The organism is Corynebacterium efficiens YS-314 (assembly GCF_000011305.1).
Classification (GTDB): domain Bacteria; phylum Actinomycetota; class Actinomycetes; order Mycobacteriales; family Mycobacteriaceae; genus Corynebacterium; species Corynebacterium efficiens.
This window is the reverse complement of the sequence record NC_004369.1, coordinates 2,702,208-2,816,708: the sequence shown is the minus strand read 5'-3', so window position 1 is coordinate 2,816,708 and position 114,501 is coordinate 2,702,208. Positions and strand designations below refer to the sequence as shown.

Annotated in this window: 112 protein-coding genes and 2 pseudogenes (3 of these 114 only partly in view); 73 read left to right on the top strand and 41 right to left on the bottom strand. The window is 64.0% G+C overall.

Translation table 11 applies throughout. The features are described from left to right. A protein-coding gene (locus CE_RS13110) for an NADPH-dependent oxidoreductase (RefSeq protein WP_006768987.1) crosses the window boundary here: on the top strand, positions 1-46 show its end. 782 nt of this gene lie to the left of the window's left edge; only the last 46 of its 828 coding nucleotides appear in the window; the start codon falls outside the window, past its left edge; the stop codon is at positions 44-46. Here the strand turns inward: CE_RS13110 and CE_RS13105 are convergent. Then, positions 1-443: the 5' portion of a hypothetical protein gene (locus CE_RS13105; RefSeq protein WP_041628386.1), read on the bottom strand. The gene continues 16 nt to the left of window position 1, outside the view; 443 of the gene's 459 nt are visible here — the first part of the coding sequence; the start codon lies at positions 441-443; the stop codon falls past the left edge of the window. The two genes, CE_RS13110 and CE_RS13105, sit on opposite strands and share 62 nt — an antisense overlap. 171 nt (positions 444-614) lie before the next feature. Here CE_RS13105 and CE_RS13100 point away from each other — a divergent pair, with 171 nt between their 5' ends. After that, on the top strand, positions 615-1,583 hold the full coding sequence (locus tag CE_RS13100) for a hypothetical protein (protein ID WP_011076023.1): 969 nt from the start codon (positions 615-617) through the stop codon (positions 1,581-1,583). Between the two features lie 184 nt (positions 1,584-1,767). On the opposite strand, the gene CE_RS13095 is transcribed toward CE_RS13100, so the two are convergent. Beyond that, positions 1,768-3,141 carry an FAD-dependent oxidoreductase gene (locus CE_RS13095; protein WP_006768990.1) on the bottom strand — a complete coding sequence of 458 codons (1,374 nt, stop codon included), beginning with the start codon at positions 3,139-3,141 and terminating at the stop codon, positions 1,768-1,770. Positions 3,142-3,557: 416 nt separating this feature from the next. On the opposite strand from CE_RS13095, the gene CE_RS13090 reads away from it, so the two are divergent. Genes CE_RS13090 through CE_RS13050 form a run of 9 tightly spaced genes read left to right on the top strand, consistent with a single transcriptional unit; the run spans position 3,558 to position 11,896 of the window. Further along, a complete protein-coding gene (locus CE_RS13090; protein ID WP_006768992.1) occupies positions 3,558-5,252 on the top strand; it encodes a nitrite/sulfite reductase in 1,695 nt (564 codons plus the stop codon). Then, positions 5,249-5,512 carry a hypothetical protein gene (locus CE_RS13085; RefSeq protein WP_006768993.1) on the top strand — a complete coding sequence of 88 codons (264 nt, stop codon included), beginning with the start codon at positions 5,249-5,251 and terminating at the stop codon, positions 5,510-5,512. Before CE_RS13090 ends, CE_RS13085 begins: the two co-directional genes overlap by 4 nt. After that, positions 5,509-6,294 (top strand): phosphoadenylyl-sulfate reductase, encoded by a 786-nt coding sequence (locus CE_RS13080; RefSeq protein ID WP_006768994.1) that lies wholly within the window; start codon positions 5,509-5,511, stop codon positions 6,292-6,294. Before CE_RS13085 ends, CE_RS13080 begins: the two co-directional genes overlap by 4 nt. Then, positions 6,291-7,217, top strand: a complete 927-nt coding sequence (gene cysD / locus CE_RS13075; RefSeq protein WP_006768995.1) for a sulfate adenylyltransferase subunit CysD — start codon at positions 6,291-6,293, stop codon at positions 7,215-7,217. The genes CE_RS13080 and cysD overlap by 4 nt, the downstream gene beginning before the upstream one ends. Then, a complete protein-coding gene (locus tag CE_RS13070; protein ID WP_006768996.1) occupies positions 7,217-8,554 on the top strand; it encodes a sulfate adenylyltransferase subunit 1 in 1,338 nt (445 codons plus the stop codon). The genes cysD and CE_RS13070 overlap by 1 nt, the downstream gene beginning before the upstream one ends. Positions 8,555-8,578: 24 nt before the next feature. Then, entirely contained in the window at positions 8,579-9,316 is a 738-nt protein-coding gene (locus CE_RS13065) for a sirohydrochlorin chelatase (protein WP_006768997.1), read from the top strand. Positions 9,317-9,352: 36 nt separating this feature from the next. Further along, positions 9,353-10,324 carry a sulfite exporter TauE/SafE family protein gene (locus CE_RS13060; RefSeq protein WP_006768998.1) on the top strand — a complete coding sequence of 324 codons (972 nt, stop codon included), beginning with the start codon at positions 9,353-9,355 and terminating at the stop codon, positions 10,322-10,324. Positions 10,325-10,342: 18 nt separating this feature from the next. Further along, positions 10,343-11,317 carry an LLM class oxidoreductase gene (locus CE_RS13055; RefSeq protein WP_231295109.1) on the top strand — a complete coding sequence of 325 codons (975 nt, stop codon included), beginning with the start codon at positions 10,343-10,345 and terminating at the stop codon, positions 11,315-11,317. A gap of 9 nt (positions 11,318-11,326) precedes the next feature. Continuing rightward, positions 11,327-11,896: a nucleosidase gene (locus CE_RS13050; RefSeq protein ID WP_006769000.1), complete on the top strand. Its 570-nt coding sequence runs from the start codon at positions 11,327-11,329 to the stop codon at positions 11,894-11,896. Positions 11,897-11,907: 11 nt separating this feature from the next. On the opposite strand, the gene CE_RS13045 is transcribed toward CE_RS13050, so the two are convergent. Next, positions 11,908-13,209, bottom strand: coding sequence for an AI-2E family transporter (locus CE_RS13045; RefSeq protein ID WP_173362618.1), 1,302 nt, complete (start codon positions 13,207-13,209; stop codon positions 11,908-11,910). Positions 13,210-13,451: 242 nt separating this feature from the next. Here CE_RS13045 and CE_RS13040 point away from each other — a divergent pair, with 242 nt between their 5' ends. The 10 genes from CE_RS13040 to CE_RS12995 all read left to right on the top strand — a co-directional run bounded on the left by CE_RS13040 (position 13,452) and on the right by CE_RS12995 (position 24,082). Further along, complete coding sequence (locus CE_RS13040; RefSeq protein ID WP_006769002.1) at positions 13,452-13,883, top strand: signal peptidase I; 432 nt, start codon at positions 13,452-13,454, stop codon at positions 13,881-13,883. Positions 13,884-14,158: 275 nt separating this feature from the next. Continuing rightward, positions 14,159-14,695 carry a SipW-dependent-type signal peptide-containing protein gene (locus CE_RS13035; RefSeq protein WP_162096723.1) on the top strand — a complete coding sequence of 179 codons (537 nt, stop codon included), beginning with the start codon at positions 14,159-14,161 and terminating at the stop codon, positions 14,693-14,695. A gap of 55 nt (positions 14,696-14,750) precedes the next feature. After that, positions 14,751-15,347, top strand: a complete 597-nt coding sequence (locus CE_RS13030) for a SipW-dependent-type signal peptide-containing protein (RefSeq protein WP_011076018.1) — start codon at positions 14,751-14,753, stop codon at positions 15,345-15,347. Positions 15,348-15,482: 135 nt separating this feature from the next. Further along, positions 15,483-16,739, top strand: a complete 1,257-nt coding sequence (locus CE_RS13025; protein ID WP_006769005.1) for a hypothetical protein — start codon at positions 15,483-15,485, stop codon at positions 16,737-16,739. Next, positions 16,732-17,358 (top strand): hypothetical protein, encoded by a 627-nt coding sequence (locus CE_RS13020; protein WP_143758476.1) that lies wholly within the window; start codon positions 16,732-16,734, stop codon positions 17,356-17,358. Before CE_RS13025 ends, CE_RS13020 begins: the two co-directional genes overlap by 8 nt. A gap of 269 nt (positions 17,359-17,627) precedes the next feature. Beyond that, entirely contained in the window at positions 17,628-19,487 is a 1,860-nt protein-coding gene (gene dnaK / locus CE_RS13015) for a molecular chaperone DnaK (RefSeq protein WP_006769007.1), read from the top strand. After that, positions 19,487-20,200: a nucleotide exchange factor GrpE gene (gene grpE, locus CE_RS13010; RefSeq protein ID WP_006769008.1), complete on the top strand. Its 714-nt coding sequence runs from the start codon at positions 19,487-19,489 to the stop codon at positions 20,198-20,200. The genes dnaK and grpE overlap by 1 nt, the downstream gene beginning before the upstream one ends. A gap of 237 nt (positions 20,201-20,437) precedes the next feature. Continuing rightward, positions 20,438-21,625: a molecular chaperone DnaJ gene (gene dnaJ, locus CE_RS13005; RefSeq protein WP_006769009.1), complete on the top strand. Its 1,188-nt coding sequence runs from the start codon at positions 20,438-20,440 to the stop codon at positions 21,623-21,625. A gap of 169 nt (positions 21,626-21,794) precedes the next feature. Further along, entirely contained in the window at positions 21,795-22,142 is a 348-nt protein-coding gene (locus CE_RS13000; protein ID WP_006769010.1) for a heat shock protein transcriptional repressor HspR, read from the top strand. Between the two features lie 419 nt (positions 22,143-22,561). Next, positions 22,562-24,082: an acetaldehyde dehydrogenase ExaC gene (locus tag CE_RS12995; RefSeq protein WP_006769012.1), complete on the top strand. Its 1,521-nt coding sequence runs from the start codon at positions 22,562-22,564 to the stop codon at positions 24,080-24,082. Positions 24,083-24,166: 84 nt separating this feature from the next. Here CE_RS12995 and CE_RS12990 read toward each other — a convergent pair whose 3' ends face one another. Then, positions 24,167-25,312 carry an alpha/beta hydrolase gene (locus tag CE_RS12990; protein ID WP_006769013.1) on the bottom strand — a complete coding sequence of 382 codons (1,146 nt, stop codon included), beginning with the start codon at positions 25,310-25,312 and terminating at the stop codon, positions 24,167-24,169. Beyond that, positions 25,309-25,560 carry a hypothetical protein gene (locus tag CE_RS12985; RefSeq protein ID WP_006769014.1) on the bottom strand — a complete coding sequence of 84 codons (252 nt, stop codon included), beginning with the start codon at positions 25,558-25,560 and terminating at the stop codon, positions 25,309-25,311. The genes CE_RS12990 and CE_RS12985 overlap by 4 nt, the downstream gene beginning before the upstream one ends. A gap of 91 nt (positions 25,561-25,651) precedes the next feature. Between CE_RS12985 and CE_RS12980 the strand changes: the two genes are divergently transcribed. After that, on the top strand, positions 25,652-26,443 hold the full coding sequence (locus CE_RS12980; RefSeq protein WP_035109299.1) for a carbon-nitrogen hydrolase family protein: 792 nt from the start codon (positions 25,652-25,654) through the stop codon (positions 26,441-26,443). Here CE_RS12980 and CE_RS12975 read toward each other — a convergent pair whose 3' ends face one another. From CE_RS12975 to CE_RS15300, 4 genes and pseudogenes are all read right to left on the bottom strand, one after another. Next, positions 26,444-27,706: a 2-polyprenylphenol hydroxylase gene (locus CE_RS12975; RefSeq protein ID WP_231295110.1), complete on the bottom strand. Its 1,263-nt coding sequence runs from the start codon at positions 27,704-27,706 to the stop codon at positions 26,444-26,446. A gap of 54 nt (positions 27,707-27,760) precedes the next feature. Continuing rightward, entirely contained in the window at positions 27,761-28,582 is an 822-nt protein-coding gene (locus CE_RS12970; protein ID WP_006769017.1) for an LLM class flavin-dependent oxidoreductase, read from the bottom strand. A gap of 129 nt (positions 28,583-28,711) precedes the next feature. After that, a pseudogene (locus CE_RS12965) lies at positions 28,712-29,991 on the bottom strand (IS3 family transposase); the annotation flags it as partial. Between the two features lie 19 nt (positions 29,992-30,010). After that, positions 30,011-30,244, bottom strand: a complete 234-nt coding sequence (locus CE_RS15300; RefSeq protein ID WP_011076012.1) for a hypothetical protein — start codon at positions 30,242-30,244, stop codon at positions 30,011-30,013. Between the two features lie 250 nt (positions 30,245-30,494). On the opposite strand from CE_RS15300, the gene CE_RS12955 reads away from it, so the two are divergent. After that, positions 30,495-31,022: a general stress protein gene (locus CE_RS12955; protein WP_231295111.1), complete on the top strand. Its 528-nt coding sequence runs from the start codon at positions 30,495-30,497 to the stop codon at positions 31,020-31,022. Positions 31,023-31,077: 55 nt separating this feature from the next. Here CE_RS12955 and CE_RS15395 read toward each other — a convergent pair whose 3' ends face one another. The 3 genes and pseudogenes from CE_RS15395 to CE_RS12945 all read right to left on the bottom strand — a co-directional run. After that, the gene (locus CE_RS15395; RefSeq protein WP_155808171.1) at positions 31,078-31,224 is read right to left on the bottom strand and encodes a hypothetical protein; all 147 of its coding nucleotides are present in this window, start codon (positions 31,222-31,224) and stop codon (positions 31,078-31,080) included. Positions 31,225-31,253: 29 nt separating this feature from the next. Next, positions 31,254-32,159 (bottom strand): IS982-like element ISCef3 family transposase, encoded by a 906-nt coding sequence (locus tag CE_RS12950; protein ID WP_011076011.1) that lies wholly within the window; start codon positions 32,157-32,159, stop codon positions 31,254-31,256. A 69-nt stretch (positions 32,160-32,228) separates the two neighbouring features. Next, positions 32,229-32,666 (bottom strand): annotated as a pseudogene (locus tag CE_RS12945) (NAD(P)-binding domain-containing protein); the annotation flags it as partial. Positions 32,667-32,961: 295 nt separating this feature from the next. Between CE_RS12945 and clpB the strand changes: the two are divergent. Next, complete coding sequence (clpB, locus tag CE_RS12940; RefSeq protein WP_011076009.1) at positions 32,962-35,520, top strand: ATP-dependent chaperone ClpB; 2,559 nt, start codon at positions 32,962-32,964, stop codon at positions 35,518-35,520. Between the two features lie 16 nt (positions 35,521-35,536). Here clpB and CE_RS12935 read toward each other — a convergent pair whose 3' ends face one another. Then, the gene (locus tag CE_RS12935) at positions 35,537-36,253 is read right to left on the bottom strand and encodes a hypothetical protein (RefSeq protein WP_006769024.1); all 717 of its coding nucleotides are present in this window, start codon (positions 36,251-36,253) and stop codon (positions 35,537-35,539) included. An 88-nt stretch (positions 36,254-36,341) separates the two neighbouring features. On the opposite strand from CE_RS12935, the gene CE_RS12930 reads away from it, so the two are divergent. Continuing rightward, positions 36,342-36,764, top strand: coding sequence for a DUF4265 domain-containing protein (locus CE_RS12930; protein WP_006769025.1), 423 nt, complete (start codon positions 36,342-36,344; stop codon positions 36,762-36,764). On the opposite strand, the gene CE_RS14530 is transcribed toward CE_RS12930, so the two are convergent. Beyond that, a complete protein-coding gene (locus tag CE_RS14530) occupies positions 36,746-37,660 on the bottom strand; it encodes a trypsin-like serine protease (protein ID WP_049783622.1) in 915 nt (304 codons plus the stop codon). The two genes, CE_RS12930 and CE_RS14530, sit on opposite strands and share 19 nt — an antisense overlap. A 179-nt stretch (positions 37,661-37,839) precedes the next feature. On the opposite strand from CE_RS14530, the gene CE_RS12920 reads away from it, so the two are divergent. Further along, a complete protein-coding gene (locus CE_RS12920; protein WP_006769028.1) occupies positions 37,840-38,127 on the top strand; it encodes a Rho termination factor N-terminal domain-containing protein in 288 nt (95 codons plus the stop codon). On the opposite strand, the gene CE_RS12915 is transcribed toward CE_RS12920, so the two are convergent. Further along, positions 38,121-39,527 carry an MFS transporter gene (locus CE_RS12915; protein WP_006769029.1) on the bottom strand — a complete coding sequence of 469 codons (1,407 nt, stop codon included), beginning with the start codon at positions 39,525-39,527 and terminating at the stop codon, positions 38,121-38,123. The genes CE_RS12920 and CE_RS12915 overlap by 7 nt on opposite strands. An 81-nt stretch (positions 39,528-39,608) precedes the next feature. Here CE_RS12915 and CE_RS12910 point away from each other — a divergent pair, with 81 nt between their 5' ends. The 8 genes from CE_RS12910 to CE_RS12875 all read left to right on the top strand — a co-directional run bounded on the left by CE_RS12910 (position 39,609) and on the right by CE_RS12875 (position 47,779). Further along, on the top strand, positions 39,609-40,328 hold the full coding sequence (locus CE_RS12910) for a helix-turn-helix domain-containing protein (RefSeq protein WP_035109302.1): 720 nt from the start codon (positions 39,609-39,611) through the stop codon (positions 40,326-40,328). A 63-nt stretch (positions 40,329-40,391) separates the two neighbouring features. After that, positions 40,392-41,222, top strand: coding sequence for a sulfurtransferase (locus CE_RS12905; protein ID WP_006769031.1), 831 nt, complete (start codon positions 40,392-40,394; stop codon positions 41,220-41,222). A gap of 33 nt (positions 41,223-41,255) precedes the next feature. Beyond that, a complete protein-coding gene (locus CE_RS12900; protein WP_041628385.1) occupies positions 41,256-42,518 on the top strand; it encodes a hypothetical protein in 1,263 nt (420 codons plus the stop codon). An 80-nt stretch (positions 42,519-42,598) separates the two neighbouring features. After that, the gene (pyrE, locus tag CE_RS12895; protein WP_006769034.1) at positions 42,599-43,153 is read left to right on the top strand and encodes an orotate phosphoribosyltransferase; all 555 of its coding nucleotides are present in this window, start codon (positions 42,599-42,601) and stop codon (positions 43,151-43,153) included. Next, the gene (locus CE_RS12890) at positions 43,134-43,826 is read left to right on the top strand and encodes a TrmH family RNA methyltransferase (protein ID WP_006769035.1); all 693 of its coding nucleotides are present in this window, start codon (positions 43,134-43,136) and stop codon (positions 43,824-43,826) included. Before pyrE ends, CE_RS12890 begins: the two co-directional genes overlap by 20 nt. A 101-nt stretch (positions 43,827-43,927) precedes the next feature. Next, positions 43,928-45,145, top strand: a complete 1,218-nt coding sequence (locus CE_RS12885; RefSeq protein ID WP_006769036.1) for a glycoside hydrolase family 76 protein — start codon at positions 43,928-43,930, stop codon at positions 45,143-45,145. A gap of 292 nt (positions 45,146-45,437) precedes the next feature. Continuing rightward, complete coding sequence (fbaA, locus tag CE_RS12880) at positions 45,438-46,472, top strand: class II fructose-bisphosphate aldolase (RefSeq protein ID WP_006769037.1); 1,035 nt, start codon at positions 45,438-45,440, stop codon at positions 46,470-46,472. A gap of 125 nt (positions 46,473-46,597) precedes the next feature. Then, positions 46,598-47,779, top strand: coding sequence for an FUSC family protein (locus CE_RS12875; RefSeq protein WP_006769038.1), 1,182 nt, complete (start codon positions 46,598-46,600; stop codon positions 47,777-47,779). Here the strand turns inward: CE_RS12875 and tatA are convergent. Together tatA and CE_RS12865 are read right to left on the bottom strand one after the other, a co-directional pair. Beyond that, positions 47,776-47,946, bottom strand: coding sequence for a Sec-independent protein translocase subunit TatA (gene tatA / locus CE_RS12870; RefSeq protein WP_006769039.1), 171 nt, complete (start codon positions 47,944-47,946; stop codon positions 47,776-47,778). The two genes, CE_RS12875 and tatA, sit on opposite strands and share 4 nt — an antisense overlap. A 43-nt stretch (positions 47,947-47,989) precedes the next feature. Beyond that, positions 47,990-48,841 (bottom strand): hypothetical protein, encoded by an 852-nt coding sequence (locus tag CE_RS12865; RefSeq protein WP_006769040.1) that lies wholly within the window; start codon positions 48,839-48,841, stop codon positions 47,990-47,992. 121 nt (positions 48,842-48,962) lie between these two features. Here CE_RS12865 and CE_RS12860 point away from each other — a divergent pair, with 121 nt between their 5' ends. Further along, positions 48,963-50,252: an adenylosuccinate synthase gene (locus tag CE_RS12860; RefSeq protein ID WP_006769041.1), complete on the top strand. Its 1,290-nt coding sequence runs from the start codon at positions 48,963-48,965 to the stop codon at positions 50,250-50,252. A 309-nt stretch (positions 50,253-50,561) separates the two neighbouring features. On the opposite strand, the gene CE_RS12855 is transcribed toward CE_RS12860, so the two are convergent. Together CE_RS12855 and CE_RS12850 are read right to left on the bottom strand one after the other, a co-directional pair. Further along, positions 50,562-51,152, bottom strand: coding sequence for a hypothetical protein (locus CE_RS12855; protein WP_011076001.1), 591 nt, complete (start codon positions 51,150-51,152; stop codon positions 50,562-50,564). Between the two features lie 58 nt (positions 51,153-51,210). Continuing rightward, entirely contained in the window at positions 51,211-52,395 is a 1,185-nt protein-coding gene (locus CE_RS12850; protein ID WP_006769043.1) for an amidohydrolase, read from the bottom strand. 92 nt (positions 52,396-52,487) lie between these two features. On the opposite strand from CE_RS12850, the gene purT reads away from it, so the two are divergent. Continuing rightward, the gene (gene purT / locus CE_RS12845; protein WP_035109308.1) at positions 52,488-53,696 is read left to right on the top strand and encodes a formate-dependent phosphoribosylglycinamide formyltransferase; all 1,209 of its coding nucleotides are present in this window, start codon (positions 52,488-52,490) and stop codon (positions 53,694-53,696) included. A 21-nt stretch (positions 53,697-53,717) separates the two neighbouring features. On the opposite strand, the gene CE_RS12840 is transcribed toward purT, so the two are convergent. Then, positions 53,718-54,254 (bottom strand): GNAT family N-acetyltransferase, encoded by a 537-nt coding sequence (locus tag CE_RS12840; RefSeq protein ID WP_006769045.1) that lies wholly within the window; start codon positions 54,252-54,254, stop codon positions 53,718-53,720. Between the two features lie 213 nt (positions 54,255-54,467). After that, positions 54,468-55,835, bottom strand: coding sequence for an FAD-dependent oxidoreductase (locus CE_RS12835; protein ID WP_035109311.1), 1,368 nt, complete (start codon positions 55,833-55,835; stop codon positions 54,468-54,470). 509 nt (positions 55,836-56,344) lie between these two features. Between CE_RS12835 and pta the strand changes: the two genes are divergently transcribed. Both pta and CE_RS12825 read left to right on the top strand, forming a co-directional pair. Continuing rightward, positions 56,345-57,727 carry a phosphate acetyltransferase gene (gene pta / locus CE_RS12830; RefSeq protein WP_006769047.1) on the top strand — a complete coding sequence of 461 codons (1,383 nt, stop codon included), beginning with the start codon at positions 56,345-56,347 and terminating at the stop codon, positions 57,725-57,727. Between the two features lie 3 nt (positions 57,728-57,730). Continuing rightward, positions 57,731-58,927 (top strand): acetate kinase, encoded by a 1,197-nt coding sequence (locus CE_RS12825; protein WP_006769048.1) that lies wholly within the window; start codon positions 57,731-57,733, stop codon positions 58,925-58,927. An 81-nt stretch (positions 58,928-59,008) separates the two neighbouring features. Here CE_RS12825 and CE_RS12820 read toward each other — a convergent pair whose 3' ends face one another. Genes CE_RS12820 through CE_RS15390 form a run of 3 tightly spaced genes read right to left on the bottom strand, consistent with a single transcriptional unit; the run spans position 59,009 to position 64,222 of the window. Further along, the gene (locus tag CE_RS12820; protein WP_011075996.1) at positions 59,009-61,555 is read right to left on the bottom strand and encodes a serine/threonine protein kinase; all 2,547 of its coding nucleotides are present in this window, start codon (positions 61,553-61,555) and stop codon (positions 59,009-59,011) included. Continuing rightward, on the bottom strand, positions 61,527-62,594 hold the full coding sequence (locus CE_RS12815; protein ID WP_006769050.1) for a transporter substrate-binding domain-containing protein: 1,068 nt from the start codon (positions 62,592-62,594) through the stop codon (positions 61,527-61,529). Before CE_RS12815 ends, CE_RS12820 begins: the two co-directional genes overlap by 29 nt. Next, complete coding sequence (locus CE_RS15390; RefSeq protein ID WP_011075994.1) at positions 62,594-64,222, bottom strand: hypothetical protein; 1,629 nt, start codon at positions 64,220-64,222, stop codon at positions 62,594-62,596. Before CE_RS15390 ends, CE_RS12815 begins: the two co-directional genes overlap by 1 nt. 191 nt (positions 64,223-64,413) lie before the next feature. Here CE_RS15390 and CE_RS12805 point away from each other — a divergent pair, with 191 nt between their 5' ends. From CE_RS12805 to CE_RS12795, 3 genes are read left to right on the top strand one after another with little or no spacing between them, the layout of a single operon-like run. Further along, positions 64,414-64,941: an NUDIX domain-containing protein gene (locus tag CE_RS12805; protein ID WP_011075993.1), complete on the top strand. Its 528-nt coding sequence runs from the start codon at positions 64,414-64,416 to the stop codon at positions 64,939-64,941. A gap of 24 nt (positions 64,942-64,965) precedes the next feature. Beyond that, positions 64,966-65,904: an ABC transporter ATP-binding protein gene (locus tag CE_RS12800; RefSeq protein WP_006769054.1), complete on the top strand. Its 939-nt coding sequence runs from the start codon at positions 64,966-64,968 to the stop codon at positions 65,902-65,904. A 4-nt stretch (positions 65,905-65,908) separates the two neighbouring features. Then, positions 65,909-66,670 carry a multidrug ABC transporter permease gene (locus CE_RS12795; RefSeq protein ID WP_006769055.1) on the top strand — a complete coding sequence of 254 codons (762 nt, stop codon included), beginning with the start codon at positions 65,909-65,911 and terminating at the stop codon, positions 66,668-66,670. Positions 66,671-66,689: 19 nt separating this feature from the next. Here CE_RS12795 and CE_RS12790 read toward each other — a convergent pair whose 3' ends face one another. Beyond that, positions 66,690-68,009: a Na/Pi symporter gene (locus tag CE_RS12790; RefSeq protein WP_231295113.1), complete on the bottom strand. Its 1,320-nt coding sequence runs from the start codon at positions 68,007-68,009 to the stop codon at positions 66,690-66,692. A gap of 244 nt (positions 68,010-68,253) precedes the next feature. On the opposite strand from CE_RS12790, the gene CE_RS12785 reads away from it, so the two are divergent. After that, entirely contained in the window at positions 68,254-69,453 is a 1,200-nt protein-coding gene (locus CE_RS12785; RefSeq protein ID WP_006769057.1) for a multidrug effflux MFS transporter, read from the top strand. Positions 69,454-69,460: 7 nt separating this feature from the next. On the opposite strand, the gene cls is transcribed toward CE_RS12785, so the two are convergent. The 4 genes from cls to CE_RS12765 are packed head-to-tail and all read right to left on the bottom strand — an operon-like array spanning position 69,461 to position 73,407. Further along, entirely contained in the window at positions 69,461-70,963 is a 1,503-nt protein-coding gene (gene cls, locus CE_RS12780; protein WP_006769058.1) for a cardiolipin synthase, read from the bottom strand. A gap of 21 nt (positions 70,964-70,984) precedes the next feature. Beyond that, the gene (locus CE_RS12775) at positions 70,985-71,770 is read right to left on the bottom strand and encodes an exodeoxyribonuclease III (RefSeq protein WP_006769059.1); all 786 of its coding nucleotides are present in this window, start codon (positions 71,768-71,770) and stop codon (positions 70,985-70,987) included. Between the two features lie 58 nt (positions 71,771-71,828). Continuing rightward, positions 71,829-72,836: an N-acetylglutamate synthase, CG3035 family gene (locus CE_RS12770; protein ID WP_006769060.1), complete on the bottom strand. Its 1,008-nt coding sequence runs from the start codon at positions 72,834-72,836 to the stop codon at positions 71,829-71,831. Next, positions 72,826-73,407, bottom strand: coding sequence for a peptide deformylase (locus tag CE_RS12765; RefSeq protein ID WP_006769061.1), 582 nt, complete (start codon positions 73,405-73,407; stop codon positions 72,826-72,828). The genes CE_RS12770 and CE_RS12765 overlap by 11 nt, the downstream gene beginning before the upstream one ends. A gap of 16 nt (positions 73,408-73,423) precedes the next feature. Between CE_RS12765 and CE_RS12760 the strand changes: the two genes are divergently transcribed. The 4 genes from CE_RS12760 to CE_RS12745 are packed head-to-tail and all read left to right on the top strand — an operon-like array spanning position 73,424 to position 76,154. Beyond that, the gene (locus tag CE_RS12760; RefSeq protein ID WP_143758472.1) at positions 73,424-73,636 is read left to right on the top strand and encodes a DUF3263 domain-containing protein; all 213 of its coding nucleotides are present in this window, start codon (positions 73,424-73,426) and stop codon (positions 73,634-73,636) included. Between the two features lie 5 nt (positions 73,637-73,641). Next, positions 73,642-74,370 carry a LytR C-terminal domain-containing protein gene (locus CE_RS12755; RefSeq protein ID WP_006769063.1) on the top strand — a complete coding sequence of 243 codons (729 nt, stop codon included), beginning with the start codon at positions 73,642-73,644 and terminating at the stop codon, positions 74,368-74,370. A 57-nt stretch (positions 74,371-74,427) separates the two neighbouring features. Beyond that, the gene (locus tag CE_RS12750; protein ID WP_006769064.1) at positions 74,428-75,564 is read left to right on the top strand and encodes a glutamate--cysteine ligase; all 1,137 of its coding nucleotides are present in this window, start codon (positions 74,428-74,430) and stop codon (positions 75,562-75,564) included. Further along, positions 75,561-76,154, top strand: a complete 594-nt coding sequence (locus CE_RS12745; protein WP_006769065.1) for an alpha/beta fold hydrolase — start codon at positions 75,561-75,563, stop codon at positions 76,152-76,154. Before CE_RS12750 ends, CE_RS12745 begins: the two co-directional genes overlap by 4 nt. Positions 76,155-76,158: 4 nt before the next feature. On the opposite strand, the gene CE_RS12740 is transcribed toward CE_RS12745, so the two are convergent. The 8 genes from CE_RS12740 to CE_RS12705 all read right to left on the bottom strand — a co-directional run bounded on the left by CE_RS12740 (position 76,159) and on the right by CE_RS12705 (position 85,291). Next, positions 76,159-76,542, bottom strand: a complete 384-nt coding sequence (locus tag CE_RS12740; protein ID WP_011075988.1) for a monovalent cation/H(+) antiporter subunit G — start codon at positions 76,540-76,542, stop codon at positions 76,159-76,161. A 1-nt stretch (position 76,543) separates the two neighbouring features. Next, positions 76,544-76,819, bottom strand: a complete 276-nt coding sequence (locus CE_RS12735; RefSeq protein WP_006769067.1) for a monovalent cation/H+ antiporter complex subunit F — start codon at positions 76,817-76,819, stop codon at positions 76,544-76,546. Positions 76,820-76,823: 4 nt separating this feature from the next. Next, positions 76,824-77,333, bottom strand: coding sequence for a Na+/H+ antiporter subunit E (locus tag CE_RS12730; protein ID WP_006769068.1), 510 nt, complete (start codon positions 77,331-77,333; stop codon positions 76,824-76,826). Further along, positions 77,330-79,108 carry a Na+/H+ antiporter subunit D gene (locus CE_RS12725; RefSeq protein WP_006769069.1) on the bottom strand — a complete coding sequence of 593 codons (1,779 nt, stop codon included), beginning with the start codon at positions 79,106-79,108 and terminating at the stop codon, positions 77,330-77,332. The genes CE_RS12730 and CE_RS12725 overlap by 4 nt, the downstream gene beginning before the upstream one ends. Beyond that, positions 79,101-79,592 (bottom strand): Na(+)/H(+) antiporter subunit C, encoded by a 492-nt coding sequence (locus CE_RS12720; RefSeq protein ID WP_006769070.1) that lies wholly within the window; start codon positions 79,590-79,592, stop codon positions 79,101-79,103. The genes CE_RS12725 and CE_RS12720 overlap by 8 nt, the downstream gene beginning before the upstream one ends. Beyond that, complete coding sequence (locus tag CE_RS12715; protein WP_006769071.1) at positions 79,593-82,649, bottom strand: Na+/H+ antiporter subunit A; 3,057 nt, start codon at positions 82,647-82,649, stop codon at positions 79,593-79,595. A gap of 379 nt (positions 82,650-83,028) precedes the next feature. Continuing rightward, complete coding sequence (locus CE_RS12710) at positions 83,029-83,589, bottom strand: hypothetical protein (protein ID WP_006769072.1); 561 nt, start codon at positions 83,587-83,589, stop codon at positions 83,029-83,031. 328 nt (positions 83,590-83,917) lie between these two features. Beyond that, positions 83,918-85,291: a dipeptidase gene (locus CE_RS12705; RefSeq protein ID WP_035109317.1), complete on the bottom strand. Its 1,374-nt coding sequence runs from the start codon at positions 85,289-85,291 to the stop codon at positions 83,918-83,920. A gap of 303 nt (positions 85,292-85,594) precedes the next feature. Here CE_RS12705 and CE_RS12700 point away from each other — a divergent pair, with 303 nt between their 5' ends. The 6 genes from CE_RS12700 to ppk2 all read left to right on the top strand — a co-directional run bounded on the left by CE_RS12700 (position 85,595) and on the right by ppk2 (position 90,298). Next, a complete protein-coding gene (locus CE_RS12700) occupies positions 85,595-85,879 on the top strand; it encodes a type II secretion system F family protein (protein ID WP_006769074.1) in 285 nt (94 codons plus the stop codon). A 25-nt stretch (positions 85,880-85,904) separates the two neighbouring features. Further along, the gene (locus CE_RS12695; protein ID WP_006769075.1) at positions 85,905-86,516 is read left to right on the top strand and encodes a prepilin peptidase; all 612 of its coding nucleotides are present in this window, start codon (positions 85,905-85,907) and stop codon (positions 86,514-86,516) included. Between the two features lie 246 nt (positions 86,517-86,762). Further along, positions 86,763-88,406, top strand: coding sequence for a chaperonin GroEL (groL, locus tag CE_RS12690; protein ID WP_006769076.1), 1,644 nt, complete (start codon positions 86,763-86,765; stop codon positions 88,404-88,406). Between the two features lie 473 nt (positions 88,407-88,879). Then, complete coding sequence (locus tag CE_RS15480) at positions 88,880-89,053, top strand: hypothetical protein (RefSeq protein WP_006769077.1); 174 nt, start codon at positions 88,880-88,882, stop codon at positions 89,051-89,053. A 77-nt stretch (positions 89,054-89,130) separates the two neighbouring features. Continuing rightward, on the top strand, positions 89,131-89,268 hold the full coding sequence (locus CE_RS12685; RefSeq protein ID WP_006769078.1) for a PorA family porin: 138 nt from the start codon (positions 89,131-89,133) through the stop codon (positions 89,266-89,268). A gap of 130 nt (positions 89,269-89,398) precedes the next feature. Further along, entirely contained in the window at positions 89,399-90,298 is a 900-nt protein-coding gene (ppk2, locus tag CE_RS12680) for a polyphosphate kinase 2 (RefSeq protein WP_006769079.1), read from the top strand. 36 nt (positions 90,299-90,334) lie between these two features. Here the strand turns inward: ppk2 and CE_RS12675 are convergent, their stop codons facing one another. The 3 genes from CE_RS12675 to CE_RS12665 form a co-directional block, all read right to left on the bottom strand. Further along, positions 90,335-94,216 carry a Pls/PosA family non-ribosomal peptide synthetase gene (locus tag CE_RS12675; RefSeq protein WP_011075981.1) on the bottom strand — a complete coding sequence of 1,294 codons (3,882 nt, stop codon included), beginning with the start codon at positions 94,214-94,216 and terminating at the stop codon, positions 90,335-90,337. A gap of 8 nt (positions 94,217-94,224) precedes the next feature. Beyond that, positions 94,225-94,671, bottom strand: a complete 447-nt coding sequence (locus CE_RS12670; protein ID WP_006769081.1) for a MarR family winged helix-turn-helix transcriptional regulator — start codon at positions 94,669-94,671, stop codon at positions 94,225-94,227. Positions 94,672-94,808: 137 nt separating this feature from the next. Further along, the gene (locus tag CE_RS12665) at positions 94,809-95,102 is read right to left on the bottom strand and encodes a rhodanese-like domain-containing protein (RefSeq protein WP_006769082.1); all 294 of its coding nucleotides are present in this window, start codon (positions 95,100-95,102) and stop codon (positions 94,809-94,811) included. A gap of 157 nt (positions 95,103-95,259) precedes the next feature. On the opposite strand from CE_RS12665, the gene CE_RS12660 reads away from it, so the two are divergent. The 6 genes from CE_RS12660 (at position 95,260) to CE_RS12635 (ending at position 100,309) form a co-directional block, all read left to right on the top strand. After that, complete coding sequence (locus CE_RS12660) at positions 95,260-96,474, top strand: IS4-like element ISCef4 family transposase (RefSeq protein WP_011074783.1); 1,215 nt, start codon at positions 95,260-95,262, stop codon at positions 96,472-96,474. Between the two features lie 356 nt (positions 96,475-96,830). Further along, entirely contained in the window at positions 96,831-97,436 is a 606-nt protein-coding gene (locus CE_RS12655; protein ID WP_006769084.1) for a DUF4178 domain-containing protein, read from the top strand. Then, on the top strand, positions 97,436-97,921 hold the full coding sequence (locus CE_RS12650) for a DUF2617 family protein (protein ID WP_006769085.1): 486 nt from the start codon (positions 97,436-97,438) through the stop codon (positions 97,919-97,921). The genes CE_RS12655 and CE_RS12650 overlap by 1 nt, the downstream gene beginning before the upstream one ends. After that, complete coding sequence (locus tag CE_RS12645; RefSeq protein WP_006769086.1) at positions 97,918-98,319, top strand: DUF4247 domain-containing protein; 402 nt, start codon at positions 97,918-97,920, stop codon at positions 98,317-98,319. The genes CE_RS12650 and CE_RS12645 overlap by 4 nt, the downstream gene beginning before the upstream one ends. A 17-nt stretch (positions 98,320-98,336) precedes the next feature. Beyond that, positions 98,337-98,762 carry a DUF350 domain-containing protein gene (locus CE_RS12640; protein ID WP_143758471.1) on the top strand — a complete coding sequence of 142 codons (426 nt, stop codon included), beginning with the start codon at positions 98,337-98,339 and terminating at the stop codon, positions 98,760-98,762. Further along, positions 98,750-100,309, top strand: coding sequence for a polyamine aminopropyltransferase (locus CE_RS12635; RefSeq protein ID WP_006769088.1), 1,560 nt, complete (start codon positions 98,750-98,752; stop codon positions 100,307-100,309). Before CE_RS12640 ends, CE_RS12635 begins: the two co-directional genes overlap by 13 nt. Positions 100,310-100,473: 164 nt before the next feature. Here CE_RS12635 and CE_RS12630 read toward each other — a convergent pair whose 3' ends face one another. Next, entirely contained in the window at positions 100,474-100,950 is a 477-nt protein-coding gene (locus CE_RS12630) for an inorganic diphosphatase (RefSeq protein WP_006769089.1), read from the bottom strand. 124 nt (positions 100,951-101,074) lie between these two features. Between CE_RS12630 and dacB the strand changes: the two genes are divergently transcribed. From dacB to CE_RS12555, 15 genes are all read left to right on the top strand, one after another. Next, entirely contained in the window at positions 101,075-102,340 is a 1,266-nt protein-coding gene (gene dacB / locus CE_RS12625) for a D-alanyl-D-alanine carboxypeptidase/D-alanyl-D-alanine endopeptidase (protein WP_006769090.1), read from the top strand. After that, positions 102,341-103,282 (top strand): tRNA lysidine(34) synthetase TilS, encoded by a 942-nt coding sequence (gene tilS, locus CE_RS12620; RefSeq protein WP_006769091.1) that lies wholly within the window; start codon positions 102,341-102,343, stop codon positions 103,280-103,282. A 50-nt stretch (positions 103,283-103,332) separates the two neighbouring features. Continuing rightward, positions 103,333-103,917 (top strand): hypoxanthine phosphoribosyltransferase, encoded by a 585-nt coding sequence (gene hpt, locus CE_RS12615; protein ID WP_035109417.1) that lies wholly within the window; start codon positions 103,333-103,335, stop codon positions 103,915-103,917. 110 nt (positions 103,918-104,027) lie between these two features. After that, a complete protein-coding gene (gene ftsH, locus CE_RS12610) occupies positions 104,028-106,460 on the top strand; it encodes an ATP-dependent zinc metalloprotease FtsH (RefSeq protein ID WP_041628384.1) in 2,433 nt (810 codons plus the stop codon). Next, positions 106,453-107,046: a GTP cyclohydrolase I FolE gene (gene folE / locus CE_RS12605; RefSeq protein ID WP_006769095.1), complete on the top strand. Its 594-nt coding sequence runs from the start codon at positions 106,453-106,455 to the stop codon at positions 107,044-107,046. Before ftsH ends, folE begins: the two co-directional genes overlap by 8 nt. Continuing rightward, positions 107,047-107,901, top strand: a complete 855-nt coding sequence (gene folP, locus CE_RS12600) for a dihydropteroate synthase (RefSeq protein ID WP_006769096.1) — start codon at positions 107,047-107,049, stop codon at positions 107,899-107,901. It begins immediately after the preceding gene. Further along, the gene (folB, locus tag CE_RS12595; protein ID WP_006769097.1) at positions 107,894-108,280 is read left to right on the top strand and encodes a dihydroneopterin aldolase; all 387 of its coding nucleotides are present in this window, start codon (positions 107,894-107,896) and stop codon (positions 108,278-108,280) included. The genes folP and folB overlap by 8 nt, the downstream gene beginning before the upstream one ends. Then, complete coding sequence (folK, locus tag CE_RS12590; RefSeq protein ID WP_006769098.1) at positions 108,281-108,769, top strand: 2-amino-4-hydroxy-6-hydroxymethyldihydropteridine diphosphokinase; 489 nt, start codon at positions 108,281-108,283, stop codon at positions 108,767-108,769. It abuts the gene before it with no gap. A gap of 3 nt (positions 108,770-108,772) precedes the next feature. Next, a complete protein-coding gene (locus CE_RS12585; RefSeq protein ID WP_006769099.1) occupies positions 108,773-109,240 on the top strand; it encodes a DUF3180 domain-containing protein in 468 nt (155 codons plus the stop codon). Between the two features lie 10 nt (positions 109,241-109,250). Next, the gene (locus CE_RS12580; RefSeq protein WP_006769100.1) at positions 109,251-110,003 is read left to right on the top strand and encodes a DUF6779 domain-containing protein; all 753 of its coding nucleotides are present in this window, start codon (positions 109,251-109,253) and stop codon (positions 110,001-110,003) included. Further along, the gene (locus tag CE_RS12575) at positions 110,003-110,704 is read left to right on the top strand and encodes a hypothetical protein (protein WP_011075973.1); all 702 of its coding nucleotides are present in this window, start codon (positions 110,003-110,005) and stop codon (positions 110,702-110,704) included. The genes CE_RS12580 and CE_RS12575 overlap by 1 nt, the downstream gene beginning before the upstream one ends. Beyond that, entirely contained in the window at positions 110,701-111,495 is a 795-nt protein-coding gene (locus CE_RS12570; protein WP_041628383.1) for a pantoate--beta-alanine ligase, read from the top strand. The genes CE_RS12575 and CE_RS12570 overlap by 4 nt, the downstream gene beginning before the upstream one ends. A 50-nt stretch (positions 111,496-111,545) precedes the next feature. After that, a complete protein-coding gene (gene lysS, locus CE_RS12565) occupies positions 111,546-113,117 on the top strand; it encodes a lysine--tRNA ligase (RefSeq protein ID WP_035109327.1) in 1,572 nt (523 codons plus the stop codon). Positions 113,118-113,710: 593 nt separating this feature from the next. After that, positions 113,711-114,325: a DUF559 domain-containing protein gene (locus CE_RS15680; RefSeq protein ID WP_231295116.1), complete on the top strand. Its 615-nt coding sequence runs from the start codon at positions 113,711-113,713 to the stop codon at positions 114,323-114,325. A gap of 129 nt (positions 114,326-114,454) precedes the next feature. Continuing rightward, a protein-coding gene (locus CE_RS12555; protein WP_006769106.1) for a DHA2 family efflux MFS transporter permease subunit crosses the window boundary here: on the top strand, positions 114,455-114,501 show its beginning. 1,381 nt of this gene lie beyond the right edge of the window; 47 of the gene's 1,428 nt are visible here — the first part of the coding sequence; the start codon lies at positions 114,455-114,457; its stop codon lies beyond the right edge, outside the window.

Below are 114,501 nucleotides of genomic sequence, written 5' to 3'. Positions count from 1 at the left end.
GCTCGTTCGTCGCGTGCTAGAAAAAGCTGGCTTTGGCCTGCGATAGCCTCCACCAGCAGAGCCAACCTGCGGAGATCCTCCCGGACCAACTGGCAGTCCCTCTCAAACTCGGCATCGGTGGAGTCAAGCCGCAGGACGGTGAACGTCACCTCCGCCCCATAGGGATGCGGGGTGACACGCAGGGGATTGTAGGCGCAGATGCCATCAGAGAGGGTGACGGTGTGATCGAGGATGCCCAGCTCATTGCGGGGCACGAACTCGGTGCGTGCCGGGCCCATCGGGGCATGCAATACAACGAGATCATCGTTCATGACATCTACTTTGCCGGTGGCCAGGCCGGCCGCCCACTGGGACAGACGCTTCACATCACGGGCGATCTCATACACATCATGGGGTCTGGCATTCACGAGGACTGAGATATGGGCCGAATCCGAAGTCAGCATGAATCTCAGGATACGCCTTTCACCCCAGGTGGGGTACAGATCTGCTGTCGAGTTATTCACAGGCTACGCCGTGTTTCCGCGTTTCCGACCTCATCTGTGGATAACTTTTTGCGACCTTTCCGCAGGACTGGTTGATTCAGAGGCATGGGGGTACTCATCAGGGCATCAGAGATGCCGACAACGAAAAGACGAAACATCTACCGCCGTCACCGGGACGGGCAGGTATCCAAGCTGGCCCCGGGGATCTTCGTCCCCCGCGCGACCTTCGACTCACTCGAACCCTGGGATCGCTTCCAGCTCCGGTGTGCCGCCACAGGGTATGGCTATCCCAAATACACCCTGGTAGGCAAGGCAGCAGCCGCAATATGGGGTATCCCCTACGGTGATATTCCGGGGCGGGTGGAACTGGCCCGGTTGAACGGGCACGGTGGGCTGCGTACCGACTTGGTCAGCATGCGTCGTCTGGCCTCCATCCCGGGTCAACCACCCCAGCTCCACCGTGGCGTATCCGTGACGACACCCCTCCAGACCGTCCTTGACCTGGGGAGATGGCATCCACTTGCTGATGCGGTGACCGCCGCTGACCACTGCCTGCATCACGGTTTGTTCACCCTGACCCAGTTGAGCGAACACGCAACCCACCTCACCGGCTGCAAGGGGGTGGGCAACCTGAAGGATCTACTCTTACTGGTTCACGGCGCCTCGGAAAGCCCACGTGAATCTGCCCTGCGGGTTGCGATGTGGGAGAACGGTTTCCCCGCACCGCACCTGCAGGCATCGATCATCGATGAGTCAGGGCGATTTCTCGGACGCGCGGATGCGTTGTTCGCTGATTCATCGGTCCTGGTCGAATACGACGGCCGCGGTAAGTACCGGTGCTCCCCCGATCAGACGACCGAGCAGGCACTGATGGAGGAGCGACGCCGCGAAAAAGACCTGCTGAATCTGGGCACCCGCATGATCCGGGTGACAGCCGAGACCTTCACCAGTGGCCGGTGGATCCATGATCTCCGCCGCGAACTCGACCTTGGCAAGGGGCGCCCCCTGGACCAGCGATTATGGACTTCACAGGGCCTCGGCTGGGGACGTGCGCAGGACAAACAACCCTCAGGATCTCTTTACCCACGTTATCCAGTCTAGACATGGGGCTCCGGAACAAACGGTGACCTGTGAGCACCCCTGCGCTCACAGGTCACCGTCTGTGTAGGTTTCAGGTTGGTGGGGCGGGATTTAGTCCGCAAACGGTGACCTGTGAGCACCCCTGCGCTCACAGGTCACCGTCTATGCCCCTGCGGACGCCCGGAACCGTGAAACAACAGCAGCCCTAGACAACCACCGGCACTTCGCGGGCGTGCTTGACCATTTCCTCCCAGTCGACGATCTTCTTGCGCTCGCGGCCTTCAGCCTCACCGAGGGCGCGCTCGGCGGCGTCGAGGCGGTACCAGCCTTCCCAGGTGGTGTAGGGGATGTTGCGCTCATCGAGAAGCTCGACGATGGCATCGCGGTCGGTGTACTTCGGTGCATCCAGTTTGCCGGCGGCGGCGTCGGCGACGAGCATGTCGGTGGTTTCCTTCGCGTCGGACTTGGTGTTGCCGATCAGACCGATCGGTCCGCGCTTGATCCAGCCGGTGGCGTAGAGGCCCGGGACGGGATCGGTGCCGGGTGCCTGGAGGACATGGCCGCCGTCATTGGGGATGACGTGCTTCTGGTCGTCGAAAGGCACGCCCTCGATGGCGTCGGACTTGTAACCGACGGTGCGGTAGACCGCCTGGACTGGCCATTCGGTGAATTTGCCGGTGCCGTTGACCCCACCGTTGCCATCGAGTTCGGTGCGTTCGGTGCGCAGGCCCACGACGCGGCCGTCCTTCTCCAGGATCTCCACGGGGTTTTCGAAGAGGTGGATCTGCAGGGTGTGGGGGGCGTCCTTCGGTTCGCGGATGGCGTACTGCTCGAGGATCTGGCAGACGAGGTCCTGGGACTTGGAGGAGCGGCGGGCCTCCTCGGAGGCGGCGTCGTAGTCGATGTCCTCGGGGTCGACAACCACGTTGATGGTGTCGGAGTGGTCGAGTTCCTTGAGCTCCTGCGGGGTGAACTTCACCTGGGCAGGTCCACGGCGACCGAAGATGTGGACCTCCTTCGCCTGGTTGCGCTTCAGGTTCTCGTAGACATTGTCGGGGATCTCGGTGACCTTGAGCTCATCACCGGTCTTGGCCAGGATGCGGGCGACGTCCAGGCCGACATTGCCCACGCCGATCACGGCGACGGATCGTGCGGACAGGTCCCAGTCGCGGGGGAAGCGGGGGTTGCCGTCGTAGAAACCGACGAAGTCGGCGCCACCGAAGGAGCCCTCGGCATCCACGCCCGGGATGTTCAGGTCGCGGTCGCGGACGGCACCGGTGGAGAACACCACGGCGTCGTAGTAGTCGCGCAGCTCGTCGACGGTGATGTCGCGGCCGATGGTGATGTTGCCCAGCAGGCGCAGGCGTGGCTTGTCCAGCACGTTGTGCAGGGACTTCACGATGCCCTTGATGCGTGGGTGGTCCGGTGCGACACCGTAGCGGATCAGGCCGAAGGGGGCGGGCATCTGCTCGAAGAGGTCGACGTGGATCTCGTGCTCCTCATTACGGATGAGGAGATCGGATGCGTAGATACCGGCAGGGCCAGCGCCGATGACGGCGACGCGCAGTGGGGTGGTCATCTGCTTGAAACCTTTCGTGCCCGAGGGTGCGGGGGCGTGTTCTGGGGGATTGTCATGCGGTGGTGGGGCCGGCGGGATCCGACCACTCTGTCTATTCAATTAGACAGCTCCATAGACCGCTTGGTCTGTAAAGCTAACAGTAGTGGCGTGATCTGCAAAGCATTTTCCCGATTAAATTCATCATTTCTGCAAGATATAGACCGTCCAGTCTATTCAATTCATACTATAGCTACCCTTAAAGCCCCAGCTAAAACAATTTAAATCTGCTTTTTCAAGTGAAATCCACGACACATCCTGAATTTAAGGGTTGTTGTAGACAGATCGGTACGTATAGCTTCAGTCACTGACAGATAGAGAAGTTGAACCAGCCTCCACAGGATCGGTGGGGCACCACGTTGTCAGGAGCAAGGAACACCATGTCGCCAACAACCGCGCCGGCACAAGCAGCAAAGCCAGCCCGCCCGGCTCGCAAGCCCAAGCCCGAGGGGCAGTGGAAGATCGACGGCACCGCGCCGCTCAACCACGTCGAGGAGGTCAAGCAGGATGAGGCTGCCTTCGAGGTGAAGCAGCGGGTCATCGACATCTACTCCAAGCAGGGTTTCTCCTCCATCCACCCGGATGACATCGCGCCACGTTTCAAGTGGCTCGGCATCTACACCCAGCGCAAACAGGACCTCGGCGGTGAGCTGACCGGTCAGGTCCCGGACGCTGAGCTGCAGGATGAGTTCTTCATGATGCGCGTGCGCTTCGACGGCGGCCAGGCCTCCCCGGAGCGACTCCGCGTCGTCGGTGAGATCTCCCGTGATTACGCCCGGTCCACCGCCGATTTCACCGATCGTCAGAACATTCAGCTGCACTGGATCCGCATCGAGGATGTGCCTACCATCTGGGAGAAACTCGAGTCGGTCGGCCTGACCACCATGCTGGGCTGCGGTGACGTTCCCCGCGTCATCCTCGGCTCACCCGTTGCGGGTGTCGCCGCCGAGGAGCTTATCGACGCCACCCCCGCCATCGATGCCATCCGCGAGCGCTACCTCGACCGGGATGAGTTCCACAACCTGCCGCGTAAGTTCAAGTCCGCGATCACCGGTAACGCCCGCCAGGATGTCACCCACGAGATCCAGGATGTCTCCTTCGTGCCGTCGGTCCACCCGGAGCACGGTGTCGGTTTCGAGTGCTTCGTCGGTGGTGGCCTGTCCACCAACCCGATGCTCGCGCAGCCACTGGGTGCCTGGATCCCTCTCGATGAAGTGCCCGAGGTCTGGGCCGGTGTCGCCGGTATCTTCCGTGACTATGGTTTCCGTCGTCTGCGCAACCGCGCGCGTCTGAAGTTCCTGGTCGCGCAGTGGGGGATCGAGAAGTTCCGTGAGGTGCTTGAGACCGAGTACCTCGAGCGCACGCTCATCGACGGGCCTGAGATCACCACCAATCCAGGTTACCGCGACCACATCGGCATCCACCCGCAGAAGGATGGGAAGTTCTACCTCGGTGTGAAGCCGACCGTGGGGCACACCACCGGTGAGCAGCTCATCGCCATCGCCGATGTCGCCGAGAAGCACGGCATCAGCCGCATCCGCACCACCGCGGACAAGGAGCTGCTCTTCCTCGACATCGAGCGCGAGAAGCTCACCGAGGTCGCCCGCGACCTGGATGAGGTCGGCCTGTACTCCTCCCCGTCGGAGTTCCGCCGCGGCATCATCTCCTGCACCGGCCTGGAGTTCTGCAAGCTGGCGCACGCCACCACCAAGTCACGTGCCATCGAGCTTGTCGACGAGCTGGAGGAACGCATCGGCGACCTCGACGTCCCCATCAAGATCGCCCTCAACGGCTGCCCGAACTCCTGCGCCCGCACCCAGGTCGCCGACATCGGCTTCAAGGGCCAGACCGTCACCGATGCCGACGGCAACCGCGTGGAGGGTTTCCAGGTCCACCTCGGTGGTTCCATGAACCTGGACCCCAACTTCGGACGCAAGCTCAAGGGCCACAAGGTCATCGCCGATGAGGTCGGGGAGTACGTCACCCGCGTGGTCACCAAATTCAAGGAGCAGCGCACCGAGGGCGAGCAGTTCCGCGAGTGGGTCCAGCGCGCCGCGGAGGAGGATCTGAGTTGAGTCTGCGCCGCAAGCCGAACCCCAACCGCAACCATCCGCTGTTCTGCCCCTACTGCGCCGGTGAGGTCCTCTTCCCCAATGAGGAGACCGAGTTCGCCTGGTTGTGTGCGGACTGCACCCGGGTGTTCGAGGTGAAGTACCACGGCCAGGATGACCCCGTCACCAGGCCCGCGGCCGCGAAATCCACATCGCAGGCACTGAAGGAATCACTGGCCAGACACGGCCACCAGCTACCCGAAGGAGGGGACACACAGCAATGAGCTTCGTTACCGTCAACGCACTGAAGAACGCCGGTCCCACCCAGGACCCAGAGGTCTCCCCGGAGGGCCCCCGCACCACCGCACCCCTCCCCGAAGAGGTCGCACACCGCAACCGGGAGCTCGTCGACAAGCATGCCGACGAGCTGTACCACGCCGATGCCGCCACCATCCTGGAGTGGGCGGCGGAGCACGTGCCGGGCCGTGTCGCAGTCACGCTGAGCATGGAGAACACCGTGCTGGCCGAACTGGCCGCCCGTCACCTGCCGCAGGCGGATTTCCTCTTCCTGGACACCGGGTATCACTTCGAGGAGACCCTCGAGGTGGCCCGGAAAGTGGACGAGCGTTACAGCCAGACCCTGGTCACCGCGCTGCCGATCCTCACCCGCGCCGAGCAGGATTCGCTCTATGGAAAGAATCTGTACCGCAGCAACCCGACGGCGTGCTGCCGGATGCGTAAGGTGGAGCCCCTCGCGGCCAGCCTCTCGCCATATGCGGGGTGGATCACCGGCCTGCGACGCTCCGATGGGCCCACCCGTGCCCAGGCTCCGGCGCTGTCGCTGGATGCCACCGGCCGGTTGAAGATCTCCCCGATCATCACCTGGTCGCTGGAGGAGACCAACCGGTTCATCACCGACAACAACCTCATCGATCACCCCCTCACGCACCAGGGATACCCATCCATCGGTTGCGCCACCTGCACCCTGCCTGTCGCAGAGGGACAGGACCCCCGTGCCGGCCGCTGGGCCGGAAACGCCAAGACAGAATGCGGACTTCACTCATGACCACAGTTACCTCACCAGCCACCCAGACCGAACTCTCCCCACACCTGAAAGACCTCGAGAACGAATCCATCCACATCCTGCGCGAGGTGGCCGGCCAGTTCGACAAGATCGGCCTGCTGTTCTCCGGCGGCAAGGATTCCGTGGTGGTCTACGAACTCGCCCGCCGCGCCTTCGCCCCGGCCACCGTCCCCTTTGAGCTGCTGCACGTGGACACCGGCCACAATTTCCCGGAGGTCCTGGAATTCCGGGACCGTCTGGTCGAGCGCACCGGCGCCCGCCTGCGCGTGGCCAAGGTCCAGGATTGGATCGACCGCGGTGACCTGCAGGAACGCCCCGACGGCACCCGCAACCCACTGCAGACCGTGCCCCTGGTGGAGACCATCGCCGAACAGGGTTACGACGCCGTGCTCGGTGGTGCCCGCCGCGATGAGGAACGCGCCCGCGCCAAGGAGCGCGTGTTCTCCGTGCGTGACTCCTTCGGTGGCTGGGATCCCCGCCGCCAGCGCCCCGAACTGTGGAACCTGTACAACGGTGGCCACCTGCCGGGCGAGAACATCCGTGTCTTCCCCATCTCCAACTGGACCGAGGCGGATATCTGGGAGTACATCGGTGCCCGTGGCATCGAACTGCCCCCCATCTACTTCTCCCACCAGCGTGAGGTCTTCGAGCGCGATGGCATGTGGTTGACCCCCGGCGAGTGGGGTGGCCCGAAGAAGGGTGAGGAGATCGTGACCAAGACAGTGCGCTACCGCACCGTCGGTGACATGTCCTGCACCGGTGCCGTGCTGTCCGAGGCACGCACCATCGACGATGTGATCGAGGAGATCTCCACCTCCACCCTCACCGAGCGTGGCGCCACCCGCGCCGACGACCGACTCAGCGAATCCGCCATGGAAGACCGTAAGAAGGAAGGCTACTTCTGATGACCGCCCCCACCCTGAACCCCGACACAGACACCCCGGCAGCCCAGACCGCCAAGACCACCGCCGCCAAGATCGCCCAGCGCGAGACCCTGCGTCTGTGCACCGCTGGCTCCGTCGATGACGGCAAGTCCACCTTCGTCGGTCGTCTGCTCCATGACACCAAGTCCGTGCTCGCCGACACCCTGGCCTCGGTGGAGCGTACCTCCGCCGACCGCGGTTTCGAGGGCCTGGACCTGTCCCTGCTGGTCGACGGCCTGCGTGCCGAGCGTGAACAGGGCATCACCATCGACGTGGCCTACCGCTACTTCGCCACCGACAAGCGCACCTTCATCCTGGCTGACACCCCAGGCCATGTGCAGTACACCCGCAACACCGTCACCGGTGTGTCCACCTCCCAGGTGGTTGTGCTGCTGGTGGATTCCCGCCACGGTGTGGTCGAGCAGACCCGTCGTCACCTCTCGGTGGCCGCGCTGCTCGGTGTGAAGACCGTGATCCTGGCGGTGAACAAGATCGACCTGGTGGATTACTCCCAGGAGGTCTTCCAGCAGATCGAGAAGGACTTCACCGAGCTGGCCACCGCCCTGCGCATCGCCGATGCCCGCGTCGTGCCGATCTCCGCGCTCAAGGGCGACAATGTCGCCGAGCGGTCCACCAACATGGACTGGTACACCGGCCCGACCGTGCTGGAGATCCTCGAGACCGTCGAGGTCGCCCGTGGCCGCGCCAATGACCTGGGTTTCCGTTTCCCGATCCAGACCGTCATCCGCGAACACGCCACCGACTACCGCGGGTACGCCGGCACCATCGCCGCCGGTTCCATTGCGGTGGGGGACACCGTCTACCTGCCGGAGGGTCGCACCACCGAGGTCACCCACATCGATTCCGCCGACGGCCCCCAGCAGTCCGCGGCGGTCGGTGATGCGGTGGTCCTGCGCCTGGCGCATGAGATCGACCTGATCCGTGGCGAGCTCATCGCCGGTGCGGACCGCCCGGAGGCTGTCCGCAGCTTCAACGCCACCGTCGTGGGGCTCACCGACCGTGAGCTGCGTCCGGGGGCCCCGGTCAAGGTCCGTTATGGCACCTCCCTCGAACGCGGCCGCATCGCCGCCATCGAACGTGTCCTGGACATCGACGGTCGCAACGACGATGAGGCACCGGAGTCCTACGGACTCAACGACATCGCGCATGTGCGCATCGATGTCGCCTCCGAACTTCCCGTGGAGGATTACGCCGCCCGTGGCGCGGTGGGATCCTTCCTCCTCATCGACCAGAGCTCGGGTGACACCCTGGCGGCCGGCCTCGTCGGCCACCGCCTGCGTGACACCTGGGACATCTAGAACAGCCCAGTTAGGAAAAGCACCATGATCCCCCTGATCACCCTGTCCCACGGTTCCCGCAAGCCCTCGGCCGCCGCCGGCATCACCGCGCTCACCGCGGCGACCGGCCGGATGCTGCAGGTCGATGCCGTGGAGGCACACCTGGAGCTCGCCGACCCCTCCCTCGATGAGGTCGTCGGTCAGCTCGCGGAACAGGGTGTGACCAGGGCGGCGCTGGTGCCTCTGCTGTTCACCGACGCCTTCCACAACAAGATTGACGTTCCGGAGGCCGTTAGTAATGCGCAGCAGCGCCACGGGGTCACCCTCCTGGTCGGTCCCCACCTGGGTACCTCCGCGGACGTCGCCGGTGTGCTTTGCGACGTCCTACCCCCCTCACTCCCGGTGGGTGCCCACATCATCCTCTATGCCGTGGGCAGTTCCGATGCCGCGGCGAACACCGCAGTGGAGGGCCTGGCTGACGCTGTCGCGCACTGCTCCGGCTACTCCGCCGAGGTGGTCTATGCCACCAGCGGTCCCGGTGTCGGTTTCGGTGGGGCGGCGGTGATCGAGGCCTCCCGAGGGCACAGCGATGTTCACATCCTGCCGCTGTTTGTCACCGAGGGGCTCCTTCTGGACCGGGTTCTCGACCAGGTGGACAACATCGCCGCCTCCACCGGTGCCCGGATCACCCATTCCGCACCCCTGACCACCTCGCTGGCCCCACTGGTGGCCGCCCGCTACCGCGCAGCCCTCAGTGAGCTGCTCACAGAATCCCGCGCCTGACCTCCTGCTTTTTCTCACCGCCCATAAAGGACACACATGCAGACACTCATCCTGATCGCAATCGCAGGCCTGGCGGCCCAGCTTGTCGACGGCGGCCTCGGCATGGGTTTCGGTGTCACCTCCACCACCATCCTCATCATGCTCGCCGGCCTGGGCCCGGCGCAGGCCTCCGCGGTGGTCCACACCGCCGAGGTGGGCACCACCCTGGTCTCCGGCATCAGCCACTGGAAATTCGGCAATGTGGACTGGAAGGTGGTGCTCCGCCTCGGAGTGCCCGGTGCCATCGGTGCCTTCGCCGGCGCGACCTTCCTGTCCAATCTCTCCATGGAGGCCGCAGCCCCGGTCACCTCGGCGATTCTGGCGCTGATCGGTATGAATCTGGTGTGGCGGTTCAGCAAGGGGCGGGTGCGCCGGACCTTCTCGCAACGCCCGCACTCCGCCGGTTTCCTCGGCGGACTGGGCATCGTCGGTGGCTTTGTCGACGCCTCCGGTGGCGGCGGCTGGGGGCCGGTGACCACCTCCACCCTGATGACCCTGGGACGCACCGAACCACGCAAGATCGTCGGTACCGTCAACACCGCGGAGTTTCTCGTCTCGGTGGCTGCCACCCTCGGTTTCATCATCGGTTTGTGGTCGGATCTGGTGGATAATCTCGCCGCCGTCGTGGCCCTGCTCATCGGTGGCGCGATCGCCGCCCCCATCGCCGCCTGGCTCATCAGCCGCGTCAACGCCACCGCACTGGGTGGCTTCGTGGGCACCACCATCGTCGCGCTGAATGCCCCGAAGGTCTGGAACGCCCTGGGCGTGGAGCTTGCTTCCGACTGGATCGTGCAGCTGGCGATCGTCCTGCTCGGTGTCGTCTTCACCATCATCGGTATCCGTCGCTACCGCACCAACCTGGCTGTGGCACTCGCCGCCGAGGCTGCAGCTGATGCCGCGGGGGAGCACACACCTGCCACGTCTGAGCCGGACACCACCGATAAACCCCTCAAGGTGCGCAGCCAGTGATTCTCTATGGTGGGGGACATGGATCCCTTCACCCTGTCCTCCCTGCCGGTGACCTCCCTGCCTGGTTTCCGCAGGGTGTTCCCCAGCAACCGCATGACCCTCGGACTGGCCCTGCCGCTGGATTCCGGTGATCCTGAACGCCCCGATGTGGACATCCCCCGCCAGATCGGATTGATACAGCGCGTGGAGGCCGCCGGATTCGCTGCGGTGTGGTTGCGTGACATCCCGCTGCGTGATCCCGATTTCGGGGATGTGGGACAGGCCTGGGATCCGGTGTCGTACCTGGGGTATCTGGCGGCGTCGACAAGCTCCCTGGCAATGGGGACCGCTGCGGTGGTCGCCCCGCTGCGCCACCCGCTCCACCTGGCCAAACAGGCGGCCAGCATCGACCACCTCACCGGTGGCAGGTTCCTGTTCGGGGTGGCCACCGGCGACCGCACGAGTGAGTACCCGGCGTTCGGTGCGGACAGCGGGGCCCGCGATGAGGTGTTCCGTGAGCATCTCGATGTGATGCAGCGGGCCTGGACCACGGAGAAGCGGGGCATCCGGTGGTCGGGTGGGCGGATGTGGGGCGGGGATGTGATTCCCAAGCCCATGGCGGTGCGTCCGCCGCTGCTCACCGTGGGATCCTGCCTGCAGTCCATGGCCTGGCACCGTGAACACGCCGATGCGCATGTGACCTATCAGCGACCCCTGGAGACGCAGCGGACCTACATCGCCGGGTGGCGGGAGGACGGCAACACCAAACCCTTCGCCATGTCGATGTCACTGGATCTGCACGCCGACGCCCACGCCCCGGCGGGGGCGATCAAATTCGGGTGGCGCGTCGGTGCCCGGCGGCTGGTGGAGATCCTGCAGGAATTGGAGGCGATGGGTGTGGACCATGTGATCCTGGGGCTCAAGCGTGGCACCCGTCCGGTGGAGGAGGTGCTGGATGACCTGATCGCTGAGGTCCTGCCGGGGTTCACGGGGGCGGAACCCCGGGTCGGTTAGGGTAAAACGGTGACCACAACACTCTTTGTCTCAGCCACCCGTGAAGAAGCCGCCCACCTGCCCGCCGGCACCGATCTGCTGATCACCGGCGTGGGCACCCTGGGCTGTGCGATACGGCTCACCCGGGAGCTGGCCGGGCGTGAGCAGCTACCCGACCAGATTATCAATATCGGAACGGCCGGGGCACTGCGTGACGGCATCAGTGGCGTCTTCGAGGTCAACCACGTCTACCAGCATGATTTCTCCAGTGACCTCATCTCACAGATGATGGGCCGCCCGCATCCGAACGGCCGTATCCTCCCGGTCACGGGGCGACTGCCCTCGGCACGTCTGGCCACCGGTGATGCCTTCATCAGCGACACCACCACCCGCGACCGGCTCGCGGCGAACGCCGATCTCTGCGATATGGAGGGCGCGGCGGTCGTGGCGGTCGCCGACAGTTTCGGCATCCCGGTCACCCTGCTCAAGCAGGTCAGTGACAATGCCGACGAGACCGCCGCGACCACCTGGTTCGAGGCGGTCGACGCCGGGGCGAGGGAGCTTTACGACGCCCTGATCACCCACCGTTTCCTCACCTGAGGCGGGAGGACTCAGTCCGCCACCGGCGCGGAACCCGAACGCTCGGATGGTGTCTTACGACGACCGATAGTGGCCAGGCGCTCCCGTACCGCATGGAAAGCCTCCGTGGAGGTGGTGCCGGTCTTGCTGGCGGAACGTTTGGTCTGGATCTTGATGTCATCGACGGTGATCTCACCGGAGCGCAGCGACACCATCTCCGCGTGGTAGCGGAACCAGACAGCAACCACGGCGGCCACCGGCACGGCGAGGAAGGCCCCCAGGATACCGAACAGGGTGGAACCGACGGTGACGGATAACAGCACAATCGCGGCATGCAGCTGCATGGCCTTGCCCTGCAGGAACGGCTGGAGGACATTGCCCTCGATCTGTTGAACCAGGACGATCAGGGCGAGAACCAGCAGCGCATTGGTCAGGCCGTTGGTCACCAGCGCGATGATCACCGCGAGGGCACCGGCGGTGAATGCACCGATGATCGGGATGAAACCGCCGAAGAAGGTGATCACCGCGAGGGCCAGCGCCAGGGGGACCTGGAGGATGACCAGACCGATGCCGATGAGGACGGCGTCGACAAGCGAGACCAGCGCCTGGGTGCGCACGAAGCCCGCCAGGGTGTTCCACGACCGGGTCAGGACCTCGGTGAGGTGCCAACCCGCGTTGTCGCCGGTGTATTTACGCAGCCAGGGCAGGAAGTTCACGCCGTCCTTGAGGAAGAAGAATGTCAGGACGAACATCACCACGATGGTGACCACGACGGTGGTCGCAGCAGACACACCGGTGAACACGCCGGAGGCGATATTGGAGGCCTGGTCCTGGATCCACTGGGTGGCGTCATTGACGAACTCATCAACACGCCCCAGATCCAGGTTCAGTGGACCATTCTGCAACTGGTCGAGCAGGGACTGGATGCCCCCATAGGCCCGTTCATAAACCTGTTGTGACTGGCTGATCACACTCGGGGCGATGGCGGAGAAGATGCCACCGATGATGAGGAAGAACCCGAGGATGGTGGCGATCGCCGCGAGGGCGGGTGGCCATTTGTGGTCGCGGAGGAACTTGGTCACCGGCCACAGCACCGTGCACGCCAGCAGTGCCAGCAGGATGGGCAACAAGCCGGCCCAGATGACCGCGAGTCCCTGCCACAGGATCCACCCAGCGATGACGAACACGATGAAACGCAGCGCCCAACCGGCAGCCCACCGCCCGTCGCGACCGATCACCGCGGCGCGGTCGATCGTCTCGGTGGAGTCGGTGGACTCGGTGGAGTCGAAATTCTCGAGATCACCCTCGACCGCCTCAGAGAGCTTCTCGGACATGTCCTTACCCGGCCTGTGGGGTTGGGGTGGAATATCCTGTTCCGGCCCCGGGGCCTGTGGGGGAATGTCGGAATTGTCGTTCATCAGTGCTCCAACTACTAGTCGTGTATGCGGGCATGCCCTATGGACAGCAAGATTACCGGCAAACGGGTTGTTAGTCTGGACGGGAATGCTGGCATGGGTTGCTCAGAGGAGGGGTGGGCGTCGCAAAGCACAGGAGCACGCCGGGACGGGGGAGGCGTGTGCTCTCCTGGGTGGGGGAGTCGTTATTGACCCTGCTGGCCGTGTTTGGCGTGGTGTGTGTGGTGGCGGTGATCGCCGCCTACTTCTTCGGTGTCAACATCATGCTGTTCAAGACCGGTTCCATGTCCCCGGAGATCCCCGCAGGTTCCGTGGCGCTAGTCAGGACGATTCCTGCCGCCGAGGCGGAGGTGGGGGATGTGGTGACCGTGGACCGGCCCGGTCAGCTGCCGGTCACCCACCGGGTCATCTCGAATGAACCTGATCCGGCCAACCCTCCTGATGGTCGCATCATCGAGATGAAGGGTGATGCCAACAACCAACCGGACCCGTTCCCGTATCACGTGGACGAGGTGAAATTATTGTTCTGGTCGCAACCCGGGTGGGGACATGTGGTCGCTCGGCTGGCGGATCCCCGGATTCTCGCGGGGTGACGGTTCTGGTGGCGGGCCTGGTCACGTGGGCGTTCTGGCCACGTCGTCCCGAGGGGGAACAAGGGGGTGCGGAGGGGAAGAACATGTGATTTCCCGCACGAAGCCTTGATGTGCGCAGGTCAACTGCCTTAGGCAGTGCGCGAGGGGTTTATTTCACAATGTAGATCTTATATTATTAATTACTGAGGAATGATTCGGAGAAAACTTAAGAACAGGTGTGGATGTCGGTCGTTCTGAGCGGGTTTTCCACGTCAGACCAACAGACAGGCAGGACCATGGGACAGATATCGCGTCGGTTGCGGGCAGGGGCCGCAGGTGGCGCGGTACTCGGACTCGGAGCCGTGGTGACCCTGGCCGCCTGGAGTGATGTCCAGACCTTCGAAGGCTCCTTCCAGGCGGGTAGTTTCGGCATCCTCGGTTCGGCTGATGGTGTGACCTGGAGCAATAATACCGACACCCCTCTTGAACTGACCTTCGCCGGTTCCGACAACCTGGTCCCCGGAACCGCCGTCTACGCCGGATACCACCTGAAGAACATCGGCACGATCCCCGCCCACATCACCTACTCCGTGACTGCACAGGGGGCATTGACCCTGGACACCGACCTCACCTACCAACTCGTGCGCACCGCCGGGCCCCTTTGCGATGCGACTGCGGTGGCAGGGGGAACAGCCGTCACCGCGGGGGAGGAATTCACCCTCGGTGCGGAGGCCACTCAGGCATACTGTCTCGAGGTGACCCTGTCCGGTGACTATGGGGAGGACCTGGCGGAAAGTAGTGCCGTCACCTGGAGATTCGATGCCGTCCAGTAGCCGGGATGATTCCGGCTGCAGGTGGGTGGGACAAGCAGAAATGGTGTGAACAACAGTGGCACAGAAACGACAACTCCGGGCGGTGCTGGCATCCGCCGTGGTGCTGGGGCTCGGTGCTGTCACGACGCTGGCGCTGTGGTCGGATTCGGACACCATCTTCGGCACCTTCACCTCCACCGGATTCGCCGTGGAAAGTGCCACTGCCCCCGACGGGGAGTTCCGGGAGCAGGACGGCTCCGGTGGCACGGGGGAGGCGGTGGTGCTCAACTTCGGCATCCCCTTCGGCGGGTTGACACCCGGGGAGCCGGTGGAGACGGAACTGTGGTTCCGCATGGCCACCGCCACCTCCGGTGAGGTGCGAGTGCTCGCCCCGACGGTGGAACAGGCAGACCTCAACGAGTACCTGGATATCGCGGTCGCAACCGGTGCGTGCTCCATCCACGGGCAGGTGTTGCAGAGCGGTGCACTGGGGCAGCTCACCCCCTCGGTACAGACCCTCAAACTGCCGCCCGGTGATGAGTCCGGACCCGGAGCAGCCCAGGCATTGTGCATTGAGGCGACCCTCCGTGACACCGCAGACCTGGGTGTCGGGAATTACTCCACCGGTGCTGTGGAGTGGAACTTCCACGTCACCGAGAGGGGGGTGGGGTAGATGGTTCACGACCGAGGATCGCTTTTCCTTCCCGCCGTGCTGGTCGCCCTGGTCATCATTGCCGCTGTGGCGTTGTCCTGGGGTGTTGCCAGCGTGGTGGTGGGCGCCTAGGAGGGCAGGGACCAGCCACCCCTGATGCCGGCCACCGATGCGGTGACCTTCGACGCGCAGTTCCAGTCCCCCGAGGTGACCACGCGGTGGGCGAGGTCCAGCGTCACCAGTGGTTTCGGTAACCGTACCCTGGAGATTACCACCCCGGCAGGGGTGCAGACCCAAAGCTGGAGCGAGGGGCCAAGCCGCGCGAACAGTGCGGACCGCCAGTATTCGGCTGAAGCGTGTGCCTATGGCGGTCTGGCGGGAGCGCCGGGACCGTGCGCGCAATCGGGGGACATCACCGGGGCTTCGATCACGCGGGGTAATTACGACTTCTTCGTGAACTCCTCTCTGCTGGGTCTGGGGCTCGATGGCGGGTCCGTGGGTATCAACACTGATTCGCCGAGCACCAACCAACCCTCCATCACCACGGGGGTCCGGTGCTACGTGGATGAGAATAACGCTCCGAGGATGATTGCCAGCAGGCCCACCGGAACCGTGCAGTACGGAGCGAGTACCACCCTCGGTCTTGTCACCAGTGGAGCGGAAGTCTCACTTTCCACCATCAACAATGGATCAACCTTCATTGACGAAAAAGGAGACACGCTGCTGGGGGTGAGCACCTCCCATGTGCAGGTGACGCCCGAGTGGGGTGTGGCTCCGGATGGGCGTGCATATTCACAGGTCCGGCTTGACTTTCGGGCAACGGCATCCAGGCTGTTGAGCTCATACGATTCCGGCTGGCATACCGTGACTTTCCGTTCCGAATGCGGATTCACCATGGGCAGCGAGCAACCGATGCGCCTGATGCAGGCACCACCGCAGCTCGAGATGGCCCCGCCGATTGTGGAGGACCCGCCGCTCACCTCCGCAATTGGCAGCCCGCAGACCTCCGGGTTCACCACCGAGGACTCCCTGAGCTGGCAGGGCGGGGAGTACCATCTGCTGGCCACCCGGGAACTCGACGCGCTGGACCGCCTCGCGCTCGAGGCTGTCCTCGCCGAGATCGCCACCTCCGGCGGGGTGGAGAGAACCAACTGGAAGCTTTTCGACGCGCCCACCGCCGGCGAACCGGTCCCCGTCGTGGAGGTGGTGCTTGTGGACGGCGCCCTCGCCCAGATCCGGCCGGTCGTCGACGGTGTCGCGTCACCTGTCCCTGACGTGATCCCCACGACCTCGATAACGCCCACCACCGTCGCTCCCACGACCTCGGCAACTCCGACTCCAGTGGCCACTCCCACCCCTACGACCACCGTTGCACCTCCCGACGAGGAGCCAGGCGGTGATGGTGATGGGTAGCTTCCTGACAACCCGGCGTCGGGTCACGGCACTGCTGTGCATCCTGGCGGGACTGATAGCAGTGGTGGTGGTGCCGTTCGTCGTCACGCAGGTGCAGCGGGCCACCACCCACGTCGCGGTGACGGAGTTCCGCACCACGGTGCAGCCGGTGTTGAACCTCGAGGGGTCCGCCGACGGGATGAGCTGGGCGGAATCAGCCACGCTTGGTTTCGGGGCTGGGCAGATGGAGTTGAAGGTGGGGGAGGCCAATGCCGTCTACTCCCCACTCTGGGTGCGCCCCGGTGCGGGCACGAATGCCCCCTCCTCGGCCATCGTGTCTGAGACCGGATTACCGGATACCGCCTTCGCCACGGCCCTCCGCGGCGAGATCTACCTGAGTCCGCCCGCCTGTAACGCGAACGGGATCAACGGCGCGCAACCCATCGCCTCCGGAGCCCTGCGCGGGCAGACCTCATCCCCGTTTGATCTGGGACAGCCCACGAGCATCGGGCAGACCGGGGAGCCTGTAGGGCTGTGCGTCAGGGTGTGGATGAATGACAACAACTGGCTGCTCGCCGGAACCAGCCCGGGTACCGCCCAGGCAACCTGGTCTGTCACCGCAACCACGACGCTCCCATAGGCGGATAGGGGTCTTCGGGTGTCGGCCCTGAGCGAACACAACACCCGGAATTGATCCGGGTTGACTCAGGGTTTGCCCCCGTTTGGCCCTAAATACCAGCGGAAATGACCAAAGTTGAGCCGACAGGGAATAACCTTGTGGTTAAGCTCGTTGCAAAAGGTGTAAGGTTGAGTGTGATCCACTCAAGGGTGTCTATTAGGCTGGTGCCCTAAGTTGAGCTGAGTGCAGTCAACCACCGAAAGAAAACCGAAACAACAGGAGGAAATGACATGGGACGTGCAGTAGGAATTGACCTGGGTACCACCAACTCCGTGGTATCAGTACTTGAAGGTGGCGAGCCGGTAGTTATCGCAAACTCCGAAGGCTCCCGCACCACCCCGTCGGTGGTGGCATTCGCCAAGAACGGTGAGGTGCTGGTTGGCCAGTCCGCCAAGAACCAGGCTGTCACCAACGTCGACCGCACCATCCGCTCCGTCAAGCGCCACATCGGCACCGACTGGTCCGTGGCCATCGACGACAAGAACTACACCGCGCAGGAAATCTCCGCGCGTATCCTGATGAAGCTGAAGCGCGACGCTGAGGCCTACCTGGGCGAGGAGGTCACCGATGCCGTGATCACCGTTCCCGCCTACTTCGAGGACTCCCAGCGCCAGGCCACCAAGGAGGCCGGCCAGATCGCAGGCCTGAACGTCCTGCGTATCGTCAACGAGCCGACCGCCGCAGCCCTGGCCTACGGCCTGGAGAAGGGTGAGCAGGAGCAGACCATCCTGGTCTTCGACCTCGGTGGTGGTACCTTCGACGTTTCCCTCCTCGAGATCGGTGACGGTGTCGTCGAGGTGCGTGCCACCTCCGGTGACAACGAGCTCGGTGGCGATGACTGGGATCAGCGTATTGTTGACTGGCTGGTCGAGAAGTTCCAGTCCTCCCACGGCATCGACCTGACCAAGGACAAGATGGCCCTGCAGCGTCTGCGTGAGGCAGCCGAGAAGGCCAAGATCGAGCTGTCCGCTTCCCAGAATGCCAACATCAACCTGCCGTACATCACCGTTGATGCGGACAAGAACCCACTGTTCCTGGATGAGAACCTCTCCCGTGCGGAGTTTCAGCGCATCACCCAGGACCTGCTCGACCGCACCAAGACCCCGTTCAACCAGGTCATCAAGGATGCCGGCATCTCCGTCTCCGAGATCGACCACGTTGTCCTGGTCGGTGGCTCCACCCGTATGCCTGCCGTGACCGACCTGGTCAAGGAGCTCACCGGTGGCCGCGAGCCGAACAAGGGTGTCAACCCGGATGAGGTCGTCGCCGTCGGCGCCGCCCTGCAGGCCGGTGTCCTGCGCGGTGAGGTCAAGGACGTGCTGCTTCTCGACGTCACCCCGCTCTCCCTCGGCATTGAGACCAAGGGTGGCGTGATGACCAAGCTCATCGAGCGCAACACCACCATCCCGACCAAGCGTTCCGAGACCTTCACCACCGCTGAGGACAACCAGCCCTCCGTGCAGATCCAGGTCTTCCAGGGTGAGCGTGAGATCGCCAGCGCCAACAAGCTGCTCGGCTCCTTCGAGCTCGGCGGCATCGCACCGGCACCACGTGGTGTGCCACAGATCGAGGTTACCTTCGACATCGACGCCAACGGCATCGTCCATGTCACCGCCAAGGACAAGGGCACCGGCAAGGAGAACACCATCACCATCCAGGACGGCTCCGGCCTGTCCCAGGAGGAGATCGACCGCATGATCAAGGATGCGGAGGCCCACGCCGAGGAGGACAAGAAGCGTCGCGAGGAGCAGGAGATCCGCAACAACGCGGAATCCCTCGTCTACCAGACCCACAAGTTCGTCGAGGAGAACGACGGCAAGATCTCCGAGGAGCTCAAGGGCAAGGTCGAGGAGGCCGCCAAGGGCGTGGAGGAAACACTCAAGGGTGAGGACATCGACGCGATCAAGACCGCCGTCGACAAGCTCAACACCGAGTCCCAGGAGATGGGCAGGGCCATCTACGAGGCTGAGGCCGCCGCAGGTGCCACCCAGGCCGACGCCGGTGCCGAGGGTGCAGCAGACGACAATGTCGTCGACGCCGAGGTCGTGGACGAGGATGTCTCCGAGGAGAAGAAGGACGGCGACAAGTAATGACCGATTCCTACAAACTCCCCGACAACCCGGGTGACCCGGACGCCACCGACGACGAGGGCATCCACCCCGACGAGGTTGAAAACCTCATCGAGGAGGCCGAGCGCACCCAGGGTGGCTCAGAGGACGATGACCTGCTGACCACCGAGCCGGATCCTGTTGTCGACGCCCGTGAGGATGACCGCGATCCCACCCTCGAGGAGGATCTCGAAGGTGACCTCCAGGCGGTCCTCGATGACATCGACGCAGAACTCGGTGTCGCGGACACCCCGGAGGCCACCGGTGACCTGCCGACCACCGAGGCACAGCTGGCCGAGCGCACGGAGGATCTCCAGCGTGTGACCGCCGAGTACGCGAACTACCGTCGCCGTACCGAGCGGGAACGCGCAGGGATCATCGACACCGCCAAATCCGGCGTGGTCAGCAAGCTCCTCCCGATCCTCGACGATCTGGACCTGGCTGAGCAGCACGGTGACCTGGAGGAAGGACCACTGAAGGCGTTCGCGGACAAGTTCCGCAACACCCTCACCGGCCTCAAGGTCGAGGCCTTCGGTGTGCCTGGTGACACCTTCGACCCGGAGATCCATGAGGCAGTTCAGGATCTCTCCGAGGGTGACACCAAGGTCCTCGGAACGGTTCTCCGCAAGGGGTACCGCTTCAACGACAAGCTGATCCGCAACGCGATGGTCATCATCGCCGACCCGGAGAAGTAGGTCACCCGCACCGGCGATGGTGCTGGAGGCGGACAGGGGTTCGTCGATAAGCGTGGCACCACCCCAGGGTGGTTCCTCCAACATGGGGCGCGGTGTCTGGAAAGGCCCCGCGCCCTTTCCCATCACCGGATAGCCGGCGACGGGATGGAATACTTTAATAAGCAGCACATTAATGAACTTGTGAATAACACGATTTAGATACCTCACACATCATGAACTGAGGGGAGGAGATGCCCAGTGAACAATGCAGAATGGGCAAATAAAGACTATTACGCGGACCTGGGTGTCTCCAAGAACGCCAGTGCCGAGGACATCAAGAAGGCCTATCGCAAACTCGCCCGCGAGAACCACCCGGACAAGAACCCCGGGGACAAGGTTGCAGAGGACCGCTTCAAGAAGGCCGCCGAGGCCTATGATGTGGTCGGCGATGAGACCAAACGCAGGGAATACGACGACCTGAAGAAACTGCTCGCATCCGGTGGGATCCGCGGTGGATTCGGAAGCGGGGGTGCCGACTTCCCCGGCGGGTTTCGCTCGACGCAGGGCTTCGATGCGTCCGACCTCTTCGGAGGAGCCGGACCGGGTGGAGGATTTTCTGCGGACGGCGGTCTGGGCGATATCTTCGGTGGCATTTTCAACCGCGGCAGTAGTCCTCGCCAGTCAGCTCGGCCGACGCGGGGGGCGGATGTAGAAACCGACATCACCCTCGAATTCCGGGAGGCCGCCAAGGGCACCACCATCCCGGTGGAGCTGACCGGTGAGGCACCCTGCAACACCTGCCACGGTTCCGGGTCCGCCTCGGGCCAGCCCTCCAAATGCGGGCAGTGTAACGGCTCCGGCTTCACCTCGGAGAACAAGGGCGCCTTCGGTTTCTCCGCGCCCTGCACCAACTGTGGCGGCACCGGTGAGGTCATCACCGATCCGTGTGTCGACTGCCGTGGGCGGGGTACCGTGCGCCGCACCAGGTCCATCACCGTCCGCATCCCGGCCGGAGTCGAAGACGGCCAGAAGGTCCGTCTCGCAGGTCAGGGGGAGGCAGGCCCCAACGGCAAACCCGCCGGTGACCTCTTTGTCCGTGTCCACGTCAAGGAGGATCCCGTGTTCGAGCGTGAGGGCAACAACATCCACGTCACAGTGCCGGTGAGCTTCTCGGAGCTGGCACTGGGTGGGGCGATCTCCGTGCCCACCCTGGACAAACCGGTCAAGCTCAAACTCGCGCCGGGCACCCCGGACGGACGCACCCTGCGTGTGCGGGGCCGTGGTGTGGAGACCCGCACCGCCAAGGGTGATCTGATGGTCACCGTGCAGGTCACCGTCCCACCCACCCTCAGTGATGAAGCAGCCGAGGCGCTGCGCACCTATGCGGAGGCAGAGAAGAAGTCAGGTTTCGACCCCCGTGCCAACTGGGCGGGGAATAACCGCTAGACCGCCACCCGGATGGGAGATATCCGTCAAGGATCCCCACGTCCGGGAGGCGAGGCAGGGACAGTAGGAGAAGGCGACGAGAACAATTTCTACCACCAGCAAGCACCAGGACCACGACAACGGTCAGGAACCGCACCACGGTTCCGAGCACACGGGGTTCAGCGGCGAGGTGTATGTCATTTCCGTTGCCGCTGAACTCGTCGGCATGCATGCCCAGACGCTGCGCACCTATGACCGGATGGGGCTGGTCACCCCACGCCGCGCCCGAAATGGCGGCCGCAGATACACCCGGGATGATGTGGAACTCCTGCGCAAGATCCAGCGGCTCAGCCAGGAGGACGGGGTCAACCTGGCCGGGATCAAGGCCATCATCGAACTCGGTGAGGAGAACCGCCGCCTAAAGGACTCCCTCCGCAACCTCAAGGCGGAGAACGAGTCACTCAAGGACGAACTCCGCCGGGGCCGACCCCGCGGTGAACTGGTCCACGTACCCCGGTCCACGGCACTCGTGATGTGAGAATGACGCAAGGGGCGCAACTCATAACAGGGGCCGGAGAGAAACAGGGTGGTGCATGGTGATCATGCACCACCCTTTTTCTGTGTTCTTTTTCGTGACCACGCCGGTCCTCTCCATAAGCGCCCTGCGGGGGTGATCACGCACCTTTTCTACCGCATTCCTGGCTGCGGGGATGGGATACCCATGGGGGTGGGGGTGGGCATGGTGGTAGCGCTGGAACCGGCCGGGCGTTATGGTGGCAACAATGCGGGATCATGTGCCCGCTGTCACAAAGGTTGATCAGGTGTCACCTGGCACACAATACGGACCCATGGTGGGGGACGGTAACCCTACGCTCATCCCTACTGTCGCCCCCAGCCGTGGCTCGTGACCCGCTCTGTGGTCGCCTGATCTGCGATTTTCCTAGCGAAGGAGACACCATGACCGTCTATGCCAACCCGGGAACCGAAGGCTCGATCGTCAACTACGAGAAGCGGTATGACAACTACATCGGTGGGCAGTGGGTACCACCGGTGGAGGGCCAGTACATGGACAACATCACCCCGGTCACCGGTGAGGTCTTCTGTGAGGTCGCCCGTTCCACCGCCGCCGATGTTGAGGCCGCCCTGGACGCCGCCCACAAGGCGGCACCGGCATGGGGTCGCACCTCCGTTGCGGAGCGTGCACTGATCCTGCACCGCATCGCCGACCGCATGGAGGAGCACCTCGAGGAGATCGCCGTCGCCGAGACCTGGGAGAACGGCAAGGCGGTCCGTGAGACCCTCGCCGCCGACATCCCGCTGGCCATTGATCACTTCCGTTATTTCGCCGGCGCCATCCGCGCCCAGGAGGACCGTTCCTCCCAGATCGACCACAACACCGTTGCCTACCACTACAACGAGCCTATCGGCGTGGTCGGACAGATCATCCCGTGGAACTTCCCCATCCTCATGGCCACCTGGAAGATCGCCCCGGCGCTGGCCGCCGGCAACGCCATCGTGATGAAGCCCGCGGAGCAGACCCCGGCCTCCATCCTCTACCTGATGAACATCGTCGGTGACCTCATCCCGGACGGTGTGCTCAACATCGTCAACGGACTCGGTGAGGAGGCGGGCACCGCCCTGTCCAGCTCTGACCGCATCGGCAAGATCGCCTTCACCGGTTCCACCCAGGTGGGCAAGATCATCAACAGGGCCGCCTCCGACAAGATCATCCCCGTCACCCTCGAACTGGGCGGCAAGTCCCCGTCGATCTTCTTCGCCGACGTCATGGCCCAGGATGATGCCTTCCGTGAGAAGGCCGTCGAGGGCTTTGCCATGTTCGCCCTCAACCAGGGTGAGGTCTGCACCTGCCCGTCCCGTGCCCTGGTGCACGAGTCCATCGCCGATGAGTTCCTCGAGCTCGGTGTCAAGCGCGTCCAGAACATCAAGCTGGGCAACCCGCTGGATACCGAGACCATGATGGGTGCCCAGGCATCCCAGGAGCAGATGGACAAGATCTCCAGCTACCTCAAGATCGGCCCCGACGAGGGTGCGGAAACCCTCACCGGCGGCAAGGTCAACAAGATCGACGGTCTGGACAATGGTTACTACATCGAACCGACCGTGTTCCGTGGCACCAATGACATGCGGATCTTCCGTGAGGAGATCTTCGGACCGGTACTCTCCGTGGCCACCTTCTCCGATTTCGATGAGGCCATCCAGATCGCCAACGACACCAACTACGGTCTCGGCGCCGGTGTGTGGAGCCGCGACCAGAACACCGTCTACCGTGCGGGCCGTGCCATCCAGGCCGGTCGTGTCTGGGTGAACCAGTATCACAACTACCCGGCACACTCCGCCTTCGGCGGATACAAGGAGTCCGGTATCGGCCGTGAGAACCACCTCATGATGCTGGCCCACTACCAGCAGACCAAGAACCTGCTGGTCTCCTACGATCCGAACCCGACCGGCCTGTTCTAGTCCCGTTCCAGGCCTGTTTCAGGCCCGTTGGCCGAGATCCCCTGATGCCGCACCCCCTATGACCATGGGGGTGCGGCATCATCCCTATCCGGACTGGCCGTCCACCACATCCCTGACCCGGTCGAGGAACCCCGGATCATCCCAGTACCCCGAATGGGTTACCTCAGACTCCCACACCTTCGAACCGAACCAGGGGGAGGTCGGATCCCTGCCGTGGACCCCGTTGACCACGGTGGTGGCCAGCCCGATGGGATCCCGCGTTCCGGTGACGGCGTACACATCGGCGTGGATATCGCGGGCATGCTCCACCCCTGCACCGGGGCTTCCCACCAGGATCACGGCATCGAAACCCTCCCGGCTCTCCGATGCAGCGGAGCCCACCACCACGGAACCGTAGCTGTATCCCAGCCCCACCCGGCGTTGATCCGGGTTCCGGGCGGCGAGTGACTCCTGAAATGTCTGTAATTCGCGTCCCGCCACCTCGGCGCTGCGCCCGGAGAGTGCCTGCGGGATGCCCGCTGGCGCCGTGTACCCGGACCATAGGATGGTGGCGGCCCCGGTGGCCTGGTGGATCCGGCGGGCCCGGTCGAGGTTGCCCTGCCAGTGGACGGGGTCGGACGAACCTACCCCGGCGACCATGGTGGTCACCGCAGCCGCATCATCGATGTCACCGAAGGCGGCAGCGAAGGTGCCGTCGCCCACTTCGAGGAGCATGAGGTCGGGGTTGGCATCGGCAAGCTCCCGGATCAAGGGTGGGGCGTTCATGTGGTGGAATTCGTGGATCGCGGTGGCGGGCAGGTCCGCGACATCCCCGAGCGCCCGCACCGTTGGGGCGGCGGTCGGGGTGCACAGGGCCCCGATCTGGCGGGCGCACATGAAATCGAGGAGGTCACCCATCATGGTGAGGTACCGCAGGGTGGCGATCGCCTCCGGGGAGATGCCCGCCCACCGCTCCACCACCCACAGGTGCTGTTCCAGGGCTCTGACCAGGCCAGCTGCACTGAACAGGAACCTGGCCACCGAGCTGATCTGGTCGACGGTGTCGGTGATGGTGGTGTTGTGGGCGTGCAACCTCCGGATCCCCAGGACGAGGGCTTCCGCATCGGTCAGGTGCAGCAGGTCGTTCCACCGCAGGGCCCGGTCGTCTGCCTGTCCGGCCAAGGCCCGCCCGATCTCCTCGAGCACCCCGGCCAGCTCCTCCAACTCGTGGCTTTTCAGCGCGAGTGTCACAGGTGCCTCCCCAGGTCGCCGGCCAGGGTGTCATCGACCTCACAGAAGGACCGCGCCAGGGTCTCCATGGAGTGCAGGGAGGAGGCGAGGGTGTCTTCAGCGTCGTAAAGCAGGGCCCGCCAACCCGCATCGGCGGCGCGCAGGGCACTCTCGGTCCGGCTCGCACCCCCGGCCGGGGTGAGGGGCGGGAAGAGCAGGTCACGGGTGGTGGCGGCGAGGCGCTCGGGGAAATCTGTCGTCATGAACATGCCCCTCAGTCAAGGGCCGCCCAAGATAAATGACAAGAATGGGTGCATCGAACCTGTGAACAATCAGCGCCGCACACCTAGGCTGTGGATTATGCGCATCGCTTTGATACAGATCACCTCCGGTGGCGATAAGATGGCCAACCTGGAGCTCGTCAGAACCACCGCCACCGACGCCGCCGCGCAGGGGGCACGCCTGCTCATCTACCCGGAGGCCACCTCCCAGGCCTTCGGTACCGGGCGCCTCGATGAACAGGCAGAAGACCTGCACACGGGTGCTTTCGCCACCGGTGTGCAGCAGCTGGCCGAGGACCTCGGGGTGGTGATCGTGGCGGGGATGTTCACCCCGGCCGACACCGTGGAACAGGACGGCAAAACCCTCCACCGGGTGCACAACACCGCCCTGGTCACCGGCAACGGACTGCATGAGGGCTATCACAAGATCAACACCTACGATGCCTTCGGCTACCGCGAATCCGACACCGTCAAACCGGGAAATGAATTACATGTATTCGACCTCGACGGGGTGAAGGTCGGCGTGGCCATCTGCTACGACCTCAGGTTCCCCACCCAGTTCCAGGAGCTGGCGCGCGCCGGTGCTGAGATCATCGTGGTGCCCACCTCCTGGCAGGACGGGGAGGGCAAACTAGAGCAGTTGCAGGTGCTCACCCGCGCCCGCGCCCTGGATTCCACCTCCTGGATCCTCATGTGCGACCAGGCCCGCCCCACCGAGAAGCGTAAGGGCCCCGCCGGGATCGGTCATTCCATGGTGGTTGACCCCACCGGAGTGATCGCCGACAGCGCCGGCTATGAACCGGAGACCGTCATCGCCGACATCGATCTGTCCAACCTCCAGGACATCCGGAAGTCCATCCCGGTGCTGTAATCAGAACTCCAGGTGCTCGATCCGCTCGCGTGGGGTGCCACGCCTGATCAGGGCGCGCCGGATATCCCGGGCCATCTGCTCGGGGCCTGCGATGAGCACATCCCGGTCCGCCCACGAGCCGACGCTGGTGACGATCTCCGCCATCTTCCCCACCTGGGGCAGATGCAGACCCCGGGGCGGTTGGGAGGCCTCGGTGGCCTGCACCCACCAGGCGTCCTCGGCGTTGGTGGTCACCGGCACCACCGACAGCCACGGGCAGGTCGCCGCGAAATTCCACAGCCCCATCAGTTCATAGAGCTCACCGGGGTATTCCGCACCGACAAAGAAGTGCAGGCGTGGGGGATGGGTGCGGGTCATCAGCTCGAACATCATCGCCCGCAGCGGTGCCAGCCCGGTGCCGTAGGCGATGAACAACAGGTCATCCTGCTTATCGACGCCGCCCCCATCCCCGTGGTCACCGTCGTCCCCGGGCTCACCGTCGTCGGTGACGGCGTCGGGGGAGGCGTCGACAAGCGCGGAACCCGCCCCGAAGAGACGCTGACCGAACTCGCCCTGCCCCAACCCGATGGACCACCGGTCACCGGGTTGGGAACCGGCGAGCAGGCGCAGGGCCTCGTCCTCCCCGGTCTGGATGTGGAATTCCACCTGGCCCCATTCATTCGCCGGGATGGACGGGCAGAGGAAACGCCAGGAATTCTGCAGGTATTCCGTGGTGACCGGCAGGTACTGGCCGGGGAAATAACTCAAGGGGCCATCGGCCTCCAGACGCACGACGATGAAGCGCCGGCTGCGTCGTTCCACCTGCACCACCGTCGCACCGGTGGCGGCGGGGATACCGTCATCGATGGCCTCCCGGGCGGCGGCGGCCATCTCGGAGGTGGTGGCGGTGATGGCGCGTTCGGCGAATAACTCCGTCTCGAAGGGCAGATCCTGCCCCACCTCGCGCAGAGCCAGGCGGATGGCCTCACCGAGGTTGGTGAAGGTCTGCGGGGTGAAACCGAAACGCCGGTAGTCCCGGGCGAGATCGCGGAAATACTCCACCGTCCCGGGCTCGACCGCGCCCTCATCCCCGACGCCATCCAGCATCGCGGCCAGCAGTTCCGTGATGCTGATGTGGGTCTGATCATCCACATGCGGAATGCAGGTGGGTGCCAGGGGATCGAGTGTGGACAGCCTGGACATCACTGTTGTGAGGAAAACGTCCGGGTTGTCCTCAATGAGGGAGGTAACAGGGCGCATCGGTCGGGGTGTCACGTTAACCATTGTGCCCTTTTTCGCGGTCACAGCGGCGGAACGGCACGCCTGCCAGCTGGCGGGTCAGAACTCGTAACCCGTCACCCGGCCCTGGGTGTTGGGCTCCCACCCGAGTGCCGGGGCGACATGCTCGGCGAAGTTGCGCAGGATGGAGGCGTTGAGTTCCACACCCATCTGGTTCGGCACGGTGAGCATGAGGGTGTCGGCATCCATGACAGCCCTGTCCTGTTTGAGCTGGTCGATGAGCTCATCCGGGGTGCCCGCGTAGGTGCGACCGAAGGTGGTGCGGGTGTCATCGATGATGCCGATCTGATCACCACCCTGCCCCTGTAGGCCGAAGAGCTCACGGTCGCGGTCGGTGAGGATAGGGAAGATCGAGCGGGAGACGGACACACGCGGGGTCCAGTCGTGACCGGCCTCCTTCCAGGCGGCGCGGTAGTTCTGGATCTGGTCGAACTGCAGATCAGCCAGGCTCTGGCCGGTGGCCTCGGAGACCAGGGTGGAGCTCATCAGGTTCACCCCGTCCTTCGCCGCCTGGATGGCGGTGTTGTGGGAACCCGCACCCCACCAGATGGATTTCCGCAGCTGTGGGTCATGCGGGAAGATCGGCAGCGGGGTGCCGGGGCGGTAGAGGCGTGGGTACTGGTCCTCGGCCGCCACGGCCATGCCATAACCATCAACCGCGGCCATGAAACGCTGGAACTTCTCGCGTGCCATGCCCGCGCCCTTGGGGTCATCCTCGCCGGTGGCGTAGCCGAAGGCCTCCCAGCCCTTCTCGGCAGGCTCGGGTGATCCCCGGGACACGCTGAGGGCCACTCTGCCGTCGGCAAGCAGGTTCAGTGCGGCGGCCTCCTCTGCCAGGTGCAGGGGGTTTTCATAGCCCAACGTTCATCTGTAACATTAGATTCATGACGAGTCGTGTAGCCGCCTACATGCGGATCTCCCAGGACCGTACGGGCGACGGATGGGCCATCGACACCCTGAATCGGCCCGGGTTCTCTGCCGCTGCTTTGTGGGTTCGGGCTCTCGGGTGAGGGCCGCGTAGTGGAGCATCTCGAACTCTACCGGGGTGAGATACCCGAGGGAGCCGTGCAGGCGCCGGTTGTTTTACCAGTCGACCCAGCCGGCGGTCGCGAACTCGACGTCCGCGAGCGTCCGGAACGGCCCTGAGTGGAAGACGGTGGTGCGGATGCACTCGGTCTTGTAGAGCCCGCTCACCGTCTTCATCAGCGCGTTATCGAAGGCATCGCCGACGGTCCCGATCGACGGGGCGATGCCCTCGAGGGCGAGATGCTCGGTCAGCCGAATAGCGGTGTACTGAGATCCGGCGTCGCTGTGGTGGATCAAATCCCCTGGTGAGACGGGGTTTCCGTCGCGTTCTCGTTGGCAGAGCGCGATCCGCAGCGGCGTCATGACTAGGTCGACCTTCTTCGACGTTGAGGCGTGCCAGCCCATGATCCGCTGGGCGAAGACGTCCACGACGAATGCGACGTAGACGAACCCCGCCCAGGTGCGGACGTAGGTGAAGTCCGTGACCCACACCCGGTTCGGAGCCGGGGCGGTGAAGTCCCGATTCAGCAGGTCACCGGCTCGCTTCCCGTCCGGATCGGAGATCGTCGTGCGGAGCTTCTTAACGCGCCGCACCCCCTCGAGCCCGAGGGTGCGCATGGCCCGGTCCACCGCCCCGCGAGACGTGCCGGCGAGGCCCTTCTGACGACGGAGCAGGGCGACCCACTTCCGTCGCCCGTAGAGGCCCTCCGGCGTCGTCTGGATGAGCCCGGTAACGGGGTTGGTCGTCCAGGCGAGCTCGCGGATCTTGTCCTCGACAAGGGCGTCTGTGACGGTGCGGGCAGCGATCCGCGTCGGATTCTTCCAGGCCCGGTAGGTGTGTGCAGCGATCCGAAGGCCCTGCTGACGCAGGACGCGGAGGATCGACTCGACTGCATAGCCCTCGACGCGCATCTCATCGATGAACGCGCAGATCAGCGGTTGCGGGGGTCGAGCTCCCCCGCGAAGAAAATCGAGGCCCTGCGCAGGATCTCATTGTCGTCCCGCAACCGCTTGACCTCAGCTTTCAGGCGCTTGACCTCGGCGGATTCCTCGGTCGTGATGCCGAGTCGGGTCCCGTCATCGACCTCGGCCTGCGCGAGCCAGCGCCGCACGGACTCAGGCGAGACACCCTCTTGCCGCGCCACGGCAGCGGTCGCCGCGGTCAGGGTGGGGTACTCCTGGAGGTGCTCCCTGACGAGCCGCACGCACCTCGCGCGCAGCTGGGGATCGATCTTCTTCGGCATGCTGTCCATCCTTCCGGACTCAAACAACAGCGGCATCAAACCTGGGCCGATTCAGTGGGGCGCCCGGGTCCGGTTCGCCGAGCGGACGGCTCCCCTCCTCATGGTCTAACGCGACAGCGGCATCCTCGTCGAGGTGGATGGAGCGGGCGAGCCCGACGAGGTCCGTGGGCGCATCCTCGACGGCCTCGGCGCGAGCTGACCGCGTTGGCCGTCGCCAGACCTGATGGGCTGCGCTGCCCCTGCGATACCGCACCCGCTCCCCTGCACACGGTGTGACAGCCCGGTTCTGAATCGGCTGTTCGTGGTGGCCAGCCCCGGGCCGGCCACCACGAACACTTACAGCCGATTCAAGCTGAAAAAGTAGTTGACACTACAGGGGTGAGAGAGCTAATTTTAGATTCGATGGGGATCCGAGGGATCTTTGCAGCAGAGGTTGCGCGGCGGACTGCCTCCGCCCGCGCCCCCCTCGCCACCACCAACGTTCTTCATTGAAGGAGTTAAACGTGAGCACCAGCAATGCACCCCGCAGCCAGTCCTCCGACAAGACACCTGAGGACTTCGAGTACACCGCGGACCCCCGCTGGAAGCAGGCCATTGCCGAGTACTCCGACTACGCCACCGCCCAGGCAGCAGTCGACCGGCTTTCCGATGCCGGGTTCGCCGTCGAACGGGTCGCGATCGTCGGGTACGACCTGCGTGTCGTGGAGCGGGTCCTGGGACGACTCACTAAGACGAAGGCGGCTTTGCGCGGAGCCGCCGCCGGTGCGTGGTTCGGTCTGCTCATCGGTTTGCTGTTCGGCCTGTTCGCGCCCGGGTTCGGGTGGCTGGCCATCGTGGCGATCTCGGTGGTCGCCGGTGCGGTTTGGGGTGCGCTGCTTTCCTTCATCAGCCATCTCGCGACCGGGGGCCGACGCGACTTCGCCTCGTTGGAAACGCTTGAGGCGGACCGGTACGAGGTGCAGGTTGAGGCACCTTTCGCTGCGGAAGCGGCACGACTTCTCGCGGGTAAGCCGGCTCGTCCCACCGCGTGACTTTCAACGCAGGTAACGCCCTTCCTCTGCGGGCGGTCGTTACCTGCGTTTCAACTCAACCGTCCCGGGCGGCGAGCAGATCGATTTCGCTCCCCAGTGGGACGACCACGATGACATCACGGACGGTGTATTCCACTCCCGACTCACCCACTCCTGTGAGCAGTGGCCGCCACAGCCTGAAGAGTTCAGTACGGGTATCCACCCGCCTAGATGATTAAGTCCTATTGATTTTTAGTGGTCGTAGGCGATCAGGGAGCGTTTGTTGGGGGCGTCGATGAGCCAGTTGTGCCAGATCCCGGCGGCCAGGGCCAAAAGTTTCGCGGCGACTCGGGCGTAGACGCCTTCGACGGTGCGCCCGCCGTGCTGCTCGAGGCCGAGTTGGCCTTTAAGCGTGTCGAAGACGGACTCGACCCACTGGCGGATACCACCGAGGGCCCCGAACCGGGGCTTTTCATCCTTGCGGTCGGGACGGACGAGGTGGGCGCCAAGCTCGTCGGTGACAAACGCCTCGAACTCTTTCCCGGCGAAGCCCTTGTCCGCCAGGATGACCTGCCCGTCGTGCACCAGATGACAGTCATGATCAAGCAGGACCTGGGTGGTTTCCCGCTCGCCGATCTTCGGGTTGGCCAGCCCCCAGATCACCGGCATCCCGTCCGGGGTGCAGACCAGATACAGGCGAAAACCCCAGAAGAACCTCGAATGCGAAGCGCAGTAGCCGTAGCCGGCATGCCCGACCAGGTCAGAGCGTTTGACTGTCTTTCTTGAGGTGCCGCAGGGTACCGGGGTGGAGTCGAGTAGTCGCAGGATCTCGTGCCAGGAGGCGGTGTCTTTGGCCAGGGCGGTGATCACCGCGCTGATCAACGGGCCGGCGGCCCGGATGCGCTTGTTGTAGCCCGATTGTTGGGGCATCGCCGGGAACATTCCGGTCAGGTGTGCCCGGGCGTAGCGCACCCATCGGGATTCTGAGGAGGATCCGTGCAGCAGGTGTTGGGCGACGGCCAGGCACAGCAGTTCGGCGTCATCGAGGGCTGGTCGGTGCCCTGGGCGGTGAGTCCGGTCGTAGTCCAGATCGGGCAGGACACGGTCGACCAGGGTGACGTAGAGTGTGGTCAGGAGAGTGTTTAGTTTGTTGTTCACACCAAAAACTCAAGCACTCTCCGCCCTCGTTGAACAGACCTGCGCGCGAGAGTCCTAATAGGACTTACTCATATAGGGGTTGGTCCACGTGCCGGTGGCATTGAGGACATACCGCGTCTGCCAGGTGCGGCCGTCCTCGGCCTCCACCAGCAGGGCGGAGGTGGGATCGGAGGGGTCGGTGGGGGACACCGACCGCACCTTCACCGGGCGGACCACCTGGAGATCGAATTTCTCCTCATAGGCACCGTAATACTGCGTCACCAGCCGGGAGGCCGGTGTGGTGGGGGCGGGGTGATCCATGGGCAGTCCCGGTAGGTCGGCGATGCCGTGGGCCTTGCCCAGGGTGAGGGAGTCCCAGCGGTGTCGCCATGCGCCACCGGGACCGTCATTGGAGTCGAGTACCAGAAAGTCCGTGCCGGGTTCCAGTCCGCGCCGGGCCAGTTCGTGGGCTGCGGCAAGTCCTGCCTGGCCGGCTCCGATGATGATCGCCTCATAGTTTGTTGTCATGTCAACAATATTATCACCGTGGCGCGCTCGCCGCCAGGGGTCTCTGCGGGTGGAAACTGGGGATGATTCCTGATGCCGGGATCTCCGATCGCGACTAAACTTAAACCTGGCCTGCTTAACTTTATAATTGCACCAAACCCTGAGTTGAGTGGAATAGACTCAACTTTGGAGGCATTGTTATAGGTGTAAGCAAAAAAATGGTCGCTGACCTGTGTGAACCCCTTCAAGGTTCACGCGATCTATCCCGGTGGGAAGCCGGTCGTGGTTGGCGCAATGATGAAAGGATTTTTACGACATGAGTTCATTCAATCCAACTACCAAGACCTCCGAGGCCATGCAGGCAGCCCTGCAGCAGGCCTCCGCCAACGGCAACCCCGACATCCGTCCGGCCCACCTCCTGGTGGCCATCCTGGACCAGGCCGACGGTGTGGCCGCCCCGGTGCTGACCGCCGCCGGTGTTGATCCCAAGACCATCCTGGCCGAGGCGCAGAAACTGGTCGATGGCTACCCCAAGGCCTCCGGCTCCAACCTGGCCAACCCCAACTTCAACCGTGATGCCCTCAATGCGCTGACCGCCTCCCAGGAACTCGCCGGTGAACTCGGTGATGAATACGTCTCCACGGAGGTCCTCCTCGCAGGCATCGCGCGCGGCAAGTCCGATGCCGCTGACCTGCTCAAGGGCAAGGGGGCAACCTATGATGCCATCAAGGCCGCCTTCCAGTCCGTCCGTGGTTCCCAGAAGGTCACCTCCCAGGATCCCGAGGGGCAGTTCCAGGCGCTGGAGAAGTACTCCACCGACCTGACCAAACTCGCCCGCGAGGGCAAGATCGATCCCGTGATCGGGCGTGACCAGGAGATCCGTCGTGTGGTCCAGGTGCTCAGCCGCCGCACCAAGAACAACCCAGTCCTCATCGGCGAGCCCGGTGTGGGTAAGACCGCAATCGTGGAGGGACTGGCCCGTCGCATCGTCGCCGGTGACGTCCCGGAGTCCCTCAAGGGCAAGACCCTGATCAGCCTGGATCTGGGATCCATGGTCGCCGGTGCGAAATACCGTGGTGAATTCGAGGAGCGACTCAAGGCTGTCCTCGATGAGATCAAGGGTGCCAACGGTGAGATCGTCACCTTCATCGATGAGCTGCACACCATCGTCGGTGCGGGTGCCTCCGGTGAGTCAGCCATGGATGCCGGCAACATGATCAAGCCGCTGCTCGCCCGTGGTGAGCTGCGTCTGGTCGGTGCCACCACCCTCAATGAGTACCGCAAGTACATCGAGAAGGACACCGCCCTGGAACGTCGTTTCCAGCAGGTATACGTCGGTGAGCCGAGCGTGGAGGATACCGTGGGTATCCTGCGTGGACTCAAGGAACGCTATGAGGTCCACCACGGTGTCCGCATCCAGGACTCCGCGCTGGTGGCCGCCGCCGAGCTGTCCCACCGGTACATCACCAGCCGTTTCCTGCCCGACAAGGCCATCGACCTGGTCGATGAGGCCGCCTCACGCCTGCGCATGGAGATCGACTCCTCGCCGCAGGAAATCGATGAGCTCGAGCGCATCGTCCGTCGCCTCGAGATCGAGGAGGTCGCCCTGACCAAGGAGACCGACGTCGCCTCCCGCGAGCGTCTGGAACGCCTGCGTTCCGAGCTTGCCGACGAACGCGAGAAACTCTCCGAGCTCAAGGCCCGCTGGCAGAACGAGAAGGCCGTCATCGATGATGTGCGCAAATTCAAGGAGGAACTCGAGGCACTGCGCTCCGAGTCCGACATCGCCGAGCGCGAGGGCGATTATGGCCGCGTTGCTGAGCTGCGTTACGGTCGCATCCCCGAGCTGGAGAAGAAGATCGCCGAGGCGGAGGAGAAGATCGGTGGTGCCGACAACTCCATGCTCACCGAGGAGGTCACCCCGGAGGTCATCGCCGAGGTTGTCTCCGCCTGGACGGGTATCCCCGCGGGCAAGATGATGCAGGGTGAGACCGAGAAACTGCTCAACATGGAACGGTTCCTGGGCAAGAGGGTCGTCGGCCAGCACGAGGCGGTCACCGCGGTGTCCGATGCGGTGCGCCGTTCCCGTGCGGGTGTGGCGGATCCGAACCGTCCGACCGGTTCCTTCCTGTTCCTCGGCCCCACCGGTGTGGGTAAGACGGAGCTGGCCAAGGCGGTCTCCGAGTTCCTCTTCGATGATGAGCGTGCCATGGTGCGCATCGACATGTCCGAGTACTCCGAGAAGCACTCGGTGGCACGCCTGGTCGGTGCCCCTCCGGGATACGTCGGCTACGACCAGGGTGGTCAGCTCACCGAGGCGGTGCGACGTCGTCCGTACACGACGGTGCTGTTCGACGAGGTGGAGAAGGCCCACCCGGACGTCTTCGACATCCTCCTGCAGGTACTCGATGACGGTCGTCTCACCGACGGCCAGGGTCGCACGGTGGACTTCCGCAACACCATCCTGATCCTGACCTCCAACCTGGGTGCCGGCGGCACACGGGAGCAGATGATGGATGCGGTGAAGATGGCCTTCAAGCCGGAGTTCATCAACCGGCTCGATGACATCGTGGTCTTCGACCCGCTGTCCCAGGAACAGCTGGCCAGCATCGTCGAGATCCAGATCAGTCAGCTGGCCGAGCGTCTGTCGGACCGTCGCCTCACCCTGCGGGTCTCGGATGCGGCGAAGCTGTGGCTGGCCGAGCGTGGTTACGATCCGGCCTATGGTGCCCGCCCGCTGCGCAGGCTCATCCAGCAGGCCATCGGTGACCAGCTGGCCAAGGAACTGCTGGCCGGGGAGATCCGCGACGGTGACCGCGTGCTTGTCGACGTCGCCGACGGTGGCCAGTACCTGGCTGTCTCCCGGGAGCACTAACCCCCGGACACCCCGGTCAGGATGACCCGACGCTGGATCCCCCCGCCACCGGCGGGGTGTCCGGCGTCTCTGGGCTGTCATCGAACACCTCGCGGAACGTCAGCCCACCCGGGAGGTACTCCACCTCCCCGGGCCGTTCCTGGAAACAGGACTTGTGCAGTGCCCACCGGAACGCCTCGTATTTGTAGTAGGAGGCGAACAGCGCCTCGTGCTCCAGGGTGGCCTCAGCCTGCTCCCGCAGGTCATCCTGTTCCTCCGGTGGCAGGAGACCGTAGGAACCCCGGTTGGGGTAGAGGATCCCGCCGATGAAATCCCCGACCGGATCGCGGGAATCCTTCAATTCCTGATAGAGCGACTCCTGGGTGGGTGCGAGGGTGTCCGCTCCCTGCCCTGAAGTGATGATCCGGAGGACATCGGTCTGCGCGCCGAAGTTCATCCGGCGGTCGTGATAGGCGTACGCCCAGGCCTGGGGTGGCACTAACTGCGTGGGCAGCTCCGCCCGGATTTCCTCCACGGTGGCGATATCGTCCTCATCCCAGCTGTAGATGGCCATGGCATGGGGGTGGGTGGTCACCAGGTCGGTCCGGATGTTCTCCAGATCCGCCGCGCTGTAGTTGAAGGTGCACGTCCCGTTGTCGATGGTGGTGGTGGCCGCCTGCGCGGTCGGCAGGATTGTCAACCCCATCATCGCGGTGGCGCCGGCGACAATGAGGGTGGTAGCTCTTCGGTGCATCTCATGCTCCCATCAGGTCCATCAGAGGAGTTTTTAAAGAAATGTACAGTACTGATGACGTGATGGTCTACAGCAAGGAAGGAACGCGGTGGGCGAACAGAGAAAACTCCGTATCCCCCTGGGGATTGGGGGTGTGGAGTCGGAGGAGGTGGTCGTCGACAAGCTCGACGGCCACCACTGGCTGGTCTGCTCCATACCGGCGCTGTGCACCGGGGTCGCGCTTGGCGACGTCATCGTCGCCGACCCGGTCGACGAGATCCTGGAGTTCCAGGCCGTGGCGATCCCCGGCGGCAACTCCACCCTCCGCCTGCTGGTCGACCCGGTGGCCCTCCACCATGTCCGCCCCCAACTCGAGGCGCTGGGCCTGCGGGTGGATCAGCCACTGCCCGAGATGCTCGCGGTGAACATCGCCCCGGATTCACCCGTGCCCGGACTGGGGGTCCTCCTGGATGACCTGGTGGATCAGGGCGTGGTCCATATCGCCCCGGGGGATCAGCTTCCATTGGTGTAGAGGGTGAGTCCCCACCCGGGCATCCAGCCCCCGATGGACATGGCCACCGCGGCCGGGAGGGAGAAGTCATGCGCGGAGGTCACCCCCACCGCCCACAGCTGGCCGCCGTGGAGGGCGAACACCGGCCCACCACTGTCACCGGTGCGGGTGGAGCCCTGGTGATAGAACAGGCCCTCATGACCCGGGCCGGAGTAGGGGCCACAGGACAACCCCGTGCGGTACCCCACCTGGCAGATCTCCGGTCGGGTGGCCTCCAGCCAGGCAAGGTCCTGCCACCCGGCCACCGCCCCGTGGCTGGGCAGACCGGCGTTGGCGATCGTGGTGGGATACAACTCGATCAGGCCGATATCCGCCCCGAAGATGCCGGCATCGGAGCCGTTGACATAGGACTCCACCATGGACCCGATGACCGGATAGTTGCCCTGACCATCCGATGTTGCAAACAGATGCCCCGGCGCCCCGCAGTGCCCCGCGGTGATGACGAACCGACGGTCCCCCACACCGGCCAGCCAGCCCGCGGAACAGGCATAGCCGTTGTCGAGGTTGAGGATCCGACTGCCGGGTTGCACATAGCCGACGATCTCCACCGGCTCGCCCACCGGTTCAGTGGCCGGCTCCTCCACTGATGCCTCTACTGATTCCCCCACCGGTTCCGGCGCTGGCTCCGGGCTGGGTGCCGGGGGCTCCGGCGTGGCCTCCCGGGTGATCTCGGGAACCATCTCCGGAGTCGGTGTTGCCATCGGTGTGGCCGGTGCCGTCGTGGAACCCTGCGGGGCCGGTGACTTTCCGGCAACCGTCGAGGCCGCCACATCGGCACCGATCCCACATCCGGCCAGCAGCATCGCGCCGGTGATTATCAGGGCGGCGGTGCTGGCAGTGATGGCATTGCGTTTCATGGGCGGTCCTCGAGGTAGAAAACTCCAAGCAACGGGTACGCATTAGCTAAGAGTCGAGAATACTGGACCGGAGTTGCGCGCGCGGGCGGTTTTATCGGATGCGCTTTCTGCGGGGCCGTCCTGTCAGGAGGGGGACATTATGGTGGCGGTCACTGTGATGGGCTCGTATCGTGGGGGATATGGCACAGGATAAGAACCCGGACAGGACCCCAGGCGGACCATCCGTGAAGGACGGTGAGCTCTACGAGGAGCTGCGGGAGGACGGCGCCAGCAAGGAAAAAGCGGCCCGCATCGCCAACGCCACCGCGAACACCTCCCGTGGGGAGGTGGGGGAGAAGGGCGGAAAGGCCGGCAGTTATGAGGACTGGACGGTGGAGGAACTGCGCACACGTGCAGCCGAACTGGACATCGATGGCCGCTCAAAGATGAAGAAGGATGAGCTCATCGACGCCCTGCGCAATCACTGAGCGGTCTGCCCCGCGATGTCCTGACTGCTTGACGCGTAATACCTGCTGAGCTGGCGGTACGGTCGGGAGGCGAAGGCCAGCAGCACCACGATCAGGGTGATCACCCCGGAGAGCATGAACATCAATGCCATGCCACGCGCGGTTCCATCACCGAGTAGCACACCGAGGGCGGTGTCCGCGCCGGGACCATCCATCCAGGGGATGAGATAGGCCTGGGCCACCACCGCGACGATCACCGCCGACAGGGGATTGGCGCCCATCTCCACGGCCATGGCCAGGCCGAAGACACGGCCCTGCTGCCTAAACGGCACCACCCGTTGGAGGATGGTCTGTTCGGTGGCCTCCGCGGCCGGGGTGATGAGCATGAAGACAAAGATGCCGGCCACGAACAACCATCCCCACTCCCGGATGGTGAAGACGATGCCGATGATGGCGATACCGACATTGACCAGTAGCAGGGTGCGCACCGGATTGGATCCCAGGCCCACCCGGGCGATGATCATGCCACCGACGATGAACCCCAGACCGGTCAGACCCAGCATCACACCCCAGACCTGTGGGGAGAACAACTCCAGGCCATATGGGTCCATGAGGGCGGTGTAGACACCACCGACAAGGTTGTTGAAGCAGGTGAACAGAATGAGCGCGAGCAGCCCGGGCACACCCCTGATGATGGCCAGGGAACCCCGGATGTCCAGTCCCCGTGACACCGTGTGCAGATCGGATGGGACCGGGTTCGGGGTGAACACCTCCCCGTCGGCGCTCGGCGCGGGGGCGATGGGAACCGTCGCATCCGCATGCTGCGTCACGATCTCCGGCTCGGGGATCTCCACGGTGATCAGATGCAGCACCGCCAGCAGTGTCAGCACCAGGCACACCCACAGGGTGGTCTCCATCCCGAAGAACCCGATCGCCATGCCCGCCATCATCGAGGTGACCAGGAAGGACATGCCGTGCACCACCCCGACCAGCCCGTTGGCCTTGTCGCGGCGGTCCTCCGGCACCAGGAGGGTGACCACGGTGGACAGCGCGATATTGCGCAGATGCTCCACGATGGATCCGATGAGGATCAGGATGCTGAACACCCACAGCGCTGGTGAATCCAGACTGATGGTGGCGCTGTCCATCCACAACACCCACACCACACCGGCGAGCGCGAAGAGCACCAGCGTCATACAGGAGGAGGCCATCATGACGGTCTTCTTGCGGTTGTGGTCCACGATGCTGCCGAAGAAGATCGAGGTCACGGCGAGCGCGCCCATATAACCGGCGTTGAGGATGCCGGCCAACGCCACATTCCGGGTTTCCAGGTACACCCAGAACAACAGGGAATAGGCGAGAAATCCGGTCACCACATTGAAGATCAGGGTGTTGACCAGAACTTTGTGGAAGTGTTGCACAGCGTCATCCTACGCTGGGCGCACGCACCCGGGAAGGGCCTGTGTACGGGGTGGAAAATGCGCGGACTAGCATGGAAATCCGTGACTATCGACGAACTGATCGCGCTCGCCGGTGAGCAACCGACCCGGGTATCCAGGCGATCCGGGGTGTCCCGTTCCACCCTGAAACGGGTCAAGGACGGTACCAGTGAACCCACCCTGTCGACTCTCCGGGAGGTGGCCCTGGCACTGGGGTTGGATGTCACCGTGACCGCCGGGCCAGCCTCCGATCCCTTCGCGGCCGCCGCGGCACGCACCCTCATTGATGATTCCGTGCCGGAGAATCCCGAGGACAGCGGGATCGTCGCCTGGTTGGACCGGTTCGAACGCTGGAATATCACCGATCCCCTCACCCTGGTCGCCGAGGCCGGGATCGTCCAGGGCATCACCCGGCGCCCCGGTGCGAGGTTCCTCGCCACCGACCCCGGTGACCTCGCTGAGCTGCCTGACCTCCTCGCCGGTCAGGACACCCGCTGGGCGCTGTCCGGTGCCGCCACCGCCACCGTCATCCTGGGGCGGGTGGTGGAGGGACCCACCGTGGTGTGGCATGACGGCGGGGACACCGCATTCGATTTCGGCACCCCGGTGGCCGATCCCGGTGCAGCCGATGTCATCCTCGTGCCCGCCGGGGCCACCGAGCTGGCGGGCCATTACGCCCAGGGACCGCTCAACTTCGTCGCACCGGTCCAGCTGGTGATCGATCTGCACAGCCTCGGCATGTACGAGGAGGCGGAGTTTCTCACCGGCGGGTGGCGTAACTGAACCACCCACAGTCCCGATCGGCTGTCCGTGCACCAACCCCCGCCAGCGCCTAGGCTCGGTGTCATGACAGTGTCGATTGCCCCCTCCGAATTAGCTGAATCGATCCGCTCCGGCGACAAAACCACCGTTCTCGCCGCCTTCTGGGCACCCATTGAAGGTGCCGGACTCACCCTGTTCCGCTCTGCGCACATCCCGACCTCCCTGTTCTGTGACCCGGCGCAGGAACTGTCGGGTACCCCCAGCTCCGTCGATGGCCGCAACCCGCTGCCCACCCTCCCGCTGCTGGCCCGCGCCTTCCGCAACTGGGGTCTCAACACCGACCGTGAGGTGGTGGTCTATGACCAGGGGCGTGGCCTGTATGCATCCAGGGCGTGGTGGATCCTGCGCTGGGCCGGGGTGCCCAATGTGCGGATCCTCGACGGTGGTTTCCGCCGCTGGGAGGATGAGAAACTCGGTCACGCCGGGGGGCCGGGTAACTTCCCGCACTTCTGTAATATCCGTCCCAACCCGGGGCAGATGCCCACGGCCACCATCGACGAGGTCAAGGCGCACACCGGTCTGCTTATCGACGCCCGCGACCCCGACCGTTACGCCGGCCGCCGGGAACTGCTGGACCTCAAGGCCGGCCACATCCCGGGTGCGGTCAACGTCCCGGCCCGCAGCCTGCTCAACGGGGATTTCACCTTCAAGACACCGGAGCAGATACGGGAGGTCTTCGCGGCGGCGGGAGTGACCGGCGGGGAGGGTGCCATCGTCTACTCCGGTTCCGGCAACCATTCCGCCCAGGTGCTCGCGGCGATGGAGCACGCCGGTCTCCCCGGTGCCGCGCATTATGTGGGTGGGTGGTCCCAGTGGAGCGCCAATCCGAAGAACCCCGTGGAGCGTTCAGCGTAGAACCCGGGAGCTGCCAGTAAGGTGTGAGTTGTGATGGAAACTCTGGTGCTGCTCATCGCCGCTGTGATCCTGGCGGCCGGAATCGCTCTGTGGACCGCGGATTCACGGTCGAAGAAGACGCGTGACGACGCCCCCGCCCCACCAGCGTCCCCCACGCCCCGGGAGCCGGAACCGTCCCCGGAGGCAGACCCCACACCAGAGGCCCCCGAACCGGAACCGGTCCCGGACAAGGCCGGTGTCCACTACGACGATGACAGCCGTGACCTCGACGTGGAGGTCGAGGCCGGTCTGGCTGCTGTCCCCGAGGTGAGCGAGGACGAGCTGGAGATCAGCGAGCCGGAACCCGAACCGGCGCCGGTGCGGGAGGAGGAACGACCGGGCGTCGAAAAGCAGTCGTTTCTGCAGTCCCTGCCCAGGGGACAGCGCCGGGAACGCAAACAGTGGGCCTCGCGCCACGGTTTCGATTTCATCCGGGAGGACGCCTTCCTCACCGACGAGTGGTCCCGGGGTGCGGCCTCCACCGGTGCGGTCGCCCGCGATGTGGCCAGCGGCATGGCCGAGGGGTATGAGACCCACCTGGTGGATCTGGCGGGTGTGCCGGTGATGGCGATGCGCCGCGGACGCACCTCCGAGGTGGTCATCGACGCCCGGCGCAGCACCCTGATCACCGACCCGGAACGCACCGACTCCGATGACCTGGTGGAGGTGGATTCCTTCGCGGGGTTCACCCTGTTGTCCAACATGGCCACCGTCGCCCAGCGGTTCGTCGATGAACGCGTCCGGGTGGCGTTCGAGGCCATGCCCGAGGCGGTCAGTGCCGTGTGGTTCGAATCGGACTGGGTGCTCGCCGAAACAGTCAGGGGCAGCAGCGCGGAGGACTGGGAGAATATGCTCCGGCCGCTTGCCCTGCTCACCGACGCCTCCTTCACCCTCCCGCCACGTGCGGAGGACACGGCGGTGAACCTGGCACTGATCGAACCCACCCGCACGAAACCCCCGGCGCCGGATGCACCCGAACCGGAACCGGCAGCAGATGAGGTGGACCTGGCCCAACCCCTGGTCATCCGGCCCGAGGAACCACTGCAGATGCCGGTGAGGGGTGTGCAGGAAAGCCGTGGGGTGGTCGAACCCCGTGCACTCGGGGGCGACAACGTCGACTCCATCGCCGATGGCCATCCCGATGGTCGCCCCACCCCGGACCCGCAGCGTTACAACGGCACCCGGGTGCTCCGGGAACTCAGCGGTGACTCCAGCATCTTCGAGGACGCCGACCGGGATCCGGACCACGACGCATAGGATGTCCACCCCGGGTTCTATGCTTGAAGGCAACAACTTCCTCACGCCTCATCACCTTCAGGGAAAGGGACCGACACCTCATGTCTGCACCTCATATCGACGCCGGGCTCAAGGCCGAACTCGCGGAACTCATCAGGGACCTTGCCGTGGTCCACGGGGAGGTCACCCTCTCCTCCGGTCAGAAGGCCGACTACTACATCGATGTCCGCCGTGCCACGCTGCACGCGAAGGCCTCCCGCCTCATCGGCCGGTTGCTGCGTGATGCCACCGCCGACTGGGACTACGAGGCCGTCGGGGGCCTGACCCTCGGCGCCGATCCCGTGGCCACCGCCATCATGCATGCCGACGGCCGCGACATCCACGCCTTCGTGGTGCGCAAGGAGGCCAAGAAGCACGGAATGCAGCGCCGCATCGAGGGCCCGGACATCGTGGGTAAGAAGGTGCTCGTGGTGGAGGACACCACCACCACCGGCAATTCCCCACTGACCGCCGTTGCCGCCCTGCGCGAGGCCGGCGCCGAGGTGGTTGGTGTGGCCACCGTCGTCGACCGTGCCACCGGCGCGGACCAGGTCATCGCCGCCGAGGGCCTGCCCTACCGTTACCTGCTCGGACTGGATGACCTTGACCTCGGATAACCCGGAGACCGCCGAGCAGGGGCCGGGCCCCACCGAGTGGGGTGAGTCGCGCGTCGGCAAGCTCCCCTGGGCGGAGGAATACCCCGGGGTGCCGCTGCCGACCGGGGAGCACTATGACCCGGACCTGCTGGCCAACGGTGATCGCCGCAATGTGGTCGATGCCTACCGCTACTGGACCCGTGAGGCCATCGTCGCTGATATCGACGCCCGGCGCCACCCTCTGCACGTGGCGATCGAGAATTTCGAGAACGACGCCAACATCGGCACGGTGGTGCGCACCGCCAACGCCTTCGCCGTGGATACCGTGCACATTGTCGGCCGCCGCCGGTGGAACCGCCGCGGTGCCATGGTCACCGACCGCTACCAGCACCTGGAACACCACCCCGATGTGCACTCCCTGCTGGTGTGGGCGCTGCGCAATGATCTGACTGTGGTGGCCATCGACAACACCCCCGGGTCCGTGCCGCTGGAAACCGCGCAGCTGCCCGAACGTTGTCTGCTGCTGTTCGGGCAGGAGGGCCCCGGCGTCACCGATGAGGCCCGCGCCGGTGCCCTGATGACCTGTTCCATCGCACAGTTCGGATCCACCCGGTCGATCAACGCCGGTGTGGCCGCCGGTATCGCCATGCACACCTGGATCCGTCAACATGCCGACCTGGAAAACTCCTGGTAGGGCCGGTGTTAAATTTTTCCATCCCGCCTCGTTAGGATTTCGTTATACTCCATGGTGTTGAGCTTTGCCAGCAGCACTACCACCGGAGTAAGAACTATTAAGTGTTAGACAAATGGGTCCACCGGGCCGACCTTGCAGAGTCGGCCATCAATGAGCGCCACGCCGCTCGCGTCTGGGGCATGCCCAGAACCAACCTGGCCTATGTGGCCTGGCCCGCCAACACCAAGGAAAAACTCTTTGTCCACTGGCACTACTGGTGGCAGGCCCATTACCTCGACTGCCTGGTGGACGCCGCCCGGCGCCGGACCACCAAGGCACGCCGGGACCGCATCCGCTACACCATGCGGGGGATCGCCACGCGCAATCTGGGCAAGCTGACCACCAACAAGTACTACGATGACAAGGCCTGGCTGGCACTGGCGATGGGGCGCGCCGGGAAGGTGCGCAAGATCCGTGCCCCCAAGGCGCTGAAACCACTGGAGGACAACCTCGTCGCAGGTATTGATACCCTCACCGGGGTGCTGCCCTGGCGGACGGGGGAGACCTTCTACAACGTGCCCTCCAACGGGCCGGCCGCGATCATGATGGCCCGCACCGACCGTCTGGACCAGGCCATGCAGATCACCGACTGGATCTTCGACAACCTCATCGACGTCGACGGCCTGGTCATGGACGGCCTGCGCATGCGCATGCACGGCCCCGAACTGGTGCGCAACATCCACCCCTACTGCCAGGGGGTGGCCCTGGGCGCCTGCCTGGAGATCGCCCTGAAGCTGCGGGAACGCCACGATGTGTCCTCCACGGAGGTGGAAACCTGGCGCGAGGCCGAGAAGGCCGAGGAATACATGCGCTACATCATCCACATCCGTGCGCTGGTGGATGCGATCTCCCGGCACATGGCCACCCCGCACGGGGTCATCGACTGGGATACCGGCGACGGTGACGGCGGGTTGTTCAAGGGGATCCTGGTGCGTTACCTGGCACAGGTGGCGGTCCGGCTCCCCGATGATTCCGACGCCAACCGGCGGACCCGGAAGAAGGCCACGCGCCTGGTGCTGGAATCCGCGGAGAGCGTGTGGAACCACCGCCTGGAGGTCGACGGGCTGCCGGTGTTCGCCACCGACTGGACCAGTGATGCCCGGTTGCCGCAGAACTACGGCATCGGATCCTCCGGGATCAATGAGATCGTCAGTGTGGTGCGGGTGGATGAGCGGGATCTGTCGGTGCAATTGTCCGGTTGGATGCTCATGGAGGCTGCCGCGAAGGTAGCAGAGTTCATGGCCGGTGAGCGCGCGGAATTCACCGGCCGGGCTGTCTGAGGGCCGCACGACGGCCGGACCACCCCCCGTTTGCACTGCGAACATCTTATATGAGCTGGGATTTTGGCGACATTGCAGGTGGAGTCCCTGATCACAGCGCAAAAACCCGGTGAGACAGGCATAATTGGGGGTAGGCAGTCGCTGGGACGACATGCAATGTCCGGCCGGATACAACCGGACATGCCTGCCGTGGTCCAGCGGTGCGCACACATGTGCCTGGGAATCCCGGGCCACATCGATTCTGAAATGACCATGTCTGATACAGACAGTCAGCTTATGGAGGAGACTTTCTATGCCAATCGCAACTCCCGAGGTCTATAACGAGATGCTCGATCGCGCCAAGGAGGGCGGCTTCGCCTTCCCCGCGATCAACTGCACGTCCTCGGAAACCATCAACGCTGCGCTGAAGGGCTTCGCTGAGGCGGAGTCCGACGGCATCATCCAGTTCTCCACCGGTGGTGCTGAGTTCGGTTCCGGCCTGGCTGTGAAGAACAAGGTCAAGGGTGCTGTCGCACTGGCCGCCTTCGCCCACGAGGCTGCCAAGAGCTACGGCATCAACGTCGCCCTGCACACCGACCACTGCCAGAAGGAGGTCCTCGACGAGTTCGTGCGACCACTGCTGGCCATCTCCCAGGAGCGCGTTGACCGCGGCGAGCTGCCCCTCTTCCAGTCCCACATGTGGGATGGTTCCGCTGTCCCGATCGATGAGAACCTCTCCATCGCCCAGGAGCTGCTGGCCAAGTCCAAGGCAGCCAACATCATCCTCGAGATCGAGATCGGTGTTGTCGGTGGCGAGGAGGACGGCGTCGAGGCCAAGGCCGGCGCCAACCTCTACACCACCCCTGAGGACTTCGAGAAGACCATCGACGCCCTCGGCACCGGTGAGAACGGCCGTTACCTGCTGGCCGCCACCTTCGGCAACGTCCACGGCGTGTACAAGCCGGGCAATGTGAAGCTGCGTCCGGAGATCCTCCTCGAGGGTCAGCAGGTCGCCCGCAAGAAGCTCGGCCTGGCCGATGACGCGCTGCCGTTCGACTTCGTCTTCCACGGTGGCTCCGGCTCCGAGAAGGAGAAGATCGAGGAGGCCCTGCGTTATGGTGTCATCAAGATGAACGTGGACACCGACACCCAGTACGCCTTCACCCGCCCGATCGCATCCCACATGTTCGAGAACTACGACGGTGTGCTGAAGATCGACGGTGAGGTCGGAAACAAGAAGGCCTACGACCCACGCTCCTACCTGAAGAAGGCTGAGCAGTCCATGTCCGAGCGCGTCATCGAGTCCTGCCAGGACCTCCACTCCGTGGGCAAGACCACCGCCAAGTAGTCCCACCCCGCAGAGGTCCTCAGATACACCTCAGTTACACCTCTGACACCCGGTGCCCTGGACCCCCTCCAGGCCACCGGGTGTTTGTGCTGTCTGGGGCGGGCACCGACACTAGTGTTGTTGCCATGGCCAAGAAGAAGCTGGGCACGATCGCCCGACTCCATGAGATCGATACCTCGTTGCGGAACCGGCTCATCCGCGTGCGCTCCCGCGCCATGTTCATCCTGCAGTCCTCGATCGGGGCGGGGCTGGCGTTCTGGTTCGCCTCGGAGGTCCTGGAGCATGCCCGGCCGTTCTTCGCCCCCATGGCGTGTGTGATCATCCTCGGGCTGACCGGCGGTGACAGGCTCAAACGTGCGGGGGAACTGACCCTGGGGTGTGCGCTCGGCGTGGGCCTGGGTGATCTGGTGATTGTCCAGATCGGGTCCGGTTATTGGCAGATCTTCGTGGTGGTGCTCGGTGCCCTGACGCTGGCGTCGTTTGTATCCAAATCGGGCCTGGTGAGTAACCAGATGGCCATCGGTGGCATCCTCATCGCGACGATCCTGCCACCCGGTGACGGCGGTGGTCTGGATCGTGTCATCGATGCGCTGGTCGGTGGTGTCGCCGGTATCCTCGTCATCGCGTTGCTGCCCTCCTCGCCGCTGCGCGCCGGACGGCAGCAGGTGTCCAACGTGCTGGGCATCGTCTCCAGCGTGCTCGACGACGTCGCCGATGCTTTACGACGAAAAGACTCCCGCGCCCTCAACGCCGCCCTGGAAGCCATCCGTGGCTCCCAGACCGACGTGGACAAGTTGAGAACAGCAGCCTCCTCGGGTCAGGAACAGACCAGGATCTCACCGCTGTTGTGGACCAACCGCGGCCGCATCAGATCACTCATCAGGATCCTCTCTCCAGTGGACAACGCCATCCGCAACAGCCGGGTGCTTGCCCGCCGTGCCCTGGTGCTCACCCAGGACGGCGATGAGGTCAGCGACGAACAGATCGAGATCATCGAGGAGATCGCCGCGATCGCCCTGAGCCTGTCGGACCTCTACGAACGACACCGGGAGGTCAGTGAGGCCATTGAGATTCCCGAACTGGTGCGCAGACTGCGTCAGCTCGGGTCGCGGGTGGGTGTCGAGGTGGCCGAGGGACGGGTGTTGTCCGCCCAGGTGATCCTGGCGCAGTCGCGGTCCATCATCGTGGATCTGCTGCAGATCTGTGGCATGTCGCGTGAATCGGCGGTGGCGGTTCTGGTGCCCACCTCCGACAGCCCCGCCTACCCACCGGAGGTGTGGGTGGACGAGGATGAGGCGAGCCACTAGGGCTGGTTCGTGGTGGAGTCATCCCTGTTCAACTCACGGATCTCCGACTTGAAGATCCGCAGGGATCGACCGAGGGATCGTGCGACATCAGGGAGTTTCGAGGAACCGAAGAGCACGAGCACCACGAGGGCGATGATGAGGAGTTGGGCCGGACCGGCGGGTGTCATGAGAACCTTTCCATGTGGGGAATAGTGGAAACCAGTCTAACCATCAGGGACGGACCACCTGGAGGTCGCGCAGGTGGCGGTAGAAGGTCACCCGCTCGACGGCGCGTTTACGCGACACCCCGTCCACGGTGACCCGCAGTGAGGGGCCGCCGGCCTGGGTGGCGCGGCCCGTCGACAAGCTCTCGGGGATGAGGGTGCCCGTGGGGCGCCTGAACAGGCCCTTTTTGATCTCGGTGCCGGGGGCGGGGGTGTCCATGACCGCCGCAGCGATACCGGGGGCAACCATCATGGGCACCAGGCGGGCACCGAAGATACCACGGCGCGGGGTCTTCGGGGAGGCCTCATGGCGCACGAGCACGTGGTCATCCACGATGATCTCCCCGGTGATCTCGCCCGGCTCCCAGTCGGTGATGGTGGCGGAACCGGCGACCGCCACCGCGGCATCATCACGGATGGTGGGTACAGGCTTCGCCACACCGGTCAGTGCCAGGCGCAGGGCGGCGCCGGGATCCGCGGGCAGACCCCAGTTCTTCGCTGCGACAGATTCCCCGGTGGGCACATAGGCGACCTCGGCCCACATGTTGTCCGCCCGCATGAGGCGGGTGATCACCGCGGAGAGCGAGGCATCGCTGCCGATCACCACGATGCGCAGGGGCTGCTCCGGGTGCTGGGGGGCCGGCTGTGGGGTGCCGAGGTGCGCCACATCCGGCTGCCGTGCGATCTCATCCAGGGACGGCGTGGGGTCATGGGGGAGCACATCGAAGGCCGCGTCGTCGAGCATGCGCAGGTCACGTCGCGTGGGCACCTCGGGGAGATCATGCACCTCGGGTGCCACGGGAGCGCCGGGGAAATCGGTGAACGACGGGGCTGCACAACGCAGGACAACAAGACGCATATGTACCACCTTAGTATTCCGATGACGGAATTCGGCCCGGGGCCTAGTAGTATGAAATAACGTCTCAGCGTACAACTATGCGCATGCTCGAAATCTCACTGATCGGAAGTGACGTAAACCAATGGCTGCAATCGTGATTGTCGGCGCCCAGTGGGGCGACGAAGGCAAAGGTAAGGCCACGGATATCCTCGGCGGACTCGTCGACTACGTGGTCAAGCCCAACGGGGGCAACAACGCCGGACACACGGTTGTTGTCGGTGGCGAGAAGTATGAGCTGAAGCTCCTTCCCGCCGGTGTCCTCTCCGAAACGGCGACCCCCATCCTCGGTAACGGTGTGGTGATCAACCTCGAGGCACTCTTCGAGGAGATCGACGGACTTGAAGCCCGCGGCGCGGACGCCTCCCGCCTGCGCATCTCGGCCAACGCGCACCTGGTCGCCCCGTACCACCAGATCATGGACCGGGTGCAGGAACGCTTCCTGGGCAAGCGCGCCATCGGCACCACCGGCCGTGGCATCGGACCGACCTACCAGGACAAGGTGGGCCGCGTCGGCATCCGAGTCCAGGACATCTTCGACGAATCCATCCTGCGCCAGAAGATCGAGTCCGCACTCGATGTGAAGAACCAGGTCCTGGTCAAGATGTACAACCGCAAGGCTATCGTCGCCGAGGAGACCGTCCAGTACTTCCTCAGCTACGCCGACCGCCTGCGCCCCATGGTCATCGATGCCACCCTGGAACTCAACAAGGCTCTCGACGAGGGCAAGCACGTGCTCATGGAGGGCGGCCAGGCCACCATGCTCGACGTGGACCACGGCACCTACCCGTTCGTCACCTCCTCCAACCCAACCGCCGGTGGCGCCTGCGTGGGATCCGGTGTGGGCCCCACCCGGATCACCTCCACCCTCGGCATCATCAAGGCCTACACCACCCGCGTGGGTGCCGGCCCGTTCCCAACCGAGCTGTTCGACAAGTGGGGCGAGTACCTCCAGACCGTCGGCGGTGAGGTCGGCGTGAACACCGGCCGCAAGCGCCGCTGCGGTTGGTACGACTCCGTGATCGCCCGCTACGCCTCCCGCGTCAACGGCTTCACCGACTACTTCCTGACCAAGCTCGACGTGCTCACCGGCATCGGTGAGATCCCGATCTGCGTGGCCTACGAGGTCGACGGCGTGCGTCACGACGAAATGCCCATGACCCAGTCCGACTTCCACCACGCCAAGCCCATCTTCGAAACCATGCCCGCATGGGACGAGGACATCACCGGCTGTCGCACCTTCGAGGAGCTGCCCCAGAAGGCCCAGGACTACGTCCGACGCCTCGAGGAGCTCTCCGGTGCACGCTTCTCCTACATCGGTGTCGGCCCCGGCCGCGACCAGACCATCGTGCTTCACGACGTCATGGAGTCCTAAGCCCGTAGATTTCCGCTTTGGCTGATGAGCACCGGTGCCCGTTATTTTGATGGGGCGCCGGTGCTTTTCTGTGTGCTGGGGGTGTGGGGGTTCTGGGCCTGAGGTTCTGGGCCTGGGGTTCTGTTGGGCTGGGGTTCTGTTGGCCTGGGGGGATCTGTTGGGCTGTGAGCAGGTGGGGGCACTGAGGCCAACAGCTGTGGGGTGTCGGGCCCTATTGACCACGACATCGCTCTTGTTTGTTGTCCTCTGAGCAACCCCGCGCTTACAGGCCAACATCTGGCCCCAGCCCGCCCCAGCCGAGCCGCCCGATCAGTACGGCCGGTACTCGAAGTGACTGAGGGCGTCCATGATGTCACGGGGAGACATGCGGGTGTAGAAGCGGGAGCGGGTGTCTTCGTGGGGAGCGGTGCCGAGTTTGGTGAACACGGCATCGAAAGCCATGGCGGTGTCGATGGCGGGTGGGGGAGAATTGTCGTCGAAACGCGCCCCGATCAGCGCCGCAGCCGAGGAGATGAGATGCGAGGTTGCGGCGTGGTACTCCAGGATCCGGGCGTCTTTCATGCAGTCGAGTTCGGGCGCGGCGACGCAGAATTCCTGGATGCCGCACTGTAGGTCCTCCGCGATGACCAGGGTACACAACTCACTGACCACAGCATCCTCATGGGACACTGCAGACACCCGAGGCAGGAGTTTCTCCATTTCCTGCAGGGTGGGGGCGATGGTCTTGCCGTAGCTGCGCCCGGATTTCATCGCTGTTTTGATCTGGGTGTGGAGGGTGCCCCGGGCCTTCTCCCACCGTGGTTCGGCGAAGGTCCCGGCAAAGGCCCCGGTGACGGCCCGCATACCGGATACTTTCACGGGCACTTTCGGCAGGGGGAGGCGTGGCCGGGGGGTTTTCATCTGGGGTCCTCCTGATAGATCAAACAGCCATCAAACCGTCGTCAAACTTCCCGCATCCCTAGCTGCGCACCAACCATGCCGAGGCCGCGGTGATGAAGGCCTCGAGGCTACGGTCCAGGGTGGGTTGGATGACGGGTGCAAAGAAGGGGGAGTGGTTGCCGGGGGCGTTCTCGGGGTCCTCGTAACCGCCGACGAACCAGAACACATAGGGCACACCGAGGGCGTCGGGGATGACGGAGAAGTCCTCGGAGGCGGTGGAAGGTGGGGTGACCTGGTACTCCTCGCCGAAGGCCTGGTTGAAGGCTTCGGCCACCACGCTGCGGGCGTCGGCGTCGTTGAAGGTCAGGGGAGCGCGGTCGTAGTACTCGAAGGTGGGTTCGGCGGGGCAACCGGCTGCCTCGCATTCGCTGCGCACGATGCGTTCGATGGCGGTGCGGATCTTCTCCTGGATCTCCACGGACATCGCGCGGGTGTTGACGAGGATCTCTGCGGACTCCGGGATGATGTTGGCCTTGGTGCCGGCGTTGATCGCGCCGACGGTGACCACGCCGAAGTCGAAGGGGGAGATCTCGCGGGCGACCACGGTCTGCAGGCGGGTGATGATGTGCGCGGCCAGCACGATCGGGTCTACTCCCAGGTGGGGCATGGATCCGTGGGTGCCGGTGCCGAAGACGCGGACACGGATGGATTCCATGGTGGACATGACGGCGGTTTCCGGCATGGAGATCACCCCGGCCTGGGAAGCCATGACGTGCTGCCCCAGGTAGACATCGGGTTTGGGGATCACGCTGGCGATATCGGCCTCCACCATTGCCCGCGCGCCGGAGGCGGTCTCCTCCGCGGGCTGGAAGACCGCGACCAGGGTGCCGGACCATTTATCCCGGTTGGAGGCGAAGACATCGACGGCGCTGAGCAGGGTGGTGATGTGGAAGTCGTGGCCACAGGCATGCATGACACCGTGGGCCTCGGAGGCGTAGTCCAATCCGGTCTGTTCGGTGACGGGCAGGGCGTCGATGTCACCGCGCAGCGCGACGACGGGGCCGTCACCGTTTTCAATGATGGCCACAGCACCGGTGGCGGTGACATCAATGAGCTTGTCGATGTCCATGTTCTTCAGCTCGGTGCGGATCCGTTCAATGGTGTTGAATTCCGCGCTGGACAATTCCGGGTTGCGGTGGAACCACTTGTACAGTTCCTCGCGGTCAGCGCGGGTTTCATCAAGATTGTGAAGGAGTGCATTCATACGTACAACCGTACTCGTGCCCTGTGTCCGGGGTGTTCGATACAGTTAGCGGTAGCCATATGGAACCAGGCGCTCAGACGGAGGAATCCCAATTGTTTATCCCAGAGAAGATCGGCACGCCCCTTTCACCCAATGCCACGAAGGTGATGATCCTGGGCTCAGGTGAACTGGGCAAGGAGGTCACCATCGCGTTCCAGCGCCTCGGTGTGGAGGTCCATGCCGTGGACCGCTATGACAACGCCCCCGCGCATCAGGTGGCGCATTTCTCCTATGTCATTGACATGACGGATGCTGCGGCCGTGCGTGAGCTGGTCACCACCATCAAGCCGGATTTCATCATCCCGGAGATCGAGGCACTTGCCACCGACGAGCTGGTCCGGATCGAGCAGGAGGGCCTGGCCACCGTGGTGCCCACCGCGCGGGCCACCCAGCTGACCATGAACCGGGAGGGTATCCGTCGTCTGGCGTCGGAGGAGCTGGGGCTGCCCACCTCGGGTTATGAGTTCTGTTCCACCTTCGAGGAGTTCACCGCCGCCGCCGAGCGTCTGGGGTACCCGAATGTGGTTAAGCCGGTGATGAGTTCCTCCGGCAAGGGGCAGTCGGTGGTGACCTCGGCGGAGGATCTGGAATCGGCGTGGGAATACGCGATGAGTGGCGCCCGTGTGTCCAACCAGCGGGTCATCGTGGAGCAGTTCGTCGAGTTCGACTACGAGATCACCCTGCTCACCGTCCGCGGTATCGACCCGGCCACCGGCAAGCCTGCCACCTGGTTCTGTGAGCCGATCGGTCACCGTCAGCAGGATGGTGACTATGTGGAGTCCTGGCAGCCGATGGAGATGACCGCCCCCGCACTGGAGAATGCCCGTTCGGTGGCCGCCCGCATCACTAATGCCCTGGGCGGGCGCGGGGTATTTGGTGTGGAGCTGTTTGTCTCCGGGGATGATGTGTACTTCTCGGAGGTCTCCCCACGTCCGCATGACACCGGTCTGGTCACTCTGGCCACCCAGCGCTTCTCCGAGTTCGAGCTGCACGCCAAGGCTGTCCTGGGTCTGCCGGTTGATGTCACCCTGACCTCCCCGGGCGCATCCGCCGTCATCTACGGGGGCGTGGACTCACCCGGGGTGTCCTATGCGGGTCTCGCGGAGGCGCTCGCGGTCGCGGAGACGGATGTCCGCCTCTTCGGCAAGCCAGAGGCCTTCACCAAACGACGCATGGGTGTCGCGGTGTCCACCGCCGAGGACACCGCCACCGCACGTGATCGGGCCACCCTCGCGGCAGCCGCGGTCACCGTCCACGGGTGAGATGCTTGTCGACGCCCCGTTCTAGGCCGCGTAGCGGACCAGTTCTGATGCCTTGAGCACCATGGGGACGTGGGCAACGCCGGCCTCGTCGTACTGGGTGCCGCAGGTGGTGAAACCGAAGCCCTCGTAGAACTCCTGCAGGGGCAGCTGTGCGGTGAGGACGACATCCTTGCCGGGGAACTGCTCATAGGCGAGGCGCAGGGCGTTTTCCATGATCTCTGCGGACAGGCCGGTGCCGCGGGAGTCCTGGGAGACGGCGACGCGGCCGAGTTGGGAGACCTCGGCGTCGTCAAGCTCGAGGGTGGCGCCGGTGGCGGCGGCGACCTCGGAGACGGTGGTGGGGACGAGACGTGCGCAGCCCTTGAGTTCCGTCGGGTGGTCCTCGTGGCGTTCCCAGACCAGGATGTGGCGGGTGGTCGGGAGGGCGTCGGTGTCGTCGATTTCGGCGTAGGGGGTCTTCTGCTCATGAACGAAGATGTCCACGCGAAGCTTGTACAGCTTGTGCACCTCAAGGGAGCTCAGCTCGGCAAGGTTGGAAACTGAAAAGTATCGGGTCATGGCCAAATACTAACGTGTCTCGGACAGAATGTTCCAAGTGCGGGTTTTCCGTTGGTGCTGAAATGAGATCCCGTGGCCGGCGAAAAGTACAGTCCCCAACTGGTACATGTACAAAAGATGAATAAGAAGTGAATTAAACAACAAAACACCGGGTCAGAGGCATTTGTCTCTTTCCCGGCGATTGGGGTGCCTCGTGAGCTGTTCAGCTGAAATTTAGATCTCGTACTCCGGGCGGGCGAAGCGGACCATGTCATTCCACTCAACGATCTTCTTGCGCTCGCGACCCTCGCGCTCACCAGCCTCACGTTCAGCGGCATCCAGCAGGTGCCAGCCATCCCACGTGGTGTAGGGGATCTTCCGGTCGTCGAGAAGCTCGATGATCGCGTCGGTCTCCGGATTAGCCGGGGCGGGCAGGGAACCGGCGGCGTAATCGGCCAGGAGCATCTCCGTGGTCTCCTTGGCGTCGGACTTGGTGTTGCCGATCAGCCCGATCGGCCCACGCTTGATCCAGCCGGTGGCATACAGGCTGGTCACCGGGGAGCCTGTCGACGGGTCGATGACGCGACCGCCGTCATTGGGGATGATCGCACGCTCATCATCGAAGGGGACATCCCTGACCGCATCGGAGCGGTAACCGACCGCGCGGTACACAGCCTGGACATCCCAGGTGGTGAACTCGCCGGTGCCCACCACGCCACCGTTGCCGTCCAGTCTGGTGCGCTCGGTCTTCAGGCCGACGACCTTGCCGTCCTCCCCGAGGATCTCCACGGGGGATTCGAAGAAGTGGATGAACAGCTTGTGCGGGGCACCCTTGGGGTCGCGGATCGCGTACTGCTCCAGGGTCTGGCAGACCAGATCCTGTGACTTGGAATCGCGGCGTGCCTGCTCGGAGGCTGCGTCGTAATCGATGTCCTCGGGGTTGACCACCACCTCGATGTTGGGAGAGTGGTCCAGTTCCTTCAGCTCAAGCGGGGTGAACTTCGCCTGGGCGGGTCCACGACGACCGAAGACGTGAACCTCCCTGGCCTTGTTCTGCGACAGGGATTCGTAGACATTGTCCGGAATCTCGGTGACCTTGAGCTCATCGCCGGTCTTGGCCAGGATGCGGGCGACATCGAGTGCCACGTTGCCGACACCGATGACGGCGACCTTCTCAGCGGACAGATCCCACGACCGGGCGAAATCCGGGTTGCCGTCGTAGAAGCCCACGAACTCGCCGGCACCCCACGAGCCTTCGAGGTCCGCACCCTTGACCCGCAGATCCTGGTCGCCGGTGGCACCCGTGGAGAAGATGATGGCGTCGTAGAACTCACGGAGCTCATCGACGGTGATATCCTTGCCGATCTCGATATTGCCGAGCAGGCGCAGCTGCTCCTTGTCCAGCACATTGTGCAGGGACTTCACGATGCCCTTGATACGTGGGTGGTCGGGTGCGACACCGTAGCGGATCAGGCCGAAGGGGGCGGGCATGCGCTCAAACAGGTCGATCTGGACATCGTGGTCGGACTTCATCAACAGGTCGGATGCGTAGATTCCGGCTGGGCCAGCGCCAACAACAGCGACGCGCAGAGGGCGAGACATAGACAGTTTTCGTTCCTTAAACATTGGTTGACGATCCCGGCCGCTGGGCAGGGGCGGGCACCCGAATCTCATGAGGCCGGGTGTTCCGGGTTCCTAATAACCCCTTATGATACGTGCTTTGCCCACAGGGAGGTAGGCGACCCTTTCCACACTCTGAATGAGGGTGTTTTCCACCCCGCGGGATGTTCGTCTGGCGTACGCTGAGGGGGTGCCGCATGCAGGGGAAAGCGACCCCGATGCGGCCAGAAAACTTAACAAAATGATCTTCGCAACCTGTAACACGAAAATTCTGTTTTTGTGAAGATCCGTGGTTTGTGCAGCTCACGCGGGTGCCCCATACCTGCAGGTAGGTGTGATGAAAGAAAAAAATTCCATCCGTGAGGTATCGGGCTTCAAACGACGCTAAGCTATGCGAAGAATCACAACACTTGCCACGAGTGCCGAGCGGCACACATCTGGTGGAGAGGATCACCCCCATCTCTTCCGGGTTGAGAGAAGAAAGGCGATGCATGTCTGACACCCCAACGTCGGCTCTGATCACCACCGTCAACCGCAGCTTCGATGGTTTTGACCTTGAAGCACTCGCGCGGGACCTGGAGGTAAACCTGGTTCCCATACGCGGTGATGATTTCGACATGTCCAAAGTCCTGGCCGCGGATCTGCTCGCGGATGGACCTGCCCTCATCGTCGGTGCCGGCAATGCGCATTTCGATGCTCAGGTGGCCGCCGCGCTCGGTGTGCCGATGCTGATGCTCGTCGACAAGCGTGGCTCCCACGTCACCCTGGCACGCACCCAGGCCAAGAACGTCGGTGCCGTGGTCGTCGCGGCCTTCACCGCCGAGGAGGAGGCCAAGCCGGACAAGCTGAAGAAGGCTGTCCGCAACCACGGCAACCTCGAGCCGGTCATGAGCGCCGCCCTCTTCGAGAACTGGCTGCTCAAGCGTGCCCGCAAGGAACAGGCCCACATCGTGCTCCCGGAGGGTGAGGATGACCGCATCCTCATGGCCGCCCACCAGCTCCTGGAGAAGGACATCTGCGAACTCACCATCCTCGGTGACCCGGAGCAGATCCATTCCCGTGCCACCGAGCTCGGCCTGCACCTGGAGAAGGCCGATGTGATCAACCCGCTCACCGACCCCAAGCTGGATGAGTTCGCCGAACAGTTCGCGGAACTGCGCAAGAGCAAGGGCATCACCCTTGAGCAGGCCCGGGAGACCATGAAGGACATCTCCTACTTCGGCACCATGATGGTGCACAACGGCGATGCCGACGGCATGGTCTCCGGTGCCGCCAATACCACCGCGCATACCATCAAGCCGAGTTTCCAGATCATCAAGACCGTTCCCGAGGCCTCCGTGGTGTCCTCCATCTTCCTCATGGTGCTGCGTGGGCGCCTGTGGGCCTTCGGTGACTGTGCGGTCAACCCCAACCCCACCGCCGAGCAGCTCGGTGAGATCGCCGTGGTGTCCGCGAAGACCGCCTCGCAGTTCGGCATCGACCCCCGCGTGGCCATCCTGTCCTACTCCACCGGTAACTCCGGTACCGGCCCCGATGTGGACCGTGCGATCGATGCGCTGGCGGAGGCCCGCCGCATCGATCCGGACCTCAAGGTCGATGGACCGCTCCAGTTCGATGCCGCCGTTGACCCAGGTGTGGCGAAGAAGAAGATGCCCGATTCCGATGTCGCCGGACACGCCAACGTGTTCATCTTCCCGGACCTGGAGGCCGGGAACATCGGCTACAAGACCGCCCAGCGCACCGGGCATGCCCTGGCGGTCGGGCCGATCCTCCAGGGTCTGAACAAGCCCGTCAATGACCTGTCCCGCGGCGCCACCGTCCCCGATATCGTGAACACCGTCGCCATCACCGCCATTCAAGCCGGAGGCAAGTAAACCATGGCCCTAGCACTCGTTTTGAACTCAGGTTCCTCCTCGATCAAGTTCCAGCTCGTCAACCCGGCGAACCATGCCACCGACGATCCCTTCGTCTCCGGACTGGTGGAGCAGATCGGTGAGAAGATGGGCCGGATCATCCTGAAGATCGAGGGTGAGAAGGTGGTCAAGGAAGCCCCCATCGCCGATCACTCCGCAGGCCTGTCCATGTCCTTCGACCTCATGACCGAGCATGGTTGCGGGCCCTCCCAGGTCGATATCATCGCGGTTGGTCACCGTGTGGTTCACGGCGGCATCCTCTTCTCCGCACCGGAGCTGATCACCGATGAGATCGTCGAGATGATCCGCGACCTCATCCCACTGGCACCACTGCACAACCCCGCCAATATCGACGGCATCGAGGTCGCCCGCAGGATCCTTCCGGATGTTCCCCACGTGGCGGTCTTCGACACCGGTTTCTTCCACTCCCTGCCACCGGCTGCCGCCCTGTACGCCATCAACAAGGATGTCGCGGCGGAGTACGGTATCCGTCGTTACGGTTTCCACGGCACCTCCCATGAGTACGTGTCCTCACGCGTGGTGGACCTGATGGACAAGCCCGCCGAGGAGATCAACACCATCACCTTCCACCTGGGCAACGGTGCCTCCATGGCTGCCGTCAAGGGTGGGGTGGCGGTGGACACCTCCATGGGCATGACCCCGCTGGCGGGTCTGGTCATGGGCACCCGCACCGGCGATATCGATCCGGGCGTGGTCTTCCACCTGGCACGCAACGCGAACATGAGCATCGATGAGATCGACAACCTCATGAACAAGAAGTCCGGTGTCAAGGGACTGTCCGGGGTCAACGACTTCCGTGAACTGCACCAGATGATCGAGGACGGCGACCAGGATGCCTGGTCCGCCTACAACATCTACATCCACCAGCTGCGCCGCTACCTCGGTTCCTACATGGTTGCCCTGGGCCGGGTGGACTGCCTGGTCTTCACCGCCGGTGTCGGCGAGAACGCCCACTTCGTCCGCGAGGATGCCCTCGCCGGTCTGGAGATGTACGGCATCAAGGTTGATCCCGAGCGCAACAAGCTACCCAACGACGGCCCGCGCCTGATCTCCACCGATGACTCCACGGTGAAGGTGTTTGTCATCCCCACGAATGAGGAGCTGGCGATCGCCCGTTACTCCGCGAAGTTCGCGGAGTAGCCCCCTCCTGACACACCGTGCAGCGCCGCCCCACTGAACTGCTCAGCGGGGCGGCGCTTCGCGGTCAGTGCCCGCCGGGAACTAGAACCACGTGAAGGGGCGGACAGCGTTGGCCATGTCCACCAGGGTGTAGCGGTGCCGGGCGAATGGGGCGGACCGGGCCTGCACCCGCAGGGCCTCGGAGATGCCCTCCCGCAGACCGCGCTGCGTGAACGGGTACTCGAACAGGGGGTTGGGGGAGGCGGCGGACTGCAGGTCCCGGTCCCGCAGCCAGGACAGGCCGGCGGACATGATGGCGATCTTGATCTGGTTGAAGCGGGGGTCGTTGGTGGGAATCTCGGAGAGCCGTCGGGCGGCACGTCGGATGCGTGATTCGCTCAGATTGGAGCTGAGCAGCAACAGGATCGTGGTGAGTTTTGCCATGCGGTGGTGACGGGAGGCCGGTGACAGTTTGTCCAGGGCCTGAACCGCCAGCTCGATCTGGCCCTCCGCCATCAGCTGCCGGGCCAGCCCGAAGGCCGATGACACCGTGGTGGGGTTGGTCAGCCACACCAGGGCATAGACACGGAGCGAGTGGAACCGGAGGATTGCCGGTTCCGTGGTGATGTGGGACCAGGTCTTGCCCAACCCCTTGAACTCGGAGGCATCCAGTTCCTCGAAGTCATCACCCAGGGTGGCAGTGGCGTTGACCAGGGCCGGGGTGAGCAGGGGGGTGTTTTCATAACCCATCTGCTGGAGGAGCAGCTCATCCACCGCCGCCAGTGCCAGCTTCGGTGCCGCCTCACCGGGCAGGATGGTGAGCACGGTGTAGAAGTACTCCTGGGCGGCGGCGTAGTCATCCAGCAGGAGGTGGGTGATCCCGGAGAACCACTGGTGCCGCCAGTCCCGGCCCATCCGCTCCTTCAGGGTATCCAACCAGGCGCGGGCCTCGGCGGTGAAACCCAGGTCGAGCAGGGCACGCACCACACCGAGGGGGATCTCGATGGAGTCGCGGTATTTCTCGTTCTCCATGGAGGTGCGTAGGTTCTCCAGGGTTTCGGAGGCCTCCGCGTAGGAGGAACCCGACAGCATGCGGGCCCCGGGGTCGGTGCGGTCGATCAGTGGCACCGGCAGTGCGGAGACGATCTCGGGGGCGGTGATGCGGACCTGGCGGTCGATGCCGTCGATAAGCTTGTCGGTGCGGAAGACCATGTGCTTGGTGCCGAAGGTGCTTCGCTGTGGGGAGAACAGGGAGTGCTGGGGAGGGAACTGTTTCCCATCACGGATGGCCAGGATCTCCCGGAGCACACCGAACAGCTGCGTGCGCAGTTCCGCCACCGAGGTGAACCGGTCCTCCGGTTTCTCGGCGGTGGCGCGCAGCAGCAGGCGGTAGAAGGAGAGGTAACGGCGCAGCTGCGGTTGATCATTGGGTGAGGGGATCCCGGGGGCGAGCACCCCGTCCTCGACAGGGAGTTTCAGGGTCAGCGCCGCCAGGGTGCGTCCGATGGTGTAGATATCCGAGGCCACGGATGGTCCCTGCGTGGCCACCTCGGGAGCCTGGTACCCCTTGGTGCCGTAGATATAGCCGTACGCCCCGATGCCGGAGACCGCACCCAGGTCGATCAGCTTGACCTGATCCTCGGTGGCGATGATGTTCTCCGGTTTGAGATCGTTGTAGACCACACCCCGGGAGTGCAGGTAGTCCATCGCCGGCAGGACCTCCAGGATGTACCCGATGGCCAGGTCGAAGCTGAGCACCCCGTCCTTCTGCTGCTTGCGGCGGTCATTGAGGGAGGGCCCGTTGACGTACTCCATCACGATGAATCCACCGGGCACCCGGGGATCATCGATGAAGTTGTAGGCCTTCACGATGCCCGGGTGGGTGATATCAGCCAGGAAGGCGCGTTCCGCCTCGGCCGTGCCCTGGTCCTGGGCACTGGTCTGGGCCATCATGCCCTTGAGTACCACGACACGGTTGGCCACATTGAGGTCATTGGCCAGGTAGATCCAGCCCATGCCGCCATGGGCGATCACCCCCAGGACCTCATACTGCTCGGCGACGATGTCACCCGCCTGCAGCTGGGGTGGTTTGATACCGGGTTTGAGTTTCGCCTCCGGATCGATGAGCAGTTCACTTTCCGGCTTCGGTGTGATGAACGGCAGCTCCACCATGCCGTCGGCCACGGTGCGGGACTGACGTGTGATGCCACGCCGCTCCCGGAAGGTGGAGATCGCCTCCCTGCGGCTGCGTGCGCTCGGATCAGCACTGGCGAATGTCGCGGCGGTCGGGATCTCCGGGTCACTGACCGTGACATCGGTGGGTTCCTCCTCCTCCGCCGGGACGAACTGCCCCTGGGTGGCACGGAGCTGATCCAGATCCTTCAGCAGGTGATCCAGTTCCTCAACCGGGAGGTCATCCTCGTCATCGTCATCGGCGAAGGGGTCGAATTTCACCGCCTCGGTGCCGGGGGAAACAGCATCAGGGTCGTAGGCCACGCCCTCGGTGTGTGGGGCCAGGGCCCGCTCCACCTCGTCGAGATCGTCATCGTCATCGGCGAAGGGGTCGAATTTCACCGCCTCGGTGGGAGGTGATGTGCCGGGGTCCTCCACGTTCCTGCGCTCATTGTCCGTCATCGGTCTCTCCGTCATCTCCGTCCTCTGCCTGTGGTTCGTCCCGGTACTGCAGCGGTGGTGGACCGTAAGTGTACAGATGCTGGCCGAACCAGTCGTTGAACATCGACCACCAGGTGGTGTCCTCCTGGATGCGTTCCATCGTGGCATTGACCTGCCTAACCAGACCGGTGGTGTCCCTACTCGCCCGGGAGGGGGCGATGGCCACGGCATAGGATTCCCAGGCCAGGATGGACGGCAGGATCCGGGTATACGGATCCTGCGCGGCGATGCCGGCGAGGACCGCATCATCACCGAGGATCGCCTGGGCCTGCTGCTGCTGGAGTGCCATGAGGCAGTCCGACCAGTTACGGGTGCGCAGAATGCTGGATTCCGGTGCCATGGCGCGGGTCTTCTGCAGTGCTGTGGAACCGTCGGCCACACAGACGGTGTTGCCCGCGAGATCCTCAATGCCCTGGATACCGGAGTTGTCCATGACCAGCAGACGGGTCTGGGTGCGCATATAGGGGGTGGAGAACTCCATGCGCCGCAGGCGGTCCTCGGTGACGGACACCGACCGGATGACCATGTCCACATCACCCCGGGACAGTCCACGGAGACTGTCGCCGGCCTCGATGAACCTGAAGTCGACCGCCTCGGGGTTGCCGAAGATATCCCGGGCGATCTCCTTGGCCAGCTGCACCTCGAAACCGCGGAGCTGTCCACTAACGGGGTCGCGGAAACTGAGCAGATTCTTGGACTGGTCCACACCCACGATGAGTCGACCCCGCTGGAAGATCTCCGGGACCCTCTCCTTCGGCTGCCGGTCATCGGGGCTCAGGGATCCCTCCCAGGTGTCGGTGATCACCGGGCGCGCCGGGACGGTGCCGGGGGCCTCCACCTTGGATCCCGGGGGCAGGGGAGGGCCTGCCTCGGGATTGATACGCGGGTACATGTCGTCCATGGTGGCGGAGGTGTCTATCTCCGGGTTCACGCAGGACGCCAGGAGGGTTGCGGACAGCAACGCCCCCACCAGGGTGGGGAGGAGGCGGCCGGGTCGTCGATAAGCGCCCGTCATCACAGGTACTCCTGCAGTCGTGGCCGGATACCGATCCACAGCGCCATCACCGAGGCGATCGAGAGGATCAACACGGACATGGCCACCAGGGAGGTGGCCGCCAGACCACTTTCAATATAGGAACGCATGGCCACACGGGAATCCGCGATGATCTCAGCCATGGCCGCATCCAGTTCATCGAAGCTGGTCCGGCCCGCCGCATTCGTGGACAGGGCGGTGGTGACCGCCGCATTGTAGTCACCGTTCTGGAGGAACATCATGAACTGGTCATGCTCCCGCGACCACTCGGTCATCGCGGTACGGATCTGGCCGAGAAGTACCTGGTGTTCCGGTGTCTGGGCCTGCGCGGTCTGCTCATATTCGGCCACGGCCCGCTGGATCTGGCTGATGGTGGCGTTGAACCCGGTGGTGCTGCCCTGGATGGACTGACGACGCACCAGCGCGAGTGTCTCCGTGGTGCGGGCATGCTGGGCATAGATGCGCGCCGTGGTCATGGATTTCAGCGGTCCGGATGCCTCCTCGAAACCCCGGGTGCCCGCCTGCCAGGTGGTCCAGTCGGCGGCTGCAACCCAGAAGGTGGCGATCAGCATCATCGTGGTGGCGAGGGCGAACCCCTTGTTGATCCGACGGCGGGTGACCCGCATGAGCCACCACTGCGCCAACACCAACATGGCCAGCGCCGCCAGCAGACCCGACAACGGCACCCACTGCGGGCGCATCATCGTCCGCTGCTGATCCGTCACCGCACGGCTGGTCATGTTGTACAACTCGGAGGCCTTGGGCAGGATCTCATTACGCATCATCGCGCTCGCCTCGGCCATATAGGCCACACTCACCGGATTACCCGCCCGGTTGTTACTGCGCGCCGTCTCCACCAGACCGGTGTAGATGGGCAACTGGCGCTGGATCTCGGTGACCAGCTCCATCAACCGTTCATCGCTCATATCGGCGGAGGACGCGGTCTCCGTGGCGGCCACCGACGCACGGTCGATCGCCGAGTTGTACCGCACCCGGTTCATGGGCCCCTCGATACCGGCCTGCACAAACCCCGTGGTGGCGATGGTGTCCGCCACCGACAGGGAGGTGTAGAGCACATGGGCGTTATAGGAGACCGGTTCGGTGTTGGTGATCAGGTTGTCCAGCTGGGACTGACGCTGCTCCGAGGAGATCGACATGGCATAACCGGCGGCGAAGATCGCCACGGAGATGATCACGGTCAGCGCCGTGATCTTGCCCGGGGAGGTGTTGATGAACCCCCACAGGCGACGCAGCACGAACAGGGGCTGACCGAAGGTCTCCTGGATGATGGCATTGAGCACACTGCGCCTGGACCGGTTCTGCGTGGTGATCGGATCCAACCAGTGATCCGGGGAATCATCATCGTCATCATCAACCTGGGTGGTGTCCCGGACCGGCTGGGCAGTGCTGCGGAAACTCCGCACCCCGTTCCGGGCCCGCCGACTTCCACCATTGACACGCCGTGAGCTGCCCATATGAGCGGGCTCGGGGAGCTCATCCTCCCCCTGGCGATCACCGATCAGCGGTGATCCATGCACGCCGGACGATCCGCCGGGCGCACCCGACCCACCTGCAACTGTGGATTGCTCCCCAATTCCATCCCGCGTCATTGTTTCAGGATAGCGCGGTTGATGCCTGTGAGAAAGTAGACGGCGCAATCATATTGTGATCTGGGTAGCGTATGTTCTGATCTGGTGGAGGGGGGACCATGCCGGAACCCGGCGACTTCCCCCAGCTGTCCGCCCCAGCTGTCTCCCCGCGCCGGTTCCACGGAACACCTTGTTCACCTAATGTGTAGTGCATGAGAGGCGATGGTGACGGTTGGGCAGCGGGACCTGAGGGTGCTGCCATGTGGGGACGTAATGGAGCGGCTGGTCTGCTGCTGATCGCAGGCCATGCGGGGGAGGACGTCTCCGGGTGGAGGGTGCTCTTGCAGCACCGTGCGCACTGGACCAATAACGGTGGCACGTGGGCGCTTCCGGGTGGTGCGCGGGATTCTCATGAGTCCGAGGCTCAGGCAGCACTGCGGGAGGCCGCGGAGGAGACGGGAATAGATGCAGGACAGGTGGAGATTCTGGATACGGTGGTCACCGCGGGACCCTTCCCGGCTGACCCGGAGCGTCCCGAGCTCGCCGGAGGCTGGACGTACACCACCGTTATTGCACGTACCACCAGCGGTGATGTCCTGGAGACCACCGCCAATGAGGAGTCCCTGGAGTTGCGGTGGGTGCCTGTGTCAGAGGTGGATGAGCTGCCGCTGATGCCGGCGTTCAAGGCGTCGTGGCCCCGGTTGCGCGGTCTTGCGGGGGACCTCGCTGTGTCTCACTGAGCAACTAGTGACACACTGGTCTGCATGATCGAAGTCGCAGGCCTCACCAAACAGTATGGGCAGGTCCGGGCGGTCGAGGACCTGACATTCACTGTCAAACCAGGCATGGTGACGGGGTTCCTCGGGCCGAACGGCGCCGGCAAATCCACCACCATGCGGTGCATCGTCGGGTTGGATAACCCCACCTCCGGGCACGCCACCATTGATGGTCAGCCCTACCGGGCGTTGAAGAATCCGCTGACGCGGGTGGGTGCGCTCCTGGATGCCAAGGCAACCCACCCGAACCGTTCGGCTGCCAACCACCTGAAGTGGATTGCGCAGGCCAACGGGTTGCCCACCTCCCGGGTGGAGGAGGTGCTCGGCCTGGTGGGGTTGAGCGATGTGGCGGGTAAGAAAACCGGTGGGTTCTCCCTCGGCATGGGGCAGCGGCTGGGGTTGGCGGCTGCGCTACTGGGTGATCCGGAGTATCTCATCCTCGATGAGCCGGTCAACGGTCTTGACCCGGAGGGTATCCACTGGGTGCGCATGCTGCTCAAGAATCTCGCGGCGGAGGGGCGGACCGTCCTGGTCAGTTCCCACCTGTTGTCGGAGATGGCGTTGACGGCGGATCACCTGGTGGTCATCGGCCGTGGCCGGATGGTGGCCGACACCCCCATCCAGGACTTCATCCGTGAGCATTCCGCCACCACCGTCACGGTGCGCACCCCGCAGCCGGACGCGTTGCAGGCGGCGCTGCAGGCGCGCGGGATCCGCTTCGAGACGACGCTTGTCGACGCCCGCCCCACCTTCACCATCATGGACCGCACCACCGATGAGATCGGTGAGCTCGCCTTCGCCCAGGGCATCGCGCTGTTGGAGCTCTCCGAGCACCGTGCCTCTCTGGAACAGGCCTTCCTCCAGACCACGGGTGAGTCCGTGGAGTACCAGGCAGCAACACCACCCACCCCGCAGGAGGAGAGGTAGACCCATGTTCGTCAATGTTCTCAAATCCGAATGGATCAAACTCCGCACCACCAGGTCCTTCTGGTGGACCACGGCGCTGATCATCCTGCTCAGTGTGGGTTTCGCCGCCATCACGGGTACGTTCGCCACCGGGGAGGATCTGGCCACCACACTGCTGTTGGCGGGCAGCACCGTGGCCGGGGTGTACATCGCCAGTTTCATCGTGGTGATCGTCCAGGCGGTCATGATGTTCACCACCGAGTTCCGGTACGGCTATCAGCAGCAGTCCTTCCTGGCCACCCCGAGCCGCTGGGTGGTCGCGGTGGCGAAATGGCTGCTCTACACGGTGCTGGCCATGGTGATCATCTTCATCACGGTGCTGTTGTGCTTCTATGTGGCCAAGGCCCTGGCCTCGGATCTGGCCAGCAGCACACTGGATGTCTGGAATGACGACGAGGCGCTCCGGATCATGTGGCAGTACCCGGTGGGGGCGGCCCTGCTGGTGACCTTCTCCTCCGGTATCGCCCTGTTGCTGCGGCAGTCCGCCGGCGCCATCGCGCTGATCCTCATGTGGCACCTCGCCCTGGAGGATCTGGCGGGTATCCTGCCCCGGGTCGGGGAGTTCGTGGGTAAATACGGCCCCTTCACCAACCTGCGGTCCTTCATCACCGGGTACCAGACCGCGGATCCGGGGTGGGGACCGGAGTTCGGCGCGGTCTACTTCGGGATCTGGGCGGTGGTGTTGTTCATCGCCGGCATCGTGGCGCTGGAGAAGCGGGATGCCTGACCCAGCCTGAGCCCGGTGTCTAGTTCATCAGGGTGTAGAGCAGCAGCACCGCCGCGGGAATGGCGATGTAGAACCCGAGGATGATGATCAGTGCGTTGGTGTAACTGCGTGCGGCGATACCCGCGCTGGTCTCCGCCAGGGTGATGATCATCCGGGACAGCCGTGGGATGGACAGCACGAGGATCGCGCCGATGACGTTGAACAGCACGTGCACCAGGGCGGCCTGGAGAGCGAAGGCACCGTAGACCCCCACGATGGCGAGGGTGGCCACCGTGGCGGTGAGGGTGGTGCCCACATTGGCGCCCAGGATGACCGCGAGGATGACCCGTCGTTTCAGTGACTGGGTGACCGCGAAGGGCTGCATGGACGATACCGTGACCGAGGATGCGGTGACCAGGACGGTGAACAGCAACCCGATGCCGAAACCGATGAGATTAGACCGCGCGCTGATGTGCGGGGTGTCCTCCGGACCGGAGAGGGAGAACTTGTCCAGCAGGGAATGGGCGGTGGCGGCGGTGATCATCCGCAGCTGGTAGCTCATCACCCGGATGGCCACCAGGATCAGGAGGGTGCCGGCGCCCAGCGCCAGGAGGGTGGCCATGCCGGCGCTGCCCGCCATGCCGAACAGCCCATTGGTGCCGATGAGGGCGATGAACGGCTCCACCACCGCCTGGACCACATGGGTGGTGGGTGCGGAGGTGTCCCCCGCCCCCAGGAATGCTTCGGAGAGTTCGCCGGAGACGCTCCGCAGAGGGTGGAAGAGCATCTCGATGGTGAGCATGACGATCATGACCAGCATGTTGAACCACAGGTGCATCGCGGCCGTGGTGAAGGCCTTCTTGAATTCCCTGCGTTCACCCATATAGGAGAAGGCGACGAGCAGTGCGGTCATGGTGGTGCCCACATTCGCACCCATGATGATGGGGATGGCGACGGGCACGGAGACAATGCCGGCGCCGACTGCGGCCACGGTCAGCGTCGTGGTGGTGGTGGAGGATTGGACCAGGGCTGTCGCCAGGATGCCGATGAGCAGGCCGATGAGGGGATCACGGGCCAGGTCGTACATGCGCGTGGTGCTGGCGGAGCCGACGTTGTACACCCCGTCGAGGATGAGATTGATGCCCACGATGATGGCGAAGATGGAGGCCAGCACGACCAGCCAGCGCACGAATTTCCCCCAGCCGGACAGGAGGACCTGGTCATTGCCGGGGGTGATCTTACGCGGATTGATCGGATGGAAGGTGCCGGGGAGGAACGCCGCCGCGGGCCCGCGTCCCGCCGGTATGGGTGGGGGGAGCGTGCGTCGTGGATGTTGAACGTATTCGAAGTCTCCGGCCACGCGGGTCCCCTCCCCATCTTGAATTAGGTGAATGTCCATGAGCGAAGAGGCCAACCCAGCTCTTCTGTATCTAGCTTGAATCCTACATGGATGAAAGGTTAACAATCCAATAAAGACGGGGTGAAACCTGTTCCATATCTCTGTTGAGATGTTAAACTTTGGCCTTTTGCTATTTTGTTATCCGGGACACACGGTGGCGTGTGCCCGGGTTCAGTCGGCGTCGAGAAATGGTTGGGATAGTTTCATGTCACAGGGCAAACAGCGCCTCACCACCCCGCTCCTCCTCGGACTCGCCCTGATCACGGCCACCCCGGCGCTATCGACAGACATGTATCTCCCTGCGCTGCCCATGATCGCGACAGACCTGGACACCACCACCCCTCTGGTGCAACTGACCCTCTCCGCGTTCATGGCGGGGATGGCGGTGGGCCAGCTCATCATCGGGCCGATCTCCGATTCCCTGGGCAGGCGCCGACTCCTGCTGGTGGGCGCGGTGGTCTCCCTGGTCGCCAGCATCGGCTGTGCGCTGGCCCCCTCGATCGGGGTGCTCATCGGGATGCGCCTGCTCCAGGGGTTGGGCGGGGGAGCCTGCGTGGTCATCGCCCGGGCCATCGTCCCCGATCTGGCCCGGGGCAGGGAGGCCGCGCAGGCCTTCTCCCTGCTGATGATCATCCAGGCGATCGCCCCGGTGCTGGCCCCGGTTGTCGGTGGTGTCATCTCCGCACCGTTCGGCTGGCGGGCGGTGTTCTGGGCCCTGGCGCTGATCAACGCAGCCCAGCTGCTGGTGGCGGTAATCGGGATCCGGGAATCACGCCCGGTGGCGGAACGCACCGGGGTCGGGCTTGGGGGCATGCTGTCGAACTATCTCCATGTCCTGCGCAACCCCCGGTTCCTGGCCTATGCGGCGGTGTTGGCAGTGACCTTCGGCGCGATGTTCTCCTATATCTCCGCCTCCCCGTTTGTGCTGCAGAATCAACTGGGTATGACCCCGCTGATGTTCTCCGTTGTCTTCGCCGTCAATTCGCTCGCCCTGATGATCTCCGGGTTCCTCAACCGTCGCCTGCTCAACTCGGTGCATCCGCACCGCATCATGGCCGGGGCGATGGTGGGGTTCATCAGCTTGAATGTGCTTTTCCTGGTGCAGGTGGCGTTGATTCGTTCCACCCCCCTGTTTCTGGTGTTGTTGTTCCTCATTGTCGCGCATGTGCCGTTGATCATGGCCAATGCCACGGCACTGGGGACTGCGGTGGTGCGTGAGCGGGCGGGATCCGGTTCCGCGGTGATGGGTTTCCTGCAGTTTTCCATGGGTGGTCTCATCAGCCCGGTGGTGGGGCTGGGAGCCGACCGTGCGCTGTCGATGGCGGTGTCCATGGTGGGCTGTGCGCTGTGTGCGGGGATCGCGGTCTGGTTCGCCGGGCGTCACCCCCTGCCGGATATGGGGTGATACCTTCCTACTGCAGCGCCGAGGTCAGCCGCATGACATTGTCCAGATAACGCCTTCCCCAGCTGCGCTGGTTCCACTGGTCCAGGGTGAGCCGGAGGCAGATGTCCTTGTAGTGCTCGGTCAGGTCGTTGAGATCGTTGATCAGATCGCCCTTGGCCACCATCATGGAGATCTCATAGTTCAGGCCGAAACTGCGCATATCCAGGTTGGAGGATCCGACCACGCCCACCGGCACACCGTCGGCGGAGTGGTCGGGATCCGCGAGGACATATTTGGTGTGCAGGACGAAGGGCTTGGGGTACATGTAGATTTTCACCCCGGCCTCCAGCAGCGCCTGGTAGTAGGAGGACTGGGCATGGTTGACCATGAACTGGTCGGCCTCCTCGGAGACGAACAGTTCCACCTGCACACCCCGGTAGCAGGCGGAGGTGACGGCTTCCAGGAGGGATTCATCGGGGATGAAATAGGGGCTGCACAGCACCAGCCGTGATTTCGCGTGGTGCACGATGGAGTTGAACATCCGCAGGTTGGGTTCGGTGTTGTACCCGGGGCCGGACGGCACCAGCTGCACCAGGTTCTTCTGGGAGTTCTGGGCGGTGTCGGGGATGGTGGTGTGGGCCTCCTCGTGGTCGCGGATCTCCAGGGCCTCATTGGATTCGACGTACCAGTCACCGGCGAAGACCATCTCCATGGAGGACACGATGGGGCCGGAGAGTTCCACCATGAGGTCCACCCATTTGCGGCCGATCTTGATGTTCTTGCGCTGCAGGTAGCTGGCATCGATCATGTTGAGGGACCCCATGAAACCGAGGTGTCCGTCGATGATGAGCATCTTGCGGTGGTTGCGCAGGTCGGGTCGGCGGAAGCGTCGGCGCCACGGCTGCAGGGGCAGCATGAGGTACCACTCGATGCCCATGGCGGTGAGGTTCTTCTTCAGTTTGCGGTAGCCGGGGTATTTCCAGCTGCCCACGTGGTCGAAGAGCAGACGCACCTTCACCCCGCGTTTCTCGGCGCGTTCCAGGGCCTCGAAGAAGGGCTTGGTCGTGTCATCCCAGGCCATGATGTAGATCTCGACGTAGATGTAGTCCTGTGCCTCATCCACGGCCGCGGTCATGCGTTTGATGGTGGCGTCATAGTCGGAGTGCACCCCGTGGTTGACACCGATCACGGCGGGCATGTTGGTCAGGCGCCGGTTCAGGCGGATGACGGATTCGAGCTCCGGGTGGACACTGACCCCGTCGGGATAGTCGGGGACATCATCGTGGACGTCCTCGATGAGATCATTGATCTCCTGCTGGATGCGGTGTCGCCGTTTATTGATATAGGGCGACCCCATGAGCAGGAACAGCGGCAGGCCCAGGAAGGGGATGAGGAGAATGGCCAGCAGCCAGGCGGTGGAGGTGCTGGGGCGGCGGCCCTCGGGGACATAACCGATGGCGATGATCTTGATCGTGTAGTCCACGATCAGACCGATGGTCTGCCAGACTTCCAGGTCGATGGATATGCTCATGCGCGTGCCATCCTGCCCCGGTTATACCGAGTAATCGACGATCACCGGTGCGTGGTCCGAGGCGCCCTTGCCACCGCGTTCCTCCACATCGACGAAGGTGTGATCGGCGGTGAGTGCGGGGGTGGCCAGCTGGAAATCGATGCGCATGCCCTCACCCTTGAGGAAGCGTGCACCCTTGTAATCCCAGTAGGTGAAGGTGCCGGGGCCGGGGCTGGTTTCGGTCAGTCCCGCCTCGATCAGTTGCTGGAAGGCGGCGCGTTCGGGTTCGGTGACGTGGGTGTGTCCCTCGAAGGCGGAGATGTCCCACACATCCTGGTCGGTGGGGGCGATGTTGAAATCACCCAGCAGGATCATCTTCTCCTCGGGGTTTGCACGCAGGACATCCGCCACGTGGTTGCGCAGGGCGAACAGCCACCGCAGTTTGTAGTCATAGTGCGGGTCGGCGATCTCCCGGCCGTTGGGGACATACAGGCTCCACACCCGCACGCCCCCGCACCCCGCGCCGATGGCCCGGGCCTCAATGGCTTGCTCCGCACCCGGATCCTTGTCGAACCCGGGTTGCCCGGGGAAACTCGTCTGGACGTCCTCGATGCCGACGCGGGAGATGATGGCCACGCCGTTCCACTGGCTCAGGCCGAAGTGCGCGACCTCATAACCGATCTCCCGGAAACGTTCATAGGGGAACTGGTCGTCTCTGCACTTTGTTTCCTGCACGGCCAGCACATCCACGTCGTGCCGGATGAGAAAATCCACCATCCGGTCCACGCGTGTGCGTGCGGAGTTGACGTTCCAGTTCACGATGCGCATGCCTTATACCCTAGCGTTTTGCTTATCGACGGCCCCGCCCACCCGCCCTCCCGCACCCCTAGCGGGTGCGTTTGGCGTAGCGGTGCCGGTGATGCTCGGTGAAACCGAGCTTGGTGTACAGCCCGATACCCGCCTCATTCCGGGAGATGACCTGCAGATATGCCTCCGCGGCGCCCATCTCGGCGCCCCAGTGCTGGATGCGGGCGCCGAGCGCGGTGCCCAGCCCGCGGCGTCGATAAGCAGGCGCGACCTCCACGGCCGAGTACCCGAGGAAGGTGCGCGACTCCGCGGCGGTGATGGTCGCACGGGTGATCGCGACGGTCTGGCCGAGGGAGGTGACCAGCCGGCCGAAACCCATCTGGCCGTCGATGCGGGTGCGCAGCAGCTCCAACGCATGCGGCGGCAGCGCGTGACCGCGGAAGTGGTACATGTTCAACCAGTCGTCATCGGGCTGCTCATCCACCCGGAATTCCAGGCCCTCGGGCAGGGTGAAGGGATCCAGTGTGGACAACTCCCTGGTCATCACCAGGATCTCCGGTCCGAGGTGCCACGCCTCGGGTTCGGCGGAGATCACCTTGAGTGCCGGTTTACCGATCCGCTCCGGGATGTGCAGCCGCACCGGAAGGGAGTGGGCTGCATAGAACTCCTCGATCGCGTCGAGGGGCACGGGATCAAATCCGGTGGTGGGGCCCAGCGGGGAGGCGGAGTTGGATCGCTCCGTGATGCCGTCACCGGCGCGCAGCAACCACCCGTCCACCCACTCGTTGCTCAGGCCCGGGAAGGCCTTGGCGGTGGCGACCTCCACGGCGCGGATATCGGAGTTGCGGATGGTGCGCGGGGAGAGGATCCGCACCACCTCGAGCTGATCATCGGGGATGATGATCTCTCGGGCCGTCGACGGCATCCCCCCGACGGACTGGGGGCGCACCACCAGCGGATCAAGCGCGGTGACATGGCCGATGACATCGGTCCAGTGCACATCGGCACCCTCGATGCGGCGCCGCACCACCACGCGGTCACCGATCGCCGGGTTGTGGCTGCGGAACCTCGGCAGCCTAGACGTCATGTCCGAAGGGATCCTCATCCACACCCGGGGTCCAGGTCAGACCCGGCTCGGTCCACCCGTTGGCCTTGATGGTCTTCTTGGCCAGGCGCTTCCACCGCCCGATGAGGGTGTCGGTGTAGACCACGCCATCCAGGTGACCCACCTCGTGCTGGAAACAGCGGGCGAGGAAACCGGTGCCCTCCATCGACCACTCCTCACCGTCTTCGTTGAGACCGGTGACCTTCGCCCAGTCGGCGCGACCCGTCGGGAAGCCCTCACCGGGCACCGAGAGGCACCCCTCCTCATCGGAGCCGTCATCCGCGGGCATGGTCTCGGGGATCTCCGAGGTCTCCAGGACCGGGTTGATGAAGCAGCCCCGGTGCATGGTGCCCTCATCATCGGGGCAGTTGAACACGAAGATGCGTTTGGACACACCGATCTGGTTCGCGGCCAGGCCGACACCGTTGGCGACCTCCATCGTCTCGTACATATCTGCAATCAGTTCCTGCAGCTCGGAGATGGGTTCGGTCACCTCCCGGGTCGGGTTGTGGAGGACGGGATCACCGTGGATAACAATTGGACGGACAGTCATGTTCTACAGTTTAGGCATGCTCAGCGCTGATGATTTAACGCTCCTTCAGTTTGAGGCGTCCGCACCCCGGGCACCGGGGGCGAAGGAGGAGGCCATCCGGGCCACCTTCGGGATCTCCCCGGTGCGCTACTACCAGCGGCTCAACCTCATCATCGATACCCCCGAAGCGATGAAAATCCACCCAACCCTGGTGTCCAGGTTACGGCGTCGCGCCGGAAAGATAGACTAAGCGCCATGACTTCGGACATGCAGAACCCCTCCTCCTCCGACGCCGGTGAACCCGCTGGTGAATCCACCGGTGCAGCCACCAGGAACTCCGGCCTGCCCATGCGCGGTCTGGCGATGATCCTCATTGCCGTGGCCGTGCTGTTGGCGGCGTGGGCACTGTGGTCGATGCTGAACGATGGCGATGAGTCCGTCACCGCTGACACCACGACCACCGCTGCCACCACCCATGCCGGGGAGGACACTCCAGCTGCCCGGGATGCGGGTACTGAGACCACCACCGGGACTGGGGATGAGAGCGGGGAGGGCACCCCTGCCGGGGAACCCCGCGAGGATGAGGGCGACAGCCAGCGCGATGACCAGCGCGAGGGCCAGCGTGAGGGCCAGCCCGCCCCGGCACCCGCTGCCGGTGAGTCCGCCGTAGCCCAGCGTCCCACCGGCACCCCGGTGACCACCCTGCATGTGCTCAACAACTCCACCGTCCCGCAGCTGGCGGCCCGTGTCGCCGAATCCCTCGAGTCGGATTTCCAGAAGGTCGAATCAGGCAACCTTCCTGACGTGGTGATCCCGCGCAACACCGTCTACTTCACCGAGGGCAACCCCGGTGCGGAGCAGGCTGCCCGTGAACTGGCCGACCGTGTCAACGGTGTCGCCATGGAACGCAGCCCGGTGCTGCCGGAGGAGACCGGGGGCAAGGACGCCCTCGTCCTGGTCCTCGTCGAGGACGTCAACCTCTAACACCCGTCACGCAGTTCGTCCTGCACCGGTCGACACCCTCTCAAGGAGAACCACGCCATGGCCATCGAGTTCAAGCGTTCACCGAAGCCCACCATCGGCGTGGAGTGGGAGATCGCGCTCGTCGATCCGGAATCCCGTGACCTGGCACCCCGTGCCGCGGAGGTGTTGGAGATCGTCGCCGAGCGCCACCCCGAGGTCCACCTGGAGGGGGAGTTCCTCCAGAACACGGTGGAGCTGGTCACCGGTATCTGCGACACCGTGCCGGAGGCCGTCGCCGAACTGGACCGTGCCCTGGCCGCGGTGCAGGAGGCCGCCACCGAACTGGGTCTGCGTCCCTGGACTTCCGGTTCGCACCCGTTCTCGGATTTCCGGGAGAACCCGGTGTCCAAGAAGGGTTCCTACGATGAGATCATCGCGCGCACCCAGTACTGGGGTAACCAGATGCTCATCTGGGGCATCCACGTCCATGTGGGCATCAGCCACGAGGACCGCGTGTGGCCCATCATCAATGCCCTGGTGACCAACTACCCGCACCTGCTGGCACTGTCCGCTAGTTCCCCGGCGTGGGATGGCCTGGACACCGGGTATGCCTCCAACCGCACCATGCTCTACCAGCAGCTGCCCACCGCGGGCCTGCCATACCAGTTCCAGAGCTGGGATGAGTGGGTGTCCTATATGGCCGATCAGGATAAATCCGGGGTGATCAACCACACCGGGTCCATGCACTTTGACATCCGGCCGGCCTCCAAATGGGGAACCATCGAGGTCCGCATCGCCGATTCCACCTCCAACCTGCGAGAACTCTCCGCCATCGCGGCGCTCACGCACTGCCTGGTGGTGCACTATGACCGCATGATCGACCGCGGGGAGCAGCTGCCCACCCTGCAGCCGTGGCATGTCGCCGAGAACAAGTGGCGCGCCGCGCGCTACGGCCTGGATGCGGAGATCATCATCTCCCGCGACACCGACGAGGCCATGGTGCAGGATGAACTGCGCCGCCTGGTGGACCGCCTCACCCCGCTGGCCGCTGAACTGGGCTGTCTGCGCGAGTTGGATCTGGTCCTGGAGATCATCGAACGCGGTGGTGGTTATGAACGCCAGCGCCGCGCCTACCAGCGCACCGGGACCTGGATCGCGGCGGTGGATCTGGCCTGCGATGAGCTCAATGAGCTCCGGCCCCTGGAGGCTGAATGATGAACGACAGAATGACCCAGCCGATTGTCTTCATCCCCGATGCCGGGGAGCTGCCGGATGTGTTCACCGAGGTGGTCAACGCACTGCCCGCAGACCTGAAACCACGCATCGCCCCCTGGTCGGGGACGGTGGGGCGGGGGCAGGAGGACGTCGAAAAGCTCCTGGACAAGCACGAACTACGTCGCATCATCCTGGTGGGTGGGGGACGCGGGGCGGCCGTGGCGCTGCGCGTCGCACAGGCACAGCCGGGCCGGATCACCCACCTGGTGCTGGATACGCCGGTGATCTCCCTGGATGAGCAGACCAGGAAGGTGGGTCGCGCCCTGAAGCGCGTGCCCGGTTTCCTGTTCCGGGGGCGTAACAAGGAGGAGCTGCTCAACCAGGTTGATGAGTTGGACGGCACCTCCGCGGGTGATTTCGCGGATGTGGCCACGCCGACGCTGATCATCAGCGGCACCACCCACCCCGAGCTTGTCGACGCCCTGCCCCGGGTGGTCACCGTCAGCGTCGACGGTGCGGGGCGGCGCACCTACCGCACCCACCCCGGCGAGTTCGGTGCCCACCTGGGGCGGTTTCTGGCGGATTCCTGACCCGCTAACCGCTCTTCTTCACCCCGCGGTCGGCAGGTGCGTCATTGCGGGACAGGGTGTCCTTCTCCCCGTAGAGGCCCTCACGACGCGAGACACGTCCCACGCGCTGCGCGGTGACGGGGCTGGTGAGCATGGCGAAGAGGATGAGCAGGACGAGGATGCCCATGTCGCCGCGCATGGAGAAATCGAAATCCTCATGACCCAACATGCGGATCAGCGCACCAACCACCGTGAGGATCAGACCGGTGGTCTGTGGTTTGGTGATCGCATGCACCCTGGACATGGTATCCCGGAAGCGGACCAGACCGACCGCCGCGGAGAAGGACAGCACGGCACCGGTGAGGATGAAGATCAGCGAGATGATATCGGTGAACAACTGGATGGTCATATCAGGCACCATCCTTCTTTCTGAAGCGGGCGACCGCGACCGAACCCATGAAGCCCATCATCGCCACCACCATCATGGCGTTGCTGACGGTGGTATCCAGCGTCCAGCAGATGTAGGTGGCCAGTGAACACTGGATCATGGACACCATGCCGTCGAGACCGAGCAGACGGTCGATGGAGTTGGGGCCACTCATGATCTGGTACGACGTCAGGATGAAGGACGCACTGAACAAGATGGCCGCGATGGTGAGGATCGAGGTGTAGATTTCCGGACTCATCGATTCAGCCCCTTTCAAAGACGCGGATCAGGTTGCGCTCGAGTTCGGCAACATTCTCAATTTCATTCTCGATGGCCTGGGGGGAATGAGCATCGAGAATGTGGACGGTCCACATGCGGTTGGCGATGTCAATATCCGTCACCGCACCACCCGGCTGCAGGTTGTACAACACGGTGGCCAAGGACAACACCAGATCATTCTGCACACGCATCGGCACATTCAGGATGGCTGTCTTCGGGGGATCCTGCGGACGCAGCGCCAGCCAGGCGACCTTGACGGAGGCCTTGGCCAGGTCCCAGAACCATTTCAGGATCAGCATCACCAGTGCACCCCAGTGGATGCTCAGGTTGCTGATCGGCATGGCGGGCAGGGGCAGCAGCAGGACGATGCCGAGCGCCACGGCCAGGCCACCGAAGAGGTTCGCCCAGGAGATCTCCCCCATGAGCATGATCCACATCACCGTCAGCCACACCACGAAGAAGGGGCGGAAACGGCGTTTGAAACCGGCAATCATGAGGTGGCCTCCTCCGGGGTCGATACAGGGGTCGAGGTGATGGTTATCTCACCGGTGTTCTCCCGGTCAGGGGAGGAATTCCCGCCACCCAGCTCCGATTCCAACCGGGTGTCCAGGTCGTCGAGGTTCTGGTCGTAGCGTTCCATCTCCAGGGTGCGGTGCGGGTTCTGGTAGTTCGGACCCAGCACCGCGGTGCGGTAGATGTTGACATCCTGGGCGGATTCCGCCGCGCGGCCGGTGATCGCCGAGATGGGACCCGCGAGCACGGAGACCATGAGGGAGGCGATCACCAGCACGGAGGTGGAGGCGACCATGCCGACGGGCATGCGGCCTACATCGGAACGGTCGGTCACCGATACCTCATCCTGGACATCCACCAGGGGTGCCGGGCGGGCGATGGCGGTGGCCCCGTCCGGGGCGTCCTTGCGGTCGCGCCAGAAGGCCTTCGACCACACGAGCACCATGGTGTACAGGGTGAGCAGGGAGGTGATGATGGCACCGGCGATGAGCACCCAGGCCTGCCAGCTGCCATCCTGGGCACCCGCGTCCAGGAGGATGATCTTGCCCAGGAACCCGGAGAACGGCGGGATACCGCCCAGGTTGATCGCCGGGATGAAGTACAGGATGGCCAGCAGCGGGGAGATGTAGGCCAGGGAGCCCAGCCTGCGTAGCGATGACGAACCCGCCTGCCGTTCAATCAGGCCGACCACGAGGAACAGGGTGGTCTGCACCAGGATGTGGTGGATGGCGTAGAAGATGGCACCGGACAACCCTGCCGCGGACCCCAGGGCGACACCGAAGATCATGTAACCGATGTGGCTGACCAGCGTGAAGGACAATAATCGTTTCACATCGTTCTGCGCCATCGCGCCGAGGATACCCACGAGCATTGTCGCCAGCGCCACCCACATCAGCAGGCCGTCCAGGGACCCGTCGGTGAAGATCACCGAGCGTGCACGGATGATCGCGTACACACCGACCTTGGTCAGCAGACCCGCGAACACGGCCGTGACCAGCGACGGGGCGGTGGGGTAGGAGTCCGGCAGCCAGGAATCCAGGGGGAACACGGCCGCCTTGATGCCGAAGGCCACCAGCAGCACCGCGAAGATCGCGGCACGCGTGCCGGAGGGTATCTCCTCCATCCGCATGCCGATCTGCGCCATGTTGAGCGTACCCACGGAGGCATACACCAGGGCCAGACCGAACAGGAAGATCATGGAGGATGCCATGGACACCATCACGTAGCTCACGCCGGCGCGGACGCGGGCGGGGGAGGCCCCCAATGTCAGAAGAACATAGGAGGCGACGAGGAAGACCTCGAACCCGACATAGAGGTTGAAGAGGTCACCGGAGAGGAACGCCAGGTTCACACCCATCGACAGCAACAGGTAGGCGGGTATGAACACCGCGACCGGCTCGTCCTTGCCACCGTCGCGGATACCCTGACTGATGGCATAACCCATCACCGCGAACAGCACGATGGAGGACACCGTCAGCATGGACACCGACAGGCGGTCGGCGACCAGGGTGATGCCCACCGGGGCGTCCCAGCCACCGATCTGGAGGGTCTGGATGCCTTCGCTGTCCACCAGGTACAACATGGTGGCATTGAGGGCGATGAGGAAGGTCAACACCGTGAGGGTGACCGCACGCTGGGCCTGGACGTACTTGGACAGGATCAGCGTGAGCGCAGCCGCCACGGCCGGCAGGATGACCGGCATGGGCACCATGTAGGGCAGCAGCACCAGCAGGGAATCGTACAACTCGCTAGTCATCCTTCTCCCCCTTCAGTGGCTGCTCAAAGGACTCGGGGCCGAACTCGTCGCCCTCCGAGGTCATGCGGCCGGTCTCCGGATCATCGGAGGCATCGTGGTCGGGTGCGGCCGAGGCGATGCTGCGACGCACCGACAGTGCCACATCCTCCACGTCATCCTGGATGAAGTCCTCGGTGCGGTAGCGGTACTGGCGGTAGGCCAGGGACAGCATGAAGGCGGTGATCGCCATGGAGATCACGATGGCGGTGAGGATCATCGCCTGTGCGAGGGGGTCGGCGACGGTGTCGCCGTAGACCTCATTCTCACGGCCTTTCACCGGTGGGGCACCGGCGCCGCCACCGGAGATCAGCAGGAGCAGGTTGGCTCCGTTGCCGATGAGCATCAGCCCCATGATCATCTTGGTCATGGCGCGGTCCATGAGCATGTACACGCCCGCCGATATGAGGGTTCCCGCTGCCAGGAGCAGGAAGAGATTGGCTACCATCTACTGCTCCCTTCCGGTGGTGTCTGTGGTGCTTGTCGACGTTCCATCACTGATGTTTCGAGTCTCCGGTTCGGTTTCCAGGGCGACCGGCCGAACCGTGGGCAGGGGACGCGGCTCATTGGCCACGCTCCTTACCGCGGAGGTGGTCGAGGCCAGGGCGGCCTCGCGCCGTGCGCTGCGCGCCAGGCGGCGGGCACGGTCACGGGCACGTTGTTTACGCATGTCCTCATCGCGGTCGAGCTGACCGCCGAGGCTCTGCAGGATGTGCATCATCAATCCGATGACGATGAGGTAGACACCGAGATCGAACAGCAGGGCCGAGGCGATGGGAATATCCCCGATGAGTGGCACCGTGATGTCCCAGAAATGGGAGGTCAGCGGAGGTTCACCGAGCAGCATCGGCCACAGGATGGCCGTCGCGGAGGCGATCAGGCCGACGCCGAGGATACGGCTGGCGTCGACAGGCAGTGCCTCCTCCAGCTCGTCGCGCCCACCCGCGAGATAACGCAGCGCGAAGGCGAGGGCGGCGACTAGACCACCGGCGAAACCACCGCCGGGCGCGTTGTGGCCGACGAAGAAGAAGTACACCGACAGCATGATCATGGAGGGGAACAGGATGCGGGTGGCCACATCCACCATGAGGGACCGGTTCTGGGCCCGCTCGGTGTCTACCGGTGCCGCCAGCCAGCGACGACCCGTGGTGGCCAGGGTCGGGCGGCGGGAGTCACGGCGGAAACTGCGGTTGCGGTAGACCAGGGAGGCGATACCGATGGCGGCGATGACCAGCACGGAGATCTCACCGAAGGTATCGAAACCACGCAGGTCCACCAGCAGGACGTTGACGGTGTTGGCTCCATGCCCGACCTCATAGGCCAGGTCCTGCATGTAGATGGAGATCGGTGCCTGGGTGCGGGCGTTCATGGCGAAGACGGCGATTACCACGATGGAGAAGCCCACCGCGGCGGCCAGCCAGGCGCGGCGCCGGGCGTTCTTCGGTTCGGGTTTCCAACTGACCTCGGTGGGCATTTTGCGCAGCACCAGCATGAACACAACCATGAGGACGGTTTCCACGAGGGTCTGGGTGAGCGCCAGGTCGGGTGCGCCGTGCAGGGCGAAGATGATCGCCAGGCCATAACCTGTCACACCGACCATGATGAGTGCGGACAGACGGTTCTGCATCTGGGTGGCTACGATCGCCACCAGGACGATGACGAAGGCGACCACACCCTGGAAGGGGCTGTCCCACAGTTCCATGCGCACAGCACTGCGATCACCCATGATCAGGGCGACCATGGGCACCAGGGCGAGGACGAAGAAGATCACCGCGATGTTCAGCGTCAGGGAACCGCGCTGGGTGGAGGCGGTCAGACGCACCGACAGCACACGCAGGTAATCCAGGATTGCATCATAGGCGGTGTCCGCACTGCCGAACGCGGCTGTCTTCGGCTGCAGACGGTGGACCACCGGCAGCTTCCAGTAGAGGGCGATACCGACCACGATGATGATGGCGGATAGTGCCAGCGGCAGGTTGAAGCCATGCCACAGTGCCAAATAGGTCGGTTCACCCGGCGTGACATTATCCAGGTGGGTGACGATCGGGGCGGACAGCGGCGCAGGGAACAGGCCGAGGAGAACAGTCAACGAGGTCAGGATGAACGGTGCGATCCACAGCTTGAAGGCGACCGGGTGGGATTCCGCGACCGCGGTGGAGACACCGTTGTTCCTGGGGAAGAGCTGACGCTTGGTGGCAAACGCCCCGTAGAGGAAGTACAGGGAGTACGCCATGGTGAAGATGGAACCTAAGATGATGCCGGCGAGCATGAGGTTGCCCGGCATACCGCGCAGCATTCCCTCATAGAGCACCGAGTCGATGGCAGTCTCCTTGGCGATGAACCCGAACAGCGGCGGGATACCCGCCATGGATGCCGCGGAGATGGCCGCCAGGGCGAACATGAGCGGCTGCCTGCGCCACAGACCGGACAGCTGGTTGATGTCACGGGTGCCGGTGGTGTGGTCGATGGCACCGACCACCATGAACAGGGTTGCCTTGAACAGGGAGTGGCTGAAGGTCAGGGCCAGACCCGCCAGGAGGGCCTCACGGGTGCCGATGCCGGCCACCGAGATGATGAAGCCCAGCTGGGAGACGGTGCCGTAGGCGAGGATAAGTTTGAGGTCCTTCTGCCGCAGCGCCATCCACCCCGACATGATCATGGTGAAGATACCCAGCGGGAGGGTGATCAGGTACCAGGAGGACACCACATTGAAATCAGGGGCCAGGCGGGCAACCAGGTAGATACCCGCCTTCACCATCGCCGCGGAGTGCAGGTAGGCGGAGACGGGCGTCGGTGCCGCCATGGCGCCCGGGAGCCAGAAGTGCGTGGGGGCGATGGCGGACTTCGACAGCGCGCCGGCCAGGATCAGCAGTGCACCGATGGAGATATAGGGGACATCCGCCCAGTTGCCCTCGAAGGCGGGGACGTCGGAGAAGTACCAGACACCGGTCTGAACGCCGATGAGGATGATGCCCACCAGCATGGCCAGCCCACCGAGGGTGGTGACCATGAGGGCCTGACCGGCAGAGCGACGGGAGGAGGCACGTTCGCCGTAGTAACCGACCAGCAGGAACGACAGGACCGAGGTGATCTCCCAGAACACGTACATCAGGAGGATGTTGTCGGAGATCACCAGGCCGTACATGGCCATGGCGAAACCGACGAGCTGACCGCCGAACGCACTCAGGCGGCCGGGGTTGGAATCGAAATAACCCCAGCAGTAGAGCAGCACGAGTGCGCCCACACCCAGGATGATCAGGGAGAACAGGGCGGCGAGCGAATCAAGCCGCATCGTGATGTTCAGGTGGACAGACGGCATCCAGTCGTAGTGGAGGAGAAGTTCACCCCCATCCCGGAAGGTGCCCTGGATGAATTCGTAGGCCACCCAGAAGAAACCGGCCGCGGGTACCAGCGCCAGCAGGCCGAAGGCTGGCCGTCCCAGGGTCCGGATCAGGAGCGGGGCGAACACCGCGGCGGCAGTGAGTGCGAGAAAAAGTATCAGCACGCTATCTCAGTTCCCCTTTGGTCGCGCATGTGGACATGACTGGAATCACCCTCGCTGTTCACGACGCCCACATGCGTGCTGCCCCCAGCCAGCAATCGACCCGCGCAACAGGCGGGACCATCAACCGAGAAACACCCAAACCCTAGGCGGCGTCGCGAAGGGCGTGGTAATACAGGTGCAGTCTACCTATGTGCTGAAGCTGTTCCCAATGGAATTTCAATCATGACTGTATACATAGGGGGCTATTACGCGCTGTCGGTGGATGTTCCACCAGCTCACAGGGAGATGGCAGGGATCTGGGGAAAGTTCTGAAAAAATTCATCCCGGGGGTACACGGTGTGTACGCCCGGGATGGGGGTGGTCGGATTGTAGAGGGGTGTTATCCGTAGATCAGGTGCGCTGCGGAGCTCATGGCAGCAGCGGCAGACTGGTCTGCGGTGCCACCGAAGCCCATGGCCCAGGCGCGGCGGTTGTTGTTGCAGGCGTAGATGAAGGTGACTGTGGCCTCGAAGATGTCGAACTGGTGGAATTCGAGGATCTCGACGCGACGGCCGGCGTCTGCCAGCAGGTTGGTGCAGGCGGAGACGGGGCCGGTGGCCATGATCTCGGTCTCGGTGGAGATTCGCTCGCAGCCGGTGCCCTCGATCATGGTGGCGGTGTAGTGGTACATCCCGCCACGACGGGAATCGGACTCCAAGGTGCTGATGCGCAGGTTGCCGGTGGGGGCGTAGGTGTTGGTGAAGGTGCGCCATTCCATGCCGCGGGCCTCTTCGCGCAGTCCACGGGGGAGTTTAAAACCGAAACGGGCACGGAAGGGATCTTCGGCGTAGATGCGTGGCTCGGACTGGATCGGTTCGATGCCGGCGGGACGAGGGGTCTCGCGACGGTATTCGATGATGGTGGAGCGACGGGTGCTGCGGGTGGAGGTAGAGATAGACATGACACGGTCCTTTGCGTCTTTTAAAGAAAAGGTGCGGATCTCTTTTTGTGTATGAAAAAGATGTGGAGAAAAAGATCCTGTTAGGTGGAGGACCGACTCTTAAGCTTGATCTGGGGGTGTTAACGACTACTTCCCTGGTGCGGGGAGTCAGTCCTTATCCCGCAGCAGGGTACGTAGCCTCGGCTACTCGCTTAAGGTCAAAGATTGTTGTCATGCGGGCAATAGTAATCAGCGTCATAGAGCAGGGGCAAAATTGCTTTCCGCTATATGGAAAGACCACCCCCGCGAGGGGGTGGTTCGGTGGGGCGGTATTTATCTCCGTTCGGGGCTACTTTCCGTAGTTGAGCAGGAACAACGCCTCCGCGGTGGCAATATCCCTGATTTCCCGAGGATCAACCGATTCATCCGCAGAGTGGATGACGGACAACGGTTCCTCCACCCCATAGAGGGCGAGTTCCGCATCCGGATTGAGCTCCATCAGCTCGGTGCACAGGGGAATGGAGCCACCGGAGCCGACGGTGACGGTCTCCTTATTCTCATAGGCGGCGGACAGACACTGTGCGAGCGTGGACATCGCCGGCCCGCTGATATCGGTGGCAAAGGGCTGGTTGATGTCATCGATGACCACCTCCACCTTCACTCCCCACGGGGCGTGGTTAATGAGGTGCGCCTTCAGCTTCTCGGCCACCTCGATGGCGTCCTGGCCGGCGGGCACCCGCAGGTTGAGTTTCGCTGATGCTGTGGCGGGGACGGCATTGACTGCTTCCGCGACCGGGGTGGAGGTGAAGCCGGTGATGGTGATGGCCGGGCGCGCCCAGACTAGGTCGGCCGGGTTGTCGCCACCGCCCATGGTGTCCACGCCGTCGAGGATGCCGGCATCGGAGCGAAACTCCTCCGGATCGTAGGGCAGGCCCTCCCAGCGGGTGGTGGTGTCCACGCCGTCGATGACGGTGCGGCCGTGATCGTCGCGAAGCGTATCCAGGATGCGCACCAGCGCGGAGACGGCGTCCGGGGCAGCGCCGCCGTACTGGCCGGAGTGGACGGCCTGACGGAGCGTATCGACGGTCACCGTCACCTGCCCACCGCCACGCAGGGAGGTGGTCAGCGTGGGAACGCCCACGGCGGCATTGCCACTGTCCGCGATGAGGATGACATCGGCCTTGAACAGTTCAGGCTTCTCGTGGATGAGTGCGGACAGCGCGCCGCCGCCCATCTCCTCGGAACCCTCCACCACGGCGATGAGATTGAGGTCTGTTCCATTGAGTGCGTCCACCGCGCGGAGGGCGGCGAGGTGCATGACCAGGTTGCCCTTGCAGTCCGCGGCGCCCCGGCCGAACCAGCGCACACCGTTCTCGGTCTCACGCTCGGTGAGGGTGAAGGGATCGGTGGTCCACAGATCCAGAGGACCTGCCGGCACCACATCGAAATGGCTGTATAGAAGGACAGTCGGGGCGTTCTCCGCACCCTGGCGGGTGGCGACGAAGTTGGTCGTGCCATCCTCGGCGGGGTGTTCGCTGACCTCGAAGCCGGCCTCGGTGAGGGCCTGGCGGGTCCAGCTGGCTGCTGCGGCGTAATCATCGATCAATCCCGGTTCGCTGTGGACCGAGTTGAAGGAAACGATCTCCTTCAGGTCCGTGAAGATCCGCTCCCGCTGCTGCTCGATATTCTGCCTGATGTCCTGAACTTCGTGGAAGTGTGTCATGTCCATCCACCTTATATACAGCGCCTCGGCGGGGAGGGGCACAGTTCTCGTTCTGACCGAGATGGTGGGCGGATATTTTGGTGGGGTGGTGGGTGCGGATCTCTGGGAAATGTCTGGGAGAAATGCATCTGAGAATGCCCTCAGGTAGTTACTTTGCAGACAGCATTTTCTCAGAAATCTACAGGCGTGGGGCGGCCCAATCCTTAAGGGTAACTCGCCATTGGAATGAGTGCGGAATTTCGCCTATGTGACATATCTTTCCTTTTTATATAACCAGCTTAGGGCGGTGATTCGTGGCCACCAATGTGGTATCTCGACGGGCTGGCAACCCGTACCACGGTGCCCGACCTGCGGCGTTTCGTGCGCGCGGTGGTCCAGGCGGATGCCTACGGCATCTCGATCGCCGATGTGCTGCGGACCCAGGCTGATGAGATGCGCCTCAAACGCCGCCAGCGCGCCGAGGAGAAAGCCCAGAAACTTCCCGTGAAGGTGCTCGCTCCGGTGATGCTGTGCATCCTGCCGGTGTTGTTCATCGTGGTCATGGGTCCGGCTGCCATGAGCATTGTCGACGCCTTCTCCGGAATGTGATGGCGCGTCTACGAGTCTGTGGATCGTGCTGCTCACCGCCCTGCTCACGGCCGTGGCCGCCGCTCTGCTCTCCGGGCAGATCAGCCCCTTCGTCCCCGAACCGTCCCGGTGGGTGCGGGCCCGGTTCCACGTGGTGCTCGCCGCGGCACTGGGTGCAGGCGCTGCTCTGCTGGCCACGAATCCCGCCGAGCTGATCGGCCTGGCCGCCGCCGCAGTCGGATGCACCTTGCTCATGGTCATCGACCTGGCTGTCTGCCGGCTCCCCGACCGACTGGTCGCCGCGACCCTGCTGGCACTGGTCCTGGGGTTCCTCGCCTCCGCAGCGGTGGGAGGCACCTGGAACGACTGGGTGCGCGCCCTGCTCGCCGGCCTGGTCCTGCTCCTGGGCTATTTCGCCCTTGCATTCATCGCCCCCGCGGGTCTGGGGCTGGGGGACGTGAAATTCGCCGCCGTGGTGGGAGTGTTCCTCGGGTGGTTCAGCTGGCAGCATGTGGCCATCGGAACGTTGCTCGCCTTCGTACTCAATGTAGTCGTCGCCGTCGCGGTCCTGCTAACAAGATGTGGCAATCGGAAGACCGATATTCCCTTCGGCCCCTGGATGGTGGCCGGTGCCGTGCTCGCCGTCGTCCTGCTCTAACCGCGACCAATAGCCACAGTTATAAACGCTTGTGGCGAACACTGTGAATAAGGCCCTCCCAAAGCTTGCACTCGACATGGGCGAGTGCTAGAAAAGGATTAGCACTTACCTCGTATGAGTGCCAGCAAATGATCATGAACTACCTGACAGGTGAGGTTGGTCCACACTCACTAACCGTGCCGTCGCGGGCGCCTGCCGGGTAGTAGACGTGAGTGTCGTCCTATCACTAATGAGGAGCACAAACACATGGCAAAGATCATCGCTTTTGATGAAGAAGCACGCCGTGGCCTTGAGAAGGGCCTGAACACCCTAGCAGATGCCGTCAAGGTCACCCTCGGCCCGAAGGGTCGCAACGTTGTTCTGGAGAAGGCGTGGGGCGCCCCCACCATCACCAATGATGGTGTCACCATCGCTCGCGAGATTGAGCTTGAGGACCCGTACGAGAAGATCGGCGCAGAGCTGGTCAAGGAAGTCGCCAAGAAGACCGATGATGTCGCTGGCGACGGCACCACCACCGCCACCGTGCTGGCTCAGGCACTGGTGAAGGAGGGCCTGCGCAACGTAGCCGCCGGCTCCAACCCGATGGGCATCAAGCGTGGCATCGAGCAGGCTGTTGCCACCGTCACCGAGAAGCTGCTCGAGTCCGCCAAGGAGGTCGAGACCGAGGAGCAGATCGCTGCCACCGCAGGTATCTCCGCAGCTGACCCGGCCATCGGTGCTCAGATCGCCAAGGCCATGTATGCCGTCGGCGGCGGCAAGCTGAACAAGGATTCCGTCATCACCGTTGAGGAGTCCAACACCTTCGGCGTTGAGCTCGAGGTCACCGAGGGTATGCGCTTCGACAAGGGCTACATCTCCGGTTACTTCGCCACCGACATGGAGCGCCTCGAGGCTGTCCTGGAGGATCCGTACATCCTCCTGGTCTCCGGCAAGATCTCCAACATCAAGGATCTGCTCCCACTGCTGGAGAAGGTCATGCAGTCCGGCAAGCCACTGCTGATCATCGCCGAGGATGTCGAGGGCGAGGCTCTGTCCACCCTGGTCGTCAACAAGATCCGCGGCACCTTCAAGTCTGTCGCCGTCAAGGCACCGGGCTTCGGTGACCGTCGCAAGGCACAGCTGCAGGACATCGCCATCCTCACCGGTGGCCAGGTCATCTCCGAGGAGGTCGGCCTCTCCCTGGAGACCGCTGATCTGCCTCTGCTCGGCCAGGCACGCAAGGTTGTTGTCACCAAGGATGACACCACCATCGTTGATGGTGCAGGTTCCGAGGAGCAGATCGAGGGTCGCGTCAACCAGATCCGCGCCGAGATCGAGAACTCCGATTCCGACTACGACCGTGAGAAGCTCAACGAGCGTCTGGCCAAGCTGGCCGGCGGCGTCGCAGTGCTCAAGGTCGGTGCAGCCACCGAGGTCGAGCTCAAGGAGCGCAAGCACCGCATCGAGGATGCCGTGCGTAACGCGAAGGCAGCCGTTGAGGAGGGCATCGTCGCCGGCGGTGGCGTCGCCCTGATCCAGGCCGCCCACGTCCTGGACAACGATCTCGATCTGACCGGCGATGAGGCCACCGGTGTCCGCATCGTCCGCGACGCCCTGACCGCTCCGCTGAAGCAGATCGCCGCCAACGCTGGCCTCGAGCCCGGCGTTGTCGCCGACAAGGTCTCCCGCCTCCCTGAGGGCGAAGGCCTGAACGCCGCAACCGGTGAGTACGTCGACCTCATGGCCGCCGGCATCAACGACCCGGTCAAGGTCACCCGCTCCGCACTGCAGAACGCAGCCTCCATCGCTGCACTGTTCCTGACCACTGAGGCTGTCGTCGCCGACAAGCCACAGCCGGCAGGCGCTGCAATGCCGGGTGCTGATGAGATGGGTGGCATGGGCGGTTTCTAAGCCCCACCCACACCACACGCCCCTTGTACGTTGTCTGCAACGTGCGAGGGGCGTTGCTGTCCCCGGAAGCTTGTCGACGCCTGATTGACTCTCAGGCTATTCTCATCCCGGAAGTTATTCGATAACCCTTGAAAACACCCCCGCTTGTGGGTGGGGTGGGAGGCGGCCCTGTGGCAGAATTGCTTTAATCGAACGTTCCCAGCCGGTCGTTACAAAACCGTCGCCGTTTAGAGACGTTCTTAACTGTTATTTCCGGCTTGAGATGTCATGTTCCCAGCTCAGGACCTATTTTGAATTTCAGGTGAACAGCGGGAAAACTCCACCCCGAAGGTCACGGTTATCTGAGAGGATTTTGAGTTTTCCTCTTGACGCATGCGAAATCTGTGCTTCAATAGTGTGGTGACGTCCTGAGGGCGTCAGCAAACTGGCAACCATCACCAGCTTATTTGCTGGTCCTCTCTAGGAGATTTCTCATGGATCTTTCCCTTCTCAAGGACTCCCTGTCCGACTTCGCTACCCTCGGCAAGAACCTGGGACCTGCTCTCCAGGGCATCCCGACCCTGCTGAACAGCATCATCGCCTTCTTCCAGAACTTCGGTGACCTCGCTGAGACCACCGGCGACGCTGCTGGCAACCTGTCCTCTTAATCCCCATTCTTGCTGCTAGGGGATAAACCTAGAAGCTGAGATTCCAAACTTTTTCTTAATCTCTGAAGGAGAACATAATGGAAAGCATCACTGACTTCCTGGCCAACGTTTCCAACCTTTCCTCCACCGGTCTTGTCGGTACCGTTTTCGGTCTGCTGAAGACCGCTGGCGACTGGGCTGACAACGTCGCCAAGCTGCTCGGCCTCCTGGGCTAATTCCCACCACGCTCCGGCGTAGGTTAAAGCTCCCGTCCCTTGTGGACTGGAGCTTTTTGCATTTCCGACATTCCTCACTTAGGTGAACGTTAACGCGCTCGAAAGTTCAAGTGTAGGTAGAATCCTCTTCATGGCTGAAACCACTGAGAATGATCTTCCCGTCATCGATCTCGCCCAGACCGAAGGGTATATCGTCGATGATTCCGATGAGGATGATCCGGTACTCCTGCGGCCCGATGGCACCCCCATCGAAACCTGGCGTGAGAATTACCCGTATGACGAACGCATGACGCGTGAGGAATACGAGAAAATCAAGCGCGCCCTCCAGATCGAGTTGCTCAAATGGCAGAACTGGACCAAGGAGACCGGCCAGCGCCACATCATCCTGTTCGAGGGGCGTGATGCGGCGGGTAAGGGTGGCACCATCAAGCGCTTCAATGAGCATCTCAACCCGCGTGGTGCCCGCACCGTCGCACTGGAGAAGCCATCCCCGCGTGAGTCCACGTCCTGGTACTTCCAGCGGTATATCCAGCATTTCCCGGCTGCCGGTGAGATCGTCTTCTTCGACCGTTCCTGGTACAACCGGTCCGGTGTGGAACGCGTCATGGGTTTCTGCACCGAGTCCCAGCACGCGGAGTTCCTCCGTGAGGTGCCCATGCTGGAGAATATGCTCCTCGGTTCGGGTATCTCCCTGACCAAGCTGTGGTTCTCGGTGACGCGTAAGGAGCAGCGCACCCGCTTCGCCATCCGCCAGGTGGACCCGGTGCGTCAGTGGAAGCTCTCCCCGATGGACCTGGCATCCCTGGACAAGTGGGATGACTACACCCGCGCCAAGGAGGAGCAGTTCCGCTACACCGACACCGATGAGTCCCCGTGGATCACCATCAAGTCGAATGACAAGAAACGCGCCCGCATCAACGCCATGCGCTACGTCCTGTCCAAGTTCGATTACACGGACAAGGATTATGACGTGGTGGGGGAGCCGGACCCCAAGATCGTCCTCCGCGGACGTGATCAGATCGGCGATTAGAAAAAGGGCCCCGAGGGGCCCTTTTTCATCTGGATTCTAGATCCACGGTTCGATCGGGTTGCCCTGCCATCTGGTGTGGGCGGGGACCCGGTCGCCACGCATGACCAGGGAGCCTGGACCGATGGTGGCGGAGGCGTCGACAAGCGAGGCGGGGAGCGCCACCGAGTGGTCACCCAGGGTCGCACCGTCGGCGATGGTAACGGTGTCCAGGCTCATGACGCGGTCCTGGAACAGGTGCGTCTGCACGACAGTGCCGGGTCCGACGGTGGCGCCGCGGCCGATATAACAGAGATCGGATTCGGGGAACCAGTAGCTCTCGATCCAGGCACCCTTACCGATGTGCGCGCCGAGCGCCCTGAGGCCGAGGTTGAGGCTGCCGGTGCCCAGGTTCGGGATGAGGAACCAGGGGCCCGCGACGGTCTCCACGAAGGTGTCCTGCAGCTCATTGAGCCACACGAACCAGCTGAACAGCGGGTGGTCACCGGCCTTGTGTCTGCCCACGCAGACCCACTTGACCACCACGGTGATCGCCATGGCTAGCACGCCCACGGCCATGAGGACCAGACCGCCGACCAGCCACGCGACCCACAGGCCGTAGTTGAGGTTGAACCACTGCAGAATCACAAGAGTCAGCGCAGCCAGCACACCGGAGGTCATCGGCGCCAGCAGTCGGGCGGTCTCGACGAGTCCGCGGGAGATTTTCACACCGAGCCCGGGGTTGTAGGTCTTGGCCTCACCCTCGTCGACCTCGACGGTGACACGGCGCATGCGCTCCGGCGGGGAACCCCACCAGTTGGAGCTGGCCTTGGCCTTCTTCGGGGTGGAGGACAGCACCGCCACCAGGGAGTTCTTGGCCAGTTTGCGCTCCGGCCCGGCGATACCGGAGTTGCCCAGGAAGGAGCGTTTGCCGATGCGGGTCTCACCCGTCAGCAACCAGCCGTTGCCCAGTTCATAGCCACCGATGAGGGTGTCGTCGGCGAGGAAGGCGCCCTCGCGGATATCCGCGAGTTTGGGCACCATCACGGCGGTGGAGATCTCCACATCCCTGCCGATCTTCGCCCCCAGGCTGCGGAACCACGCCGGGGTCAGCTGCGCGGCATAGAGCGGGAAGAGGAAGGTGCGGGCATCATCCATGAGCCGTTCAATGGCCCACACCTGCCAGCCCAGCCGGGACCGCACCGGGGTGATGGCGGGTTTGACACCGATGCTCAGCAGCCGCACCAGCACCCAGATGGACACGGTGTACGTCGCGAATGCCGCCAGCGCGCCGACGGCTGCGAACAGCAGCACGGCCGCCACGATGGGCAGTGTGCTTATCGACGAAAGCCACAAGGTCACCGCGGTACCCACGCCCAGTGCGGCCAGCGGCAGCAGGGACAACACCATGGAGGTGATGCCGAATACCGGCACCCAGCGCGAACGACGCGGTGGATGTTCCTGGGGGAAGCGGTGCTTGGCACGGCCGACCTTCTGCGCCGGGGAACCGGCCCAGCGTGAACCTGGCTTGATGGTCTTGTCGCCGGTGACGGTGGAACCGGGCAGCAGGTGTGCGCCGGCACCGACAACCGTGCCCGGCAGGAGGGTGGAGCGTGCGCCGATGCGGGCGTTCTTCTCGATGACAATGGCACCCAGTCGCAGGATGTCACCATCGATCCAATAACCGCGCATGTCCACCTCCTGCTCGATGGAGACATTGTCACCCAGGGTGAGCATGCCGGTCACCGGTGGCAGGGAATGCAGATCCACGCCCCGGCCTACGCTCACACCGAGGGAGCGGGCGAAGTAGTTTACCCAGGTTGCACCGGAGATATTGCGGGAACCGGAGGCATCCGCGAGCCGTTCCGCGGCCCAGATGCGCAGGTGTACGGAACCACCGCGCGGGTAGTCACCGGGTTCAATGCCCCGGGTGATCAGGCGGGCACCCCAGGCACCGATGGGCAGGCGACCGATCGGGGTGGCGAAGATGACGATCAGGGTGATCACCAGCCACCAGGGGACCGGGCGGGCCCATTCGACACCCAGGCCGGCCATGATGTTGTTACCCAGTGCCAGCCACGCGATCCACTGCACGGCCTGCAGCGTCATGATCGGGATCTGGATGAGCGATTGGGCAATCCGGGTGCCGGCGGAGACCGGCTTCACCTCACGCCGTGGCGGCGTGGTGGAACTCTGCAGGGAAACACCGGAATCGCTGGCGACGGTTTCCACACGCTCCGCGAGTTTCTCCAGGCGCGGATGATCGTAGAGATCACGCACGGCCACGGTGGGGACCTTCTCACGCAGGCGGCCCACGAGTGTCGCAGCGGCCAGGGAGGTGCCACCCAGGGAGAAGAAGTCCGCGTCATTGCCGGACACCGAGGTGCCCAGCACATCGACCCACAGCTGGGCGATCCAGGCCTCCGTCTCGCTCAGGCCCTCGGCGTCCACGGTGGTGCCGGGCAGTGGCCACGGCAGGGATTTCTTGTCCACCTTGCCGGAGGTGGTGACAGGCAGCTCCTCCATGACATGGATGCGGGGGACCAGAGCGGCGGGCATGGTCTCGGCGAGGCGTTTGGCTGCCTCATTGTGGTTGAAGCCGGCCTCCTCATCCTCCAGGGAGACATAGGCCACCAGGACCTTCTCATCGGCACCGGTGGTCTGGACCACCACCGCGGAGGACCGCACATTCGGCAGGGCCGCGACATTCGCATCGACCTCACCGAGCTCGATGCGGCGGCCGCCGATCTTCACCTGGTCATCCACGCGACCGATGAAGTAGAGACCATCCTCCTCCAGGCGCACATGATCGCCGGAGCGGTAGGCACGGTTCCAGCCCACGCTCGGCAGGGGGGCGTATTTCTCGCGGTCCTTCTCCGGATCGAGATAACGAGCAAGACCCACACCACCGATGACCAGTTCACCGACCTCGCCGATGCCGACGGGCTGGCCCTCGGCGTCGACCACCACGAGATCCCAGCCGGCCAGCGGCAGGCCGATACCCACGGGTTGGCCGGGATAGAGCTGGGTGCCACAGGCCACCACGGTGGCTTCGGTGGGGCCGTAGGTGTTCCAGACCTCGCGATCCTCCGTCGATAAGCGCTCGACGAGCTCCTGGGAGCAGGCCTCACCGCCGACGATGAGCAGACGCACATGGGACAAAGCCTCGGCGGGCCACAGGCCGGCGAGGGTGGGCACCGTGGAGACCACCGTGATGTCACGACGGATCAACCAGGGGCCGAGATCCATGCCGGAACGCACCAGCGAACGGGGAGCCGGCACCAGGCAGGCACCATGACCCCACGCCAGCCACATCTCCTCACAGGAGGCATCGAAGGCCACCGAGAGTCCGGCGAGCACGCGGTCCTCCGGGCCGAGCGGACCCTGCGGATGATCGACCAGGAACATCTGGGCCTCCGCATCGACGAAGGCCGCTGCCGAACGGTGGGACACCGCCACACCCTTCGGCTTACCCGTGGACCCGGAGGTGAAGATGATCCAGGCGGTGTCATCCAGACGGGGACGACGGGTATCACCACCCGGGGTCGGCTTGATCATGTGGAAACCACTGGCATCGAACAGGGCGTTGATGCGGGCCTCACCGAAGACCATCTCGGCGCGTTCCTCGGGATCATCGGCATCCACAGGCACATAGGCGGCACCGGCGGCCAGGGTCGCGAGAATCGCGATGTAGAGATCCCGGGTGCCGGACGGCATACGGATACCCACGCGGTCCCCGCGCCGGACACCCTGCGCGTGCATCTCGGAGGCAAGCGTGGTGACCTCCTGCATCAGTTCCGCGTAGGTCAGGATCTGGCCATCATCGATGGCGGCTGCCTCAGGGTACGTGGAGGAGATATCCACCAGGATGTCCCAGAGTGTGCGCTTGGGTGGTGCTTCTGCTGCTCTCAGATACTGGGGCGGAACCTTGCTTAGAGACACGTTGCTATTTAGTCCTCTTCGGTGGAGATGATTGCGGCTGCCAATTTGCGCAGATGTTTCAGCTGTTTGGAGGTGGATTCATCGAGTGAGACGTCCTCCGCCTCGCTGACGACCTTGTGCAGGTCGGCCTGGGCGGCCCGCCCCTTCTTCGTTGATGTGACAATCTGTCGACGACGATCCCGGGGATCCCGTTCGCGCTTCGCCCACCCGTGTTTCTCCAGTGCATCGACGAGTCTGACCATATCCGATGCATCGATCGCCAGCATGTCGCACAGGGCGGACTGGCTCGCGGCATCGGCATTGACCAGGCAGGTCAGTGTCCAATATTCACGCATGGTGGTGTCGTGACGGGCCAGCTGGGATTCCACCTCATCGCGGGTGCGACGACGTAGCCTCTCCAGCTGATAGCTGGGCGATTCAAGCAGCGCTTTGGGGATATCCGGGTGGGAAGGCATGACACCACGATAATGGGAAACCGTGGATCGGTCTAATCATGGGGTGCTACCCACCATTTGCGGGGTATGAGGACATGACAAACCGCAGCACACTGTGCTGTGTACTGCGGTGGGGGTCCGGTGGATGCTAGTTGGTGCTAGTTGGTGCTGTGCGGCAGACCGGCAGCGACCCACCCCTCGGTACCACCGGCGACATTGATGGCCTCGATGCCACGCTGCTCCAGATATTCACCGACCTGCGCGGAACGACCCCCCAGCTTGCAGATGAGATAGATGTCCCGATTCAGATCGAGCTCACCCACCCGGGAGGTGAACTCGCTCATCGGGATGTTGATGGCATTCTCCGCACGGACCTCGGCGAATTCATCGGTTTCCCGGACATCGATCAGCTGTGCGTCCGCCGGAACCTCGGTGACGTTGACTTCCTTCATGGTGTTGCTCCTCGGTGAGTTGATGGGTGTTGTTCAGAGTAATTGCCTGGGTGTACCGGTGGCCACATTCCCCAACGCCTTAACCCCGAGATCCTGTTCCCAGAAACCACTGTGTTTAACCCCAATGCCGTTAAGTTAGTGGGTGTAGTGTTGTGCTATGCCTCGACATGGACGGACACAACCTGATACTGATCGTCGGTTATCGGATTTAATCTCGGTGGGCCTGCTCACCCGGGTGTTTCCGGCCGATGTCGTGGACGAGGTCGTCGCGCAGGCCGGTCGTACCCAGCAACGATCCCGCATCCTGCCCTCCCGGGTAATGGTGTATTACACCATCACAATGGCTTTGAACTCCGATGGATCCTATGAGGATATCTACGCCGATCTCACCGATGGACTGTCCTGGGCCTGCAGGTGGGAGGAACAGGCAGTACCTGCTCCGTCACGCTCCGCGATTTTCCAGGCCAGGGTCAGGCTGGGACATGAACCGATGGCAGCGTTGTTTGCCCGTGTTGCCCAACCATTGGCCCGGCCGGGGTGGGAGGGGGCCTGGCTGGCGGGCAAACGCCTGTTGGCTGTTGATGGCACCACCTTGGATGTCCCGGATACGCCAGCCAATGTCGAGCATTTCGGGCGTCCCGGCACCGGACGTGGTCAGGCCGGGTACCCGCAGGCCCGTGTCGTGGCGATCGCGGAATGTGGATCACATGCGATCCTGGACGCGGTCATCGGCGGGCTGGGCACCGGGGAAACGACCCTGGCTGATGAACTGATCGACCGGCTGGATCCAGGCTCAGTACTGGTCGCTGATCGGGGGTTTTATAGTTTCCACCGGTGGGCTACCGCCCAGGACCGTGGTGCGGATCTGGTGTGGCGGATCCGGAACAATGTGAAACCACACCATGTGCGAACCCTGGAGGATGGAACATGGTTGGCCACGATTACCCCGAGCAGTGGGCCGGGGTGGCGGCAGGTTGCCCCAAGGATGGTGCGGGTGGTGGACTACCACATCGATACCGGTGACGATGAGGCTGGCATTGTCGACCAGCAGCATCGGTTGTTGACCACCTTGTTGGATCCTGATGAGGTGTCGGTGGAGGATCTGATCGCGGCGTATCACGCCCGGTGGGAGATCGAGAACACTTTCGATGAGTTGAAAACCCATCAGCGTGGACGAGAAAGGGTGTTGCGGTCAAAGTCCCCGGAGTTGGTGCGTCAGGAGATCTGGGGGCATCTGTGCTGCCACTACGCGATCAGGACACTGATGGCTGATGCGGCCACTGCCAGTGAGCACCCTCCGGTGCGGGTGTCATTTGTTAAGGCCTTGAAGCTTACCCGTCGTTCGGTGATCCAGGGCTCTTTTCCCCCCTGACGACCCGCACACCGCCCGAAGTTTATGGGATCGGGCAGTGTCTTGGCTGGCCAGGTACCTCAACCCACCGCGACGAAGGCGGAAGAATCCGCGGGTGATTAAACGAAAGATGTCGAAATGGCCGGTGAAACGATCCCATCATTGTGGTCGGCCACTCGGCCCAGTGGTCACCGTCATCCCACCACTAACTTAACGGTATTGTGTTTAACCCTGAGATCACTGGTGCTCTCTGGAGACAGGATCTCGGGGTTGAGGATCTGCGGGCTCCTTCCGGGTGGAAGCCCCCTGATACTCCGGGGATGAAACGTGTAACCTTTGCTCATTATCCCTTCCTACCCCCTGGGAGCAGACCACCCATGAACACCACCTGGCTCATCCTGGCGATCATCCTCGCTGTCATCGCCGTCGTCTTCTTCGTCCTCTCCGCGAAAAAGAAGAATGCCGAGCAGCCCCCACGTCCACGGGAGGATCCCCTCAAGTTCAGTGACGCTTCGGCTGATTTCGGCCCCGATGTCCTCGGTCCCGGCGCGATCGTGGGATACGGTGGCGTGGATTATGTGTGCCGTGGTGGTGTCACCATGCGTCAGGGTGCCTACACCTGGTACGAGTACCTCCTCGAGGGCGGCAAGGGAGGCGAGTATCTGAGCGTGGACTATGACGAGGGGCAGCTCAACCTCAGTTGGTGGATCTCGCGTCCGGACCTGGATGTGCAGCCGGCGAATGAGCTCACCGTCGAGGGTGTGCGTTACCGCAAGGTGGAAAGTGGGGTGGGGCAGTTCTACTCCGAGGGCACCACCGGGTTGCCCGAGAGTGGCCGTTTCGAGTACTGGGACATGGCCGAGGCCGGCGGTAAGCGCCTGCTGGGGTTCGAGCGTTTCGGTGAGGATGGACCCCTCGAGGCATCCCTGGGTTGGACGGTGCTGCCCGGTGAACTGACCGTCTACCCGGCGCCGAGAAACTGATGTTGCGCCTGGCCTGCGCCCCCGCCGATATCCGCGCCGGTGACCTCGGTGTGCGCTGGAACGCCCCCATGCCGGAGATCCTCGCCGAGATGCTTATCGACGACCCGACCACCCACTCCTCACTGCACCTGGTGGTGATCGGGGGTTCGCATGTGGTCACCGTGGAAGCGCCCTCCGGGCGCTTCCGGGAGGAGATCTCGTGTCACGCCCGTGAGGGGGGTGAGTGGCCGCTGCCGGGGGCCGTCGATAAGCAGGGGTACCGCCTGGAGACCCGCACTCGGACGCTGAGCCCGGGTGAATTCGCCGCCGAGGCCGCCGACATTGCGGACGGCGGCGGCTTGATCGCCAGCTTCCCCGGGGAGGGGGAGTATCATCTGACCGCGCTGCGCGGAGCATGCGTGGACGGGGTATGGCACTGGTGGACACATCACCTGTACCCGGGGGAGAACACCATCGTCAGCACAAGGAGCCAGTACCACCCATGAGTGCCAAAACAGCCAGGACACTGGGCATCATCTTCCTGTTCCTCGCGGTGCTGTGCCTGATCATGGCACTGGTGAGCAAACCGCCGGTGGAAAACCGCATCGCACAGACCTGGTCGAACGGCAGCTGCGCCGGGGAGACCGGCGTGGCCGACCGCATCGCGGCGATGGAACGCCCCAGCGAACGCGCCACCGACCCTGCCACCGGCGACACCTACCTGCGGTACCCGAAGAAACTGGTGATCATCTCAGGCGAGGGCACCCCCGACTGCCGGATCACCGTGGAAGGCCTCGACCGCGTCAACAGCGGTGCCTTCATCTGGCTCGGCCCCGGCTTCGTCCCCTCAGCCCCCAGTAATTCCAGCGGCGGATCATCCGGATCCGGCGGCGGCGTGAAATAACAACAGGAATGGAAACCATGAGTGAGTACCTGATCAATGGTGTCGCAGGCACCCTGGCCTACTTTGTTCTCGCCGCCGTCATCCTGGTGGTCGGCTTCGTCATCCTCGACCTGATCACCCCGGGCAAGCTCCACGAGCTCGTCTTCGTGCACCACCTGCCCAATGCCGCCGTGATCACCGTGGCGCAGCAGGTGTCCATCGGCATCATCGTGGTCACCGCGGTGCTGACCTCCTCGGACAACCTGACGCAGGGACTGATCGAGACCGCGGTGTTCGGCGTGCTCGGCCTGGTGATCCAGGTGATCGTCATGGCACTGCTGGAGGTGTTCACCCCGGGCAGGTTCCGGGACCTGGTGGAGGACCCGAAGCTGCGTTCCGGCGCGGTCGTGGCCTCTGTTCTCCTTGTGGTGGTGGGAGCCGTCAACGCTGCATGTCTGGTCTAGAACAACCCGCTGAACTCAGCCGGGTCTGGCGCTGGCTGCTGCTGGTCTCCGTCGCGATCTGTGCCGCCTCCGGACTGGTGTATGAGCTGGCGCTGGTGTCGCTGTCGGCAAGCCTCAACGGTGGCGGCATCGTGGAGACCTCGCTGATCGTGGCGGGGTACGTGGCTGCCCTGGGCGTGGGCGCGATCCTGGTCAAACCCTTTCTGCGGTGGCCGGCGCAGACCTTCCTGGCGGTGGAGACCCTCCTGGGTCTGATCGGTGGCCTGTCCGCCCTGGTGTTGTACATGACCTTCGCGGTGGTCGGCCAGAACCTGTGGATGCTGGTGCTGGCCACGGCGTTGATCGGCATCCTGGTCGGTGCGGAACTCCCGCTGCTGATGACCATGATCCAACGCGGCCGGCTTGCCGACGCCCGCACCACCGGCTCCCTGGTGGCCACCCTCAACGCCGCCGACTACCTCGGCGCCCTGCTCGGCGGGCTGGCCTGGCCGTTCATCCTGCTGCCATGGCTGGGCATGATGCGGGGCGCGGCGGCGGCCGGCATGATCAACCTGCTCGCCGCCCTGTTCGTGGGCTGTGTGCTGCTGCGACACCTGCTGCCCCGCGCCCAGTTCATCAGGGCGGTGGTGGCACTGTTGGTGGCGATCGCGGTGCTGGGCACGGTGCTGGTGCGTTCCGACGGCATCGTCGCCACCGCCCGCCAACAGCTCTACCGCGACCCGGTGATCTACGCCCACCAGTCCGACTACCAGGACATCGTGGTCACCCAGCGTGGGGCCGATCGACGCCTCTACCTCAACGGTGGGCTGCAGTACTCCACCCGCGATGAACACCGCTACACCGAATCCCTGGTGTACCCCGGCCTGTCGGACTCCGCACGCACGGCCCTGATCATCGGTGGTGGCGACGGCCTCGCGGCCCGGGAACTGCTGCGCTTCCCCGACATGCGGATCACCCAGGTGGAGCTCGACCCCGAGGTCATCGAGGTGGCCAACACCATCCTGCTCCCCGACAACGGTGGCGCCATGCAGGACCCACGGGTCACGGTCATCACCGACGATGCCTTCACCTGGCTGCGCGCCGGTGGCGATGGGGGACAACGTTACGACGCGATCTTCGTCGACCTCCCCGATCCCAACAACGACACCATGGCCCGGCTGTACTCCCAGGAGTTCTACACCCTTGCCCTGGCACGACTCAACGATGGTGGGCGCATGGTGGTGCAGTCCTCCAGCGCGTACACCACCCCGGATGTGTTCTGGCGGATCGCTTCGACCATGTCCGCCGCCGGGTGCGGGGCGGTGATCCCATACCACGTGCATGTGCCCACCTTCGGCGACTGGGGTTTCCAGCTGTGCGGGCCGGAGGGGACGGAGCTGGGCCTGCGTGGGGATACCCCATCGCTGCGGTTCCTCACCGATGAGGTCCTGGCGGCGGCGGGTGTGTTCGGCGCCGACAACCAACCCCGGGAATTAGAGCCCTCCACCCTGGATCACCCCCGCGTGGTGGAGGACCTGCGCCGCGGTTACCGCCAGGCCGGGGAGTAACCAGGCCCCTCCCCACTTAACCCCGAGATCCTGTCCCCAGAAAACACCAGTGATCTCTGGGTTAAGCATCGTGGTCTCTGGGAACAGGATCTCGGGGTTAAGCATGGGGCCGGAAATGACAACACCCGCGCCCCGAAGGGAACGCGGGTGGAAGGAGGAACCCTCTATGCCTTGTAGCGCTCGATGGAGTCGGCGAGGATCTGCTCAGCCTCGGCCTTGTCGCCCCAGCCAGAGCCGTCGACGTGCTTGCCCTTCTCCAGGTCCTTGTAGTGGACGAAGAAGTGCTCGATCTCATCCTTGAGGAAGTCGGAGACATCGGAGATGTCCTGGATGTGGTCGTAGCGTGGGTCGTCGAGGACTGCGAGGAGCTTGTCGTCGCCACCGGCCTCGTCGGTCATCTTGAAGACACCGATGACACGGGACTTCACGATCACGTTCGGGAACACGGACTCCGGAAGGATGACGAGGGCATCCATGGGGTCGCCGTCCTCGCCCAGGGTGTGGTCGATGAAACCGTAGTCCAGTGGGTAGGCCATCGGGGTGAACAGGTAACGGTCGAGGTAGACCTTGCCGGTCTCGTGATCGATTTCGTACTTGTTGCGGGAACCCTTCGGGATCTCAACGGTTACTTCGACGCTCATGGGATGTCCTTTATCTTCTCGGTCGTTGATACCAGTCAGATGGTGATTCTAGCGTGTCGGGGGATTCCGGCAGACTTGGCACGCGATATAAGGTGTGGGGAAACAATCATGGTGAGGAGTTCGGGTGAAAAACGGCGTGTGGATCGCATCGGCTGTCGGTGCGCTGGCCGCGGTCGTCGGTGTGGCGGGGGTGGGGATCAATGCGCAGCTCAACAGCCTCAATCACCCTCCGGCTTTTGAGGTGGCGGCACCGGAGGAGATCTTCCGGCCGGTGGTGGCCACGGCGGAGGTGGATTTCTCGGCGCTGAACCAGCAGCTCACGCAGGCCGCCGCGGATCCCCGTCTGGGCAGGTTTGTCGGCCAGGTGCGGGATACCGCAACGGGTGAGGTCATCTGGTCGCAGAATCCGGATACCCCGGTGCGTCCGGCGTCGGCCACCAAGATCCTCACCGCTGCGGCGGCGCTGTATGAACTGGGGTGGGATGACACCATCCATACTGATGTCGTGGTTGGACAAACCCCCGGAACAGCCGTGATCCGGGCCGCCGGCGACGTCACCCTCAGCACCGATCAGCTCGATGATCTCGCCGCGCAGCTCACCGGTCAGGACATCGATACGGTCCTGGTGGACACCTCCATCTGGAGTGATGAGACCTTCGCGCCGGGGTGGGAACGCATCGATATTGATGCGGGGTATATCGCCCCGGTGGAACCGGTGATGATCGAGGGCGGGCGCATCGGTGGCAGCCATGGCGATCTGCCGCGCACCCACACCCCGGCCCTCGATGTGGCGCAGGCCCTGGCGCAGCGCATTGGGGCCACCGACACCGGGAAGGGCACAGCCCCCGCCGACGCTCTGGTGCTTGCCACCACCGAATCCGAGAACCTGGAGCAGCGTCTGCGCCGGATGATGGAGGAATCCGACAATGTCATGGCCGAGGCGATCGGCAGGGAGACCGCCCAGAACCGCGGCGCGGCCACCGACACGGGCAGTTCCGCGCAGCTGACCATGGATATCCTCAAGGAACACGGTTTCGACCTGCGCGGTGTGAGCATCGTCGATAATTCGGGGCTCAGCTTCGACAACCTCATCACCCCGCGCCTGCTCGATGACATTCTGCATGCCGCGGCCACGGATGAGACCCTGCGCCCGCTGCTGAACACCCTGCCGATCGCGGGCGGCAATGGCACCCTGGTGGACCGCTATGACGATCTCAGCGGCGCCGGCTGGGTCCGCGCGAAGACCGGCACCCTCACCGCGACCTCCGCGCTGGCGGGCACGGTGACCTCGGACCGGGTGTACACCTTCGCGTTCGTGTCCAATGACTCGAATATTCCGGATGCCCGCGCCGCGATGGATGAGATGGCGTCTGTCCTGCGGGAGTTCTAGGTGCCGGCGAGCATCGGTGGGCTGCCCCTGCCACGGATCTGCCCGCATTTCCTCACCCTGCGCGTGGCCATCCGCGCCCATCTCACAGATCATGTCCACATCGGGCTCTCCGGTGGGCCGGATTCCCTGGCGCTGGTCGCCGCGGCCCGCGCCGAGGGGGCGGAGGTCACCGCGATCTGCATCAACCACAACCTGCAGGAGGGTTCGGCAGAGGTCTCGGAACGCGCCGCCGCCCAGGCCGAACACATGGGGGCCACGGCCCTCATCCGGAGCATCACCGTGCCGCCGGGCAGCATGGAGGCGCAGGCCCGCGAGGCCCGTTACGCCGAGTTCGCCCAGCTCACCGACACCATCTGGGCCGGTCACACCATGGATGATCAGGCCGAGACCTTCCTGCTGGCCGGCCTGCGGGGGAACCCGGCCGGGATGAAAAGCGCTTCTCGACGCCCCGACCTCACCGTCATCCGCCCCCTCCTGGGTGTCCGGCGGGCCGACACCCACGGGGCCTGCACCGAGCTGGGGCTGACCCCGTGGCAGGACCCCCAGAACCGGGATCGTGCGTTCCGGCGGGTGGCCATCCGGGAGCAGGTCCTGCCCCTGTTGGCGGAGATCCACGCAGGTGATCCGGTGCCGGGCCTGGCGTTGGCGGCGACACGGGCAGCGATGGAGGGCGAGGCGTTGGAGTTTTTCGTCGACAAGCGTCGGGGTGAGTGGGCCGACGGGTTCCCGGTGCGGCTCGCGGCCGAACCGCATGCTTTGCGACGCCTCATGCTCGCCGATTTCCTCCGCGGACATGGGGTGCGGGTCACCTCGAAAAAGATCGAGGCGGTCGACCGTCTGCTCACCCACTGGCATGGACAGGGGGGCGTGGCGGTGGGCGGCGGTGCCCACGGGAGGTTGGAAGTGGTGCGTGTAAGTGGCAAGCTTGAGATCACCGGTTGAGAACACTCGAACAAAGAAGGTGCACGCTACACATGGTCAACAACGTCGAGATGGCAGGCGAAAAGGACTTCAACGTCCCCACCAACCCCTACGGAGATGACATCGAATCGGTCCTGATCAGCGAGAACAAGCTGAAGGAACGCATCCGGGAGATGGCCGCGCGGGTCTCTGAGGACTACCGCGACTCCGAGGAGGATCTGATCCTGGTGTGCGTGCTCAAGGGCGCGTTCTACTTCCTGTCGGACTTCTCGCGTGAGCTGACCATCCCCTCCCAGTCCGAGTTCATGGCGGTGTCCTCCTACGGCAACTCCACCTCATCCTCCGGCGTGGTGCGCATCCTCAAGGATCTGGACAAGGACATCGAGGGCCGTGACGTGCTCATCGTCGAGGACATCATCGACTCCGGCCTCACCCTCTCCTGGCTGATGCGCAACCTGAAGAACCGCCACCCGAAGTCCCTCAACGTGATCACCCTGCTGCGCAAGCCGGAGCGACTGACCGCGAACATCGACATGTACGACATCGGTTTCGACATCCCGAATGAGTTCGTCGTGGGTTACGGACTCGACTTCGCCGAGCGTTACCGCGACCTGCCCTATGTGGGCACCCTCGAGCCACGTGTCTACTCCGACTAGGTGGGAACGAATCGCCTCCGCTGAACGTTGATTGAGCTGCAGAGAGTTTTAACCCCAGACCCGAGAAAGGCCCGGGCCCGTTCCAGCCACCGCCGGACCGGCCATTGCGCATGAAGAACAAGAAATTCCTCCAGTACGGCGGCATCGCAGCCGTGGTACTCATCACCCTGTTCCTGTTTTCGCTGTTCACCAGCGACACCCGGAATTTCCAGGAAGTGGACACCTCCGTTGCCATGGAGCAGCTGGAGGCCAACAACGTGTCCGAGGCGCAGATCGATGACCGCGAGCAGCGCCTCCGCCTGACCCTCCGTGAACCGATCGAGGTGGAGGAACGCGAGGGCGTTGAGGAGATCATCACCCAGTTCCCGGCGCGTACCGCACCGCTGATCTTCGACAAGGTGGAGGCCTCCGACGCGGAGTCCTACACCACCAACGTGACCCAGGATAACTTCCTGGTCTCCATGCTGAGCTTCATCCTGCCGCTGCTGATCGTGTTCGGTCTGCTCATGTTCTTCCTGTCCCGTGCGCAGGGCGGTGGCATGTTCGGCATGGGTGCATCCAAGGCCCGGCAGCTGACCAAGGACACCCCGACCAACACCTTCGCCGACGTGGCCGGTGCCGATGAGGCGGTCGATGAGCTCCATGAGATCAAGGATTTCCTGGAGGATCCGACCCGCTACCAGGACCTGGGTGCCAAGATCCCGCGTGGTGTGTTGCTGTACGGCCCTCCCGGAACCGGTAAGACCCTGCTGGCCCGGGCGGTGGCGGGTGAGGCCGGTGTGCCATTTTTCTCCATCTCAGGTTCCGACTTCGTGGAGATGTTCGTCGGTGTCGGTGCGTCCCGTGTACGTGATCTGTTCAAACAGGCCAAGGAGAACAGTCCCTGCATCATCTTCATCGATGAGATCGATGCCGTGGGCCGTGCTCGTGGTTCCGGAATGGGCGGTGGCCATGACGAGCGTGAACAGACCCTGAACCAGCTGCTGGTGGAGATGGACGGTTTCGGTGACCGCGGCAGCGTCATCCTCATGGCGGCCACCAACCGCCCAGATGTCCTGGATCCCGCCCTGCTCCGCCCGGGCCGTTTCGACCGCCAGATCCCCGTGACCGCCCCCGACCTCAAGGGCCGCGAGCAGATCCTGGAGATCCACGCGAAGGGCAAGCCCTTTGCCCCGGATGCCAACCTCAAGGCCCTGGCCAAGCGCACCGCCGGTATGTCCGGCGCCGACCTGGGCAATGTGCTCAATGAGGCCGCGCTGCTCACCGCCCGCATCGGCGGCAACGCCATCACCGCCGATGCCCTGGAGGAGGCCACCGACCGTGTGATAGGCGGGCCGCGTCGTTCCTCCAAGATCATCTCCGAGCAGGAGAAGAAGGTCACCGCCTACCACGAGGGCGGGCACACCCTGTCCGCGTGGGCACTGTCCGACATCGAACGCGTGTACAAGGTGACCATCCTGGCCCGTGGCCGCACCGGGGGGCATGCCATGACCGTCCAGGAGGACGACAAGGGCATGTACAACCGCAATGAACTCTTCGCCCGACTCGTGTTCGCCATGGGTGGACGCGCCGCCGAGGAACTGGTGTTCGGTGCCCCCACCACCGGTGCCTCCGCCGATATCGAACAGGCCACCAAGATCGCCCGTGCGATGGTCACCGAATACGGCATGAGCCCCACCGTCGGCATGGTCAAGTACGGCGAGGAGCAGGGCGATCCCTTCTCCGGACGCGGTGGCGGTGGCACGCTGACGCACTCCCAGGAGGTCGCGGCGCTGATCGACACCGAGGTGGCCTACCTGCTGGACAAGGCGCATGAGGTGTCCTACAACATCCTGCGTGAATACCGTGACCACCTGGACAGGCTCGCGGAGAAACTCCTGGAGAAGGAGACCCTGCGTCGCCCCGACCTGGAGGTGCTGTTCAGCGACATCGAGCCACGCAGCATCGATGAGGTGTTCCCCGACGAGAATGACCGCTTCCCCCGCCAGGAGGACCGCGAGCCGGTGAAGACACCGGTGGAGATCGCCATTGAACGTGGTGAGGAACCCCCGAAGCGGTTCTCCATCGTGGAGGCATCCAAGGCGGCACGTGAGCGGCGCCGCAAGGAACTCGAGGAGCAGAAGGGTGCCGGGGTCAGCGTGCCGGTGGGGCTGTCCACCGGGAATGCCCCGACCCCGGATTATGGCACCCCGCCCCCTGCCGACTGGACCGTCCCGGGATCAGGGGCGAAACGCCCCAACCCCTACGCGGGTACTGCCGCCCCCAGCCCGGAGGCGGAACACCCCGGCATGAAGGCCTATGGTTTCGGTGACAAGGAACTCATGGACCAGTCAACGGGTGAGGAACACGCCCCCGGTAATGTGTCCCGAAAGGGTACAGGCCCTGGGGATGCCCCCACCCAGATCATTGGTTTCCGTCTCCCCGACCATGAACGTCCCGACCACGACCGTCCCGAGGGCACCGTGGAGGAACGTCCCGGCATGATGGACGAGGCGACCGAGGTGGATCCGGGGACCGAGAACGAAGGAGACAAGCGTGGCTGACAAGCTGGGTGCGGTGCGGGAATTCGACCAGGAGCGCGCCGAGGCGGCGGTGAGGGAACTGCTCATTGCGGTGGGGGAGAACCCGGAGCGTGAGGGCCTGCTGGAAACCCCGGCACGTGTGGCACGCGCCTACCGGGAGATCTTCGCCGGTCTGCACGAGGACCCGACCGCGGTGTTGAACAAGACCTTCTCGGAGGATCACCAGGAGCTGGTGCTGGTACGTGAGATCCCGATCTACTCCACCTGTGAGCATCATCTGGTTCCGTTCTTCGGGGTGGCGCACATCGGTTATATCCCCGGTGAGTCCGGTCAGGTCACCGGCCTGTCCAAGCTGGCCCGCCTGGCGGATATGTATGCCAAGCGGCCGCAGGTGCAGGAGCGGTTGACCTCGCAGATCGCGGATGCGCTCGTCGACAAGCTCGGTGCCCAGTCCGTGGCCGTGGTCATCGAGGCGGAACACCTGTGCATGGGCATGCGTGGTATCCGCAAACCCGGTGCGGTGACCACGACCTCCGCGGTGCGTGGCGGGTTCAAGACCAGCATGGCGTCCCGCGCCGAGGTCTTCGCGCTGATCCGGGGCAACTAGATGAACGTGGCAGACCTTACTGTTCCGGGGCGTTGTCTGGTGATGGGCATCGTCAATGTCACCGAGGATTCCTTCTCGGACGGCGGTCGGTACATCGAGACCGACCGCGCGATTGAGCACGCCCGTCGTCTGGTGGCCGAGGGGGCGGACATCATCGACATCGGCGGGGAATCCACCCGCCCGGGGGCCGTCCGCGTGGACGCAGAGGATGAACGCAACCGCGTGGTGCCGGTGATCGCCGCGCTGCGTGAGGAGGGCATCCACACCTCGGTGGACACCATGCGTGCCTCGGTGGCGGCTGCCGCTGCGGAGGCGGGGGTATCCATGATCAATGATGTCTCCGGTGGTCTGGCTGATCCGGACATGTTCTCCGTCATGGCCGACGCCGCGATCCCGGTGTGTCTCATGCACTGGAAGACCGTGCAGTTCGGGGATGCTGCCGGACGTGCGGACCACGGGGGCAATGTGGTCACCGATGTGCATGAAACCCTCGATGACCTGGTCACCCGCGCCCTGGCCGCCGGTGTGGCCGGGGATCAGATCGTCCTGGATCCGGGCCTGGGTTTCGCTAAGTCACGTGAGGACAACTGGGCGCTGCTCAACGCCCTGCCCGAGTTCATCGGTGGGGAGTTCCCCGTCCTGGTCGGCGCCTCCCGCAAGCGTTTCCTCGCCGGGGTGCGCCGCGAACGCGGCCTGGAGGTGACACCTGTCGACGCCGATCCAGCCACCGCCGCGGTCACCGCCATCTCCGCACACATGGGCGCCTGGGGCGTGCGGGTGCACAATGTGCCGGTGTCCCGCGATGCCGTCGACGTGGCCGCCCACTGGCGCAGCGCAGGTGACTACCGTGGCTGACCGCATTGAACTCACCGGCCTGGAATGTTTCGGCCACCACGGGGTCTTCGACTTTGAGAAGGAACAGGGCCAGCCCTTCATCGTGGATGTGACCTGCTGGATGGATTTCGCCGCCGCGGGTGCCAGCGATGATCTCTCCGACACCGTCGACTACGGGGCCCTGGCACAGCTGGTGGCAGAGATCGTGGAGGGGCCGGCACGGGACCTCATTGAAACCGTCGCCACCGAGACGGCCGAGAAGATCATGGACACCTTCGGTGCGCTACATGCCGTGGAGGTGACCATCCACAAGCCCAAGGCCCCGATTCGGCGTACCTTTGCTGATGTGGCGGTGGTGGCCCGTCGTTCCCGTAAAGCTCACGGAAGGAGCACCCGTTAGATGCGTGCCGTACTCTCCATAGGCTCCAACATGGATGACCGTTATGCCCTGCTGCAGGGTGTCATCGATGAGTTCCGGGACAACCTGGTCGCAGTGTCCTCCATCTACGCCACCCCGCCGTGGGGTGTGGAGGACCAAGATGAATTCCTCAACGCGGTGCTGGTGGTCGATGTTGACGGCATCCCGATTGAGCTGCTGCGCCGGTGTCAGAAACTGGAGAACGACGCCGACCGGGTGCGCACCCGCAAATGGGGACCCCGGACCCTGGACGTGGACATCGTCCAGATCCGCAACGGTGAGCAGGAACTGCTCTCCGATGACCCCGTGCTGACCCTGCCACACCCGTGGGCCTGGCAGCGTGCCTTCGTGCTCATCCCGTGGCTGGAGGTCGAGCCCAATGCCGTCCTCCACGGCACCGCTGTGGCGGCACTGGTGGAGAACCTCGATCCGACAGACATTGAAGGCGTGACCAAGGTCAGGGAGTTCTAACCCATGCAGCGGACGTCCACGGCAATGCTGATCGCGGTCGGTGGTTTCATCGCCGCGGTCTCGGCAATTCTCACGTGGCGTTTCTACGGCTCGATGAGCACCATCCCGGTCGCCATCTCCATCAGCCTGTGGGTGATGGCCGTGATCTGTGTGTTCGCCGGGTTCAAGGTCCGCGGCCGGATGGAGGAGGGGCTGATCGGCCAGGACCGCAGCCAGATGAATCCGCTGACCATCGCGCAACTCATGCTGGTGGGTCGGGCCGGTGCCTGGACAGGGGCCATCGTGGGGGGCATCTACGTCGGCATCTCAAGTTATGTGATTCCCCGGGTTGGTGACCTGATCGCCGCCTCCGAGGATCTCCCCGGGGCACTCGCCTCCGCGCTGGGCGGTATCGCCCTGGCGGTTGCGGGGCTGTACCTCGAACGCAGCTGCGAGGTCCCACCTCCCCAATCCGGGGAATCGATCAGCTAGATTGGAATCCATGAGTCACGAATCGTCGAGCAACAGGCCGGAGCCCGGTGCTTCCCCTGTCGACCGTGGACAGATCATCCTGATAGTCCTGATCGGCCTGGCACTGGTGGCCAGCGTGATCATGCTCCTCACCGACAGCGACGGGGCCCAGAAGATCGCACTGCTGGCCGCGCTGTGGTCCGCGGTCCTCGCCTTCTTCCTCCTCTTCCGTGACCGCAAACAGGTGGAGCAGGCCCAGCAGGAACTGGAGGCCAGGGAGGCTCTCCACCGCGCCGAGCTGGAGCGGAAGCAGGCGGAGCAGCAGGCAGAGAAATTCCGGCTGGAGAAACAACACCAGAACGAACTGCGCGTGAAGGACAATGAGACGCTGAAGGAGATCCGCCAGCAGCTCGAGGAGATGCGCGTGCAGCTGTCCGAACTCTCCGGCCGGGAGTGGGTCTATGAGCCCGCGGTGGTCCAGGCTGAGGCCCGCCGGATCATCGAGCTGGAATCGGAGCAGAACCGTCTGAAACGTGAGCAGGAGACCCCGGAGCCGGTGACGGCGGACCAGGTCGACACCGTTCCCACCCCCGAGTGGACCGCGCCGGAGGAACCCGAAGTGGTCGATGTGCAGGTGGAGCAGCCGGAGGAAGAGGAGCAGCCCCGCCGTTCCCGGCACGCCTCGCCCGATGCCGGGGGTGGGCGCCGTCGTCGCGATGAGCGCAGCGGAGGGGTCTCCGTCGCCGAGCTGCTCGCCGCGGCGAAGAAGAAGGACAAGAAGTAGTGCGTGCACCACGCCTGCGGGTGGGGGTGCTTGCCGACGGTGAGAACCTCGTCGACCTGACCCGCGAATTGTCCGCCGCCGGCCACGCCGTCCATGCCGTCACCGCGGCCGCCGACATCCGGGATTATGAACTGGTGGTTATCGCGGTGGCCGATGACAGCCTCGCCGAGACCGTCGTCCAGCTCGCCACCTACGCCCGGCGCGGGCAGATGTTCCTGCACACCTCCCTCATGCACGGCATCCAGATCATGGATCCCCTGGAGACGGAGGGCGCGATCGTCATGTGTGCCCACCCCCTGGGTGAGGACCGCTGGGTGGCCGCCGCCACCGATGAACTGGGCGAGACCATCGTCGGTCTGCTGGTGGGGGAGTTGGGCGGATCGGTCATCGAGGTGGATGATGCGCAGCGGGTCGAACTCGCCGCCGCCGTGACCTACATGGGGTATGTGCGCACCCTCACCCAGGATGCGGTGCGGTTCCTGGATACCTTCCTCGGTGACATCGAGACCTCCACCGATATCGTCGAGGCCGCCTCCGGCAGGTTTGTCCCCGTGCCCCGGCTGGATAGTCTGATACGTCAGTATGAATCCGTGGCGGACCCCGGCAGGCAACGTCTGTTCCGGGATCTGGCGCGCCGGCAGGCGGAGATCTCGCGGGCGCAGGATATTGAATTGTGGGCAATCCAGAAGGAGGACCGGTGAGTTTCGAACACGACCAGGGTCGGGTTTTTGACAGTGTGGACCACATCGGGATGTTCGGTCGCGCCCTGCGCCGGACCGGGAAACCGGTCGTGTTGGTGCCCCTGGGCACAGGGTTGCACGCGGGGCATATCGCGATGATCCGGGCGGCCAAACGCATCCCGGGTGCGGTGGTTGTGGTGGCCTACGCCGGGCCGGCGGAGGATCATGAGCGCATCCGTGAGGAACGCATCGATGCCCTCTTCACCTACACCGATGAGATGATGTGGCCGGGTGGAATTCGCACGGGGGTTGATGCGTCGATAGGCATGGACGTCGGGGAGGCGGTCACGCGCGTGCTCGGCCTGGTCGGTGCGACGGCCGCGAGTGATGTCGTGCTCGGCGAGAAGGATTATGCGCAGGTGGTGGCCGTGCAGCGCGCGATCCGGGACCTGCACCTGCCGGTGAAACTGCACAGCGTGCCCACCGTGCGCATGCCCGACGGCCTGGCGATCTCCCTGCGCAACACCCGCATTCCCGCCGCGGACCGGGAGCGTGCCACCGCCATCGCCGCCGCCCTGACCGCCGGGGCGCACTCCGCCGAACACGGTGCCGCGACCGTGCTGGAGACCACCCGTGGGGTGCTCGAGGCGGCCGACGTCACCCCGGACCACCTGGAGCTCCGCGGCCTGGACATGGGGCCGGCGCCCGAGGTCGGCGACGCGCGCCTGTTTGTCGCCGTGACGCTTGGCGACGTCCTTCTCACCGACAACGTAGGCCTCCCGCTGGGAATCGGGTTCAAGAATATCGAGTGATTGCAGAGTGATTGCTCCCGAGCCAGGGGTATCGACTAACGTTGGTATCCGTGACTGACTCGAATTCCACTTCCAAGAACAATTCCGCCGATTTGCCTGAACAGCTGCGCATTCGTCGCGAGAAGCGCCAGCGCATCCTGGACAGTGGAAAGGCCGCCTACCCTGTCGAGGTCGACCGCACCATCTCCATTACGGACCTGCGTGAGAAGTATGTGGTGGGGGAGGGTGACGCCGAGGGCGTGACCTACCTGGCCGCCGGGGATGAAACCGATGACACGGTGGCCATTGCCGGCCGCGTCATGTTCATCCGCAACACCGGCAAGCTCTGCTTCGCCGTCATCCAGGAGGGCAACGGCACCACCGTCCAGGCGATGCTGTCCCTGGCCGCCGTGGGTGAGGAGGCCCTGGCTGGCTGGAAGGCTGACGTCGACCTCGGAGACATCGTCTCCGTGCGTGGCCGGGTCATCGCCTCCAAGCGTGGTGAACTCTCCGTCATGGCCGACTCCTGGCACATGGCCTCGAAGTCCCTCCGCCCCCTGCCGGTCGCATTTGCCGACATGAGCGAGGACACCCGCGTCCGCCACCGCTACACCGACCTGATCATGCGCGAACAGGCACGCACCAACGCCCTGACCCGCATCAAGGTCATGCGCGCACTGCGTAAGTACCTGGAGGGCGAGGACTTCCTCGAGGTGGAGACCCCGATGCTGCAGACCCTCCACGGTGGTGCCGCAGCACGTCCCTTCGTGACCCACTCCAACGCCTTCGACCTGGACCTCTACCTGCGTATCGCGCCGGAGCTGTTCCTGAAGCGCTGTGTGGTCGGTGGCATGGAGCGCGTCTTCGAGGTCAACCGCAACTTCCGCAATGAGGGCGCCGATTCCACCCACTCCCCGGAATTCTCCATGCTGGAGACCTACCAGGCCTGGGGCACCTACGAAACCGGTGCCCGCCTGATCCAGGGCCTGGTGCAGTTCGTGGCGCAGGAGGTCTTCGGCACCACCGAGGTGACGCTTGCCGACGGCACCACCTACGACCTCGGTGGCGAATGGAAGACCATCGAGATGTACCCCTCCCTCAATGAGGCCCTCCAGCGCAAGTTCCCCGGTCAGCCCGAGGTCACGGTGGAAAGCTCCGTGGAGGAGCTCCGCGAGATTGCCGCTGTCATCGGTCTGGCCGTGCCCGAGAAGGGCGGCTGGGGCCACGGCAAGCTGGTCGAGGAGATCTGGGAGCTGCTGTGCGAGGACCAGCTCTACGGCCCGATCTTCGTCAAGGACTTCCCCGTGGAGACCAGCCCCCTGACCCGCCAGCACCGCGACAAGCCGGGCGTCACCGAGAAGTGGGACCTCTACGTCCGCGGCTTCGAACTGGCCACCGGTTACTCCGAGCTGGTTGACCCGGTCATCCAGCGCGAACGCTTCGAGGACCAGGCCCGCCTGGCCGCCGGCGGCGATGATGAGGCCATGGTGCTCGACGAGGACTTCCTCGCCGCCATGGAACAGGGCATGCCGCCGACTGCGGGTTGTGGCATGGGCATCGACCGTCTCCTCATGGCCCTGACCGGCCTGGGTATCCGCGAAACCGTGCTGTTCCCCCTGGTCAAGCCCGAACCCCGGCAGTAGGTTCCCTGCTCCTTTTCGCCCTCCACTGTTAACCCAGAGATCCTGTTCCCAGAGAGCAGTACTGATCTCTGGGTTAACTTTTGTGCTCTCTGGGGACAGGAACTCTGGGTTAGTTGATTCGGTGACGGCGGGCAACCCAGCCGGGCCCTGAGCTGTGGATAAAACAGCACGATCCACAGTTTTCAGGACCCTGCGACCGGTCATTGTTGCCCAGAAACGCTCAGTCCGTCATGGTCAGATCCATGAAGAACTGGGCAGAAGAATTCGGGCTGATCAACTTGACCAGACTGAAACAGAGTGATCATGAGGTTTCCAGGCGTGTGGCTGACGGTGCCCTGCGGAAATTGACTGCAGAGGTAGTCATGGATGCTGAACTGTATGAGCAACTTCCCCCATGGGACAGGGCTACCGCACGGGCCTTCGCAGTGGGACTGACCGTGGACAAGGCTGTGGTGTCAGGCCAAGCCGCAGCCCGGCTGTGGGGACTGCATACCCTCACCATTGAGGACTCCGTCTCCTGCTATCTACCGGATGGGAGAACACCCAGCTCTCCAAGACAATGGCCGCCGGGTGTTGTGTATCGCTACGGGCACATGGATCCAAAGGATGTCCATGAATATCACGGTATCCGGGTGGCCTCCTTCACCAGGTTCTTCCTGGACATCGCCCATTATGAGGGCGTGCACGCTGCCGTGGTGGTCGTTGACTCCGCCCGGCGCCAGTTCCCTGAACTCACCGAGGAATTTCTGTTGGACAGGCTGAAGGCCTTTCCACGCTATCGGGGCCTGACCAATCTCAGACGAGCCATCGAGTTGTCCATCCCCGATTCCGACAGCGCACAGGAGACCCGCGCCCGGATCATTGTGCATGAGGCGCAGCTGCCGGGCATCACATCGGTACAACCGCAGGTGCGTTTCCACCGGGGCACCACAGGGCGGTTCTACATGGTTGATTTCCTCATCAACGGGTGGATCATCGTGGAGATTGACGGGCGCTCAAAGTACACCACCGGCAACCCAGAGGAACTGGAAGCCGCCCTCATGGCGGAACGTGATCGGGAGAAGTTCCTCACCAACCACGGCTATATGGTGTTGCGCATTGATCCGAAGCAGCTGGATGCGCCACCCGGCGCAGAATGTGAGTTCATCCGCATTCTGCGCAGGGCACTTGAGCAGGAGCCTCCGGTGCATCTGCAGCAGGTGGCTTAGGCACGCTGGTCCAGGTTGCTCTCCCTCCACCGGCTGTGGCAGGATTGGGGAGTTTTTCCCCTTCTTCATGCGCCTGGTATTAAGCCTGTTATTAAGCCCGGTACAGTCCACGCCCCCGAAAGGTCCCCAGTGTCAACCGTGGAAACGACCACCAAACCAGCCTCCCCGGCGCTGCC

Bases quoted from the DNA above. Each gene is read 5' to 3' on its own strand.
- CE_RS13100 (WP_011076023.1), top strand. From the start codon at position 615: ATGCCGACAACGAAAAGACGAAACATCTACCGCCGTCACCGGGACGGG.
- CE_RS13095 (WP_006768990.1), bottom strand. From the start codon at position 3,141: ATGACCACCCCACTGCGCGTCGCCGTCATCGGCGCTGGCCCTGCCGGT.
- CE_RS13090 (WP_006768992.1), top strand. From the start codon at position 3,558: ATGTCGCCAACAACCGCGCCGGCACAAGCAGCAAAGCCAGCCCGCCCG.
- CE_RS13080 (WP_006768994.1), top strand. From the start codon at position 5,509: ATGAGCTTCGTTACCGTCAACGCACTGAAGAACGCCGGTCCCACCCAG.
- cysD (WP_006768995.1), top strand. From the start codon at position 6,291: ATGACCACAGTTACCTCACCAGCCACCCAGACCGAACTCTCCCCACAC.
- CE_RS13070 (WP_006768996.1), top strand. From the start codon at position 7,217: ATGACCGCCCCCACCCTGAACCCCGACACAGACACCCCGGCAGCCCAG.
- CE_RS13065 (WP_006768997.1), top strand. From the start codon at position 8,579: ATGATCCCCCTGATCACCCTGTCCCACGGTTCCCGCAAGCCCTCGGCC.
- CE_RS13060 (WP_006768998.1), top strand. From the start codon at position 9,353: ATGCAGACACTCATCCTGATCGCAATCGCAGGCCTGGCGGCCCAGCTT.
- CE_RS13055 (WP_231295109.1), top strand. From the start codon at position 10,343: ATGGATCCCTTCACCCTGTCCTCCCTGCCGGTGACCTCCCTGCCTGGT.
- CE_RS13045 (WP_173362618.1), bottom strand. From the start codon at position 13,209: ATGTCCGAGAAGCTCTCTGAGGCGGTCGAGGGTGATCTCGAGAATTTC.
- CE_RS13035 (WP_162096723.1), top strand. From the start codon at position 14,159: ATGGGACAGATATCGCGTCGGTTGCGGGCAGGGGCCGCAGGTGGCGCG.
- CE_RS13025 (WP_006769005.1), top strand. From the start codon at position 15,483: ATGCCGGCCACCGATGCGGTGACCTTCGACGCGCAGTTCCAGTCCCCC.
- CE_RS13020 (WP_143758476.1), top strand. From the start codon at position 16,732: ATGGGTAGCTTCCTGACAACCCGGCGTCGGGTCACGGCACTGCTGTGC.
- dnaK (WP_006769007.1), top strand. From the start codon at position 17,628: ATGGGACGTGCAGTAGGAATTGACCTGGGTACCACCAACTCCGTGGTA.
- grpE (WP_006769008.1), top strand. From the start codon at position 19,487: ATGACCGATTCCTACAAACTCCCCGACAACCCGGGTGACCCGGACGCC.
- CE_RS12995 (WP_006769012.1), top strand. From the start codon at position 22,562: ATGACCGTCTATGCCAACCCGGGAACCGAAGGCTCGATCGTCAACTAC.
- CE_RS12985 (WP_006769014.1), bottom strand. From the start codon at position 25,560: ATGTTCATGACGACAGATTTCCCCGAGCGCCTCGCCGCCACCACCCGT.
- CE_RS12980 (WP_035109299.1), top strand. From the start codon at position 25,652: ATGCGCATCGCTTTGATACAGATCACCTCCGGTGGCGATAAGATGGCC.
- CE_RS12975 (WP_231295110.1), bottom strand. From the start codon at position 27,706: ATGGTTAACGTGACACCCCGACCGATGCGCCCTGTTACCTCCCTCATT.
- clpB (WP_011076009.1), top strand. From the start codon at position 32,962: ATGAGTTCATTCAATCCAACTACCAAGACCTCCGAGGCCATGCAGGCA.
- CE_RS12935 (WP_006769024.1), bottom strand. From the start codon at position 36,253: ATGCACCGAAGAGCTACCACCCTCATTGTCGCCGGCGCCACCGCGATG.
- CE_RS14530 (WP_049783622.1), bottom strand. From the start codon at position 37,660: ATGAAACGCAATGCCATCACTGCCAGCACCGCCGCCCTGATAATCACC.
- CE_RS12920 (WP_006769028.1), top strand. From the start codon at position 37,840: ATGGCACAGGATAAGAACCCGGACAGGACCCCAGGCGGACCATCCGTG.
- CE_RS12905 (WP_006769031.1), top strand. From the start codon at position 40,392: ATGACAGTGTCGATTGCCCCCTCCGAATTAGCTGAATCGATCCGCTCC.
- CE_RS12900 (WP_041628385.1), top strand. From the start codon at position 41,256: ATGGAAACTCTGGTGCTGCTCATCGCCGCTGTGATCCTGGCGGCCGGA.
- pyrE (WP_006769034.1), top strand. From the start codon at position 42,599: ATGTCTGCACCTCATATCGACGCCGGGCTCAAGGCCGAACTCGCGGAA.
- CE_RS12890 (WP_006769035.1), top strand. From the start codon at position 43,134: ATGACCTTGACCTCGGATAACCCGGAGACCGCCGAGCAGGGGCCGGGC.
- fbaA (WP_006769037.1), top strand. From the start codon at position 45,438: ATGCCAATCGCAACTCCCGAGGTCTATAACGAGATGCTCGATCGCGCC.
- CE_RS12875 (WP_006769038.1), top strand. From the start codon at position 46,598: ATGGCCAAGAAGAAGCTGGGCACGATCGCCCGACTCCATGAGATCGAT.
- tatA (WP_006769039.1), bottom strand. From the start codon at position 47,946: ATGACACCCGCCGGTCCGGCCCAACTCCTCATCATCGCCCTCGTGGTG.
- CE_RS12865 (WP_006769040.1), bottom strand. From the start codon at position 48,841: ATGCGTCTTGTTGTCCTGCGTTGTGCAGCCCCGTCGTTCACCGATTTC.
- CE_RS12860 (WP_006769041.1), top strand. From the start codon at position 48,963: ATGGCTGCAATCGTGATTGTCGGCGCCCAGTGGGGCGACGAAGGCAAA.
- CE_RS12855 (WP_011076001.1), bottom strand. From the start codon at position 51,152: ATGAAAACCCCCCGGCCACGCCTCCCCCTGCCGAAAGTGCCCGTGAAA.
- CE_RS12850 (WP_006769043.1), bottom strand. From the start codon at position 52,395: ATGAATGCACTCCTTCACAATCTTGATGAAACCCGCGCTGACCGCGAG.
- CE_RS12840 (WP_006769045.1), bottom strand. From the start codon at position 54,254: ATGACCCGATACTTTTCAGTTTCCAACCTTGCCGAGCTGAGCTCCCTT.
- CE_RS12835 (WP_035109311.1), bottom strand. From the start codon at position 55,835: ATGTCTCGCCCTCTGCGCGTCGCTGTTGTTGGCGCTGGCCCAGCCGGA.
- pta (WP_006769047.1), top strand. From the start codon at position 56,345: ATGTCTGACACCCCAACGTCGGCTCTGATCACCACCGTCAACCGCAGC.
- CE_RS12825 (WP_006769048.1), top strand. From the start codon at position 57,731: ATGGCCCTAGCACTCGTTTTGAACTCAGGTTCCTCCTCGATCAAGTTC.
- CE_RS12820 (WP_011075996.1), bottom strand. From the start codon at position 61,555: ATGACGGAGAGACCGATGACGGACAATGAGCGCAGGAACGTGGAGGAC.
- CE_RS12815 (WP_006769050.1), bottom strand. From the start codon at position 62,594: ATGACGGGCGCTTATCGACGACCCGGCCGCCTCCTCCCCACCCTGGTG.
- CE_RS15390 (WP_011075994.1), bottom strand. From the start codon at position 64,222: ATGACGCGGGATGGAATTGGGGAGCAATCCACAGTTGCAGGTGGGTCG.
- CE_RS12805 (WP_011075993.1), top strand. From the start codon at position 64,414: ATGAGAGGCGATGGTGACGGTTGGGCAGCGGGACCTGAGGGTGCTGCC.
- CE_RS12800 (WP_006769054.1), top strand. From the start codon at position 64,966: ATGATCGAAGTCGCAGGCCTCACCAAACAGTATGGGCAGGTCCGGGCG.
- CE_RS12795 (WP_006769055.1), top strand. From the start codon at position 65,909: ATGTTCGTCAATGTTCTCAAATCCGAATGGATCAAACTCCGCACCACC.
- CE_RS12785 (WP_006769057.1), top strand. From the start codon at position 68,254: ATGTCACAGGGCAAACAGCGCCTCACCACCCCGCTCCTCCTCGGACTC.
- cls (WP_006769058.1), bottom strand. From the start codon at position 70,963: ATGAGCATATCCATCGACCTGGAAGTCTGGCAGACCATCGGTCTGATC.
- CE_RS12775 (WP_006769059.1), bottom strand. From the start codon at position 71,770: ATGCGCATCGTGAACTGGAACGTCAACTCCGCACGCACACGCGTGGAC.
- CE_RS12770 (WP_006769060.1), bottom strand. From the start codon at position 72,836: ATGACGTCTAGGCTGCCGAGGTTCCGCAGCCACAACCCGGCGATCGGT.
- CE_RS12765 (WP_006769061.1), bottom strand. From the start codon at position 73,407: ATGACTGTCCGTCCAATTGTTATCCACGGTGATCCCGTCCTCCACAAC.
- CE_RS12760 (WP_143758472.1), top strand. From the start codon at position 73,424: ATGCTCAGCGCTGATGATTTAACGCTCCTTCAGTTTGAGGCGTCCGCA.
- CE_RS12755 (WP_006769063.1), top strand. From the start codon at position 73,642: ATGACTTCGGACATGCAGAACCCCTCCTCCTCCGACGCCGGTGAACCC.
- CE_RS12750 (WP_006769064.1), top strand. From the start codon at position 74,428: ATGGCCATCGAGTTCAAGCGTTCACCGAAGCCCACCATCGGCGTGGAG.
- CE_RS12745 (WP_006769065.1), top strand. From the start codon at position 75,561: ATGATGAACGACAGAATGACCCAGCCGATTGTCTTCATCCCCGATGCC.
- CE_RS12740 (WP_011075988.1), bottom strand. From the start codon at position 76,542: ATGACCATCCAGTTGTTCACCGATATCATCTCGCTGATCTTCATCCTC.
- CE_RS12735 (WP_006769067.1), bottom strand. From the start codon at position 76,819: ATGAGTCCGGAAATCTACACCTCGATCCTCACCATCGCGGCCATCTTG.
- CE_RS12730 (WP_006769068.1), bottom strand. From the start codon at position 77,333: ATGATTGCCGGTTTCAAACGCCGTTTCCGCCCCTTCTTCGTGGTGTGG.
- CE_RS12725 (WP_006769069.1), bottom strand. From the start codon at position 79,108: ATGACTAGCGAGTTGTACGATTCCCTGCTGGTGCTGCTGCCCTACATG.
- CE_RS12720 (WP_006769070.1), bottom strand. From the start codon at position 79,592: ATGGTAGCCAATCTCTTCCTGCTCCTGGCAGCGGGAACCCTCATATCG.
- CE_RS12710 (WP_006769072.1), bottom strand. From the start codon at position 83,589: ATGTCTATCTCTACCTCCACCCGCAGCACCCGTCGCTCCACCATCATC.
- CE_RS12705 (WP_035109317.1), bottom strand. From the start codon at position 85,291: ATGACACACTTCCACGAAGTTCAGGACATCAGGCAGAATATCGAGCAG.
- CE_RS12700 (WP_006769074.1), top strand. From the start codon at position 85,595: ATGTGGTATCTCGACGGGCTGGCAACCCGTACCACGGTGCCCGACCTG.
- groL (WP_006769076.1), top strand. From the start codon at position 86,763: ATGGCAAAGATCATCGCTTTTGATGAAGAAGCACGCCGTGGCCTTGAG.
- CE_RS15480 (WP_006769077.1), top strand. From the start codon at position 88,880: ATGGATCTTTCCCTTCTCAAGGACTCCCTGTCCGACTTCGCTACCCTC.
- CE_RS12685 (WP_006769078.1), top strand. From the start codon at position 89,131: ATGGAAAGCATCACTGACTTCCTGGCCAACGTTTCCAACCTTTCCTCC.
- ppk2 (WP_006769079.1), top strand. From the start codon at position 89,399: ATGGCTGAAACCACTGAGAATGATCTTCCCGTCATCGATCTCGCCCAG.
- CE_RS12670 (WP_006769081.1), bottom strand. From the start codon at position 94,671: ATGCCTTCCCACCCGGATATCCCCAAAGCGCTGCTTGAATCGCCCAGC.
- CE_RS12665 (WP_006769082.1), bottom strand. From the start codon at position 95,102: ATGAAGGAAGTCAACGTCACCGAGGTTCCGGCGGACGCACAGCTGATC.
- CE_RS12660 (WP_011074783.1), top strand. From the start codon at position 95,260: ATGCCTCGACATGGACGGACACAACCTGATACTGATCGTCGGTTATCG.
- CE_RS12655 (WP_006769084.1), top strand. From the start codon at position 96,831: ATGAACACCACCTGGCTCATCCTGGCGATCATCCTCGCTGTCATCGCC.
- CE_RS12650 (WP_006769085.1), top strand. From the start codon at position 97,436: ATGTTGCGCCTGGCCTGCGCCCCCGCCGATATCCGCGCCGGTGACCTC.
- CE_RS12645 (WP_006769086.1), top strand. From the start codon at position 97,918: ATGAGTGCCAAAACAGCCAGGACACTGGGCATCATCTTCCTGTTCCTC.
- CE_RS12640 (WP_143758471.1), top strand. From the start codon at position 98,337: ATGAGTGAGTACCTGATCAATGGTGTCGCAGGCACCCTGGCCTACTTT.
- CE_RS12635 (WP_006769088.1), top strand. From the start codon at position 98,750: ATGTCTGGTCTAGAACAACCCGCTGAACTCAGCCGGGTCTGGCGCTGG.
- CE_RS12630 (WP_006769089.1), bottom strand. From the start codon at position 100,950: ATGAGCGTCGAAGTAACCGTTGAGATCCCGAAGGGTTCCCGCAACAAG.
- hpt (WP_035109417.1), top strand. From the start codon at position 103,333: ATGGCAGGCGAAAAGGACTTCAACGTCCCCACCAACCCCTACGGAGAT.
- ftsH (WP_041628384.1), top strand. From the start codon at position 104,028: ATGAAGAACAAGAAATTCCTCCAGTACGGCGGCATCGCAGCCGTGGTA.
- folP (WP_006769096.1), top strand. From the start codon at position 107,047: ATGAACGTGGCAGACCTTACTGTTCCGGGGCGTTGTCTGGTGATGGGC.
- folK (WP_006769098.1), top strand. From the start codon at position 108,281: ATGCGTGCCGTACTCTCCATAGGCTCCAACATGGATGACCGTTATGCC.
- CE_RS12585 (WP_006769099.1), top strand. From the start codon at position 108,773: ATGCAGCGGACGTCCACGGCAATGCTGATCGCGGTCGGTGGTTTCATC.
- CE_RS12580 (WP_006769100.1), top strand. From the start codon at position 109,251: ATGAGTCACGAATCGTCGAGCAACAGGCCGGAGCCCGGTGCTTCCCCT.
- CE_RS15680 (WP_231295116.1), top strand. From the start codon at position 113,711: ATGGATCCAAAGGATGTCCATGAATATCACGGTATCCGGGTGGCCTCC.